This is a genomic window from Nostoc sp. (assembly GCF_036917515.1).
GTDB lineage: Bacteria > Cyanobacteriota > Cyanobacteriia > Cyanobacteriales > Nostocaceae > Nostoc.
This window is the reverse complement of sequence record NZ_JBALDE010000103.1, coordinates 1-115,343: the sequence shown is the minus strand read 5'-3', so window position 1 is coordinate 115,343 and position 115,343 is coordinate 1. Positions and strand designations below refer to the sequence as shown.

The following is a 115,343-nucleotide window of genomic DNA, read 5'->3' as shown; positions in this document are numbered from 1 at the left end:
AGCATTAATCTCTCCTCTTCTAGGTGCTTCTCTGGCGGAGTTAAGCACTTGGGTGCAGCAACAAGGACAACCTGCTTACAGAGGAAAGCAACTGCATGAATGGATCTATAACAAAGGGGTGCGATCGCTAGTTGATATTTCTGTCTTTTCCAAGCAATGGCGCAAAGAAGTAGCAGAAGTTCCGATTGGGCGCTCAATTTTACATTACCGCTCTGTAGCACCCGATGGTACTGTCAAATATCTTTTACAATTAGCAGACGGGCAAATTATTGAAACTGTTGGCATCCCCACCTTTGCAGAAAGGGGAGAAGGACCAAAAGCCCGTCTGACAGTTTGTGTTTCTACTCAAGTGGGTTGCCCAATGGCGTGTGATTTCTGCGCTACTGGTAAGGGAGGCTACAAGCGTAACCTAGCGCGGCACGAAATTATCGATCAGGTGTTGACTGTACAAGAAGATTTTCAGCAACGGGTTAGCAATGTGGTGTTTATGGGATTGGGTGAACCGTTGTTGAATACTGAGAATGTCCTAGCAGCCCTAAAATCACTGAATCAAGATATCGGTATAGGACAGCGATCGCTTACAGTTTCTACAGTGGGGATTCGCGATCGCATCCGTCAGTTCGCGCAAAACAATTTGCAAATCACTCTGGCTGTAAGTCTGCACGCACCCAACCAAGCACTACGAGAAAAACTCGTCCCCAGCGCCCGCGCCTATCCTCTGGAAGATTTACTGGCTGAGTGTCGAGAATATGTAGAAATCACTGGGCGCCGGGTTACTTTTGAATATATTCTCCTCGCTGGTGTAAATGATTTACCAGAACATGCATTGGAACTTTCAAAATGCTTGCGAGGATTCCAAAGTCATGTGAATTTGATTCCCTACAACCCCATCCAAGAAGTAGACTACAAACGCCCCAACCGCGATCGCATTCAAGCATTTGTGAACGTTCTCAAGCAGCAAAATACTGCTGTTAGTGTCCGTTATTCCCGTGGTTTAGAAGCTGATGCTGCTTGTGGGCAACTAAGAGCAAGTAAGAATTAAATCTGTTGCAGTCAGTAAATTTAATTACTTTAATCTCATAGATATCTTGACGTTAGTCCCAATTGGTGCGATAGGGTAGCGGTAGAAATTGTTATATTAAGGTTAAGCGATCGCTCAACTCAACCGATAACAATTAACTGTATGTCGAATCGATCATTGACGCTTAAACTGTGGCTACTAGCGATTGTTTTTGTAAAAGCTTTGCCAATAAATTCTCCTGCTTATGGACAAATAATTCAACCGATTCCTCGGCAACCTGAGTCTTTTCAAGAAAGGATGAGACAACAACAAGAGGAGCAAACTCAGCAAACACAAGAGCAATTGAAGGATACATGGCTACGCCTAAACTTTCAACAACCACAACAACTACAACAACAACAGAATATACAACAGCAAGAATTTACACGACAACGGGAAGAACTGATACGCCAGCAACAATTTAGATTACAACAGCAAGAAACAAGACTACAACAGCAAGAATTTACACGACAGCAACAATTGAGAATACAAGATCAACAACTTAGACAAGATCAACAAATTAGACAGCAGCAACAATTTAGATTACAAGAACAGAGGCGACAGCAAGAACTTAGACAACAGAAAGAAAACCTGTAAAGTGTTCAAAATTCGGCATTGCATAATAGAGGGATGAATTAAGGTTATCTACTGTGCAATGTCCATACTGTGGGTCTACGGAGATTCAGAAGAACGGAAAGCGAAGAGGTAAACAAAATCACATTTGTAATGAATGCGAAGTGCGTTCCGCCCCGCTCCGCTAACGCCAATTTATCGACGTGTACAATCCGCCAAAAGGATATTCAGAGGATCTGAAACAAGAATGTTTAAAAATATACTTGAACGGTATGGGTTTTCGCGGAATTGAACGGGTTAAAGGAGTGCATCATACTACTATCATTTATTGGGTCAAACAATTAGGAGAAAAACTTCCAGATGTACCAAAAGAAGATATCATTCCAGAAGTCGGAGAACTGGATGAATTAGAGACATTCATCGGTTCAAAAAAAACAAAATTTGGCTCTGGACAGCAGTAAATCACTTTGAGCAGGGTATTTTAGCCTGGGTTTTAGGAGATCATAGTGCCGAAACGTTTGAGCCATTGTGGGAAATTGTAAAACAGTGGAAGAGCTATTTCTATGTGACAGATGGCTGGAAAGTCTACCCAAGTTTTATTTCTGATGGAGACTAAATTGTGAGTAAAACATATATGACCAGAGTAGAAGGCGAAAATACCCGCTTGCGTCACTACTTAGCACGACTGCATCGCAGAACATTGTGCTATTCAAAGTCAGTAGATATGCTGAAATATTCAATTCGATTATTACTTCATTACCTGAAGTATCAGGAAATACCCATACTAAATTAAATCATCCCGCATTTATGCAACGCCTAATTTCTGTTGGTCCGTAGGCGTTGAAGAAATTTCTGCCAGCAGACCATTTTGTTATCAGTTCAGGAGAACAAGCTTCTCCTGCCACAATTATTGTTTGCAGTGTGGGGAGTTCCTCAACAGGCAGAACGGAGAGCGCCGATGGTGGTAGCGTAACATGCGTAATGCAATAATCGCGTAATAGCTGAATTAACGGCATACCAAGCAGTAGAGAGTCTTTTGTTCCCAGGTAAAGTGTTGCTCCTGACCCAACAGCCATCACGACTTCCGAGATAGAAGCATCAAAACTGAGGGAGGCAAACTGGAGAACGCGACTATCAGAATGCAAGCCAAAAGTTTGAATCTGAGCTTGAGCTAAGTTAACTAGTCCTTTATGCTCAACCATCACACCCTTGGGTTTGCCTGTGGAGCCAGAAGTGTAAATCACATTAGCCAGATGAAAAGCCCTCACCCCACTGATGGGGTTATCCTGGTACTTTTGGGCAATTTGTTTCCATAGCTCATCCAAACAAACAAGCTGCGCTTGATGCTGTGGTAGTCTCTCAACTAAGTGCTGTTGCGTCAGCAGCACTCCTACTTGAGCATCTTCTAACATAAAGCTCAAGCGGTCTTGGGGATACTCTGGGTCAAGCGGCACATAAGCCCCACCCGCCTTGAGAATTGCCAACAGTCCCACCACCATATCCAGTGAGCGTTCCACACAAATCCCGACCAGCACCTCAGGAGTGACACCCAATGAGCGCAAGTAGTGTGCCAATTGGTTAGCGCGACAGTTCAACTCGTGGTAAGTAAGTTGCTCATCTACTCTGCGAGAAGCCTCGCTGCGCTCGTCTACAAACACCACCACTAAAGCATCCGGCGTCCGCTCCACCTGTGCTTCAAACAACTGGTGGATACACTTGTCTTTGGGGTAATCTGTCTGAGTGTTGTTCCACTCAACCAACAACTTATGTTGTTCTGCTGCTGTTAAAATAGGTAATTGGGCAATTGGCTGCTCAAGATTAGCTACAATACCCTCAAGCAGAGTCTGGAAATGTCCTGCCATCCGGTCAATTGTTGCCGCATAAAATAAATCGGTGTTGTATTCAAACTGACAAGCCAATCCAGCAGGTGTATCAACAATATCCAAAGTTAAATCAAACGCGGCGATTCCCCTGTTAAACTGGAAGTCCTCGAATCTTAGACCTTGTACCTCCGCAGTTTCATTAGGCACGTTTCGCAATTGGAATAATACCTGAAACAGAGGAGTATGGCTCAAATCTCGGTTTTGTTGTAGTTCCTCCACCAGCTTCTCGAAGGGAATACAAGAGTGTGCAAAGGCATCTATTGCTATCTTACGGACTTGAGCTAATAGTTCTCGAAAACCCAGCTTACCATCAATGTAAGTTCGTAAAACTAGGGTGTTAATGAAAACCCCAATTAGTTTTTCTGTTTCTGTGCGATTGCGTCCTGCAATCGGTGAGCCAACAACGATATCATCAGAACCTGTATAACGATAAAGCAATATTTGAAATGCTGCCAACAAGGTCATAAACAGCGTTGCCCCTTCCCGTTGACTAAGAACCATTAGCGATTGGGTTAACGACTTGGGTAATAACAAGTGTTGCCTAGCACCTCGAAACGTTTGCACAGGCGATCGCCGTTTATCAGTGGGTAACTCTAACACAGATAAGTTACCGCCCAGTTGTGTTTTCCAGTAGGCAAGCTGTGACTCTAACACCTCTCCCTGTAAATGCTGTCGCTGCCAGTAGGCAAAATCTGCGTATTGGATGGGTAACTCAGATAGAGTCGATGGCTTTCCCGTACAAAAGGCTTGATAAACAACGGCGAGTTCTTTAAGGAGAACTCCCATAGACCAGCCATCAAATATAATATGATGTAGGGTCAGCAGCAGGATATGCTCTGACTCACCAAATCGCATAATTATGGCTCTGACCAAAGGACCAGTAGCTAAATTAAAGGGACGTTAATCCCGATTGGCGAAACTCCTAAAATTTCAGTCCAGATATTCACTAACTGTTCTTCACCAGCAGTACGCGATAGGGCAAATTCAGGTCTCTTGGCAGTAGGATCTGAAGCTCTCAGTCCTAGTTTTTGGGCTAACCCAATTCGCTGTAGCTTACCTGTGGGACCCTTGGGAATTTCATCAACAAATAGCACCACACGGGGGACTTTAAAATCAGCCAGTTTCTGGGCGACAAATTCTTTAATTTCTTGCTCTGTAGCTGAAACATTTTCTTTAAGAACTATGGCGGCGGCTACCTCTTCACCTAAAAGCGTATGCGGTGCAGCAAAGGTAACTACCTGTTCGACTGCTGGATGATTTTGTAGCACTTCATCCACTTCACGGGGAAAAATTTTCTCACCACCCCGGTTGATTGTCTCTTTTATCCTGCCTTTGAGGAAAAGATAGCCGTCAGAATCTAAATAACCCAAGTCGTCAGTTCTAAACCAGCCTTTCGTAAAAGCACTCTCATTCGCTTCGGGATTATTTTCGTAAGCCTTGGTCACATTCGCTCCTCGGATCACCACTTCCCCAATTTCCTCTGGTGATAGCAAGTTACCCGCCTGATCCATTATCGCCACTTCTGGACCTGCAGCTATGCCTACTGAACCTGGTTTACGCTGATGTGACAAAGGATTGCTAGTCATTTGATGAGCCGCTTCTGTCATGCTATAAGACTCAATGACTGGCGCATTAAACGCCTTTTCTAACTCCATCATGACTTGAGTAGGCATTGGAGCAGAGGAAGAGCGAATCAATCTCAGTGGACAATAGGCAATAATTTTGCTGTTTGCCTCAGTCCTAGCGAGAATCGCTTGGTGCATTGTGGGAACAGCACTATACCAAGTGGGACGAAAGGTTTTTAGCCAGTCAAAGAAATTGGGTGCATAAAAGCCGGGAGTACAAACTACGCTTGCCCCTGCACCCAGAGACGACAGCAAAACCCCCACCAGCCCATGAATGTGAAACAGCGCATATTCAAAGAGCGATCGCTACTCGGTCATAACGACCCACACCTAAACAATTGAGTTGGCTTATTACAGAGTCAATCTGCACAAGCATTCGGCGATAAGTAAGCGGTAAGCGGTAAGGGGCAGCAATAGCAATACTATCGGGAGTTTTCTGAGCTTGTGCCTGAAGCTTTTGATATATATCCCTATGAGAAGACACTAATGAGGAGTTTTGCCTACCACTACTACCACTACTTTTATAGCTCATTTTAATACTGATGCAGCTTGGGAAAATCAAATTCTTGGTGATTGGTAAAGAACTTAAACAGCCACCTAACAACAGAAAAAGATTTGCAAAGAGGTCACAACTTTCAAGGGAAAATTCTTGGCTTGTAACCAAACATTTTCTACTGGGTTTTGTTCGGTTGCATTAGGTGCAAATTGAATACAAGTAATAGAAACAATTGTTCATCTGAGAGGATTTTATCTATTTGAAAAATAAAATCATCCATCTCTCCTATTAACTGAATCAAAATACTAAATTATTTATCAAATTCAGATTTTTTACGTAACATCAGATATCGACTGAGCCTGCAAAGAAAGTACTACTCAAAAACATACTTAAGAACGATTAACTATTAAAATTTTCTCAAAAATAATTGACAAAAATTCATCTTTCCTTGAGATTTAGTCATCATTTTTATCCCAAAAGACTCAAAGAAGAGAAAATTGCGCTCGCTAATTTATTTTATAAGAGCGAACGCCGACAAGACCCCAGGGCGATCGCATCCTTGATTGCTCTGAGGAGATATTTAGTTCAAAAGTACTATAAATTAAGAGGTCAAGTTTTGGGTGGGTGCGCTTATATTTGATGTATAGCTGTCGCCATAAAGGTTTTGAGTTTCGCACCAGGAACTAGTCTAAGTCCAGGATTAAGGGGGGTCTATTAATATTTGTGTAAGAGGTCTAATGTAAACGGGTGCATCCCGGTTTTTATTTTTTGATGATAAAATAATTATCATTGCGTTCGCATAACGTCTCGTAGAGAGGAGGAACGACGTTCGCTTTATCGTGTCGCAGACAAGCTAATCGCATCGACTCACTCTGAGGAAAGAGGATTTTGCGGTTGCTTTGCTTCTCTTTGCTACGCAACGCTAACGTGAACGCAATGACATGCAAAACAAGTGGAATGCTCCCATGTAAACCGCTAAATCTTCTTTTTCAGAAACGTGAAAAGGACGACTTAGCATATTTATTAAACATATTTCTTCAGAAGTTCTTTACAAGACGATACGCGTAACTTGCTTCGCTATAAAGGTACGCGGACTTATTACTGCTGCGCGCTAGTCAGACTCCAATTTTTGCTGAATTCTGTTTTGATAAATAACTTTATTATTAAAAATTAGAGAAAATTTTCTCCAATTTTTAATTTTTTATTATTAGCTATCGGTGTGCAAGAATGCCAGGAGCATACGCTTCAATTACTTTGCCAGTGCGAGTGCAACTAATCATCAAATAGTCACAACTTGGGCATTGTGTCCGAGTTAATTGACTATCAAAAATATAATAACGCTCTGCATGGCTACCACAATTTGGGCAGTAAATCTTTTGTACTGTCTGCATTTTAAAACCCCATTTGTAATTATTTTTTATTTGGTAAAGCTACAAAGTTAACCAGGAAAAATTTTGGTTCGACCCAACTTAACAAACTCTGTAATATTGGCTAATTATTTTAAACAAAATTTCAGGTTTGAAGACTTTTTGATATCTTTAATGTATTATCCTAAAATTTAAGTGATTTTACCCTCCTACTTTAGATACATAAATCGTTTTTTAATTAAATACTGATTAGAGATTTACTGATCCCTATAGCTAATGCCTTGAAAAAGCCTTGTTTATAGCCATTTCAGACGAAGACAAAAAAGCCGTTCTTGTATTCAAAAATTAAACTATAAAAAATACTGTATATTTTGTAACAAAATATTTATCTTAAGATTTAGTTAATATTTGTTGACAAAATTTATGAGATCAAATTCTAATAAAATAATTTACTTATGGAAATATATCCGTTTAGTACGCACTAAAGTAATTCTCGTTTACGGGTAGTACTTCACGTAAACGAGAACCGTTATAAAGGCTCACTACCTTCCCATTACTTAGTCCCTAGTACAACACAGCGTAAATAAACCATCCATTCTAAATCAATGAAACGCTCACGCTGTATTCATAGAAAGCGACGGGAAACTCCATCCCGCAAGTGGAGAGGAATAGTCGCCCCGTTGCTTGGGGCATTGGGGAGGCAGGTGCTAACAGCGGGTTTCCCGACTTGTTCGCTCTTAGCGTTCCCGTTCGCGCAGCGTCTCCGTCAGGAGAAAGGTAGCAACTGCCGTCATTGGGCATTGGTAACTTCTTCCCGATGCCCAAAAACTCCATCCCGCAAGTGGCGTGGAGTTTTCCATTTTTAATTCCACCTTGCACTACTAGTCCCCAATCCCTAGTTCAAGGTGAGAATGGGAGTTGTCACTTCAAGCAGGATGAAAATAATCGTAAATTTCTTGAGCCAAACGCGGCCCAATTCCTGCTACTTCCGCAAGTTGTGTGGTTGTTGCTTGCCGAATATAGTCAACTGAGCGAAAATGCCCTAGTAGCTGCTTTTGGCGATGATGTCCTAAACCAGGAATTTCATCTAAACGCGATCGCTTCAATTTATCACTGCGCTGCTGACGATGGAAACTCACTGCAAACCGATGCGCTTCATCCCGCAGCCGCCGCAATAGCTGTACCCCCGGTTGTTCTGCATCAGTTGTCAAGGGTTTAGATTCTCCTGGTAAAAAAATCTCTTCTCGCTGCTTTGCTAAACTTACAACTCGCAAGTCTTCTAATAAATTCATCTCTTGCAAAACGGCGACAACCGATGATAATTGACCTTTACCTCCATCAATCATGATTAAATCAGGCCAGTCAGGATTACCCAAACGTGTTAATTGCTGATTTTCCGCATACTTGCGAAACCGCCGTTGGATGACTTCAGCAAGACTAGCAAAATCATCTGAATGTCCTGCTGTCACCGTGGGATTTTTAATTTTGTAGTGGCGATAATGCTGTTTTGCGGGTAATCCGTCGATAAACACAACTTGCGAAGCTACAGCATTTGACCCTTGAATATGGGAAATGTCATAACCTTCGATGCGGTGGGGTACATCTGGTAAATCAAGGATGGCGGCTAAATCTTGCATTGCTTGGTGATTGCGATCGCCAAATTTCTGCATTCTTTGCAATTCATACTGAGCATTTCGCTCTACCATCTCAATTAATTCTGCCTTAGTTTGGCGCAAAGGAGTCAAAATTGTGACTTTTTTGCCTTTACGTTGAGTTAAAACATCAGCTAATATCTCCGCATCTGGTAAATCATGCTGTACTAAAATCTCTGTGGGTATTTCCACGGAATCAGCAGTTTGATAATGTTCTTCTAAAGCTCGTTGTAAAATAGCTCCTGGTTCTGCATGAGCATCAGCCACAAAGGCTAAACGTCCTACCAATTGCCCAGCGCGAATCTGGAATAGTTGAATGCAGGCGTGCTGTTCATTGGCTGCCAGTGCGATCGCATCCCGTGAAACAGTATCATCTGGTAAGGAAACTTTTTGGTCAGCTGTCAGCGACTTTAACCCAGAAATTTGATCTCGAATCCGCGCCGCTGACTCAAAATTCAAGTTCTCAGCGGCTGCATTCATTTGTTGGGTCAAAATATCAATCAGTTCTTGGGTTCGACCTTGAAAAACCATCGCTATTTTTTGGACAATTTTGCGATATTCTTCTGGTGGAATCATCTGTTGACACACACCAGGACAACGCCCTAAATCAAAATTCAAGCAAGGACGGTCTTTAAAAAGTGGTTGAGGTCGTTGTCGTTGTGGAAAAATGCGCTTGCAGATGCGGACAATTTCTCGCAATAAACCAGCATCAGTATAAGGCCCGTAAAACTTATCCTTTTCTTTGCCAAATTGGCGCTTACGAGTTATAAAAATTCGCGGATAATCTTCTGACCAAGTAATGCAGAGATAGGGATATTTTTTATCATCTTTGAGCAGCACGTTAAAGTATGGCTGGTGCTGCTTGATCAAATTGGCTTCTAGCGCTAAAGCTTCGGCTTCAGTATCAGTGACGATGAATTCAATTTCTGTCACCAACTTGACCATCGTGGCGATACGTTCACTTTTGTTGTAGCCATCCCGAAAATAGGAACGGACACGCGATCGCAATTTACGCGATTTACCTATATATATAATGCGATCGCTCCCGTCCCGCATGAAATAAACCCCCGGTTCCGGTGGAATTTCGGCTAGACGGTTTTCTAGTCGTTCTGGCTCTTTAACCAGTGGTAATATTTGAGTTGATATTGTCACAACCAAAATTAGGTAATCTTTCTCTATTTTAAGAACAATTGTTTTTTCGTGCCGATTTAACAAATTATTTATCAAGTAAATATAAAGTAACCGTTATGAGTGGTACACACCACAACAGATGAAAGAGGAACGGGGGAGTATAATTACTTCTTACTCAGCACTGGCTCAACGCCCCGCTACCGCTGACAGTACTCTCAAATTATCAGGCTTTTAGTTTGCACAAAAACAAGTCTGCTGGAGACACTTCTTTGGCGGTGGGTCAGCTTCCAGCCTAGAGGCTTGCCAAAAAACTTACTGCAACTATCACAACTTTCAAGCACAGAAGAGTTTGTCTAGCTGCGACCTTAGTGATTGGCTACCACTGTCAGAATAAAAACTTGGCTTTTTGAATCTATAATTAACATTTTAAAATTGATAATGCTTTATTATCTGGTACTTTTTTTTAAATTAGGTAATTATATTTTTGTATTTACTTTTATTATTTATCAACATTTTTTTATAAATATATTGCTTGTATAAATACTAGATAAAATCTTAATTTTTTGGCAATATTTATATTTATTTATTGAATTTATAATATTAAGCGAATCAACGGATTGAGTCAGTTAAGTTTACGATTATGATTGAGAATATAGTTATTATGATAATTTAAGACCAGAGCTAAACTATGAATTTACAAGATTTTGAAGTCCAGTATCGCGAGGCTATGGCTGAGACTCTTAATGAACTGCAAACAGCAGTTTTATTATTAGCACAAGTACAACATAAAATTTCAACAATTGGTAGTTCTGTACAAACTCTTAGTGAACGCGTTGAAGAATTTATTACTGACCAAAAAGCAAAATAAATACACGCTTAGTAAATAAAATTTATCTGTGGCGACAAACTATTCTTCAATTGCAAGGATGAGATCCTTGAGTTTTAAAGGTTTGACAAAGTATCTACGTGCGCCTAAACTCAGAGCTAGTTCTTGATCTGCTTTAAAAGCAAAAGCTGAAACCACAATAATTGGTATTTTTGACAAATCAGGTTTTTGCTGGACTTGTTTTAAGAGTGAATAACCGTCAATATCGGGCAATTTCAAGTCCAATAACATTAAATCTGGCTTGAATTTATCTATGGTTGAGAAAAAAGCAGAGCCTTCTGATAAACTTTGGACTTCGTACCCACAGTAACTCAGATAGTCACTAAGTAACATCCGATTGAGGTAATGGTCTTCAACTAGTAAAATTCGTCTAACTTTGTGTGACTGCAATGGCTGATCTATATTGAGTAATTGTACTATTATTGATACCTATTATCTAATTATCTTGATTAAAAATCAATAATTATTACCATAAATTAAAATAATAATGCCTTTAAACAGTGAATTAAATAAAAATTGTACTTATGTAATCTAATTTAGTATCTGAATCAATTAAATTTAGCTACATTACAATACTTAAATAATACTGTTATTAAATATAAATACATCAAAATTTAAGCTTTTTTTTACGATTATTTTATAATTTTGAGTATTAATTTGATATATTTTTTACAAATTTAATTCTCTAACTTTTATGAGTAAAACTACTTAAGTAATACTGAAACTAAGATTATGGTAATTACCCTTTTTAAAGATATAAGGGTAAGTAATACCATTATACGAAATCCATATTACAAATAAATCAAGTTACTAAAAGCATACAGATGTAAGTAAAATATTGCAACCGATTTATTTATTGCAAGTATTTTTAGAAACAGTATAACCTAGAAGATTAAATTATTTTATAGCTGCAAGAAAATATTCATCAAAAAAGGGAGCTGTTAGCTCCCTTACTTATTTTTTGGAATAGAAACCGGAGTTTCAACCAGAGACTTTTTTTAACTTGCGTTGTGTAGCAAAAATACCAGCAACACCTAAAACACCAAATACTACTGAGGGTTCTGGTACTGAGGATGGAGAGACATACTTAGGTGTTGACCAAGTATAAATTGCACTGTAAGATATACCATCATCAGAAGCAGTAATACCAGATGCAGTGGGGTTAAAGCTATAAGCGTAGTAAGTTTGACCACCAGTAACTACCTTAGCAATTTCACTAGCCGCAATTTCACCTTGATATGCATTTAATGCAGCTTGTAGAGTCAGTACATCTTTAAATGATGTGAGTTGAGAGATTTGACCTGGTAGCTGATTTTTGAGAGTATTCAGTTGAGAGATTTGACCTGGTAGTGTCTGATTTTTGAGAGTATTCAGTTGAGAAATTTGACCTGGTAGTGTCTGATTTTTGAGAGTATTCAGTTGAGAGATTTGACTTGTCAGTTGTTGCCTTTTTGCTTGATTGGCTGGAATATTAGGAATTGCGTTGAGTTGTGTTTGCAGTGTTGTAATCTGTCCTGGAATTGCGTTGAGTTGTGTTTGTAGTGTGGTAATCTGTCCTGGAATTGCGTTGAGTTGTGTTTGCAGTGTTGTAATCTGTCCTGGAATTGTGTTGAATTGTGTTTGTAGTTGTGGAATTGAACTTTCAAGTTGCGAAAGAGTTGGTTGAGTTGTTTGTTGAGGAAACTGTGATTTAATTGCATTCCACTTTTCATCAACCTTAGTAGAAATAGTTGTTGCAAGTTTAGTCTTTACATCCAAGTGACCAACTAACTTCAGTTCCACACCACCATTTTGACCGAATTGGAAACCACCAATGTTCGGATCTCCCATTCCCAAGGAAGGAAAATAACTAGTTACTAGTGATTTGCTCTCAGCTGAAAACCCGTTCCAAACTGATTGAAATGGTGTGTAGCTACTCAATAAATTGCCTAGCCATTGCGAACCAAAACTATTCCAGTCATCAGCAGTGATACTGCTAACGGTGGCTTTATAAGTTCCTTTTGTGGCGGTGAAGCCAACGTTAGAATCTGGGGTTTCGCTACTATACCAAAGCTCGACGTTAGAGCTGGGGTCATTATCTGTCAAAGCTTTGATGGCAGCTTTAGTACCACCTTGTGCATTCCCTTTAATGAAAGTACCATTTGAGCCACCAGTATAAGTGTTAATTTCTCCTGTGTTATTGAAGTCAAAGGACGTAGCGTGTGCTGGGGCAGTGGCAAGAGCGCTCACACCAATAGCCATTGAGGCACCAATTACAAGTTTCTGAAAAGTCGTTTTCATTGTTTTCAAGTCTCTGTCAGTTTGCAAATTAAGTTTTAAATTACTGCCGTTTTTAGGCTTGGGCTGTCTTGACTACAGGCTTTTTGGCAATACAGCTGCTTAAAAGCACGACCTGCATTGTTAGCCGTGTTTGGTATCTGAGCGTACAAACCCAGTTTAAGAAACAGGGAGACCTGATTGGGTAAAGTTACTGCTGATTATCAATAAAAAGATGAAGAATGTTTTGATAGTTTTATACGTTTAATTACACATTTTACGCAAAATGTGTAGTTACAAAAGTGACATTATAATAAGTTTAATTTCTGTACAATGCGGTGATTGGTAGGGATGCACAAATCTGCGCCCCTACCGCGCGTTCTATTACTAAACTTTGCCGCCAAAAATCCTTGGCGTTCAGCTTGAGAAAAAATTTAATGAAGAAACTCAGCCATTCTTTCTACAGCAATTTCTAACAAGGGTGGCTCATGCACCAAGGCAAAACGGACATACCCTTCTCCTGATTTGCCAAAGCCAGCACCAGGAGAAACTGCTACACCAGTTTGTTTGACTAGCTGGGTACAAAATTCTATAGAGTTTTCACTCCAAGGTGAGGGTAATTTTGCCCAGATGTACATTGTGGCTTGGGGAGTAGGAACATTCCAGCCAATGCGATGTAAAGCACTAATGAAAGCATCACGCCGCGCCTGGAAGGTGGTGACAGCAGATTTTACGCCAGCTTGAGGGCCAGTTAAGGCAGCGATCGCACCATTCAAAATCCCCTGATACTGATTAAAATCAACCGCAGCTTTTACCTGGCGTAAGGCGTTAATTAACTGGGCATTACCGATAGCATAGCCAATACGGAAGCCGCCCATATTGTAAGACTTAGAAAGGGTAAAAAATTCAATCGAGACGCTTTTCTCTGGGTCGGCTTGTAAAATTGAGGGGACTAGGGATGGGGCATTGAGCATTAGTGATTCTTCCCTGCTTTTGTGCTCCTCTGCTCCTCTGCTCCCTTTTTTCCAGTCCTCAGTTTCCCCAAATACCAAATCTACGTAAGGGAAATCGTGAACCAGTACGAGATTGTGTTGTTGACAGAAGGTGACAGCTTCTTTAAAGAAAGATAAAGGTGCGATCGCAGCGGTGGGATTATGAGGATAACTTAAGACCATCATCCGCGACTGAGCCAAGACTGGGGCAGGAATATCAGCAAACACTGGTAAAAAACCATTTTCTGCCAGTAGTGGCATCGGGTAGATTTGACCACTGGCTAGGTAGACTCCTCCAGCATGGGAAGGATAACCTGGATCGAGCAACAGGGCAAAATCTCCTGGATTGAGTATTGCTAGGGGTAAATGGGCTGTGCCTTCCTGAGAACCAATCAGAGGTAGTACCTCAGTTTGAGGATCGACTCTGATGCCAAATTTTTGTTCATACCAGTTGGCTGCGGCTTCGCGAAATCCTTTGGTACCGTTAAACAACAAATAGCCGTGGGTATTGCGATCGCTAAGAGACTGAGCGATCGCCTCAATGACGTGTACCTCAGCTGGTAAATCAGAAGACCCCAACGATAAATCAATTACCTCTCGGCCAGCGGCCAAAGCAACTGCCTTGGCTCTGTCCATATCAGCAAATACATTCGATTTTAGGGGTTGTAAACGTTTTGCAAACTGTATGTTAGTCATTAGTCATTAGTCATTGGTCATTGGTCATTGGTCATTTGCTATGAACTATGAACTATTGACTAATTACTATTTAAGTGGGTATCTAGGAGAGCAAATAATTTCTCTTTGCCGATGACTCCCTCGGTGGATATCAAAACCTCCTGGTCTTGAAATAGTCTGAGGGCAGGTACACCTTCCACTTGATACTGCTTAACAGTGAGTGGGTTGGGGTCAATTTCCATTTTAACGACTTTGAGGCGATCGCTATATTCGCTGGCAGCTAAGTTAATCGCGGGCGACATCAATTGACAAGGCCCACACCAGGAAGCCCAAAAATAAACTAATACAGGCTGCTCGGCTTTTAACACTTCGGTTTCAAACTCAGCATCGGTTATGGTGATTACAGCCTTACTCATTGCAGTCTCCATCAGGTGGCGATCAAAGTTGGCACACACAATACTTTATCCCAAAGTCGTCAATAGTCGATAATCAATAATTCATAGTTATTAAGATTGTTGACTATTGACTAATGATGTAAAATCCCACAGCCAACAGGTGTGGGACTAGCTTAAATAAATTTTCTGTCAATTTTACAGTTGATCCAATTGCTTGCGTAGGGAATCTAATTCGGCATCAACCACCTCATTAGATTTAGGAGTAGTGGTTTGTTGTTGCGGTGGCAGTTGGGGTTGATTTTGGGGAGTGGCAGATGGTAGCATTTGCGCTTTCAAGGCTGCTAATTCATCATCAACATCGCTACTACCTTCCAACTGGGCAAATTGGCTTTCTAAATCTGCACCTGCTAACTCTCCTTGTGCTTGGGCCCTAGCTTCTTGCATCAAGACCTTTTCTTCCATCCGCTCGAAGGCAGACATTGCACTGCTAGTATTCATTCCCCGCACCATACCTTGGAGTTGCTCTTGGGCTTTGGCAGTGGTAATTCTAGCTCTGAGCATTTCTTTCTTGGTCTTAGCCTCAGAAATTTTGCTTTCCAGCTGGATTAAGTTACGCTTAAGAGTTTCAACTTGGGTACTTTGTGTATCTAAACTAGCTTTCAGGGCTGTACTGGTATCCGTATAAGTTTTCTTGCGCTCTAGAGCTTGTCGTGCTAAGTTTTCATCACCTTTTTGTAACGCTAGTTGAGCATTGCGTTGCCACTTATTAATTTCATTTTGGGCATCATTATACTGTTTCTCACTGCGTTTTTGGGCGGCGATCGCTTGGGCTACTCCTTGACGCAGCTGCACCAAGTCTTCCTGCATTTCCAGGATGGCTTGCTCTAGCATTTTTTCGGGGTCTTCGGCTTTATTAACTAGGTCGTTAAGATTAGAACTAACTACTCGCTTAATGCGATCAAATAATCCCATAACTTTGTTTTTCCTTGTGTGATTTACGCTTTTTCTTGGACAGTTAGCTTTTTTACTTTTTTATAGCTACCTATTTCAATGTAATCTTTCCAGTTTGAATCAGTACCTCCTAACAACTCTTAATTGTTAAGATATCGCCAAACTGGGTTAATTAGTTGAACTTCAAGAATCCTGAGTTTTGGGTAACTGCTGTTGGGGAGGCTGCTCTGTGTTTTGGCTCTCCTCAGTTAAGAGACTTTTGTGCTGTATGTTTTCTGACTGCTTGAAAACCTGCACCTTCATCGCGGCCAATTCAGTATCTACATCATTAGATTCCAAAGAAGTAAATTGTGTTTCCAAGTCGTCGCTACTAAGTTGAGCTATGGCTTCTGATTGAGCTTCTATCTGTGAAACTTTTTCTTCCATGCGCTCAAAGGCACTCAGACTGCTAGTAGCAGAAACTCCACCGAGCATTTCTTGGAGACGATAAGACGCTTCAGCAGAACGGGCACGGGCAATATACATATCTTTTTTAGTTTTCGCCTCGGAAATTTTTAACTCTAGCGATCGCATATCCTTTTTTAGCCTAGCGACTATCTCGTTTTGCTGCTCTATCTGCGAAAAAAGGGCTGTAGTGGTTTCTTTATAAGCTTGGCGCTTAGTCAAAGCTTCGCGTGCTAGAGGTTCGTTGCCTTGTTGCAGGGCTAATTGAGCGCGACGATACCATTCTTCTGTTTGAGACTGGGCAGCCGCTGCCTGTCTTTCAGTGCGTTTTTGAGTAGCGATCGCTTGTGCTACACCCTGCCGCAACTGCACCAGATTTTCCTGCATTTCCAGGACAGTTTGCTCCAAAATCTTTTCTGGATCTTCTGCACCACCGACCAAACTATTGAGATTAGCGCGAATCACCCGCAGGATACGCTTGATTAATTCCATGTCGGCTCTCCATTCACGAAATCCAGTTCTGAGTGCTGAGTGCTGAGTGCTGAGTGCTGAGTGCTAACAGCACTCATTGACTCACGACTGTTATCTCATGGTATCGTAGATTTTTGCAATTTATGGCTGCTGAACTCGTGCCTTGATTCCCTTCGCTTGTAATAGTTTCATCTGTTGTTTTACTTGCTCTTTAGTTTTAAAAGCACCCAGATATATTAATTCTTTGTTGGGCGATAAATAAGCATCAGGAATTACTTGCCGTGCTGAAGCAAAAGCCGCCCCTTTATTATCTATCACCACATGATAAAACCCATCTGTTCCTAGTTTGATTTCTGCATCTGGCTTTGGTGAGGTTGCAATTGCCTTGGGCGAGGTTTTTGTCGGTGAAGTGAGAGGTGAATTTAAGGGAGGCAAGGATTGTAGCGTCGGAACTGGTGCTAAGGCGATCGGATTGGTCGGTTTTAGGGCTGTATTGGGGTTAGGCAATGGCGCTTGAGGATTTGCGGGCTTTTGAGGAACAACTGGATTAGGCACTACTGCAGGGGTTGGTTGGACTTTGGGTTTTAAGCCAACTACATCATTGGGATCTCTTACTTCAGGAAACTCTTCAGTAGCCAGATTGGGATACTTGGGTATAGATGTGCTTGGTGGCTGGTTTTGAGGTTGGACATTACTCCCAACTTCCTCAGTATTTTCTGGTGTGGGAGACGAGTTGCCGTTAAACAACTTGCCTAAATTCCACTGGGGCAAGCTTTTAGGATTGAAGACTACATAACCCAAGGTAAGACTCGCCACTAATAGCAGTAACATGGAGCCAATACCCAAAGGTGATAGCAGACTGTCGCTATAATTGCTTGGTTTTTTGGTTTCTGGTTGTTCTTCTGTCAGACTTCGTAGCAGTGCTTCACTAGATTCTAAATAGTCATCTGGGTGCTTAGGGCTAGCATCTGGCTGCAAGTGATTTTCGCTTTTAGTATTTTTAACGATTGCTGGCACGATGCTTTTACTAAAGTTAGGTGGAGGTGGTGGAAGTTGAGTTTGTGTTTTAGCTGCATTGGATGTGGAGGACACATTAAGATTATTCAGTTCCTCAATTTTTGCCGTAACTGGTGCTGGGTTCATCTCAGGATTCACAGCTACAGATGCGGGTGGTACATCAATTTTTGCCGTAGCTGGCGCTGAGTTGATCTCAGGATTCACAGGTACAGATGCAGGCGGTACGTTGGTTTTAATTTCCGTTGCTGATGACTGAGTTGCGCCCAATGTTGTCGCAATAGCAGTTAACGGTTGGGGTTGTCCGCTCATGTAACTTGCAACACGAGATTGCTTCGATGATACCAAACCAGTTCGTGTGCGTCGGTATCTAGCTAACTCTTGATCTAGCGGCACCTCTAAACTTGCTAGTGCTGCTGCTAGTACTGGTTTCAACCCAGGTGTTTTAGACGATTGATGAGTACTAGAGTCGTTCAGGGGTTTTTGAGTCATTGCTTTTGTGCCTCAAACGTAGATTACTGGAATCAATTTTTAGATATATTTTGTGACAATAGTAACGGAAATTATTTAAATAGATAGAGTGGGCATTGGGCATGGAGAAGAGACAAGGTAGACAAGGAAAAGAGGGGAGACAAGGAGAGAAGTCACCAGCGCTGGCTTCCGGCGTTGGCGTAGCCCGCCGTAGGCATCAGAACTTCGGAGAGAGACTTATTCAATAATTCCCCTTTGTCCCTGTTGTCCCCTTGTCTCTCTTGCTCCCCTGCTTTCCACTTCCCCACTTCCCAATCCCTACTCTCCCCACTTTGAACGATGTCGTTGAAATCAATTAATGATGTTTTAAGGATTCTGGAAAAACAGGCTAAATGGCAGGAGCAACCATTTCAATACCTGCTCAAGTGTTGGGAAGAAGTTGTTGGCCCAGTGGTTGCCGCAAATACTCGACCATTATTGATTCAGCGTGATGTTTTGTCGGTAGCAACTTCTAGTGCTGCTTGGGCGCAAAACCTGACTTTTGGTCGCACATCTCTACTTTTAAAGTTAAATAAAAAACTGCCAACGCCTTTGATTGATATTCGCTTCTCTACTGCTGGCTGGCAGAATCCGTCAGTGGAGAGAAAACAGCAACAATCGGTTTCGCCTCATGAGCATCCTAGTTACCTTGGTGATAAGATTAACCGCCCTGATGCTACACCCACTAAAGATGTAAATGCCGCTTTTGGATATTGGACGAAGATTGTGCGATCGCGATCGCATGGCTTACCCCTTTGTCCCCAGTGTCAATCTCCCACCCCACACGGTGAACTCCAGCGCTGGCAAGTATGTTCTATCTGTGCTGCTAAACAGTTTTCAAAGCAAAATAGTTGAGCGATTATTCGTTGAGTAGAATTTATCCTGACAAATTTGCTGCTATCACATAAAATAGTTTTGATTCTTGAGAAAAAACATATTTTACTGCTAAAAATGCCTAATTTGGTATACAAAGCAGACTATTTATCTAGAATTTTATGCCTTAAGCGATACTTAAGGAGGAAATTAAAAGGCTGGATAAATCAAAATCTTTGCTTTTAGTCTTGATCCCTAATAATTTATAGACGATATCTATATGTAACCGCTTTAATGATTATTTAAATATATAACAAGATTATAAAAATATCCTGAAGTTTATTTTTTCCTTGGGATCGCTGAAACCTATAGAAAATAATGACTTTTTGGCTTTTCTCTATCTTTATATATAGAAGCAAAATATAAAGATGAACTTCAGCCAGAAACGGCACTAAAGATGAATCCAAATGAAACCTATTAAATTTTTAGCATCTGCCTGTAAATATTGCCGTCATTACCAGCCAGAAGGTCGCCGTGGTGGAACGTGCCAACAGTTGGGCGCACCAGTTCAAGCGACTTGGAAGGCTTGCTCTTTAGCGCTCCCACCTTTTGCACCTTCTTGGGAAACTTTAGAAGATGCTTGGGGTTTGCCAGATGCCGCTCCAGTTTTAACATCTTGTCAATCTCTAACCTCAGATTTAGACAATGCTGCTCTTGCCCCTATAGAGGAAATAACTGCTTCTATATCTGAACAGGTAAAGACTAAAGCAGTGATTATTTAGTCATCCGTTATTACTGGACTGAGTTTTTAGTCTACTTAAAATAAGATTTGTTTTTAAGATTTTTAATGCTGTAAAAGTTGATATATACAAAAATCGCACCTCACTAAAGGGTGCGATTTTTGCAATTCTAAGGCAACCAAGGAAAAGAGCGAAAATCTGGTGGACGCTTTTCAAGAAAAGCTTGTTTGCCCTCAGATCCTTCTTCTGTCATGTAATAAAGTAGGGTGGCATTGCCAGCGAGTTCTTGTAAACCAGCTTGTCCGTCACAATCAGCGTTGAAGGCGGCTTTAAGACATCGAATTGCGATCGGACTTTTTTCTAAAATCTCTTGTGCCCATTGAATACCTTCGGCTTCTAGTTGTTCCACTGGGACGATGCAATTAATTAAGCCCATTTCTAAAGCTTGTTGTGCATCATATTGGCGGCAGAGAAACCAAATTTCTCTAGCTTTTTTTTGCCCCACAATGCGGGCAAGATAGCTAGCTCCAAAACCACCGTCGAAACTGCCGACTTTCGGGCCAGTTTGTCCGAAAATGGCGTTATCAGCAGCGATGGTAAGGTCACAAATCAAGTGTAAGACGTGTCCACCACCGATCGCATATCCAGCTACTAAAGCAATCACAACTTTCGGCATGGAACGAATCAGCCGTTGTAAGTCCAAGACATTCAAGCGGGGAATGCCAGTATCATCCACATAACCTGCATGTCCCCGTACACTTTGATCGCCACCAGAACAGAAGGCATATTTGCCATCAGTGTGTGGGCCATAACCAGTAAACAGGACAACACCAATAGTGGTATCTTCACGAGCATTACAGAAAGCGTCGTACAGTTCAAAGACGGTTTCAGGACGGAAAGCATTACGTTTATGAGGACGGTTGATGGTGATTTTTGCAATGCCATCAGTTTTTTGATACAGGATGTCTTCGTAGGTTTTGGCAGTTTGCCAGTTAATTTGCATTGGTATGGAGTGCGCTGTTGCTTCGAGAATTTTATCGCGGACGCAGGGACAAGTGATACCTGCGGTGGGCTACGCCTACGCTAAAATTGGTATCTCAAGCCTTTACAATCTGGTAATTGTCCGGGTGTTGAGGAATAAAAATGCGACGTGACACCATCTTCTACAAACTATTTAAACAATTTCCCGGTTTGCTGTTTGAATTAGTAGATGAACCACCCCCAGAAGCAGAAAACTACCAGTTTGAATCAGTTGAAGTGAAAGAAACGGCGTTTCGGATTGATGGAGTATTTTTACCTCCGGCTAATGCAGTTTCCAAAACCGTCTTTTTTGCAGAAGTCCAGTTTCAGAAGGACGAAGACCTCTATCACCGCTTCTTTAGTGAGTTGTTTTTGTTTCTCTACCGCCACTCTATCCGTTACGATGAGTGGTTTGGAGTCATAATTTTTGGTTCTCGCAGTCTTGAACCTTCTAACTCAACGATTCACCGCGCTTTGTTGGAAAGTGGTCAAATCAGGCGGGTTTATCTGGATGAGTTGGGGGATTTGCGAGAACAACCTTTGGGATTGGGCTTGATGTTGCTGACAAATGTTACTTCTGAAACGGAAGCAGTAGAAGGGGCGCGGTTTTTGCTGGAACAAGCACAGCAACAATCGGAGCAAGCGATAATTGATTTAGTTACGACGATTATCATCTACAAGTTTTCTAAGCTTAGTCGAGAGGAGATTCAAGCAATGTTGGGACTGAATTTGGAAGAACCACGGGCTATTCTGGAAGCGAAGCAAGAAGGACGAGAGGAAGGAAAGGTTGAAGGAAAGGTTGAAGGAAAAGTTGAAGGAAAGATTGAAGGAGAAAGAACGATCGTTTTACGACTATTAAATCGGCGCGTAGGTAATATTCCTGATGGGCTTCAGTCCCAGATTCAAGGGTTATCGGTAGAACAGTTAGAAGCTTTAGGTGATGCTTTGTTGGATTTCTCTACTCTTGCTGATTTGTCAGGGTGGTTACAAGGTGAAGTAAACGGGTAAGTTTCACGCACAGCAGAAGGGCGATCGCACTCCGTAAAATAATTATGGCTACAAATAAAGTTTCCCCAAGAGAAGAAGCATTTGCAGATACGCGGGTATGTCAGAAGTGATGGAAGAAAGAGTGCGATCGCTCGTCTTCCGACTGTTAAAACGACTATTTGGCGAAATTGCTGAGGAGCTTTTAGCCAAAATTCAGTCGTTATCGCTGGAACAGTTGGAAGCGTTTTAAGGGCTAATGTTACTCAAATATATCTAGATGTCCCGCCCACTGCCTTAACTTGAAACCACTGTATATTTTCACATAAATTACAAGAGATAGCCTCACAGTTCATATATAAGTCTTGTGGGTAACTTTTAGATTGACTTTCTTGTATCATCCTAAAAGCTTTCAAGCCTGCATACGGCATTAATTCATAAAACCCTTCGCCACAGAAACGACAGCGTGAACCAACTTTACCAGGGTAGAAATGTTCATAGATTAAGCGCCTAACTATTTCTGATTGTTCTTTTAGCTCTGCAACACTTAGACGCTGATTAGGTTGTTCAACAACTGATTTATCTAAAATTCTTTGTGTTATGTAGTCAAGTTGAGGATTTTGATATACATAGGACAGACTATTAGAATCCTTGTAATTTTCCCTAGAAAATATTTTTCCGGTAAGCAAGAAATATAATATTTTTCAATTTTTTAAGAACACAGTTATCAGTAAATTCACCACTTAAATCTTTGACAAGAAACACATGAGATTGACCACCTTCACCAACTGAGTTAATATTTTCCCATCTATTACCGAACTTTTTTGGTGGCATTTCAAAAACCTCAAAAGACACAATACTATCAATTGATGATATTGTAGATAAAAAAATTACAAAATTACAATGTGGTCAAAACTAAAAATACTAATTGATTTAACCGTAAATATACTATAGTAGTTTTGTATAAAAATACTTCATTTTGTACTTTAAGCCTAAGTATCCTAATACCCTTGAACAACACTAGCACGAAAAATTCTTGTGGAAAAGCACTTGTAACTTTTTTAATACCACAAGTGTTTCATCTAATAGCTCTATTTCAGCCTGCTATTGAGCAACACATAATGAAATAGTTAAATTACAACATCTGCGGCAAACTCCCGTAAATTATCCTGTCGCCACTTGGCATCAGCTTTGCGATTTGTCTGCAACTCCAAAACCCGAATTCCCTTACTTGGGAGTGGATTTAATCTTTGCTGCAACTGTTGCCAAGAAGTAATCAATTCATGCTGCACATTATAAGTAGCGCACAACTGAGCAAAATCAATATCCTGGGGAGTGCCAAAAAACTCTTCAAATGGTGGGTCAAATTTGGCAATGGGTAACATTTCAAAAATTCCACCGCCATTGTTGTTAATTAACACAATTGTCAGATGTCCGACAAATTTATTACGGATTAAAAAACCATTGGTGTCATGCAACAGAGCTAAATCTCCCATTAACATCACACTACTTTGCTGGCGATGGGCAATTCCTAAAGCTGTGGATAATGTGCCATCGATGCCATTTGCACCCCGGTTAAAATACGATCGCACTCCTAAATTATTTGGTTTCCAGAAATATTCCACATCCCGCACAGGCATACTATTGGCAATAAACAGAGGCGTTCTTGGCGGTAAAATCTGAGAAATTAACCAAGCTGCTTTACTCTCAATTATTTCATCTATTTTCCCCATCGTCTGGTCAACAACTAACCTGACTTTAGCTTCTGCATCACACCATTGCTGCAAATAGTCTGAGGAGAAAGATAAATTTATCTCCTCTGCTTTTATGTCTTCTACAGATATCCGTAAATGCGTCGTTCTCCCGTGCAAAGGGTCGAGGTTTTGGTCACTCTTGTCAATTACCCAGCGTTGCGGCTGGGTTGCATCTATCCAGGTACGTAGTTCTTTACTTGTAGGCATTTCACCCACCTGAATCACCATTTCAGGCGTTAACTGCTTTGCTAATTGCTGATTTCGCAAGATCAGGTCATAAGTAGAAATCAAATAAGGGTTGAGTTCGGCATAATTTCTCACTGGGGAGAGTCCCTCAGCTAGCACGGGCCATTTGAGAGTTTGGGAAAGGTGCGCGATCGCTCTACAATATTCCCGTGGTTGCTGTGGTTGGGCAACACCTGCGATAATAATGCCGCGATCGCATTCTTTCCATTCTTTGGGCATGGGGCATGGGGGATGGGGGATGGGGCATGGGTTTGTTATTGCTGCGAAAAAGTCTTCTGGGTGAAACTGTGATTGCAAATAGCTCAAATCAGTTCCATCAGGAACAGGCGCTAAGGGATCGCGAAAGGGAATATTCAAGTGTACTGGCCCCTTTGTAGGAGTTTGCGCTCTTTCCCAGCTATGAATTACCGTTTGTCGCAGATAAGCTAGCATTCCCAGGTCAGCGGAGGGTAAGGCTAACTCTGTTTGCCAATTTGGGTAGTTTCCATATAATCTCAATTGATCTACAGTTTGCCCAGAGTGACAATCTCGCAATTCTGGAGGTCTATCGGTGGTTAATATCAACAGTGGTACGTGACTATATGAGGCTTCAATGACTGCTGAATAAAAATTTGCTCCTGCTGTACCAGAGGTGCAAACTAGTACCACCGGACGTCCGGTTGCTTTAGCTTGTCCCAAAGCAAAAAAGGCAGCTGAACGTTCATCGAGAATGGAAATTGCTTCAATCTCAGGTGCTTGTTGAGCAAAAGCGATCGCTAGGGGTGTTGAACGCGATCCAGGACAAATGATCGCACAAGTCAATCCCAACCGCTTTAGAGTCTCTGTTAAAATATAAGCCCAAAGTTGATTAACATTTCTATAAGCGATCGGTATTAAATCAAACATAGCTATAAAACAATCTTAAATTTTAGATTTTGTCTAAGGAAATTCAATTTAAAATCCATCAATGCGGTAATAGAATCCAACACCGCCACGCGAGTTTCTGAGAAAGAAAATCTCCAAGCAAACTTGCTCCACTTTCTACAAAATGCACAATTTGCTCTCAAACTTTTATGGACTGCATTCATTTAACGGGAATTCGCGGCTATGGCTACACTGGGTATCTACCAGAAGAACAGGTGCTAGGACAATGGTTTGAGGTGGATGTGAGGTTATGGTTGGATATCTCCACAGCGGCCAAGACTGACGCGATCGAAGACACTTTAGATTATCGCAGCGTCATTAGCTTGATACAACATTTGATCAAAACGTCTAAGTTTGCTTTAGTGGAGAAATTGGTAGCGACGATCGCAGATTCTATCCTCCAAGAGTGCGATCGTGTAACAAAAGTCCAAGTCACTCTCAGCAAACCTGCGGCACCTATTCCAGACTTTGGTGGCAAAATTAGCATTGAACTGACTAAAATCAAGTCCAATATTTAATTCACAAAATGCACAAAATGTGTTTTTTTTCAATATCTATCAGCTAGCAAAGAACAGGGGGTTTACATGGAACTTGGGAGTGTCTCACAATGATGATATTTCCTGCCATTGCCCCTAGCAGCTGGTGATTATCATAAAGCTAAAAATACTGCGATCTGCTAATGAGCATTTAACTTGCATATTTTCAGAGAACAGAAATTGTGATTAAGTATTAACCACAAGCTATAGGACTAGTATTGGATTTTTAAAATACGTGTAGTGTCATGGCAAAGTTAAAATAGTGCATTAAAAATGTATCAATATAATTTGAATTAGATGTTAGTAGCATCATATTAGCTACATAAATTAATCAAAATTAGCTTTGATAAGCATATAAATTGCCGGAGATTAGTAACATGATGCTATTTACTCATTAGTCAGTATTAATATCAAGCAAGAACACAGGGTAGTTAGAGATTGTTTATGATCAGATAAGCACTTTTAACTTGAGTTGACACTGACAACAAAAATCTGAACCTTAGCAAACAGGTTATTGTAACATGTTCGCCCGCAAAATCTTAGTTGTTGAGGATGAAAAAAATATAGCCTCAAATATCAGAAAAAGTTTACAAAAATTAGGCTACTTAGTATTAGAAACAACTAAATCTGGTGAGGAGGCAATAAAAAAGGTAGTAGAAACTCATCCACATTTAGTATTAATTGATATCTGTCTATCTGGAGAAATAGACGGTCTCCACGTAGCGGATATTATCCAGAATCACTTCCATGTACCTGTAGTATATCTAACTGAGTGTTCAGAATATAAAACATTACATAAAAATCAGCTAAGTGAGCCTTTTAATTACATAGTCAAACCATTTATTGAAAGTAATTTACATTTTGTGATTGAAATGACCCTGTACAAACATGAGAGCAAAAAAATATTATACGAAGAAAAAGAGAGGTTGATAGCAATTATTAATAGTATGGGTTGTGCAGTGATTGTAATGTATGCAAATGGTTGTATTGAAATGATGAATCCCATAGCAGAACTAATCACTGGTTGGAAACAAAGTGAAGCATTTGGGAAAGATTTAATAGAAGTCGTTAACTTAGTTAATAAAGATGTCGGAGAAAAAATTGAAAATTTGGCTACTTATGTAATCGAAGCAGGTGAAGTTTTCAGTTTACCAGAAAACTGTACATTGATTACCAAAGATGGCAAAGAAATAGCGATTGGAGATAATGTTGCACCTATCCGCGATCAAGATGGCAATATTACTGGCGCGGTTTTAGTTTTTCAAGACATCACTAAACGTAAGCAGACAGAGGAGCAACTGATCCGCAATGCATTTTATGATGGGCTAACAGAATTACCGAATCGTATTTTATTTTTAGATCGGCTCAGACAAACCATTGAACGTAGCAAACGCAGAAGCAATTATTATTTTGCAGTTTTATTTTTGGATTTAGATGGCTTCAAAGAGATTAACGATCGCTTTGGGCATGGAATAGGGGATGATTTTTTAGTAGCGATCGCTAGACGTTTAGAGTCGTGCTTACGTGGTGGCGACACTGTAGCACGATTTGGTGGTGATGAGTTTACTGTTCTTTTAGAGGATATTAAAGGCATTACCGACGCTACCAATGTTGCCAAACGTATTCAAGATTCCTTAAGATTGCCAGTTAACTTGAATGGATATCAATTATCTACTACAGCTAGCATTGGTATTACTTGGAATTTTAGTAATTATGAGGAGCCTGCAACTCTGCTGCGGGATGCTGATATTGCGATGTACCAAGCTAAACGGCAGGGAAAAGCTACTTATACCATATTTAGTTAAGGATGGAAATGATACTCTAGGCACTACTAAGGTTATGGTATACAACCGAGAAGCCCCATAATTCTGTCATGGAAAAAACCGAAAAATAGAAAATGCTCGCAGGCGAATTATATTTGGCCGAAGATCTAGAATTGGCTGCCGAAAATAAGCGAGCCAGTCGTCTGTTGCGAAAGTACAATTCTACAACCGAAGAACAGCAAGAGCAACGGCAGCAAATTTTGCAAGCAAGAATTATTTGGAAAAATCGGTCAAAAAGTAGCAATTGTGCCACCCTTTCACTGTGACTATGGTAGTAATATTTTCACTGGCGACAAATTGTATATGAACTATGGCTGTGTAATTTTAGACTGTAATACAGTTCATATTGGTGAAAATGTTTTATGCGCTCCTTGTGTACAAATTTATACTGCTTATCACCCAACAAGCCAGAAATTGCGTCTTTCTGGTAGAGAATTAGCTACCCCAATTAACATTGGTAATAATGTCTGGATTGGTGGCAATGCAATTATTTGTCCAGGTGTAACCATTGGTGATAACACAACCATTGATGCTGGTAGTGTCGTTGTCAAAGATATACCTGAGAATGTTGTTGCTGGCAATCCTTGCCGCGTCATTCGGTATTTATCCTAGAGTTTAAAATTTATAACCTCTAGCAATCCAATAGAGCCAGTCTGCGATCGCTTCTTGAGTTTCACTGTCAGCATCAATGGCTGCTATTTCAGATAATTTTGCAGAATATACATCATCATCCTTACCATTAATATAAGCTACTTCGACAAACATATCTTTTAAGCACTCATCATCTGGGGCCATTCCTAGTACTTCCACTTGTTTCTCCTCGACAGCACCTGATTTGCGTCCCTTCTTAGTCCATGTAGCCAAAAAGGGAAAATTTACAGCCTCTTCAAGGTAGTAGTACCAACCCATAGCCCGGTCTTCTTTATCTTCAGCATCTACAAGGATCTCTGTTTTAATGCGATGCTCTCGGTTTTTGTCAGCTTCAACACTAGGCATAAGATAACACTTTGCGTATAATGCATTTTGATAATACTACCAAAATGTTTCTCAAATCATAGTTAAATATATCTATTATGTCCACTTAATTACTTATTCACCTCCGAGAACCCCACCTCTTAATCTTCTCTTTGGAAACTCTTAGGGCAGGGTGGGGTGAAATGACTGTGGCAATCATAACTGATTATCTGGAAATGATATAAACTCTACAAAAAACCGCTTGTCAATGACAAACGGTTTTTTAGTTATTGTTCTTAAGGGGAACTTATTCGTTGCACTAAGATGCAAAGTTTTTCTTAGCGCTCAAGCGCAAAATTTTCACAGATTAAACAAGTCTCAAATCAGGATAATTTGCCAACACATCATCAGATGTGAGGGTATCATTTTCAGCTTGAGGAGTCCAAAGAACTTCAATTGCTAGAAGCTTGTCGCTAGGGATACTACCAATTTGCCGCAAAGCTTGACGCAAATCATCAGCACTATTAATCGCTGTGGGAATGTCAAACTTACCTAGTGTCGCCGCCAGCAAGGTGACGATAATGTATTCACCAGCGCCTTCGGTAAATAGGCGGGTGGGGTTGTCGAGTTCACTAGTCGGAGGTAAAGTATCTTTGGCAAGGGCTGTTCTTAGCTGGTTGTTGACATTAGAAAGAGTTTCTTCGCTAAACTTGCTGCGTTCTGCCAATGACAGCCGATTAAACTGACCTTCAGCTGAATTTAAACTAGCTTGTTGAGTGCCACCACCTGCATATACAAAGTATTCAGGATGGCGGAGTAAAGCGAGGCTGGCTTCTTGTAGAATTTCTGCTCTGCCTTCTGGGGTGTTAGTATCAGCAGTTTCAGCAATCTGGTTGAGTTCATTTTGCAATTCACGGGCTTGAGCTAACAAACCTACTTGCAAACGAGTTACAGAAACAGGAGAGTTACTGCTGTAATCTACTTCTCCAGTTTCACCGCTAGAGACGCGGCGGAAAGTTTGCAATAAGAAATTAGCGATCGCCAAGAAAATTAAGATGGTAAATATACCACCAAATCCTCCTCCAATACCCCAGAAGGGAAGTAGGAAGGGAAAGCCAAAGCCACCACCAAAACCACCACCAGGATAGTATCCGCCCCCGCCAGGAGGTGCATAAGTGCGTGGTGTATAGGTGCGGCTGGAAGGTGCTCTAAAGGAGCCACCACCGATACGACCCCCACTGCGGGCTGCTAATGCGCCGTCAGCGTGACCAAGAGCCAAAGCTAACACTAAGCTTAGGGCTAAGAAGGTTTTTAACAGCGGTTTGATGGTTTGTTGTAGTTTTTTACGCATAAGACTATCGCTTGAAAAACAGAATTATTATTTATGATTTCTCCCAATCTTGGGAGCAGTGTTGCAGGATGTTGCTAACGCTAGCCCGTAACAAGCAAGTTTGTAGCATTCACGTAGCATTCCCTTTTAGAAGCTACATATTTAATTTACCGCGTCTTATCTTGGGTAAGTAGCGATCACAGGGAGGATTTCTCGACAGGGGAACCGTACCTGAAGACATGTTTGTGATCGCAGAAATTTGCTACGTCTACGGGCAATTATTTGCTATGCCTTGGACTAGCAGTTTCACTGTCAAAAGAAAAGGGGATAATTATCCCCTTCTCTGTGTATGAAATTTTTTATCGAAAAATTGACCTCCTTCCCAGTCTTTAGCTAGGAACAAGGTTTTGACTTACAGCTATTTTCAGGTAAATAGATCACGCTATAGGGGCGCAAGACCTTGTGCCCATACAACAGATGTGGTTCAAATACATAAAAACTGCTGTAAATTGATGTTAATGTAGCGCGAGTCCCTACATCTACCCCAACTGATTTGAAATCGAACTGACATCAACAGCTAACTTTTTACCCAACTTGAGCAACTGAAGACACTGATTATCTGCTTCATTACCAAGGCCAGTGATACACATCGATGCTATCTGACTGTGCAGACAACTAAAATATAGTTCCTGCGATCGCTGTAGGGAAATATCAATATTCAGTTGATCCCCAACATCAATCAATCGTTCCAATAGTTGGATATCTGCATTAAAGCTACCATTGGGATCGTGCAACAATTGCCAGAGCGATCGCGCAATTAACTGTTCTAACATCTGCTTACCGTCAGGAATATTCAGCCGACAACGCAGATGTTTTGCTTCAGTAGCGATCGCCTCCAATTCTAATATGTGACTCCAACTCTTTTGGGGATCGGCAATTTCTTGCTCGAGCGATCGTAATGTGATCAGACAGCGATGCCCTAAAGCAATATCGGCTGCTACCTGCAATTCTTGCGGTACTGCAATTTCATCACGATGAAACGCCATCAGTACTCCATAATTATCACGGTAGGCTTGAGTATACAACTGTCCTAAACGTGTCAGTGTTTCCTGACTCAGCAGCCGCATAATCCGGTGGCGTTCTTCAGCAAATAGATTTTGCAAGCTAAAAGCTTCTTTCTCAAATAGCTGGGTCATCGCCAAAATAGTATGAGCTGCACTAGCTTGTTTGAGTGCCCCAAACAACTTTTCTTTGATTTGGCTGTAGTCACGCCGCCCAGTAAATTGCTGAATACAGCAGTGGAAATCCCAGCCTCCCAAATGCAAAACTGCAAATACCAAATGCTCACTTTCCCAAGTAATCTCTGATACCAGCTTTAAATTTCCTACAGCCAGAGTTAGCGATCCCATCCGTTGCAGTTGGTAATCTAGCTCATTAGCAGTGTAGCAATAAACCTGCTTATGGTAACGCTGAGACTTTTTCTCGGCAGCATCTTTTCTAGATAGGGAATTGTGCGTTTCTGCTGGTTTCTGATTGGTAAACAGGGAAGTAATGGCGTAATGGGCTGCAACTTGCTTAAAGCCCAGTTGGGCAGTTAACACGAGTTGGCGATAAATTTCCCCACCGTGTTTGAACTCATCCACATTACTAGGGGCTAAACCAAGACGTTTGACGAAGCCTTTTTCCAACTGCACACCTGCTACTTCCCCCGCCAATTCCAAAGCACGGGCGGCGTAGCGCAGAATTTGTGTCCCCTCTGGACGAGAAATTTCTTCAAAAAACCAGCCGCAACTAGTGAACATTAATAAAGCGTGACGCTGCATTTCTAACAGGCGCAGGGCATCTACTTGTTCGGCTGCGGTTAGTTTGTGAGTTTGATGACGTGAGAGGAAACGGTTGACATTGCTAGCAGAGCGATCGCGTATTACTTGGATATATTCATCTCGTGCTAGCCAGGGATCACGAAATAACTGTCTGCCATGTTCTGCATACACTTCAATTAGTTGATCCCGCAGCCAATTTAGGGCATCTCGCAAGGGACGACGCCATTTCTGATGCCAAACACCGCCTTCTCCACCACAACCACAGTCATCCTGCCATCTGCCGACACCGTGGGCGCAACTCCAGGCTGTGACTGACTTTAATTCCACTTCCCAACTGGGAGAATTTAAGCTCAGGTAGTGGGCGAAGTTAGTTACTGTCCAATCCTGTTGAGGAAACTCTTTGGTAAAGGCGTAGGCTAAAGTTTTCTCTGTTCCCTTTTTGTGATGTCCGAAAGTTTCCCCATCTGTCGCCACAGAGATTAACTGTGCTGGACGATGATCCCCACGCACTGCCGAACCAATACGTCCGACAAAGTGACTGGAATTATAAACGACATCACTAAAACCCATGTCCCGCGATATCGGGCCATCGTAGAAGAAGATATCAATGTATGGTAATTCTTCTCTACTGGTATTTTTGGGGCCAGTGGCGATCGCACTCACAGGTGAAGATGAAGTCTCTAGTGTGGGCTGTAAATAACAACGGTAGGGACGGGTGGAATCAATCTGACTACCACCGACTTCGATCCATTCGGGATGGGGATGATCTCGAGTCGGGAGAGGACGGCAACGCAGTGCTTGAGATGGTGCAAGGATAATGAAGCGAATACCCTCAGCAACAAGAGCTTCTAGGGTGGCATAATCCACACCGGTTTCTGCTAACCACATCCCTTCGGGATCACGTCCAAAACGAGAGCGGAAGTCTTCTTTACCCCAGCGAATTTGGGTATATTTGTCGCGTTCGTTCGCCAGAGGCATGATGATGTGATTGTATACTTGCGCGATCGCATTGCCGTGACCATGCAAACGTTGGCTACTCTTGGCATCCGCCTCTAAAATCCGCTGATAAACCTCCACATCGTAGCGTTCTAACCACGACATCAGCGTTGGGCCAATATTAAAACTGAAATACTCATAATTGTTGACGATCCCCGCTACTTCACCTCGGTCATTTAAGACTCTGGCAAAGGCATTCGGGCGATAGCATTCCCAATGAATCCGCTCATTCCAATCATGGAAAGGTGCAGCGCTCGGTTGGCGTTCAATTGCGTCCAGATAAGGGTTTTCCCTTGGTGGCTGGTAAAAATGACCATGCACCGTCACATAAACACCATTAGCCTTTCTCAGGGGATCAGTTTGTTTGGTGTTATTGGGATCTGAATGTAATGTTAACGTTGAGCCACTAGCTGGCATTTGGTCAGCAGAAGTCATGTATATTTATCCAAAAAAAACTTGTAGTTGCAGCAAAACTATTGTGCGTCAACCTTTATACAATAGTTTTCACACAAAATCCGGTATAAACAACTATGGAATCCAACTAAATTTTGACAAGGCGATTTTATTGTAGTGGGAAATCTGCGTTATCGCACAGCGCAAAGTCCGTTGGGTGGTGCCGACTTAAAGGAACTTTGCAAGACAGCCCTTTCCCTAAAAGCTTAAAGTAATTAGCCATTGAACAAGGCCTCAGATTAGGGGTTTTCTCTTCTTGGGCGCCAATCAAAATTTAATTGTCTTTTAATATATTAAACCCCATTTTCGGTGTAATATTTTGGCTCATATTTATAGTTTTGCAACAAAAGATTACAATAACTCATTATATCGCAATCTAATTTCACATACACAGTAGTGAATTGAAAACAGTAAAATTTCTGAATTGCTGTACAAGCGGTTGAGAGTATTATGTCGGAGTGCTGAGTGAAAGTGATTGTTGATTCAACACTCCAAATTTAAAATTTAGGATTGCTCGCTGTGAATGATACCTTCAACCCAAAACAACAAATGTCAACCAAAAACATTATTCTTTTCGCTTTACTACTGTTTATCCCGGTTTCTGTAGCAGCTCACTTTCTGGAATGGGGAGATTTGATAGTTTTCATCACAGCTGGATTAGCGATTCTGCCCTTAGCAGCTTGGATGGGTACAGCCACAGAAGAAATTACTGTTGTAGTCGGGCCATCATTGGGGGGCTTGTTAAACGCCACCTTTGGCAATGCTACAGAATTAATCATCGCCTTAGTAGCGCTGAACGCTGGGTTTATAGATATAGTCAAAGCTAGTATCACGGGATCGATTATTAGCAACTTACTACTGGTAATGGGTTTTTCCATGCTTTTGGGAGGACTGCGCTACAAAGAACAGACATTTCAGCCAATTGTGGCGCGGGTGAATGCTGCTTCGATGAATTTGGCAGTGATTGCCATTTTGATGCCAACGGCAATGAACTATACCTCTCAAGGAATTAACCAACAAACACTGCAAAATCTTTCTATTGCCGTTGCTGTAGTATTAATCTTGGTTTATGCCCTAACGCTGCTATTTTCGATGAAAACTCACTCCTATCTTTATGATGTGGGTGTAGCGGAGGCAGAAGCAGAAGTTGAGGAAATATCTCATGGTAAACCAAATATAGCTTTATGGGTTGGCGTGCTGCTAGTATGTACCTTGCTAGTGGCAATTGAATCAGAAATGTTGGTCGATTCTCTGGAAGTAGCCACATCTAAGCTAGGTTTGACGGCGCTGTTTACAGGGGTAATTTTGGTTCCTATCGTCGGTAACGCGGCTGAACACGCCACAGCAGTCACCGTGGCGATGAAAGATAAGATGGATCTTTCCCTGTCTGTAGCTGTGGGATCAAGTATGCAGATTGCGCTCTTTGTTGCGCCTGTGTTAGTTGTAGCAGGGCGAGTATTAGGTCAACCAATGGATTTAGATTTCAAACCCTTTGAATTAGTCGCTGTGGTTGTGTCAGTGTTGATTGCCAACACTATTAGTTCCGATGGTAGGTCTAATTGGCTGGAAGGCACTTTATTATTAGCTGCTTATACAGTGTTGGGATTCGCCTTCTACTTTCATCCAGTTATGGAAGGTATGGGGTAATTAGCAGTGTTATGGGTGATGACTTGTCTAATATAGCTTTCACTAGCTTAATACTGGATAATTGGCAAATCTAAACCCGCTTTTGCCTGGGACAGGAGAAAATAAAGACATATAAGAGCGATCGCCTGTATGAGCTACTGCCTTAATCCCCATTGTCCCAAGCCTGAAAATCCTGATCATGTCAAGTTTTGCGTGACTTGCGGTTCCAAGTTACTCCTCAAAGAACGTTACCGTGCTATCAAACCAATCGGACAAGGTGGTTTTGGCAAAACCTTCTTAGCTGTGGATGAGGATAAACCCTCAAAACCACGCTGCGTAATTAAGCAATTTTATCCCCAATCCCAAGGCACTAACACCCTTGCCAAAGCCGTAGAGTTATTTAACCAAGAAGCGGTGCAGTTAGATGAATTAGGCAAACATCCCCAAATTCCCGAACTACTGGCATATTTTACCCAAGAAGCTCGGCAGTATCTTGTACAAGAATTTATCGACGGGCAAAACTTAGCCCAGGAGTTAGCACATAGAGGTGCTTTTAGTGAAACGCAAATCTGGCAACTATTAAATGATTTATTGTCAGTTTTGCAATTTTGTCACGCCAAACACGTAATTCACCGCGATATTAAGCCAGAAAATATTATTCGCCAGAGCAATGCTCAAGGCAAACTAGTATTAGTAGATTTTGGTGCTGCTAAATCTGCTACTGGCGCTGATTTAAATAAAACTGGTACTAGCATTGGCAGTCCAGAATATGTTGCGCCTGAACAAATGAGAGGTAGGGCTGTTTTTGCCAGCGATATTTATAGTTTGGGTGCTACTTGTATTAATTTATTAACTGGGCGATCGCCCTTCGATTCTTATGATACCAACAATGATACTTGGGTCTGGCAGCAATACTTGCAAACTCCCATCAGTAATCAGCTGAGTCGCATTCTCAACAAGATGTTAGAAAGTATTCCAATTCGGCGTTATCAAACAGTAGACGAAGTTCTCAAAGACTTAAATCAACGGTCGCAAGTAGCAACACCAGCAAACGCGCCAAAACCTATCCTTCAATCACCACCAAATTCTCCACCCACTTTTGTATCGAAATCTCCTAGTCAAATTGATCGAGAATTAGAGGAAATGAAAACCCAATTTTTGGGTGGCAACAAACCTCAAACAAATAAAATACAACCACCAAATCCTACATCTCAGCCTACTAGTAAAAGCAAAATAGATGAAGAATTAGAAGAATTAAAAGCCAAATATCTTGGTAATAACAATCCTTAATACTAAGGTCTTGGGAATGATATAAGCTTTTACACTTCTAAGAAAGCACATTTAGACAGCAGAAAAGCAGAGTAACAGTAGATAAAAATTGATGTCTTTTTCTAAAATGAAAAATACGCAAGTTAAAAGTGCATTAGCTTAACAAAAAATAATTAACAATTAACAGTGATAATTGATAAAAAAAGTGACTCTCAAAGAGCCACTTTCAAATTTACAATTTAAGACTCTCTAATTTGTAGGTGTAGTTGGTTCTGAAGTTTGCAGCTCTCTTGGTGTGGAAGTTTGCACTGATGCTTCAGAAATTGGCGTCCATTCGGTGTGGAAGACTCCGGGCTTATCAAGTCGCTCGTAGGTGTGCGCTCCGAAGTAGTCGCGTTGGGCTTGAGTGAGGTTTTGGGGCAAGCGATCGCGTCGATAGCTGTCAAAATAATCTAATGACGCACTGAATGCTGGTACTGGAATTCCCAGTTTTGCTGATGTTATCAACACTTCGCGCCAAGCTGATTGTCTGTCGAGAATCGTCTGCTTAAATTCGGGGGCTAATAGCAGGTTAGGTGGCGCTGGATTTACGTTAAATGCGTTCTTAATCTTATTCAAAAATCCAGCACGGATAATACAGCCACCCTTCCAAATCCGCGCCAATTCACCTAAATGCAAGTTATAGTTGTAGGTTTTTGAAGCTGTAGCTAACAGTGCCATACCCTGAGCGTAAGAACAGATTTTCGAGCAATACAGGGCATCTCGCACCATGTTGATAAAAGCTTTGGTATCTCCCTCATACTTGCCAGAAGGGCCTGTAAGTATCTTGGATGCTTCTACCCGCTCTTTTTTGAAAGAAGACATGATCCGCGCGTTCACCGCAGCAATCATTGTTGGTACAGCAACTCCCAAATCCATTGCAGTTTGAACTGTCCAGCGTCCGGTTCCCTTTTGCCCTGCGGCATCAACAATCAAATCAACTAAGGGTAGATTTGTTTCTGGGTCAATGTATGGGAAAATCTTTGACGTAATTTCAATCAAAAACGAATTGAGTTCGTCGGTGGTATTCCATTCGGTAAAAACTTCGTGTAGCTGATTATGGTCTAGTCCGGCAGCATTTTTCAGCAAGTCGTATGCTTCTGCAATCAACTGCATATCGCCGTATTCAATGCCGTTGTGTACCATTTTGACGTAGTGACCAGCACCACCAGGACCGCAATAGGTTACGCAAGGGCCATCATCAACTTGGGCAGCAATTTTATTAAAAATTGGTGACAGATATTCGTAGGAGCTTTCTGTACCTCCAGGCATAAGTGAGGGACCATTTAGCGCCCCTTCTTCACCACCACTAACACCCATCCCGATAAACCGAAGTCCAGCAGGTTCTAGTTCCTGAGTGCGTCGCTCTGTATCTTCAAACCAAGAGTTGCCACCGTCGATAATGATATCACCTTCATCTAGCAAAGGTCTCAGTTGAGAAATCACCGCATCTACTGGCTTACCAGCTTGCACCATCACTAAGATTTTGCGAGGACGTTCCAATGCAGCAACAAATTCTTCCAGGGTAAATGCGGCTTTGACGTTCCGTCCTGGCGCACGCTCTGCCATGAATTTGTCGGTTTTATCGCGTGAGCGGTTGTATACTGCGATTGGAAAGCCATTACGTTCGACGTTTAGAGCGATGTTCTCACCCATAACGGCTAATCCAATCACACCAAAGCTTTGTAGTGTCATAAAAAATTTCTGGCTAACTCTTGCAGATCCTTTTACTTTAAGGGTAGTCCGATATTTTCCCTTCTCCCCTAAAGAAGACCTTAAGACTTAATCTAAACAACAAAAATCCACAATTAACATGGATAATTAATTTTAAATTGTATCTAAATCAACAATTGACTGGCAAAATTTGCAAAATTGAAATAGTCAAAGGACGCAGTAAGGAGTAACCAAATAATGCTGGCATTTGTCCTAGCTTTGGTAGTGGGTCTTGGTAGTTTAGCCATTTACATAGCGGCTTTCTTTTTTCCAGAAATCCATCGTAAGAATGACTTTATTTGGAGTGGCGTAGGATTGTTCTATGCTTTAGTCTTATGGGTATTTGCACCACGCATTACTGGAGGTTTGTTGCTGGGTCATGTGGCTAGTGTGGCTCTTTTGGTTTGGTTTGGCTGGCAAACTCTATCATTACGTCGGCAATTGACCCCGCAGGCACAACAAACCCAAGTACCCAGTACTGAGACAGTAAAAACTGGCATTCAAGAACAGGTGAATAAGTTGTCCCTTCAGGAACGGCTGGGCCAGTTGCAAAAAGGTCTGGGTAGTACCTTCAGTGGCGCAAAAGACAAGGTGCAGCAAACTGTAAGCAAAAAGACACACACAACCCCCAAACCTGAAGATATTACTTCTGTACTGTCAGAGAAACCTGCTATTGAGATTATTGACAAAACCATTGTCATACCAGAACAACCACCAGAAAAGACAGTTACTACCGACACCGAAGCAAAAACTGAGAGTATACCGGAAGCAATTCCACCACATCCCCCATCTCCGGAATTAGTGGAAGCAGCGCAACCAGATTTTGAACTTGAGGATAAGCAACCGATTAATGTAGAAGAAATTGTGCCGGATGCGGTACTCGCTCCCCCAGCGGAGACGCCACCTGAACAAATACCGCCGAATCAAGGTAGTTAAATGCAGTGAAACCCAACGTTAACCTAATACAATGTTGGGTTTCACCATTTCCATCAAGCTATTTTAGGACTAATTTCAAATACTAATTCAGAACGATAGAAGCACACATCAAACGCTACAAAGAAATTCATGTGTCCTAAAATCAATGGGGCGTTTCTATCTCTTGTCCAAGCAAAAGCTAGCTCTACTGTCGGAAATTGTTCAACATTCGCCATCAACACCAATGCCCTCGCCTCAAACCTAGCTAAATTACCACCCAATGGAACAGAGAGTCTTTGACGTTCCCAAACTGCCCCCAGCCTTAACCCTATTTCGTAGGGCAATACGTTAATAGTAGAACCAGTATCTAGTAAGCCTGATACACTTACAGAACGATTCTGATAAGTGAGAATTAGCGGTAGATAAGGCAGCGTACTTAATGCACCAAGTTCTGGATTTACCTCAGTAAATGCAAATCTAACTTTATCAACCATGTGTTGCTGCTTTTTCATCTGCTAATGCCTTTGCTAAAACAGCAGCAGCTTCAAAAGAATCATATAAGCCAAGACTAGCTACTTTGTCCTGAGCATCCAATGGAACTAAACTTGATTCCTTTAACAATTCGGCTGCCAGGAAATGCATTAGTAAAAGTTTATCAGTGTGGGATAATTCTTTAAGTAGCGGTATGAGTTCGGTAAGAAGCATAAGTTAAGGCATTAATTAATTTAGATAAATTCTAAAGCATAGTTTTAAAAGAGAATTGAAGCACTAGAGTTGCAAGATTGGAGTCAAGCTTGACGTGTTTTGATTGGAATAAAAGTTACCCTGTCGATTTTATACAGCGATCGCAGTAGCATCAAAATGGAATAGCGATCGCAATTTCGTATCTTTAGGTTAAGACGATGAAGAGTTGCACTGGCGATCGGAGTTAGTTTATCAAGGAAATCACGCAAAAATACTATAATTTGTAAGAAGCGTAATTTATACTACTCCTAAAGATGCAAAATGGCAGATGTTTCGTTAGAACCACTCAAGGTGGTTTGTTCCTACTCTCACAACGACGAACCCCTAAAAGATGAACTGACTAAACACCTGACCATGTTGGAACGGCAAGGTATTATTTCAACTTGGCACGATCGCAAGATACCACCGGGAAGAGAATGGGATGGGGAGATTAATGAAAATTTAAATACAGCCGATATCATTTTATTACTAGTCAGTTCAGACTTTATATATTCTAAATACTGCTGGGATGTTGAAGTTACCAAAGCGATAGAACGCCACGAAGCTGAAGAGGCTTGTGTTATTCCAATTATTCTGCGAAACGTTTTTTGGCAAGATGCACCATTTGCTAAACTACAAGCTCTGCCCAAAAATGCCCTACCTATTATGTCTTGGAGTAATCAAGATGATACATTCACAAATGTAGCTCAGGGAATTAAGTTTGCGGCTGAACAACTAATTAAGGAGCGTCAACAACAACGGTTCATCAGGGAAGCTGCAATAGTTGAGTATCGCCAAAAGGCTGAAGAATTTGCGTCTGATGGCGAGATTTCTCTTGTGGAATCTGATATATTAAAAGACTTACAAGAAAAATTAAAATTAACAGATCGAGAAGCTAGGGCAGTTCGAGAAAAAGTATTAGAACCTTACGGTATATATAAGAAAAATCTAGACAAATACAAGCAATACTTGACGAGTTTTGTAGATGAACAAGGATATCCATTGGCTGAAAAAGCTGAAGCTGAATTAAAGAAATTCCAAAAATATTATCAGCTTAAAGATGAAGATATAGTTCGTCTCAAAAAAGAACAAGAAATAGAGTATCAAAAACAACAAGCAGAAAAATTACGCCTAGAACAAGAAAGAGCCGAATATCAAAGACAGGAAGCAGAATTACAAAAACAACGAGAAAATAAATCATCTTCTCCAGGTATTCAAACTCAGCCGTTTGAGTTTGACACTGCCATCCTAACGCCCAAATCAGCGGGATTTTTGGGTATGGGGAAAAAAACTTATGAAATTAACCGTAGTCGTGGACGCACCGAGTTTTTTACAGAAAACTTGGGTAATGGTGTAGTTCTGGAAAGAAATGGTTGCAATTCCTGGTGGTAAATTTCTCATGGGTTCGCCAGACGATGAGCTAGAAAGACTTTCTTGGGAAAGTCCACAGCATTCTGTTATCATTCAACCCTTTTTCATGGGAAAATTTCTGGTAACTCAGAGTCAATGGGCAGCTGTTGCCGCCTTACCCCAGGTTAATATTGATTTAAATTCCGACCCATCCTATTTTAAAGGTGCTAATCGACCTGTTGAACAAGTTTCTTGGGATGATGTAATTGAGTTTTGCGCTCGACTATCTCAAAAAACTCAGAAAACCTATCGCTTACCCAGTGAAGCAGAATGGGAATATGCTTGTCGAGCGGGAACGACTACGCCGTTTTATTTTGGCGAAACGATTACAACTGATTTAGCGAATTATCGAGGTACTGACTGGGATTATAACGGAACAGTATACCCAGGTAATTATGCTCAGGGACCAAAGGGTGAATATCGCCAGCAAACAACAGATGTAGGAAAATTCCCTGCCAACCCCTTCGGTTTATTTGATATGCATGGTACTATATGGGAATGGTGTCTGGATGAATGGCACGAAAATTATAACAAAGCGCCAAAAGATGGAAGCGCTTTGTTAGGTGATAATGATAATCAAAATCGGCTGCTGCGTGGTGGTTCGTGGTACAACATTCCCAGGGGTTGCCGCTCGGCAAGTCGCCTCTATGGCGCGCGTGGCTTCGGGAACTACTTCGTGGGTTTTCGGGTTGTGGTGATTGGGGGCAGGACTTAGTAGCCCTTTATACTTTTACCCTTTAACACTCTACTCTTTATTTTTTACGCTTCTTAATGTCTCGCGCAAAGCGCGATCATTTTTTTGGAAAATTTTGTCTGGATGAATGATTTACCTATAATACAAAAAACATACGATTTAATCAAGTGGTATGTGCCAATTTTAAACTGCCTTCCCAGAGATCATAAATTGTCCACCTCATCCAATTTCACGAAGAAACAGCTTTTAAATGTGAGCCGTGATGAGATAAGTAGTTGGAGTTAATCACCCGATTCCGCCCAGAAGTTTTAGCCTGTAACAGACATTGATCGGCACGATGTAGCAGACTCTCTCCTTTCTCATCATCCTCAGCTTGCAGAGAGGCTGTACCCAGGCTAATAGTGACATTAATTGTTAGTTTATTGTTGAGCGCAAATGGTTCGTCGCTGACTACGCGATTGAGACGACGGGCTACTAATAGTGCTTCTTCATCGGTAGTGTTAGCCAGAAGAATCACAAATTCTTCACCACCATAGCGAAATGCTGTATCTTGACAGCGGAGATTATGGCGCAAACGCTGACATAATATTTGCAAAATGCGATCGCCTACTAAATGCCCATAAGTATCGTTAACTTTCTTGAAATGATCTACATCTAGAATAATCAAACTCAGGGAAGTTTTTTGAGTCCTGGCTCTTTGAATTTGCCTGGGTAAATCCCATTCTAAAGCACGACGATTATTTAATTCTGTCAACGAATCGGCTAAGGCGATCGCAGATAACATATCATTTGTCCGAATCAAATCTCGGTATTTTTGTGCTTTCCGCAAACCAACTGTCAATTGAGCAAGTATTAGTCCATGATTGGCAGTCAACTCTGCCAAGCTATATTCTGTTTTTTCTTCAATAAGATGCCAAATATATGCATCCGCTCCTTGCTTTAGGGCCGCAGCACTCATCTCTAATTCCCTGTGCCAACCCTTATTTCTTTCAGTCAGCTGCTGGGAACGATCCTCGAAGAGAATACAGTGTATCCACGATAGTTTTGTCTGATCTTTCAACCAACCGCAGAGTTCCATACTGCCATTTAGGCTAGCTTGCACCAGGATTATATCAGGAGGTGTTGTTTTAATCCGCGACACTGCTCGATCCAAATTGTCTATAACTTCTACACTAAAAGCAGTCGCATAACGGATCTGATCTGGAAGTGTGGCGATAAAATTACTTTTTCCAAAGATCAGAATAGAAATATTCATTGCTTTATTTTTATCCTATTTATATTTTGAATAAATTCACTTGGGTAACTACTGCTCTTGTCCTCTAATACTAAATATGATGTTTTCGGCTAAATTATATTTTTTGACATCTTGTTTTTGCAATATCAATTAGATAGTAAAATTTTAAATTTAATCTCATTTTAAGATTTTATATTTACTACTATAGTTTGGAAAATGTTCATTTCTAATAATGTCTTCTTTACAGTTTACTTTTAAAACAGTACAAATACTGAATATTATCTCAATATCTAAAAATTATTACTGTGGTTTCTTAAGTACTATTTACCTGAGGAAATTACCGAAATATATAGTTTTTAATAAGCATTGCATTATTCAGACAAATTTATCCCCAATTAGAAAAAAAGAAAATATAAAAATTTTTATTGAATCATCAAATCCAAAACTTTCTTATGTAATGAAAAATATCATTTCCCATAAAAATATTTAGCTTTTTATTTATAAGCTAGGCTTAGAGCAAATATTAAGAAAGGATTTAAATTATATTAGAACTTACGCAAAAACTTTCTCTAACTCTCATTTCCACCGAAGTTCAGATGCCTGTGGCGGGCTGCGCTAACGGCAAAAGCCGCCGCTTTGCTACCTCCTGCAATATACAGTAGCTCTTTGGGGTTTACCTACTCTCTAAATAAACACATAAATTATCAGGTAGAAATTTATAATTTCAGTTAAATTTCACCAAAAAAACAATGCATTAGCAGGAGAAATAAAATATTTCTACCTATACTTTATCTAGATTTGTTTATTTACTTAATTTACGTCTTTTTTATTTGCTGTAATAGCATAAATTTGGAAAACAAAGCTAACTAAATAAAAAAATTATGTTAAAACCTGCCCCTAATTTTGGGAAATTATTTCTATTCCGCCCTTATATAAGCAGAAAATATAAAAAATTTTCTTAGCGTCGCCTGAGATATTAAAGTGTGAATAGCTGGAATCCGCTCGATAACCTTCTACAGCGTAACCAGCAGCAACAATTACCTGTTTGATTGACTCCTCAGAAGTTTCGGACTCCACCGTGACAGTTTTAGCGTTAATATCAACATCCACTTTGACTCAGGTTCCATAACGTGGATAGACTCAGTAATTATTTTTGCACATCATTCCTCACAAGCAATATTTGATACTTTCAGTTGTAGTACCATTTGTTACCTCAATATGGGAATTTTAAAGTATTTCTTAATGATTAATTTTAAGCATCGAAATGCGATGTCTACGACGGTCACTGAGCTTTGTCGCTGGCGCAGCCTCTCATAAAGAAGTGCTGGCTACGCCTACACGTATCTTGCCAGAATCTGATTATGTTGTAAAAACGTCTTAATTAATGCATTTTGCTCACCCACTGGCAGAATTCGCTGGCAGTAATATGAAACAAAATGCAAGAATATATAAAGCTATTTATGAAAATACACCTATCTAGTGCCGCTACGCCCAAGTCGAAAGTCTAAAGTCCAAAGTTAAAAACACCTATGTCTTCAAATCCCCAGTACCTAAGCGGTAACGAAATTCGCAACATATTTCTCGACTTCTTTGCTCAACGGGAACACCAAATTCTCCCTAGTGCCTCCCTCGTGCCAGAAGACCCAACCGTGCTGCTGACGATCGCGGGGATGCTACCATTTAAGCCAGTATTCTTGGGGCAGCGCACACCAGAATTTAAACGGGCTACGACTTCGCAAAAGTGTATCCGCACCAACGACATCGAAAATGTCGGACGCACCAAACGGCATCACACGTTTTTTGAGATGCTGGGTAATTTTAGCTTTGGTGATTATTTTAAAGAACAAGCGATCGCTTGGGGTTGGGAAATATCTACACAAGTCTTTGGCTTTTCCCCCCAAAATCTTGTCGTTAGCGTTTTTGAAGATGATGATGAAGCTTTTGCAATTTGGCGCGATCAAATTGGTGTGCCGATAGCGAGAATTAAACGCTTGGGCGAAGATGATAACTTTTGGGTATCTGGGCCGACTGGCCCTTGTGGCCCTTGTTCGGAAATTTATTACGACTTCCACCCTGAACGCGGTGACGAAAATATAGATTTAGAAGACGATTCCCGATTCATTGAGTTTTACAACCTCGTCTTTATGCAATATAACCGGGATGCTGACGGGAATTTAACGCCACTGCAAAACAAGAACATCGATACCGGTATGGGTTTGGAGAGAATGGCGCAAATTCTCCAAAAAGTGCCGAATAACTACGAAACTGACCTGATTTTCCCAATTATTCAAACAGCTGCCGAAATTGCTGGCATTGAGTACCACAAAAGTGATGAAAAAACCAAAGTCTCCTTAAAAGTCATTGGCGATCACGTTCGTTCTGTTGTCCACATGATTGCTGATGAAATTCGCGCTTCCAATGTGGGAAGAGGTTATGTACTGCGGCGGTTAATTCGCCGGGTGGTGCGTCATGGGCGATTAATTGGGATTTCTGGTGAATTTACTAGCCAAGTTGCCGAAACTGCGATCGCTCTTTCCGAATCAGCTTACCCCAATGTGCGCCAACAGGAAGCAGCAATTAAAGCTGAGTTACAACGGGAAGAATCTAATTTCCTCAGAACTCTGGATAGAGGCGAAAAACTCTTAGAAGAAATCATTCAAGAGTTTAAACAGCAAGGTAACACTCAAATTAGCGGTGAAAGCGCATTTACCCTCTATGACACCTACGGATTTCCCCTGGAACTTACTCAAGAAGTTGCTGAAGAAAATAATCTGACAGTCGATGAAGCGGGATTTGATGCCGAAATGCAAAAGCAGGTAGAACGTGCTAAAGCAGCACATGAAACCATCGATTTAACTGTGCAAGGTTCTCTCGACAAATTAGCACAACACATCCAAGTCACCGAATTTTTAGGCTATACCCAACCTGCAACGACGGCCAAAGTCGAAGCAATATTGGTAAATGGTGTTTCTCAAGAGGAAGCAGAAGCGGGGACAGAAGTGCAAATTATCCTTGACAAAACGCCATTTTATGCTGAATCCGGCGGACAAATCGGCGATCGCGGTTATATCTCTGGTGATGGCATTGTCATTCGCGTTGAAGACGTGAAGAAAGAATCTGATTTCTTTGTTCACTTCGGACGCATCGAACGCGGTACACTGCGCGTAGGCGATCGCGTCACCGCCCAAATCGATCCAGCTTGTCGCCGTCGCGCCCAAGCTAACCATACCGCAACGCATCTATTGCAAGCGGCATTGAAAAAAATTGTTGATGAGGGTATATCTCAAGCAGGTTCTCTGGTTTCCTTTGATAGGTTGCGCTTTGACTTTAACTGTCCCCGCGCTTTGACAGCAGAAGAAGTTCAACAAGTTGAGGAACAGGTGAACACTTGGATTGCCCAAGCCCATGCTGCAAAAGTGGAAGTATTACCTTTAGCAGAAGCAAAAGCTAGGGGTGCTGTCGCCATGTTCGGGGAAAAATACGGTGAGGAAGTGCGCGTGATTGACTTTCCCAGCGTATCAATGGAACTATGCGGTGGAACTCATGTGAGTAACACTGCTGAAATTGGTGTGTTCAAGATTATCTCGGAAGCTGGTGTAGCTTCTGGGGTGCGGCGGATTGAAGCTGTTTCGGGGCCAGCAATTTTAGATTATCTCAATCTGCGGGATAAAGTAGTTAAAGATTTGAGCGATCGCTTTAAAGTTAAACCCGAAGAATTACCAGACAGAATCACAAGTCTGCAAAGCGAACTAAGAAATAGCCAGAAAGAATTAGAAACCTTAAAGGTACAGCTAGCGATCGCTAAATCAGACAGCTTGCTACAAACAGCCCAAACCGTAGGCGATCATCAAATTATTGTTGCCCAATTAGAAGGTGTCGATCCAGAATCATTGAAAACCGCAGCCGAACGCTTATTACAAAAAATCGGTAACGGTGCAGTGGTACTGGGTTCTGTTCCCGAAGAGGGAAAAGTGAGTATAGTTGCAGCTTTTAGTCCAGAAGTGAACAAAAAAGGTTTGCAAGCTGGTAAATTTGTGGGTGCGATCGCTAAAATTTGCGGTGGTGGCGGCGGTGGAAGACCGAACTTAGCCCAAGCTGGCGGACGCGATGCAAGTAAATTACCAGATGCGTTGGCACAAGCGGAAAGTGAGTTAAAGTCCGCGTTAGGTTAACAAGCTGCTAACGCAAAACCTAATCTCCAAGCCCGATTTTCTATAGAACTTACGTACACGCGCTCAGGGGCAATTCATGAATTGTCCCTACCTAAAAATCAAGATTTCAACTATAGGACTCCGATTTGATTTCTGAAAACATACTGAGACTGAAAAGCCTGTTTTTTCAGGGTTTTATCTGAAATCTTGTTTAAAATCAGATATGAGTTTTATATTAGTTTGCGTAAGTCTTGTTTTATTTTCAAGGCAGATAATATTGTTATTTATTATTCTCCTGTGCCCCCTGCCCCCTTGCCCCCTGCTTCCTCCCCATTCTCCAGATATGCCTCAGACTTTTCTATAATAATTAAGTGATTCCCGTCATAAAAAATAGCCTGTGACTACCACTCCTCTATCTCCAATTTCAACTGCTCAGGTTCCAGATACGCTAGGCCGCTTTGGACGCTTTGGCGGTAAGTATGTACCTGAAACGCTCATGCCTGCCTTGGCTGAATTAGAAACAGCTTATCAACAATACCGTAATGACCCTGGTTTTCAAGCAGAACTACAGCAGTTGTTACGGGACTATGTAGGACGTGCGACACCATTGTATTTTGCTGAACGCCTGACTGCTCATTATGCCCGACCCGATCGCACCGGGCCACAAATTTATTTAAAGCGTGAAGATTTAAATCATACTGGCGCTCACAAAATCAATAATGCCCTTGGTCAGGTATTGTTGGCAAAACGCATGGGTAAACAGCGGATTATTGCCGAAACGGGTGCTGGACAACATGGAGTTGCTACAGCCACAGTTTGCGCTCGTTTTGGGCTGGAATGCGTAATTTACATGGGCGTTCATGATATGGAACGCCAAGCTCTGAATGTATTCAGAATGCAACTGATGGGGGCAGAAGTACGTCCAGTGGAGGCGGGAACCGGAACTTTGAAGGATGCTACTTCTGAAGCAATCCGGGATTGGGTGACGAATGTGGAAACGACTCACTACATCCTAGGTTCAGTAGCAGGGCCCCATCCTTACCCAATGATGGTACGTGATTTCCATGCAGTAATCGGCCAAGAAACTCGCGCCCAAGCAATGGAAAAGTGGGGCGTATTGCCTGATATTCTCTTGGCTTGTGTTGGTGGTGGTTCCAATGCAATGGGACTATTTTATGAGTTTATCAATGAGTCTTCTATACGCTTCATTGGAATTGAAGCAGCCGGAGAAGGTGTCAATACTGAAAAACACGCTGCAACCTTGACAAAAGGACGAGTTGGTGTATTGCACGGAGCCATGAGTTACCTGCTGCAAGATGAAGATGGGCAAATCATTGAAGCACACTCAATTAGTGCGGGCTTAGATTATCCCGGTGTGGGCCCAGAACATAGCTATTTAAAAGATACTGGCCGCGCCGAATACTATAGTGTGACGGATGCAGAGGCTTTGGCGGCATTTCAGCGATTGTCGAAATTAGAGGGGATTATCCCGGCATTGGAAACAGCCCATGCGATCGCCTATCTCGAAACCCTCTGTCCTCAACTAACCGACAGTCCTCGGATTGTAATTAACTGTTCTGGACGCGGCGATAAGGATGTACAAACAGTAGCCAAGTTATTAAATCCTGCGTAAATATACCTCAAATTCTTCGGAGGAAATTATGGATCAACAATTCCAACACGCTATGCTACCGCAACCCACTCATGACGAGTTGGCACGCCAAAACTTTGTGCAAACAATGAAAATGCACATTTTCAAGAATATCCTTCCTGGTAATAAGGAAGTTTATGAAAAACTAGGCAAGCCGAAGTTTGAACAAGCACATCAACGTCCTCCCCAGAATCGTTATGAAATTCGGGAAGTAATGCAGCACGAACCCTATTACCACTGGACTAGTGCCCTCAAGCGCATCAACCAGGAAATGTTATGGGATTCTGTAAATGCCAATATTGACAGACAACTGCCAGAGTTGATTGAGCGCGCCAAAGACAAGGGTGGTGAACTGGGTACTTTAACCCTCGAACCAAATTTTCAAATACCTACTCATCAAAAGGCTGTAGACATTCACTGTATGCCTGGAGGATATCATAGTGAATTCACTGCTGATGATGTCGCAGCAGGCGCAACCTACGATCGCGGCGCTTACGTTTATGGAATGGGTTGGTTGGGACCGCTTAATGATGATATGGGGCTATCTATAGTCCAAAACTACCTTTTAGCAGAGTTTCCCGACTTTCGACCCAGAAAAATTCTTGATATGGGATGTTCTATTGGAAATAGTACATTACCTTATGTCGATGGTTTCCCAAATGCAGAAGTCCATGCCATAGATGTAGGTGCACCCATGCTGCGTTATGCTCATGCAAGAGCCGAAGCCTTGGGAAAACGGGTACACTTCTCTCAGCAAAATGCTGAACATACTAATTTCCCGGATGGATCATTTGACTTAGTAGTTTCTCACATTTTGCTGCATGAAATTCCCCCGCCATCTGTGCGTAAAGTTATGCAAGAGTCTTATCGTCTACTGGCTCCTGGCGGCATGATGATCCATCTAGAAGCACCTCTATATCGGCACATGGATGTTTATAGACAGTTTATTTCTGATTGGGAAACCGCTAACAACAACGAACCCTTTTGGAGTGCTGTACGCGATTTAGATTTGGTGCCGCTAGTTACTGAGGCTGGTTTTGCAGCAGATAAGACATTTGAGAAATTTGTCCCCAATGGGGCATGGAAAGCAAAAGAAACTAATGCTATGTTTCAAAATCGGAACTCAACCACCCAAGGCACTTGGTTTCTGGTTGTTGCAACTAAGTAAGCTAAGGAAGTTATAGCAATTTGTAATTGAGAAAGTCAGATTTTATCTGGCTTTCCTCGTTTTTTATGTCTAGTCTTATTTTTGGAGAATTGATATTAGGATGACAAAAATAGCCAAAGGTAAACGACCTGTTTACTTAGAAAATCCGCAAACTGATAAATTATTAGCGATCGTTATGGCTTTGACTGGTGAGGTGTCCGTGCTGCATGAGCGGCTAGACACGATTGAACGGTTGCTAGAGGTGAAAGGTATTTTATCGGCTAGTGAGATTGAAGCTTACGAGCCGGATGCCAAAGTAACTAAGGAACGGGAACAGTGGCGTGCAGAATATATTGCACGGGTGTTGCGCGTGGTACAGGAAGAGTTAGAAACTCTCAACAAAAGCTAGTTGAAATCACGCAGATATTTTCCTGAATAAATCTAGCCTATTTATATTCTACATTCCGTATCTTCAACTGCGACAATCGGTTTTTACTGTTTTTTTGTATATTATTAAAGCTATTAAATATACTTAAAAGCAGTAAAATAACTGAATATCTCAAGTAAAAAAGCATCATATAAAACTAAAAAATATAAAAATTTTAGTAATTACACTACTATAGGACAGCTAAGTACAGAATGTAGATATAAATAATTATACTAATGGTAGAAGATGATTATTGATGAAATAGCACTATTTTTCTGTAAAATCATGAATTTAAACGTTTGCTGGTAGTTTTTTAACAAAAAAGCCTACAAATAAAGCTATATAGACCTATAAGCAATTTGTCACATTGATATTAGTTGGTTACATTGTCTAAAAGTTTACTTCTAGCAAATGATTAAGCCAATAATTTACAGCGTCGCTTTAGGCACTATCATTCTCAGTAGTGGAGCGATCGCTACTCCTGTAACAAATCCAGCTTTCACGCCGATGAATTCAGATGTATCAAATAGTACTTTAAAAATTGCAGCATCTAGCATCGACACTGCTGCTCTAGAACAGTCGATTTTTAACCAAATTAATAACTACAGAATTTCCCAAGGGCTACCAGCACTGACTCGTAATGCTGCTATCGACAATCAAGTGAGGATTCATAGTCAGAATATGGCTAATGGTACTGTTCCCTTTGGACATAATGGATTTACAGAACGTGTTAAGGCAACCCGTATTTCTTACAGAGCAGCTGGTGAAAATGTCGCTTACAACCAGGGATATAGCGATCCTGCCACAAAAGCTGTTCAAGGCTGGCTTAAAAGTCCAGGGCATCTTGCCAATATTAGAGGTAATTATAATCTGACAGGGATTGGTGTCGCTAAGAATAGTAAAGGCGCAATCTACTTCACACAAATATTCATTCGCTCATAAGTTTGACGCAATGTGCAATTTAATATTCTGACTTTATTTCCATTCCTCTCTCCGGTAAAGAGAAAAGCTTTGAAAGCAAGGGGTTGAGAAATGAAGTTTGAGTAAAAATTGCACACAGCGTTAAATTTGAGACAATTCAGGTTTTTTCTCAAATTCTCCAAACTTTAACCTGTCAGCAAAGCTTTTGCGAGATTCCTGAAAATCTTAAGTTATCAGCAAAACTAACCGTGATTTTCATGAAACTGACCTATTGAAATACTGACAAATGAAAATGATTGTTTGTGTTACTTGTAAAGGATGTAGCCAAATTGCCGAAATTCATCATTACTTAACAGTATTGTGGTATATATTCTTGGAACAATAGGGTAGAGTAGAAGTCTTATATCTCTACACATTACGCAATTCTCCATGTTCCGACAAACTGCTTTTGGCATCGCTTTAAGTGCGCTTGTCCTTGCTAGTGGATTAACGACTGCTCCGATACCAAATCATACTTCTACGAATACATCCACCCGTAATAAGCTGTTGTCGCTTTTTTCTAGTCAGGTTGCAATATCGACTCCTACTTTTAAAACTACTGAGCTAGAAAAATCAGTATTTGACCAAATTAATCGATATCGGGCTTCTAAAGGGCTGCCAAAGTTGACCTTAAATGCAAATTTAACTCAACAGGCAAGAATTCATAGTCAAAATATGGCTAAAGGCAAAACTCCATTTAGCCATCAGGGATTTGAAGGGCGAGTCAAAGCTATTCCGATTCGCTATAACAGTGCAGCAGAAAATGTTGCTTTCAATCGGGGATATAGCAACCCCGTAGAGGAAGCTGTTACTGGTTGGATTAACAGTCCCGGACATCTAAAGAATCTTAAAGGAAAATACAACCTGACTGGAATTGGTGTTGCTACTAATAAACAAGGCGAAGTCTACCTGACACAAATGTTTTTTCGCACTAGGTAGATTTAATTTTTGATTTTTTTGCACAATAATAATGTAGTGTCTAACAAGATTTTTTTCTGCTGGACACTGCTATTATTTTTGAAAGATTGATGACATTACCAGATTTTCAGGTGAGCGATCGCGACCTCAGTGACGCAGCCCTTAGCCAGTATTTAGAATCTACAGCGATCGCAGTTGATACAGAAACGATGGGATTATTGCCGTTGCGCGATCGCTTGTGTCTTGTCCAGCTTTGCAATCTTGAAGGGAAAGTGACTGTAATCCGTATAGCAAAAGGACAAGTTGATGCTCCCAACTTAAAAAAACTTTTGGAAGCAGTCAATGTTGTGAAAGTGTTTCACTTTGCTCGATTTGACCTTGCCACTTTGCGAGCCAATCTGGGTATTCAGGTAAAGCCAATTTTTTGCACCAAAATTGCCAGTAAATTAGCTCGTACTTACACAAATCGCCACGGACTCAAAGATGTGGTACAAGAGTTAGAACAAGTGGAACTAGATAAAAGCTCTCAAAGTTCTGATTGGGGCAACACCGTTAGTTTATCTGAAGCTCAACTAAGTTATGCTGCCAATGATGTGCGCTACTTACTTAGTGTGCAGCAGAAGCTAATACAAATGCTTAAACGAGAAGAACGCTGGAAAATTGCTCAAGAATGTTTTGAATTTCTACCAACAATAGTTTCTTTAGATTTATTGCAATTTAAGGATTTGTTTGAACACTGATCAAACCGTAAACTTATTGCAAAAGTTATTGAGCTAGAAGACAAATATCATTATACAGAATATTCTGTATAATGATCGGAGCTTCGCAGTCTCTGGCTCCATTAGTGAATTGTGACTTTTCTATTCATGAAAAATTGAGATTAGACCTCTTGGAAAATTTTTTAACACCCCACCCTAACCTCTCTTCGATATCAAAGAGGAGAAACTTTGACGTTAGTCAATGGCAGAGTGGGGTTCTTATGCTTGATTTATACAAGAGGTCTATTCGCTAACTTTCTAAGTTATTTTTTGCCTAAGATCCAATCTTGGAATTATTCAGTGTCTCTAGGAGTTTTAGATTCATTAATGCCTTCTTTGACATTACTGGCTCCCTCTTGTACGTTTTCTTTGAGGTTACTAGCTCCCTCTTGAACATTTTCTTTGAGGTTACTAGCTCCCTCTTGAACATTTTCTTTCAGGTTACTAGATCCTTCTTGAACGTTTTCTTTGAGATTACTGGCTCCCTGTTGAATGTTTTCTTTAAGATTACTAGCTCCCTCTTTTATGCCTTCCTTAAGGTTAGCGGCTCCCTGTTTAATAGATTCCGTCGCGCTAGTGCCTCCCTTTTGCAGATTTTCTTGGTGATTTTTTAGCCGATCTACCACATTGTAGTCGTCTGCACCTGCGGGAGTTTTTGATTCAACAATGCCTTCTGTTGGACCACCAATGTCCTTCCATGCCTCAAGACCACCTTTGAGTTGGGAGACGTGTTCAAATCCATTGGAACGCAGTTGTTGTGCAGCTTGAGCACTTTCTTCCTCGTTGGCACCGTAAATATAAATATCACGGCTCTTATCCAAAGAAGATAGTGCACGCTCTACCAATTCATCTGCTGGCATTGGCATTGCTCCCATAATGTGACCTTGGTTGTAGGTCGGGCGATCACGTACATCTAGGATTGTAAAAGCTGGTTCGCCCCATTCCAAACGAGTCTTTAGGACATGAGCCTCTGTTTGTGCTTCTATTGGTGGCTGTGGGGGAATGACGCCGCCTACTAAATTATTAACCATAATTTTTCCTTACTGACGATATTAATAGCAATTTAGCGAACTGAAGATATCTAATCGATCTTTCTCTGGTATGAATATCCTTAAACTCTCTCCTCAGATAGACTGAGTTCTTTCTAGAAAATATACCAATTAATCAATTGCAAATAATGCCATTTAAAAGTATGTATAAAAATTTTCCTAATAAATATAATTAAATATATTTAAGGTTTATGTTTTTGTGATTTCAGTCATTGAGACATTTTTTATTTTACTAAATTCCTCATAAATTGAGAGAAACATTAGTTTAAAATGAAAAATATTTAGCGATAAATATAATAATCGTATACCTTTTTATTGTTAGCGATCGCTAATAATAATGTTTCTTCAATCTTTTGCTGCACTTCTAGAGTTATATACAGCAGATTGAAAATAAAGTGAGTTACACAACGATTCGTTTGTTACCTAGATATAAAGGGTGTTTTACTCCCGAATTCTGTATTTTTAATTCTGCTGTAAACAGCACTATTAAGGCAATCTCCCAGCAATTCTTTGACATTGTAATATTGCTAGAGCTATTATTTTTGCTGTTGCTTTTGTCTGTTAAAGCTGTTTTTGCTGCCCTTATACCTTCTAGCAATGCTTTCAGTCTTTAGCTTGTCATGAAACTTGTAGTATAGTATATGCTTAAGAGGGCAGCTATATGTAAATGCACCAGGGTAGATTTTCGTAGACCTTCTTTAAAAGAACATACCTATTGGCTAAAGTACAGTGGAGTAAGTAGAAGTTGAGAATCTAGATTGCCTCATAAGTTAATTTATGAGCCTTTGTAGAGACCTAATTAATCAGGGAGTGTGTTGCTCTTTTAAAGTTTTAGCAATTGCTGTCGCTTCTGGATGTGTCTTTTGATTATTTGCAATTACGGAGATGGTTTGTAATTATACTTATAGATATGTATAATTACTATATTATACAACATAAATTCAAAGTTATGCAATCATGCGATAATCATAGAATTTTATCAGCATGACGATGGCTGAGGTTGTCATAAACTTCATGAAAAATTAAATGTATACAAGTACTACAGGAGCGATGATACTCAGCAGAGACGCGCGTGAATACACTCTCAACAGAAACACGTAAAGTAAAACTGACGCAACAGCAAATCGCCCAATCTACAATAGGCAGCATTTATGGTTATGGTTACTGCTACTACTCCCAAAATTCTGATCGTTGATGACGACTTCGGCGTCCGAAATCTCGTATATCGTTTTTTAAGTCGAAAATATCAAATAGAGTCGGCAGCAGATGGTAGGACTGCCTTATCGTTGTTTGAGCAATTCAACCCAGCTTTAGTAATTCTGGATTGGAATTTGCCGGATGTTACGGGTTATAGCCTTTGCCAAGAAATGCAGAGTCGTACTAATGTTTTAGTACTGATACTAACTAGTAGAACTGACGAGGCTGATAAAATTAAAATCTTAAGCGCAGGTGCTGATGATTTCATGACTAAACCATTTAGTCTTGCAGAAGTTGAAGTTAGAGTAGAAGCTCTTTTGAGGCGGATACGCTACATCAATCCTTCCCCAACACAACGTATCGTTTTCAAGCAGCTAGTAATTAATCCAGAGGGCCGGGAGGTAACACTTAACGATAAAACTCTTGCCTTAACAGCGCTGGAATTTAATATCTTACATTTTTTGGCAAGTCATCCTAATCAGGCTTGGAGTCGTCCACAACTAATCCAACAAATCTGGGGTTGCGACTACGTAGGAGATGGCCGAGTGGTTGATGTGCATATTGGTCAGCTTCGCAAAAAGATGGAAGTCGATCCCAGCATACCGGAGTTTATTAAAACTGTGCGAGGCTATGGTTACAAGTTTGAAGCACCCAACGAAAATACTAATTCGTAATTCGTAATTCGTAATTAATGAGTACTTGTACCATTGTTTATTAATGGAGACAAAAGAGTGCCTTTATGCATGGGGTAATAATTATAAATTCTTATAGCATCTGACTTACTTAAATACTTTTACTGAGGCTTGATCATATAAGTTGCGTTAATTTGGGACGTTAATACAAACTGATTTGGTGATTTCGTGTCTGTCCAAGCCTCAGACAGTAACTTTATTGCTTTTAATATATCGTCTCAAGATAAGTTCCAACAAAATCAAAATATACAGAGCTTAACCGAAGTTTCATCTATAGGTAAAATTTGGGACAAGCACAGAGCTAATACTGATAAAGTCTTGGATTATTACGCCAAAGCAGAAGAACATTATTTTCAGCAGTATGCTTAGCGGATGAGAATCTGTTCCGAGTTGCTGAAATTTCAATTAGTACCAGATGAATCGGAAGCTATTCTCAAGTTAAAACTATCAGATACCCGATTCTGTAGGGTTCGTCATTGTCCAGTTTGTCAGTGGCGGCGATCGCTCATGTGGAAAGCAAGAGCTTACAAAATTCTCCCACAGGTTGTCACTGATTACCCCAAGCACCGTTGGCTGTTTATTACCTTGACTGTAAAGAATTGCCAGATTAAAGAACTCAAGGAAAACTTGGATTTGATGAATAAAGCTTTTAAGCGATTGACTGAATTGAAAGCATGGCCTGCGAAAGGTTGGGTGAAGTCCATAGAAGTCACTAAAGGTAGGGATGGAGTCTCAGCACACCCGCATTTACATATTTTGGCAATGGTGCCGCCTTCCTATTTCAGTCATGGCTATCTTTCTCATGCCAAATGGGTAGCATTATGGCAGCAGTGCTTACGGATTGATTACCAGCCTGTTGTTCATATTAGCGCGATCGCAAAGCATCATAACCCTTCACTACTTATCCCAGAAATTCTCAAGTATCAAGTGAAAGAGTCAGATTTAGTGGGTGATAAAGAATGGTTTTTAGAGTTAACCCGTCAACTGCATAAAACCAGAGCGATCGCTGTTGGGGGTATACTCAGGCAGTATATGCAGGAATTAGAGGAGAAAAACCAAGACCTCATTGATGAAAGTGAAGAGATAGATGAGGTGGATAGAGAAAGTTTGTATTTCCGATGGGAGCGCAAGTTTAAGGCGTTAGCCTATCCTTTCTGTAACTTAAAAAGTACAAAAAAATACCAGTTGCCTGAAAAACAGATAACTGGTATTTATAAATTGCCTTTACTTGAAGCTAGTAAATAGCTTCGATGATAAAGTTATAAAATTTCAGCACAATATGATTCAAGGCAGCTTTGGTGAGAAGTAGCAGCTATTTTTTGAAATAGATTTTAGAGTTATTGGAACAAATAATTAAATGTTAACTAGCTAGAGAAAAAGCTTCTGCAACCGCTTTTGGTAATTCAATCAATACGAAATAATTGCTAGGATATAAGTAGTCTTCACCTGATTCATCAATAACTCTAATCATTCGGTGCTTAACAGCATCAGAATCAGGAACAGTCTGGTAAATTTTCCGAATTTCTAAAGAAGCAGGATAATCTTTGTTGCTAATGCAAACAACATATTGAGTTTCTGTGTTCGCTGACTGCATAACGACTCCTATAGAAAGCGTTTTATTTTAATTTCTTTCTTACCAATTCCGTGAGCTTCATACCAGTCTAATTCAGTTTCATAAATGCTTCTGTCATCTAAGCTAATGGTTGCAAAGCCTTTAAGTTTCCGCCACCGTCCTGAACCATAAGTTTTACGCAAGCGTTCTAGTTCACGAATAGAGTTACCAACAGCAATTATTTCAATATTGGTGATGTCTCCAAGAATTTCAAAATTCAAGTCAGCATTATTCCTAGTAAATATTGCAACAAAAAACTTTTAACCACAACCCACCGCTAATCTTTGACTAACCAACTCAGCCGCTAAATGTATTGCTGCTTTCATACTCGTAGCATCAGCAATTCCCTTACCCGCAATATCAAATGCTGTTCCGTGATCAGGTGAAGTCCGAACGAAAGGAAGACCAATAGAAGTATTAACTGCCCGATCAAACGCCATCAGCTTCACTGGAATTAAGCCTTGGTCGTGATAAAGTGCCAAGTAGGCATCAGCTGGATTTTGTACTAAAGAATTTCCATACCAAGCTTGACCAGGTTTAACCCACATCGTATCTGGCGGTATCGGGCCATCTAGTTGCAATTGTGGACGATTTTGCCGCTCTTGCTCCAACCAGGGAATTAACCAATCCTGTTCTTCACGTCCAAGTTGTCCCTGTTCGCCACTGTGGGGATTTAACCCGGCGATCGCAATTCTTGCTCTATATATACCAAAATCTTTCTCTAAACACTCCACCAGCAAATCCAATTTCTGTGTCAACAACTGCGGTGTCAACACATCGGCTACTTGACGTAGGGGAATATGTGTGGTGCCAAGTAAAGCGCGGAGTGTCCAACCAGTATGGGGCGATCGCGCTACGAATAACATCCCAAAACGCTCAACACCTGATTTTTGTGCCAAAAGTTCCGTTTGCCCTGGATAATTATACCCTGCCGCTTTCCAAGCCGATTTAGCGATCGGCCCTGTGACAATACCATCAAATTTACCAGCCAGTGTTTGAGCGATCGCATATTCCATATACGCAAAACTAGCCGCACCACTGGCTGCATTACCTATTCCTGAAATAATTTGATCTTTAATTTTTCCATTCAACTGCACATCACTAACTGACAAACCATCTGGATTTGCCAAAGGTGCAAAATTCTCAGTTAAATTAAGTTTGCGATAAGTCTGTGCCAGCAAATCCCCATTACCCACCACTGTAACGTCATATTTTTGACTAATTTCTGGATCTGCTAAAGCTTTCAAAATCACCTCCAGCCCAATCCCTGCCGGATCTCCTAATGTCAATGCTAAACGCGGACGATTTTCTTTAACAAAATTTATTAAACTAACTTGATTATTTGGATACATAAAATCTCTTCATAATTATTATCATTAAAACTTACCAATTTCCCCATCTTCTTTCTGGAAAGAGTAGGGATTGCCCCCCGAACCAGTAGGGATTACCTGCTAAACTAGTTTAAAATTATTTACACAGGTCTAATCCTACAGCAACTATTGAAAAGCTTCTGGTAGACCTAGTTTACACACCACTTTGCATAAGGAGAATCACACCAATGGGCGGCGAAATTTTGAATGCAGCTCTATTATCTTTCGGTTTAATCTTCGTGGGCTGGGGTTTAGGCGCGTTGTTACTGAAAATTCAGGGCACAGAAGAATAATTAGTACTGAGTGCTTAGTTAAGAGTTAAGAGTTCTTATTCTCCCCACTCCCCATTCCCTACTCACTTTTTCATCGAAATGAGAAAAAAGCTTGTCCGTTAACCGGACAGCTATTTTCCCATAACTCTATTCAAATAAATTAATTTTCTGAGAAAAGATGTAAACTTTTGTTTGCATAGGTTATTCTGATAACATTATTTTCATAAAACATTAAAATTTATTACAACCCTCATGACATTATTAATCGTCGGTGCCACTGGCACCTTAGGAAGACAAGTGGCTCGTCGTGCGATCGATGAGGGATATAAAGTACGCTGTCTTGTCCGCAGCAGTAAAAAAGCAGCTTTTCTTAAAGAATGGGGTGCAGAACTCTTCCCTGGAAATTTGCGTTACCCCGATACCCTAGCGGAAGCATTAGAAGGTGTAACCCAAGTTATTGATGCCTCAACATCTCGCCCTACAGATTCACTAAGTATCAAACAAGTGGATTGGGAAGGCAAAGTAGCATTGATTCAAGCAGCAATTGCAGCGGGTGTAGAGCGTTTTATCTTCTTTTCTATTTTAGATGCTGATAAATATCCAGAAGTGCCGCTAATGGAAATTAAGCGATGTACAGAACTATTCTTGGCTGAGTCAGGCTTAAATTATACCATCTTGCAACTAGCTGGATTTATGCAAGGTTTAATCGGTCAGTATGGGATTCCCATTTTGGAAGGACAGCCAGTTTGGGTAACAGGTAATTCTTCTCCCATCGCCTATATGGACACTCAGGACATTGCTAAGTTTGCGATCCGAGCATTAAGTGTACCAGAAACGGAAAACCAAGCTTTTCCTGTAGTCGGTACTCGTGCGTGGAGTGCAGAAGAAATTATCAACCTCTGCGAACGCTTATCTGGAAAAGATGCCAGAGTAACGCGGATGCCAATAAACTTACTGCGTGCTGTTCGCGGCATAATGCGGTTCTTTCAGTGGGGATGGAACGTAGCAGACAGGCTGGCGTTTACAGAAGTATTGGCTAGTGGTAAACAGTTAAATGCTTCAATGGATGAAGTATATACAGTGTTTGGTTTAGATCAGCAACAAACTACAACCCTAGAAAGCTATCTACAAGAGTACTTCAGCCGAATAATGAAGAAGCTCAAAGAGGTAGACTACCAGAAAAATAAAAATAAAAAGCAGAAACCGAAAAAAACTCCTTTTAAAGAGTCTTCAAAAGCCAATAGTCAATAGTCATATAAAACAAACATTAGTCGTTAAACTTTAGACTCTGGATATTTGACTCTAGATTAATGACTACATGACCAAAAATGTGTAACGATTACATAATACAGAGCATCGCCTAAACTTGGATATTTGAGTGTGCCGAAAGCAGGCATTATCTATAATGACGTTAAACCGATAGCGGGCCGTGTCGCTATCGAGTTGAAAGACAAGCTAACCGCAGCCGGTTGGAATGTATGTATCACATCGAGTATTGGTGGGATACTGGGCTACTCTAACCCGGATAGTCCTGTATGCCACACCCCTATTGACGGTCTAACGCCCCCTGGTTTTGACTCAGATATGGAGTTTGCAGTGGTGTTAGGGGGAGACGGCACTGTTTTAGCAGCGTCTCGTCAGGTAGCTCCCTGTGGTATTCCACTGCTAACAGTGAATACCGGCCACATGGGATTTTTAACGGAAACTTTCCTGAACCGATTGCCCCAAGCACTAGAACAGGCAATGGCGGGTGAGTATGAAATTGAAGAACGAGCTATGCTCACCGTCAAAGTGTTTCGGGGTGATTCAGTACTGTGGGAAGCGCTCTGCTTGAATGAAATGGTACTGCACCGGGAACCTTTGACCTCTATGTGCCATTTTGAAATTGCCATAGGGCGTCATGCGCCAGTAGATATTGCCGCAGATGGTGTGATTGTTTCTACGCCTACTGGTTCTACAGCTTACTCATTGAGTGCTGGTGGGCCAGTGGTAACTCCTGGCGTACCTGCTTTACAGCTAGTACCCATTTGTCCCCATTCCCTAGCTTCTAGAGCATTAGTATTTCCAGATACTGAATCTGTCAACATTTACCCAGTCAACATTCCTCGGCTGGTAATGGTGGTGGATGGTAATGGTGGATGCTATGTACTACCAGAAGATAGAGTATATATGGAGCGATCGCAATATACTGTCCGATTTATTCGCCTGCAACCGCCTGAATTTTTCCGAATTTTGCGAGAAAAATTAGGTTGGGGTTTGCCACATATCGCTAAACCAACTTCGGTAGAATTGCCGTAAGAATTGGGGATTGGGGAAGGTGGGGTCCCCTCTGGGGATAAGGGGTAATGCGGATTGGGGATTGGTTATTAATTCTTTTCCCTTATCCCCCTCATCAACCTATTCCCTCTGCCCCATGCCCGATGCCCCCATTTGCTAATTTCCTTCCAGAATTACTGGTATAGAGATGGAATTTGGAGTTAGTTATTAAGATTGCATCTGAGAATTCGATAGCTGACACCTGAACGTGTTAAAACATTTTTAGCAGCGCGTCAAATCAGGATTGTTACATCACTCAAAACTGGTAATTGCACTTTAATAACTGATGTAAAGATTTTCTCTAAAATATCTTTACAATCCCAAATCCAATATCTCAAATTGTTATGACAGTTGCTCAAAGTCCCTGTGTTTTGGTGATTGAAACCGATGAGAGCCTTGCAAATCAGCTTTCTTGCGATTTGCAAGAAGCCGGTTATGAATCAATTTTGGCTCATGATGCGACGAGTGGTTTACAACACTGTCGCGATCGCCAGCCTGCTTTAATTGTCTTAGACCGGATGCTAGCAGGAGAATCAGGACTCTCATTGTGCAAAAATATGAGAAGCACTGGTATGCGATCGCCTGTATTGATTTTAATGGCAAGGGATACAGTTGACGATCGTGTAGCTTGTCTAGAAGCTGGAGCGGATGATTACATCCTCAAACCTTACCGCTCAGAAGATTTTTTGAAGTTGATTCGCCTCTACTTAAAACCCGATGTGGATACCACGGAGCAATTACGCTTTGGGGATTTAATTTTAGACATAGCAACTCGCCGTGCCATACACAACGGGCGACCAATTGACTTGACAATGAAGGAATTTGAACTATTAAAATTCTTAATGGAACATCCCCGTGAGGTGTTAACTCGCGAACAAATTCTAGAAAATGTTTGGGGTTACGACTTTCTCGGTGAGTCAAATGTAATTGAAGTGTACATCCGTTACTTGCGATTAAAAATTGAAGATGAAGGTCAAAAGCGCCTCATTCAAACAGTGCGAGGCGTAGGGTACGTTTTAAGAGAATCCTAGTATACTGTAGCGGGAGTTTGCCTATCTCCTTGCTTTGTTACCAGTTTCAGATTGGGAATGCTTTCTTTGGGTGCTGCTACCTCCCACCCAAAGGGTTTATTCTGCCTACAACACTGTAAAATTGAAGTCTAAATTACAAAATCGAAAAGCTATATGACTTGTCGGCTAAGTTTGCTCTCGATAATCCTGAGTATTTTTCTGATGGGTTGTTCTGTGCCAACAACAGCGAAATCTCCTAGCCTTACCTCTGATTCTAAAACTCCAGCACCAGAGAGTTTAGGTCAGAAACTACCAATTTCTGCTAAAGCCATTGTGCCTAATGGTACAACGATTCAATTAGAGGTAGCGCAGACGCCACAACAGCAAGCGATGGGGTTGATGTATCGACCAGCTTTGCCAAATGACCGAGGAATGCTGTTTGGGTTTCCTTCAGCACAACCAGTCAGTTTCTGGATGAAGAATGTACCTGTACCCCTGGACATGGTATTTCTACATAAAGGTGTAGTTAAATATATTCAGGTTGCTGCACCTCCTTGTGCAAGTGAGCCTTGTCCTACCTATGGTCCCAATACACCAATTGATAAGGTGATTGAACTTCGCTCTGGAAGAGCTACTGAATTGAAGTTGAAAGTGGGCGATACAATCAAAATTGAGCTTTGAAACTCCGGTGCTTTGCACGGATAAAAACTTAAGTAATTACTTGGTTGAAAGCCTATACGGTCGAATATATGTTTTTTTTGTAAAAAATGTCACTTTATGTGGTCAAACAGCACTTGTAACGCTACTATTTAAAAACTATGGTGATAATGTAAAATTCTACTGTCTCAAACCTAAAATCGCAGTCTTCAGGTTTGGTCTCAAAAATATTCCCTTGGGCGCAAGTGTAAATAGTCGCCAATAAGAGAGTATAGGCTATGGAATCTTTATTACTACCTGTGTAATTAAATAAAATACAAAGGTAAATAAAATGAAGCTAATTTAATTAGGTAAAAATACTGCTTAAGAATCTAGCAGATGATTTGTGTGAGAATTTTTATTTCTCAGAACATCTATAAGAAGCCTCTGTTGAAGGCAGATTAACAAAAACTGTGCTGGGGTGTATGGCCGAGAACGGCACAGTGACAAATGAAATACTGGCCACTGTCTACCGAGTAATGATGAACTGATATATGACAATACATTCTGCACAAGGAGGTGAGATACAAATGTCACCATCAAAATATTCTCGACTGATTAATTTTTTGCAAGAAGATTTGGCAATTTCCACAGCATCACTAGCGGTGGCGCTTCGGCATAGGGAGCAAGACCCAGGCCCTTTGGCAATGATTCTTTGGCAATATGGGTTAATTACTCTAGAGCAATTAGAACAAATTTATGATTGGCTGGAGACGGCGTAGGCTATAGCAATTTTGGATTCTAGATTTTAGACTTTGACTTAAAGGTTTCTACCAAATGCATATTAGCAGAATCTCAAACAATACTATTGATGCTAATTTTGTATGATACTAAGTTGCCAAAGTTAGTCTTGTTTGGTGTCAAAGATACAATTCGACTTTTTTCAAAGCAAATAATACTATCTAGGGCAACTTGGTGTCATTTAGGAGAATTGAGGTATGTCACATCAACTCTACCTTATGCAAAGGTTGATATATAGCTCCCTTGACCCTGACAGTTTCTACTCTATATACAAATTAAAAGAGCGAGTTAAATTATCAACTCGCTCTTTTAATTTAGTACTCAGGACTGACTAAACACTTTAACTGCTGCTGCTATACCAGAACCAGGGGTGAAGTCTTCGTAGCCAAGTTCTCTTAGGGTAACTTCTAAGGATGCTATACAACTAAGGATATCGCGATCGCTTACAAAACCCAAATGACCAATACGGAAAATTTTATTGCTCAAATGATCTTGACCACCAGCTAAAGCAATATCAAAGCGTTTTTTCATCAATGACCGAATCTTATCCGGTTCAATTCCCTGTGGTGCTACAGCCGTAATTGCTGGACTAGCGGAATTATCTGCTGCAAGCAAGGGTAAATTTAATCCTTTAATGGCGGCGCGGGTAGCATTTTTCAGCCGTTCATGTCGAGCAAATATTGATTCCAAGCCTTCCTCTTTCATGATTCGTAACGTAGTGTGTAACGCTACGATCAAGTTCACAGGCGGAGTAAATGGAGTTGTATTTTTGGCTGTAGCTTTGCGATATTTGCCTAAATCCAAATAATATTTCGGTAGCTTCGCAGTTTTGTAAGCTTCCCAAGCCTTGGGACTGACAGAGACAAAACCTAATCCCGGCGGAATCATATAAGCTTTTTGGGAACCGGAGGCGACGATATCCAAACCCCAAGCATCCACGGGTAGATTGAATGCACCCAAGCTCGTGACGGCATCAACGATAATTAAAGCTTCACCGTGTTCTTTAACGTGGCGGTTGATGGTTTCTAGGTCATTCAATACACCCGTCGAGGTTTCGCTGTGGGTAATGATTACGGCTTTGATTTGCTTTTGGCTATCTGCTTGGAGTTTTTCAGCAAATACTGCGGGATCTAAGGGTTTTCCCCATTCCACTTTAACTTCTTCTACATTCAAACCGTAGGCCTGACCAACTTCTACCCAGCGTTCGCCAAATTTACCATTAGAGCCAACTAAAATGCGATCGCCTGGAGAGAGAAAATTAATTATTCCCGCTTCTACAGCACCCGTACCACTGACATTCAGCATCAGCACATCACTTTGAGTTTGGTGCAGCCACTTGAGGTTTTCTGTCACTTCTGCCAATATGTTGCTAAATTCACTAGTACGGTGCCCAATCGGATGCTTGGCTAATGCCAGTAAGGCAGCTTCTGGCACCGGTGTAGGGCCTGGAATCATCAGCATCAGCTTATCGTTCATGTGTCTATCCTAAAAGTCAAATAAAAGTCAAAATTGTGGGAAATTGGTTAAGTCTGATAGCAAATCCTAGATATTCATCTACAAATTCTACTCAGATCGTCACCAGCATTGTTGTATATTTTCCAAATTCATAGGAAAAATATCGTGGGAGTTAATGATCGGTCAGCTTGACCTTTGCAATTTATACCAGACTCTAACTCAGATAAAACCTTTGTTGCAGGCAATCTTACCATACACTTAGACGCCAGGTTAAGGTGTCTGCTCCTAGGCGAACGGCTGGCTATTTTAGCCAAGGATGAAACATCTATCTAAATGAGGCATAGGTACAATAAATTCTTAAAATCCACCCATAATCCACCTCAGTTTTTTTATAGAAAAACGCGAAATCGTTTTGAACATTGCAGTAATTGTCGGAGAAAAAGTTGTGTTTTACTTCCACGAAAGAAGTAACCCCCTACACTATACGGAAGACTTGGATGTCACCGTTTGCTAAGAGATAGAAGATACCCAACCCAAACTTTTCAATCTATTTGGGTCAAAGATTTGTTCTTGGGTTGTCATTCTCTAAAAAATACCTTCATCTATGATTTATTTGAGTCAAAATCGCTTCGATACCAATATCCAAGCCTTTTCTAGCTTATTTGATAGCGACTAATTTGACGCAGAAGTTGAGATATCTATGCTATTAATTGCTGCACTTTTTGATACTGCATTTAGTGGTAAGCAATACCAACGGCGGGTACTAATAAACTATAATTTTTTATACTATACTTACAAAATTGCTACATTCGTGCTTAGTCTCCTTAGTTACTATTCACGGTGAATCGTTTTTAACTAGTGTTCAGTTCATAAACTGTCACTCACTAGATCCCCGGTATTCTTACAAAAGAGATATTCTTAGTTAGTGCAAGGAGTGATACCATTTCACCACATGTTTGTCACAAGTTATCCCCGTAATACTCCCTCCTCAGGGAGTGTTGCAGATTTCAAATGTTGCGTCAAACGAGTGAGTTGGTATAAGCTTTTACGGAAAAGCGCTTGAGTGAGCAAAACCTCAAGCGCTTTTTTGTGTATAAATAAAACAATCCACCTCTCTGGACGCTCGGATAGATGTTTTTAAATACACATACACTATAGAAGTCAACTACTGATAAAAGAGTTGTTGCAACATATACTTAACGACTTTAGCATTTGCGCGTTCCATCAAAACCTTTTTAAGTGACTGGACGTACCACACGAATTAGTTTTCCTTGCAACGATTCTTCTGGGACCACAGCCTCATCTATCCGTGCTGCAAATTGTTTCCAATTAGAATTGTTCGTGCAAACAGTAATACCGAAATGATTAGAACTACGACGATGCAAACGGATAAAATCAACTCTGTTGATAGTTAATATTGAGCGTTCTTGACTTATGGCAAATGCTAGCACTTCCTGATTAGGTATAGAAGTTGTTGTTCTAACTCTTTGAGTGTCACAGATGTAAATCCTCTGATGTTTTGTCACGCTACATTTACAATTTTATCGATTCTAAGTACAACATTTCATAATTCGTAGCGAATTATCTGCGCCCCTACCTTGCAAAAAGGCGAAGCGCGTCTACGTTTAAATTTAAACCCTCAATTCGCCACAATTCTATGCAAAGCTGTACTTAGCTAACTACAAAATTCACCAACTTTCCAGGCACTACAATTACCTTTTTAATCTCTTTACTTTCGATGTAACGCTGGGCAATTTCTGATTCACGGGCATATTTCTCCAACGCGGCTTTATCTGCTTGTGCTGGTACTTGAATCGAGCCGCGAGTTTTACCCATAACTTGAATCACTAAAGTGATTTCATCAGCTACCAAAGCAGCCGGGTCAAATGATGGCCAAGTTTGAGTATGAACTGAATCACTTTCATCTAATAAATGCCACAATTCATCAGCAATGTGTGGTGCAAAGGGTGCTAATAATACCACTAAAGTCCGAATACCTTCTGCGTAAATTGGTGAACTTTTGCCGTTGGCATCAGTTAAGGCATTACTCAACTTCATCAATTCGGAAATAGCTGTGTTGAATTGATATTCGTCTTCTACGTCTTCTGTCACCGCTTGAATAGCCGTGTGAATTGCCCGCCGCAACTCCTTGTCTGCTTTAGTTAAATCAGAGAGTTGAGCTTTTTTACAGCATACCCCAGCCGCAATATAATCTGTTACCAAACGCCAAACCCGATTTAAAAAGCGGAATTGTCCTTCCACATCGGCTTCGTCCCATTCCAAATCTTTTTCTGGCGGCGCTTTGAACAAGATGAACATCCGCGCTGTATCTACACCATATTTGGAAATTACATCTTCTGGCGCTACACCATTGCCCTTTGATTTAGACATGGTGGCATAGAGACGTTGTAACGGTTCACCTGTCTGGGGGTCGCGCGGGTCGGCTGAATTTACCAGATTAGAAGAAATCCATTTATCTTTACCACCCTTATTAGGATTTAGGTAGGTTAAACCCTGCACCATACCTTGAGTTAACAGGCGTTGGAAAGGTTCGTCAAAGTTTAACAAGCCTCTGTCCCGCAGAACCTTAGTAAAGAAGCGCGAATACAACAAATGTAAAATCGCGTGTTCAATCCCACCTACATACTGATCGACTGGCATCCAGTCATTGATTTTACTGGAATCGAAAACCTGTTGTTCATTCTTAGCGTCAGGGAAGCGCAAGAAATACCACGAGGAATCAATAAAAGTATCCATCGTGTCAGTTTCCCGCTTTGCTGGAGTGCCACAAGTCGGACAAGGCACATTTACCCAGCTTGACAACTGAGTCAAAGGTGAACCACCACGTCCAGTAAATTCCACTTCTTCCGGTAACTGTACGGGTAAATCTTTGGTAGGTACAGGAACTATCCCACAGTTGGGACAGTGAATTACAGGTATCGGTGCGCCCCAGTAACGCTGCCGCGAAATCAACCAATCCCGCAAGCGATATTGCACCCGTACTTTACCAAAACCTTGTTGTTCGGCGTATTCAATTATTGCTTGTTTAGCATCTGTGGAAGTCATACCAGTAAAAGCCCCAGAATTAATTAAAATTCCTGGTTCAGTGTATGCCTGGTTATATTCAATTTGGATGAGTTGTGTGACTTCATCTATCTCTAATGTTGGGGTTAAGTCAAAACCTGCAACATCATCCGGGGAAACGATGACAAAATCAACTGGCAAATCGTAATTTTTGGCAAACTTAAAATCCCGGACATCGTGTGCTGGTACACCCATAACTGCTCCAGTACCATACTCATACAGTACATAGTCAGCAATCCAAATCGGCACTTCTTCCCTTGTGAATGGGTTAATTGCCTTACCACCTGTGGGGATACCCCGCTTCGGTTTATCTTCAGAGGTACGTTCCAACTCACTTTGATGGGAGACTTCTTTAACAAAGGCTTCTACCGCTACTTGTTGTTCTTTTGTAGTGACGCGCTTTGTTAAGGGATGTTCTGGTGCTAACACTAGGTAGCTGACACCAAAAACTGTATCTGGGCGTGTGGTGTACACTCCGATTTTTTCATTTATCCCAATGATGGGAAATTCTAAGTAAGCGCCTGTAGATTTGCCAATCCAGTTTGCCTGCATCGATTTGACGCGTTCTGGCCAACCTGTCAATTGATGCAAGTCATTGAGTAATTCTTCTGCATAGTCGGTAATCTTGAAAAACCACTGGCGTAATAATTTGCGCTCAACTATTGCCCCACTCCGCCAAGAACGTCCTTCGTTATCAACTTGCTCATTTGCCAGTACAGTTTGATCGATCGGATCCCAGTTTACAGCCGCTTCTTTTTGATAAGCTAACCCAGCTTGCAAAAACTGCAAGAAAATCCATTGTGTCCACTTGTAATAATCTGGTGAACAGGTAGCAAGTTCGCATTCCCAATCAATAGATAAACCAAGACGCTGCAATTGTTGCCGCATCTGAGCCATATTCTGATAAGTCCACTTTGCTGGTGGTACACCACGGTCAATGGCAGCGTTTTCTGCTGGCAAGCCAAAGGCATCCCAACCCATTGGGTGTATTACCCGATACCCTTGCATTCGCTTGAGGCGGGCAATCACATCGGTAATCGTATAATTACGGACGTGACCCATGTGTAGGCTGCCCGATGGATAAGGGAACATGGAAAGAGCGTAAAATTTTGGCTTGTTGCTAACTGTCGGTGTCTTATCTAAGCCAAGTTCTACCCATGTTTTTTGCCATTTTTCCTCAATTGCTGCTGGGTTGTATCGGGAATCCACCAAAAATTCTCCTACTGGGTCTGTAATTCTATTCGCCTCCATACATATTGGGTTAACTCAATATGTCAACCTATATTGTAGGTCAACTACTCACAGATTTATATATAGTGCGATTGAGGAGCAGCCTGATTATGCCCAAACTGCGACTCTTTCAGATATAACGAGAGTCATTTGATGAAGGTTTAAATGGTTGAATCAAATATAAAATTTTCTGATTTAGTGCGGGTTTTTGTCTACGGCACGCTCAAACCAGGTGAAGCTAACTATAAAAGATACTGTAGTGGCAAAGTAGTTGATGTCAAAATAGCTCTTGTACAAGGTAAATTATTTGCTCTGCCAATGGGCTACCCAGCGATGACGCTAGGGGATAGCCAAGTTTACGGATATTTACTCTCTTTTTCCAACCCAAAGATTTTAAATGAGCTAGATGTACTGGAAGATTACCAGCCCAATAGACAAACCCCAGAAAACCTCTATAATCGACAAATTATCGAGGTTTATGAGCCACAGTCACTCTCTCTGGGTTGGGCTTGGGTTTATTTAATGACTTTAGAGAAAGTCGATCGATTAGGAGGCTTCCTCCAACCTGGGGGCTGGTGGAGCGGCTGTGTTTTAACCCCAAAGTACAGTTACAATCTTTAAACTGTTAACTTTGCGATTAGTTTATGTCCTGTTTGGGGTCGTGTCGTTGCGGCTGTACCTGATAAATTGAATTTTCTGGAGAGGCTACTGCTGCTTTCGGAATTTCAATTACCGGGTTATTTAGTCCCACCATCAGCGGCGATGGGGGAACTATAGACGCTGAGGACGTTTGTATAGGTTCTCTTTGTAGTCGTTGTGCCAGTTGCGGCACCATCGAACCACCACCTACTAAGCCTGATACTGCACCGATCGCACAAGCGGCAATGGCCGCAGCTCCCACCATCCAATTTAGAGGAGAGCGACGACGCAAACGTGTCAATACTTGCTGAACTGTTTCTTCTGGCGACTGTTGGACTGCTGGCACTGGGAGCGTCCGCAAGCCCTGGCGCAGCTTTAACAGTCGAGCATACAGACATTGAACTGAGGCATCATTTGCTAGCCATTCTTCTACTTGCCTGCGTTCGGTGGCTGTGACTTCACCATCCAGGTAAGCACTTAATAATTCGAAGCGATCGCGCTTCACCATATCCATAAGACCCGTTGATTCATTGGTATGCTTAGCCATTCCATCTGACAAATCTTGAGGAAGTTGCAAAGGAGAACGGTCGTAAAACTGAGAATCAGTAGTCATCTTAACATTATTACCAATTCATACACGGGTAAACTGGGCGGGAATTTCGGGAAAATTAGCCAATTTTCTACCTTTAGGCAGAAACTATCTATGTCTTTCTAGTAATTCTTAATCTATACTTAAAATCTACCCAATGGCAGAGGCAAGATGCTGTAAATTAGGAGTCTAGATAATTTTGCAAGTAGGCTTGCAACCTCGATCTAGCTCTGGCTATTCTTGACTTCACAGTTCCTAGAGAAACTCCAGTAATTTCGGCAATTTCTTCATAAGCCATGCCTTCGATTTCTCTAAGGACAATGGTAGTACGGAAGACTTCTGGTAAATCCGCGATCGCTTCCCGCAATTGCTCATAAAATTCTCTAGTTGTCAGTTCTTCCTCAGGACCTGGGGTATCACCGGCGATTTCCCAATCCATCTCACCGTCTTCTAAGGAACGGGGAGCATCCAGTGACAAAGGACTCATAATCCGCTTGCGTTTCCGTAACTCGTCGTAAAACAAGTTGGTGGCAATGCGGCTTAACCAGCCCCGAAATTTAGCAGGCTCTTGTAATCGGTTAATATTCCGATACACTCGAATCCAAACTTCTTGAGCCAAATCAGCTCTGTCAGCCCAATCTGGAGCCAGGTGGTATAGAACTCGATCAACTTGACTTTGATAGCGGCGTAATAGTTCCGCAAAAGCAGCACGATCTGGTCGCAGTCCGGCTTGACAGCGCAAAATTAAATCGTGGTTAGGGAGTTTGTCAACTTGCACTGATGCTTCTGGAAACTTTGCATCAACCGTTGACCAGGATACAGTAATCGATTGACTCATAGATCGTACTGGCTCTAAATCATCCCTATCTATTAGACCTGCTAATGGGACAGAAGTTCCATGCTCAGGTGACGGATTTATGACTGGAACACTGAAGCAGACAATTTTGGATACATTTATAGCAATAAGCAGAGCCACTTTTGCTTATACTGCTCCCATAGTTGCCTAAGACCCATCAACGAACAAGGGCACGACAAAAGGCATATTTTGGTACTTTTAGCAACTGGGTATATACGCTTGATCAAAATAATTAAATTTGGCTATAAAAATGAAGATAAAATTTTGTAATTTTAACTTCTTGATACCTTTAAGATTTGGGTAATAATTTCTGGAAGTTAGGTTGCTGTGGTTGCTAAGATGGTGATTTAATTTTTTGATTTTGTTACCAGAATAGTTGCTGATTGTTCTGCTTGTGGCCCGAAGGCAGTACTAGAGTTATGTTGCTCTGGTAGGCGAACTTGAAAAAAGAAATTTAGGGAAAACGTAATTGTTACCGCTAGCAATAGTTTTTCAAACATGACTTTTCATCCACCCACACCATTAATGATTGATTGCTACATTTCAAGAGTTCCACCAAAAAGTCTCAGGAGAGGCTTACGACCCTCAGAACTTTTGAGGAATGAGGTTGCTCACTTGTTGGAATTTTGCTGCTGGGACAATTTGCATAGTCTTAGTTTGCCCAGAGGTGTTGGCAGATTTACAAAGGAAATGATAAGTATTGATAAATTTTTGATAATTGAATGATGAACTCGTCCAATTACTCAGCTGGATATGTCAGGGATAAACAATAGGCGATGGCAATGGTAAGAAACGAATCTGTAGGGCGTATGGTAATGCTGCTTTGTTTTGGCACAGCATTTTTATCCTTAGCTGTCCATTGGCGCATTAGTACGGCGGAACGGCAGTATGAAAAGTCTGCATCTACTTTGATGCAGCGAGATCCTACCCGAGCCAATATTAAGGGAAGCCGGACAGAGGGAGTCTACAAAAATCTTTCCCAAGTGAGTTTGGGAGAAATTGCGTTGGGTGGATCTGTGCCACCTGATGAAGTGACCCAAGGCTCGACTGCCCAGAGGACGTTTACACTAAAGTCCTCTGTTATTAAACCTAAAACTAAATCAAAAATAATTAAGAAGAATTTAGTTAAAACAAATACTCGTAGAGTTTCTAAACTCAAGTATTCTGCTATTAAGTCGCAAATAATTAAGAAGAATCTAGCGAAAGCAACTACTCGTAAGCCTTCTACCATTAAGCCTCAAACTCAGCCCCAAACTATTAAGAATAATGTAGCTCAAGCAAGCAACCAACCAACTCAGACACGGCTGGTGGCGCAAGTAGAAAGACAAAATCCAGTTGCAGATAGTTGGGCAAAAGGTCTATGGTCTCAGGCTTCAGCCCAACAAATACCATCTAATAGGCTGGCAAATGTCAAGACGCAAGTGGTGGTTGATTTAAGCGATCGCCGCACTTATGTATATGCAGGAGACGAGGTGATCGCCAGCTATCCCATTGCTGTTGGTAAAAAAGGTTGGGAAACCCCCACAGGTTCTTTCCAGGTGATCCACATGCGACACTATCCAATCTGGCGTCACCCAATTACAGGCAAAGTATTTCAGGCTGGTACGGATAGTCCCTTGGGAGATAGATGGATTGGTTTTTGGTCAGATGGACGGAATGAAATTGGCTTTCATGGCACGCCGGATATTGATCTAGTAGGAACGGCTGTATCCCACGGCTGCTTAAGAATGCGTAATTCTGATGTCCGATTGTTATATGAGCAAGTGAGTTTAGGGACAAAAGTGTTAGTACGTGATTAATTAGCTAAGAGTTAAGAGTCATTAGTCCTTTGTCCTTTGTCTAAAATAAATGACAAAGGACAAAGGACAATGACTCTTAAAATTATAATTTTTGCTCAAAGTTAGGTGCGTATGTTTGGAGTAAAGCACTAACTTGGCGTACAACCTCATTGCCAGTATTTTTACCCAAGGCTTGCCGTTCTGGAAAGAAATTGGGTCGATCAAGGTAACGGTTAATTGCCTCACTTATTTGCTGAGAAATTAAGTCTTGCAGTTGTGCCTGAGCTGTTTGGCGCTGGAAGTTAGCACCTTCTTCTGTAGTAGCATACAAAGGTGGTAGGCGGTTGAGAGCGTAAGCAGCAATATCCCCGACATCTAGAGAACTTTCACTGGTGGCTTCAATTTCTGCAACTCGGGCGATCGCTTCTGTCAAGACCAATTCTTCCATAACGTTAATGAATTGTTTGCGAGGTACCGCCACTACCTCACCAGTCAATAGCGCACCCATCAGCCGATCCAACGCCATATACTCTTCAATTGAGAGTTCTGAGGCGTTATCACAGATTCTACCTACTTCTGCTTCCATTGCTGGTGTCAAATAACCATCTTGGAGAGCTTGTTCTACAATTTTTTCGATACTCATAACGCTTATCATCACTTATGTTGGGCAAGCAAGGTAGGGACGGTATCAATCCAATTTATTTTGCGTAATTCTCAGCAAAAAATACACAAATTATGCAAAGACAGGATCAATTCTGCCTCTACTAGTTAACGACCTTAGTTCGCCAAGGTGTTGGATCAACAGATTGTCCGTTGACATACAAACCCCAGTGTAAATGTGGTCCCGTGGCAGCACCTGTTGAACCTACTGCACCAATTAGTTGACCAGCTTTCACAAAATCACCTTCTTTAACGTTAATACGACTCAGGTGCATGAAAATACTGGTTACTCCTTGACCGTGATCGATGCCAACTACGTTACCGTGTATCCGAAACCCTTGGGATACCCTACCTACCAAAGCAACTCGCCCAGCGGCTGGGGCAATTACCGGTGAACCGGCAGCACCAGCGTAGTCAAGACCACGATGATAGTAGTCTTTTGCAAATGTACCATTATAGTAGCGACGTACACCATAGTTTGTACTCATCCGCCCTGCATTTGGCTTCAGGAATACTCCATTCCAATACTTTTTTGGTGTTTGTAGCGCCTTAAAAGCCGCCACACGCTTGAGTTCATACTCTGTGGCATCTACTCCGGCTTTGCCAGGTGGCAAAGTAATGCGTTGTACAGGGAATTTACGATTAAGTACATTCACTGCCAAGTTTCGCACTTGACCATCCCCTGCAACCCGAAGTGTTCTAGTTCCAGCTTTTTCTAGTGGAGTTGTGGGAACAAAAGCCCGATACTGATTGGGTGCAATTTCAAAAGCTGGGTATGTATTTTTACCACTGGCTACTCTTGGATTTGTACCATTCTCTGGATTATCTAGATTAATCACCACTGAGAGTGTATCCCCTAATTTAGGATTAGTTGGGATCACCTTTACTTGCAAAGCATCTACAGGCAATGCCAAGGCGATCGGGAGAACAGCAAATATTCCCTTTAACATATTTATTGCACGGCAATTGGCTGTCAATGTTTTGACATCAAAACCGAGCAACTTTTTGTTTGAACTACTAGCGCTATTCTCAATAATCATAGAACTACAAAAAACCCTTGCTTGTATTGGAAAATAGATTAGCTTATTATCGCTAGTGTTTCCTGCTTAAAGCCAATGTTACTGACAACCATAAATTTTCAGAAATTCTCCAGGTACTTATGGGTTACAAGGGCGAATCATTTTATCTGTAATTTTAAGAAATTGATCTTGACTCTAATAACCAAGGTGTATAGACATTGGCAATGAGCATAAAATTTAACTGTCATTACATAAACAATACTTGAAGGAAATTTTGGAATCAACTAGACACTTTTTCAACTGGACACTAATATCACATTGTTCAGTTGAAATCGGTATAGGGAAATTACTTAAACTAGGTAAGTAAGTCAGTGAGGGTAAATTAAATTATATATACTAGTAAATATTTGAAAAGCTCATAATAACGCTTAAATTAGCAAAAACAGATGATAGTAAGGTAAAAATAGGAGTCTGCCTCGCCCCACTTAAAATTTACTTTATAAATCAACACTGAATGAGAGAATACGCTAATTAACTTTAGGCTGATAGTATTACTTTTGACTTGAGTTTGCCATCTTCCATCTCAACGATACGATCCGCAATATCTAGGATACGGTTGTCATGAGTAACCATCAAGATGGTACAGCCTTGTTCTTTTGCCAGTTTTTGCATGAGATTGACTACATCTCGTCCTGATTGACTGTCAAGAGCGGCGGTGGGTTCATCCGCGAGGATTATTTGAGGATGACTGACTAAAGCACGAGCGATCGCTACTCGTTGTTTTTGTCCCCCAGACAGTTGATCGGGATAGTAATGCAAATGATTTCCCAATCCTACTTGCTCTAGCATTTGGGCTGATCTTGCTTGCATTTTTTTTAACCCAAGATGTTTGTGCAATTCTAAAGCCATTTTGACGTTTTGGAGTGCTGTTAAACTACCATGCAAGTTATGTCCTTGGAAAATATAACCGTTATGGCGTCGTGCTTGCACTAGTTCTTCAGCACTAGCACCACAAAGTTCTCGTTCCAATACTTGTAAACTACCAGATTGGGCAGAACGCAACCCACCCACTAAGGTCAACAAGGTAGTCTTTCCAGAAGCAGAGGGCCCAGTCATAATAATAATTTCACCAGCGTTAATCTCTAAGTTGATATTACATAAAACTTGCTTGCGGAGTGAGCCGTGACCAAAGTGGTGGTCGAGATTCTGGATAGAGATGATGGATTGACTAGTCATAAATAGATTGATTACTTGTGACCAATGACAAATGACAAATTTAAAACATATCAGCGGGATCGGTGGCTTGGAGTTTGCGGGTGGCGATCGCACCGGAAATGGTACACATAATGATTGTCAGTACTAACACCTGCAATGCCCGAATCGCAGTCATGCACATGGGCAAATTTGTCGCACTACGAGTCAGTTGATAAAGCGCTAAGGATACTCCCAATCCAGGGAAGAAGCCCAGTGCTGCTAAAATCAACGATTCTTCAAGCACCACACCTAACAAGTAGTAATTACGATATCCCATTGCTTTGAAGGTGGCGTATTCTCGAACGTGGGCATTAACATCGTTAGAAAGGACTTGATAGACGATGATCACGCCCACCACAAACCCCATCGATACACCTAGACTGAAAATAAATCCAATTGGGGAATTTGTTCTCCAAAAGTTATTTTCAAATTCAATAAATTCGGCGTGGGTTAATACTCTGACATCATCTCTAAGATAGGCTTTGAGCATTGCTGCTACTTTTTTCGGTTCATAACCTGGTTTCAGAAGAATTAAACCTAGACTGACACTGCTGGACTGTCGCCCAGAAAATAGCCGCAAAAAATTTTGATCGCTGGTAATCAGGTTGCCATCAAAGCCAAAGGAAGCACCTACTTGGAATAAGCCACTAATGGTAATTGTGCGCCGTTCTATTTCGGTAGTCAGGGTTTTACCTTGGTCAATTTGAGCGATCGCTTTTTGATAATCTCCTCTTGCACCACGATCAAACAACACAGTATCTGGCATTTTGATCGCTTGTAACTGCTGGTTAACATCTGGTAAGTCAAAAGCTGGCTTGTCTGGGTTAAAGCCGATAACTAACACCCCTGTCTCACGGTGTGTTTGGGGATTCTTCCAGATTGTGTTGTTAAAATACATTGGTTCCGCCGACTTTACCCCTGGTATATCCATTGCTTGGTAAAGTCGCCGCCGAGAAAATGTAGACAAGCTTGCTAAGTTACGGGCTTGGGGACTGGTTAAAACAATGTCTGCTTGCAAACTGCGATGTAGTCTGGTGTTACTGTCATACAGCGCAGTCTGAAAACCTAGCTGCATGAACATTAGAAGATCCGCAAAGGCAATGCCTGATAATGCCACTAGAAGACGGCTTTTTTCATGATTCAGTTGCAGCCATCCTAAAGGAGTTCGCCGTTGCAGTTGTTTGATCAATCCCATTATCAGAAGTGGGGGAGTAGGGGTATGAGGAGACAAGGGAGATGAGGGAGTAACGAAGAAGAATTAATAACCAATGACAAATTACTAATGACAAATGACAAATTTCACAATTCAATTACTGCCTTAACTTGCATATTGGTTAAGGTGGCGGCTTTTTGGCTGGAAGTTTCATCTAATCGGATGTGGACTTCTACTACTCTGTTGTCAATATTGCTGACGGGATCTGTGTTAATGAGATTCTGCCGTCGCACTTGCAAGCCTTTGCGATCTACAATTCCCTGCAATTCAATTGGGAGGGAATCACCAAGTACTTGTACTTGCTGCCCTGAATGCACTTTGCCGATATCGCTTTCGTAGACTTCGGCGATGACATACATCTGGCTGGTTTGTCCAATATCTGCAATGCCATCATTTGATACTAATTCCCCAGGATGGGTATGGATCTCAAATACCTGTCCATTTTGGGGCGATCGCACTACAGCCTGTTCGAGATTAACTTTTGCCAGATTCATCGCTGCTAGGGTACGATTAACTTCTGCTTTCGCAGCTTCTACATCCACTCCGCGCACTTCGGCGATTTCATCGAGTGTTGCTGTGGCTTGTTTAACTTGTTGCTGACTAGTTGATTGGGTACGATTTAACTGTGCTTGGGCTTCTTGCAAGCTTTTTTGGGCAGTTTCCAAGTTTAAACGCTTGCTATCCCGTTGAGAGGCGGAAATTGCACCTTGTTGATATAGTTGCTGATAGCGTTCGTCTTCTGCTTGGGCGTTATGCACTTCGGCTTGGAATCGCTCAATTGTCGCGGCTTGGGCATTAATATCACCTTGGCGTTCGGCTTCTAGACGAGCGATCGCAGCTTTTTGGGCGGCAATTTCACCCTGTTTAGCACCTGCTTGGATGCGGTTTAGGTTTGCCTGGGCTACTTTCACTTGTTCCTGTGCCTCTTTAAATGCTGCTTGTAAGCGATCGCAGCTGTTCAAAATTGCGATCGTCTGTCCTGCCTTTACCCTATCCCCCTCCTTTACCAACAACTTTTCTACCCGACTTCCTTCCGCAGACACCGCAGCAGAGAGTTTAATTACCTTTCCCTGTGGTTCGAGTCGCCCTAAAGCTGTTACTGTTTTTAACTGTGGCAATTGTGTTGCTGGTACTTGTGCTTCTTGATTGGCATAATTTTGCCCACGTTTTACTATATAAAAACTTATTCCGCCAACTAATAAAGATATAGTTATACCTATAGCAACGGATGGACGCAGAATAGACTTAGGGAACGTTCTGTACCCTAGCTTTGAGTTTCGCACCATAGATTTACCTCTTAACTAGTGGCGCAGAAAAAATAATCAGAACAGATTAGGTTTTTCTTTGTACTTATTTGCTAATTCCTAATTTTTTAATCAGTTCTTGTTGATTTATCACTTAAAACTCCATAACAAAATTGTAAATTTTTGAAATTTTACTTAGATAAGGTTATTTAGATGGATAAAACAATAACAAATCCTTTGATTGATTGAGAAGTTAATTTTCCGAGAAAACTACCTTTGGTTTCTGAAAGTACTTAGGTATAGTAAACCGTTTCAAAAATACGGGTTGTAACAGCGCCAACAATCATCATCAAATTAAGTAAATAAAATAAGTGTTTTTTGTCAAAGTTATGAACAATTTCAATCAATGTCAACTTTTGATGATTTACTTGATGAAAAATCAGAGCGTGTTGATAATAAGAAATCTAAATAATCTAATTAGATACTAATTATGTCTATCTAAAATTTAGAGTGATTTCTACACAGAGATTATGAAATTTTTATCCAATACTTTTAAAAGTTAAGGAATATTTAAAATTTATCGTTCGGATGCAATACGGAGTACTAAATTTCATCTAAAATGGGTAGTTATATCATGTCCGGTTAAAGACTTATTATTAAAATCGCAGTTATTAGCAGGGGGCAGAGGGAAAGAGGTTTTCCTGATTTTTGCACAAATGCACCGAATTATAACTAACTAGGCGGACATGATGTTAAAAACTTATTAGACATCTCCAAAAAATAATGTAGAGACGTGGCACTGCTACGTCTCTACAAGGCTTTGGATAACACATATTTAATTTCATTAGATATCTTTATATCATGTTCGCTTAATTAGTTATAATTCCTGTTTCTGTGCAAAAATCAGAAAATCCTCTTTCCCCCTGCTCCCTGCTCCCTGCACCCTGCGGTCTAAGAGGGTGTTTATAAATAAAAAATAAAAAGCACTGCATTCATTTCCCAAAACACGTATTTTAAAAGAGACAGTCGTCATATTTAAATCGGATGCCATGAGTCGAAAACCTTATCCCACAGACGTTTCCGATATCGAATGGGATTTAATAAAATCAATGATTCCAGCAGAACGTAAGCGAAAGCGTGGAAAAAAGCGTGAGGTAGATATACGCGAAGTAGTAAATGCGATTTTTATATATTGCGTGCAGGTTGCTCGTGGCGAATGATGCCTCACGATTTACCAGCATGGCAAACAGTATATTCATATTTTCGACGCTGGGAGCGAAAAGGGGTATGGCAAAAAATCCATACCGTATTGCGATCGCAACTGCGTAAATTTGAAGGACCAGACGTAGAACCATCTGCTGGAATTATAGACTCTCAAACGGTTAAAACAACTGAAAAAGGAGGGATTGATGGTTATGATGCTGGAAAAAAGATTAATGGTCGTAAACGCCATATTCTTGTTGATACAATGGGTTTACTTTTAATCGTTGTTGTACATACTGCCTCAATTCAAGACCGTGACGGAGCAAAGCTTGTACTAAATAAAATTCGATATTCTTTCCCCAAATTACATTTAATTTGGGCGGATGCTGGTAGGCCAGGAAAACTAGTCGATTGGGTTAGATATTTTATTGGTTGTGTAATCGAGATCGTCAAACGCTCTGATGACACTGAAGGTTTTAAAGTATTGCCTCGACGTTGGGTTGTAGAGCGTACACTTGCATGGTTTGGTCGCTATCGTCGTCTAAGCAAAGATTACGAATATCATCCTCAAACAAGTGAAACCATGATATACGCCGCTATGACGCATCTAATCTTACGTCGATTAGCCCACAATCATCGTTGCTCAACTGCTTAAGATTTATTTTATAAACACCCTCTTAATGATAAGTCTTTAACCGAACACGATATTAGAAGACCTAGCAGCCTAACTAGCTGCAACAACAGCACTATCATTTACTAACTTGCCATCTTCCATGTAGACGATGCGATCGGCAATATCTAAAATGCGGTTGTCATGAGTAACCAAGAGAATGGTACAATCCTGCTCTTTAGCTAGTGTTTGCATGAGATTGACCACATCTCGTCCTGATTTACTGTCAAGGGCGGCGGTGGGTTCATCCGCTAAGACAATTTTAGGACGACCGACCAACGCACGAGCGATCGCAACTCTTTGTTTTTGTCCTCCAGATAAATCATCAGGATAATAATTCAGGCGCTCTCCTAATCCTACCTCCTCTAACATTAGGGCTGACCAGGTTTTCATTTCTGCCGCCGAAATATTATTATGCACTTCCAAACCCATTCTGACGTTCTGGAGCGCTGTCAGGCTACCGTGCAAGTTGTGGGCTTGGAAAATATAACCGTTATTGCGTCGTACTTGGGTAAGTTGTGCTTTGCTAGCGCCACATAGTTCTTGTTCTAATATCTGCAAACTGCCAGATTGGGCAGAACGCAAGCCGCCGACTAAAGTGAGAAGTGTAGTTTTACCAGAACCAGAAGGCCCAGTCATAATAATAATTTCGCCGGCGTTAATATCCAGGTTGATATCAAAGAGAACTTGTTTGCGGAGTTGACCATGACCAAAGTAGTGGTCGAGATTTTTAACAGAGATGACAGGAGGCATACCAATTTTATATTTTAAATTTTAAATTTTATATTGGGAATTGGGTAAGTATCTTTATGTCCAATGCCCCATGCCCAATGCCCATTTTTTAAAACATATCTGCGGGATCGGCAGACTGTAATTTCCGAGTAGCGATCGCACCAGAAATTATGCACATAATCATTGTCAGTGTTAATACTGTCAAGGCCCGTGCTACGGTCATGTAAACTGGCAAATTGGTGGCATTACGAGTTAAATGATAAAGTCCTAAAGGTGCGATCGCTCCTGGGATAAAGCCCAAAATCGCCAAAATTATCGCCTCTTCAAACACCACACCTAATAAGTAGAGATTGTTATATCCCATTGCTTTAAAAGTGGCGTATTCTTTGATATGGGAATTTACGTCTGTAGAAAGAACTTGATAGACGATAATCACGCCCACCAGAAACCCCATTGCTACACCCAGGCTGAAGATAAACCCGATAGCCGTATTTGTTTTCCAGTAATTTATTTCAAATTCGAGAAATTCTGCTTTGGTTAAAACTTTAACATCATTATCTAAATGAGATTTTAAAGCTGCTTTCATCTGTTTTGGGTCATAGCCTGGTTGCAGCTGCACTAAACCTAGACTTACACTACTGGCTTCTTGTCTGGGAAATAGTCGTAGAAAGTTCTGGTCGCTAGTGATTAAAGTACCATCGGCTATGAAGGAAGCTCCGACTGAAAATAAGCCGCTAACAGTAATTGTCCGCCGTTCTATTTCGGTTGTGACAGGTTTACTTTGTTCAATTTTGGCGATCGCTTCGTTGTAATCTCCTCTAGAGGCGCGATCAAACAGAACGGTATCTGGTAGCTTAATAGCATCTATCTGGCGATTCACATCCGCTAAGTTCAACACTTGCCGATCGGGATTGAAACCCATAACTAATATTGTCGTTTTCTGATGTGTTTGGGGATTTTTCCAATCAACAATGTTGACATACATTCCTTCTGCCGACTTTACACCTGGTACATCCATTACTTGATACAACCGCCGCCGCGTAAAGCTAGACATATATGCTAAATTACGTGCTTGGGGGCTGATGACAAACATATCAGCCTGCATACTGCGATGCAGCATTGTGTTACTTTCAAACAGGGCATTCTGAAACCCTAGCTGCATGAACATTAGAACATCGGCAAAGGCAATACCTGACAATGCCACCAAAAGACGACCTTTTTCATGACTCAGTTGCAGCCATCCTAAAGGCGTTCGCCGCCGCAGTTGCTGGATAAATCCAATCACAGTTCAATCACCGCCTTGACTTGCAAATTAGTTAAGTTAGAAGCATTTTGGCTGGATAGTTTATTTAGTTGCACATGCACTTCCACTACTCTGGCATCAATATTGCTAGAGGGGTCAGCATTGATCAGATTTTGCCGCTTTACCTGCATACCAATCCAATCCACTCTTCCCCCTAATTCATGGCGGAGGGAATCACTGCTTACCAGCACAGGTTGTCCCGGACGCACTCTCTTGATATCACTTTGGTAGACTTCTACTACTGCATACATCTGGTCGGTTTGACCTAAAGCCACAATTCCTTCATTACCAACAGTTTCTCCGGCTCGTGTATTAATCTCCAAAATTCGACCAGCTTTAGGAGCCACAACGTATGCCTCTGCCAGTTCTGCTCTAATTTTCTCCACTGTGGCTTGAGCACTGTCTATCTCTGCTTGTGCATTTGCTATATCTGTGGGACGAACTTCAGTGGTTTGATTTAGGTTAGCTTTTGCTTCGTTAATCTGCTGTTGCAGGCTGGCGAGGGTTTGATTTTGGTTGGCTTTTGCTTCGTTAAGCTGCTGTTGTAGGGTCGCTACAGTTCTTGTCTGGGTGGCTTGGCTTTCAATTAAGGCTTGAGTAGAAGTTTCGGCGCTTAGGCGTCTTTTATCGACTTCTTGGCTAGAAATTGCTCCTGCTTTATATAAAGTCTCGTAGCGCTGTACGTCAGCTTGGGCATTACCTTTCTCGGCTGCTACGCGAGCTACTGTTGCTTGCAAGCTGCGTTGTTGCCCTTGTAGTTCTGCTTCTAAACGATTAATTGTAGCTTGCTGAGTTTTAATGTTTCCTTGTAATTCTACTTGTACACGATTCACCGTAGCTTGACGCGCTCCAATTTCTCCCTGTTTGGCTCCAGCTTTTACCTGGTTAAGGCGGGATTTGGCAACTTGAACTTGTTTTTGTGCTTCAGCCAAAGTAGCTTGTAGGCGAGCGCGGTTATCCATAATCGCAACTACCTGCCCAGCTTTGACGCGATCGCCTTCTTTCACCAATAGTTGCTCCACCCGATTTCCTTCACCCATTGAAGAAGGTGCTGACAGTTTTATTACCTCTCCCTTTGGTTCTAACCGCCCTAATGCTGTTACTGTTTTTACCACAGGCTGAACTGCTACTGGTGCTTTTTGCTTTTCATTACCTGTAGCCTGATGCCTCATTATTGTATAAACACTGAATCCACCTATGGCAAAAGATGCAATTATTGCAAGTAGAAGAGGCGATCGCAAAAGATTCTGAGAAGACCTCAAACCCTCTGAATTCCTGTATTGCTCCATACTATTTTCCCCTGACCACCAGTAGCAACTTGTACTAAACTGTACAGTTCAATTTATGCTAAACTAAACGGACTAGTTTAGTCAATATGATATAACTAAACTTGTCAATCAATTTGCTCGGCATTATGTAGCGGAATATTATTCCTTATTGGGATTATTTATCTATTACAAGAAGGTAGAAGCTTTTGGGCTTTATCGAAGGGTATATTTATTTTTGCCATATTGTAGCGGGCATTTTGCAGCATCTATTAATATTGTTTAAGTAAGTTGGCACAATAAAACCAAACTATGTAAAGAAATATAAAGTAGACTAAAACCCCTTTCCCTCCAACCTTTTGCCTTCTGTCTCCTACCTTATTTCAACAACAAATTTTTAGGCCGACCTACTTACAAGAAAGGATGATTAATAAATGATACGCATCAAAGCTGACGAAGTTGATCGAGAGAATTCCGTTGATAAAGTGGAGCAAATTCTGCAAGGGGCAATGCAAGAATTCCTTCAACATGGTTATGCTGGTACAAGCATGGATCGGGTAGCGGTAGCAGCAGGTGTTTCTAAAGCGACAGTCTACAGCCACTTTCAAGATAAAGAAGGACTTTTTAAAGTACTGTTAGAGCAACTGACAAGCAAAAAGAACAGCTCCATTTTTGGCACAGAACCGATTGAGGGAGAACCAGGCGTCATACTGCACCAGGTAGCAACCAAAGCATTAGATCAGATGCTTAACGACAAAGAACATAGTGCATTTATGCGAGTACTAATCGGGGAATCTGGTCGTTTTCCTGAGTTAGCTCAAATTTGTGTTCGGGCGATGATTAAGCCAGTAGCCCAAACTCTCACTCAATACTTGGCTGCTCCGGAATTAAACATACCTGACCCAGAGGCAACGGCAAGAATTCTCTTAGGAGCATTGGTGCATTTTCATATTACTCAAAATGTGATGCATGGACAGGACATTGTACCAATGGAAAGCGATCGCCTGATTGATGCCTTTACACACCTAATCACTAAATGCGCCGATTGATTGCTAAAAGCCTTGATTTCACGTTTGTTTATTCTTAGCATGGGCTAAACGCCCCGCTACCGCTAACAGCACTTTGCTATATATCCTAGCGCGTGGCGCTTGTTTGGTCGGAAAGTCAAATTCACCTTGAGTAATTGACTGTTTTTTCCATAGAAGCTACAGTACTATCTCCGGTTTGTTTCGTTCCTTACAAGCTGCCACCAATACATCCTCTAGCGATCGCCAGATAACTAGGCAGGAATAACTTGAATAACTAGGGCACGTTTATCCAGCGACTGGATTTTACCTACTTGACTGAGATCGTTTGCAATTCGGTCTAGCAGTTCTCCCGCTTTGTCACGATATTGATGTTCTCGGCCTCGTAAACGAATGGCAAACTTGACAGAATCGCCTTTACGCAACCACTGACCTGCTTGTTCGATGCGTAAATTGTAATCAGCCACACCCACGTTTAGACCGAATCGAACTTCCTTTACTGTGGGTCTAGCACTTTGGCTCTGACGTTTTTTCTTTTGATACTGAAGCTTGCCATAGTTGAGAATCTTCGCGATTGGAGCGTCTTTACCTTGAGAGACTACAACTAAGTCAAGCTCTAAGCTTTCGGCTAGCTGTAACGCCTCATTCGTGTCGATCAGACCACGATTGTTATTCTCATGGTCAATTAAGAAGACGCTAGGTGATTTTATTTGTGAATTAATCAGTTGCTTTTGGATTGCGATAATGAATTTCTCCCATTTGTTCAATACTTTGCTTTACAAGCAGGTAATGCCAATTTAACACAACACTGAATCAGAGCAACTTTAACAACGCAATATACGGCAATCTGTTAGAATGAGGGACTGCGGTACTCGCTCTTCAATCTTTGCGCCACTGCCCATCCAGCTTTTCAATAATTTTTATCCGTTCGCCTAAGACTGACGCCATCATTGGCAACAGGCCAATGTTATTTATGGAGTCTTATGTCTTTTTCCGATCTCGGCTTGTCCAATGAAATTATTCGTGCTGTTACCGAACGAGGCTACACCGAACCCACGCCAATTCAGATGCAGGCGATTCCTGCTGTCTTGTCGGGTAGCGATTTGTTAGCTGGGGCACAAATCGGCACTGGAAAGACCGCTAGTTTTACCTTGCCGCTCTTGCATCGGTTGTCATCTAACAAAAGCAAAGGTACGCCTAATGGATACCCACCAATCCGGGCGTTGATTCTCACTCCGACTCGCGAACTTGCTGCACAAGTGGAAGAAAGCGTGCGTGAGTACGGCAAGTACTTAAATCTCAACTCGATGGTGATGTTTGGCGAGTCGGTATTAGTCTGCAAAAACAGCGTTTGAGGGGTCGAGTGGATATTTTGGTCGCTACTCCAGGGTGACTGCTAGACCACGTACAGCAGGGTACGCTGATATTCGTTAGCTGTTCAATAGATTGATTTTTCACGGGTTCTGGAAAACCTCACTTTCATTCCTCTGGCTTACAAATTTTTGGTGTATACACAAGTCTTTATAGAGTTGTGCCAGAAACTTTTAATTTAATACGCTGTAATATTTGTCACATACAGTTGTCGGAATGCAGTTAGCAGTGTCATAAAGAAAAGATGAAGGTTAACCTGTAGGGTATAACTTACCTTAAAATTGCTTGACCTCTAGCTTCGATGGATCGGATCGCACTCATGACTGAACTCACGCTACGCCTACAAGAAGGAGATACCGAGACAACGATCGCAGTTGACCAAGATGTATTTACGATTGGTCGTTTGCCGGAATGTAACTTGTACTTACCTTTTGGTGGAGTATCCCGCAACCATGCTCGCCTGGTAAAAACGGCTGATGGTGTGTGGACTATTGAGGATCTGGGCAGCAAAAACGGGACGCAAGTCAATAAATATCTGGTTAATTATCCCCAAGAGTTACATCACGGCGATATCGTTTGGCTGGGCAATGTCAGCCTGGTAGTGCTGCTCACAACCCCTGTTTCTCAACTGACACCTGAGTATACCGGAATTTCGGACATCAATGAGCAAAGAACAATCCTTCACAATGTCGAACAATTACAACAGCAATGGATTACAGCTGATAGTAATGATGGCGATATCATCAATAATAAGGACAAAACTATTGCCCGTCTCAAAGACTTAGTGGACATAGCAAAAAATCTTTGTGCAGCCGCGTCGATAGAAGAGATTTTTTCTCAGGTGCAGCAAGTAGTTTTTCGTTACCTTGATAGTATTGATCGCTTGGCATTGTTAATTGATGTCAATGGTCGCGGCCAGTTGGAATTAATGAATGCGGCCACTAGAAATATTTCTCAACAGAAACATCTCCCTTCTGATGGTAGTTGGATTAGTCGTAGTATCTGTCAAAAGGTATTTGAGGAAAAAGTAGTCATTCAAACTGCTGATACTCATCAGGATGAACGGTTTGCTAGCGAACAGAGTATTTTAGTCAAAGGCATTCGTAGCGCGATGGCAGTGCCTTTATGGGATGAAAATAAAGTTGTGGGCGTACTGTATGCCGATGCCAATTTTTCTTCTTACCATTGGGCAAATGAAGGTGAAGAAGAATTGAGCTTTTTTTCAGCTTTAGCAAACCTTGTAGCTTCTAGCGTGCAACGTTGGCTATTAGTAGAAAAACTCAAAACTGAAGAGATGATTCGTCACCGACTAGAACGTTATCATTCTCCAGCTGTTGTACAGCAATTGATTTCTGTAGGTGGATTACCGGGTGGTCGTTTAGCGCCAGCAGAGAGCGAAATCAGTATTTTGTTTGCTGATTTAGTGGGCTTTACAGCAATTTCTGAACAATTAACACCAACTGCGATCGCCCAATTATTGAATAATTTATTTGAAGAGATGTTGCAAGAAGTGTTTGCCTGTGGTGGCACTTTAGATAAGTATATCGGCGATTGTATTATGGCATTTTTTGGTGCTCCGGAACTGCAACCAGATCATGCCGATCGCGCCACTACTGCTGCTAAAGGAATGCTCACTCGTCTCGAACATCTTAATGCCAATGGTTTTTGGCTAGAACCCCTACAATTACGCATTGCTATTAATAGCGGTAAAGCTGTGGTGGGAGATGTCGGTAGCTCACAAAGGGTAGACTATACTGCATTAGGCGCTACGATTAATCTTGCTGCTCGCATGGAAGCAGTTTGTCCTCCCGGTGAATGCGTGATTAGTGAAGCCACCCATACAATGCTTTCAATACCCTCTGATTTCCAAGAAATGGGGGATTATCGTTTCAAAGGTATTGATCGATTAGTTAAGGTTTATCAAACAAAATTGCATCAAGTATCAACGCTCATTATGCATTAGTGAGTCGCTTCGCTCAGAATTAAAAATTAAACCGCATCTGAATGGGAACCGCTATAAGTATAAACAACTAAATCCGTCATCAAATTGACTAATCTTTTTGGTGAAGATATTGTTATTAAAAATCAGTTTTAATAACTGTTGAATCAAATCTTACTATCTACCAAAGATCATGCCTACAAGACTTTCATTGCAGGAATACTACGAGTTATACCAAATTGTTGACCATCGCACAATGATTGATACTGAAAGTGGTTACTCGGAAGTGTTTTATGAGTTGCAACATCCAATGTGTGAGGGATACGTAATTTGTTATGAACTACAGGATGGGTTTGATCTCAAGATTGGTAATTATCAATTGCATGAGGCGATCGCTGTTGAGATTCCTGCTCATAACCATCCTCTAGAAGTCCATTTTCAAATTTCGAGTAACTGGCAGAATCAGCACCAAGGCAGCACCAAAGCAGGTAGAAACAACTTATGTGGATGTGGAACTTACCCTCAGCAGAGGGCGCGTTTTCTATGGCAATCCGTTCACAGTGCAAGGAACGATTTCATGGGAGTTTTGAGCTTTTATGCTTAATCTATTCGTGATTCTATCTACATTGATTAAGCTATTTGGACATTGAGATTTTGTTCTTTAATCAAAATTTTCAGCCAACCTTTCGGGTACTAGTATCAACGACGATCAGTTTATTAGCTTTTTGCATGAGCAATTTGCATTGTATCAAGTTCCACCACAGTCTATCTGCTTTGATGGTATATTTTCTTTTGCCCATCTCAAAACCCTGCCAGTAGACTACTTGAAGATTGACGGCAGATTTATTAAGAACATTGTTGAGAATTCTGTAGATGATGCAATAATGGAAGCCATTACCCGCATCGGGCATGTCATGGGGGTAAAAACGATCGCTGAGTTTGTCGAAAATAACGCTATTCTACAACGAATCAAAGCTTTGGGAGTCGATTACGCTCAAGGCTTTGAGGTGGCTAAACCACGTCCCTTGGTATCTACATAAACTTGGTATTTACATAAAAGGGAACAAAAAACGGGCAACAGGCAACAGAGACAGCGTATGATGGCATATCTGTGAAATCAATCCAAAATCTAAAATTAGCTGACCGTGCCAGCGCAAAAAATTTCCTCTGCGGTCAAATTCAACTCTGGAAAAGTTGCTGATTGGATACGGTCATCTCCTCGAAATTTACTAATGCGATACTCACCTTCTTCTAAAGAGTAAATCGAAATAGTAGGTTGTTTAGGCTTGCCAATAAATTCCCTACCACCCAATCCTACATAATCTACAATCCAGTATTCAGGAATTCCTATTTCTTCTCTTCGAGACGCTACGCGAACATAATCAATGTATTTTTTCAGATAATCATCACGTCAGTTTATATTCACTACTTCAACTATCAAAGGGATTGATGTTGCTTGAGTAATAGTGGATTCTTTTTTCTACAGAGGTTCGTTAACTAAATTAGGAAGATTAGCTAATTTTTAGCTGGAAGACTAAAATTTGGGTGGTGGCTTCTCTAATTTATATGTGTAACACTAGGAAGCCTACCGAAGCTATTTTTTAACGGGAGGTCAGGTAATGGCGATCGCCACCATTAATCCCGCCACTGGGGAGACGCTCAAAACCTTTGAGGCGCTCAATGATGCAGAAATCAACGCTAAACTCGATTTGGCTAATCAGGCTTTTGAACACTATCGCCAGACTAGTTTCTCTGAACGATCGCAGTGGCTAGAAAAAGCAGCTGATATTTTAGAGCAAGATAAAGCAGAATTGGCTAAGTTAATGACTCTGGAAATGGGTAAACCATTTAAAGCTGCGATCGCAGAAGTCGAAAAATGCGCCGTCGTCTGTCGCTACTATGCCGAACACGCCCCTGATTTTCTCGCTGATGTCAGTATAAAAACTGATGCCAGCCAGAGTTTTGTACGTTATCAACCAATGGGTGTGATTCTCGCGGTGATGCCGTGGAATTTTCCCTTTTGGCAAGTTTTTCGCTTTGCCGCACCAGCCCTGATGGCGGGGAATGTCGGCTTACTCAAACACGCTTCCAACGTGCCGCAGTGCGCCTTGGCAATTGAAGATATTATCCGACGGGCAGGTTTTCCTGAAGGTGCGTTTCAAACTCTATTAATAGGTGCTGCCAAAGTTGCCGATTTAATGGCTGATGACCGCGTAAAAGCTGCGACCTTGACAGGAAGCGAACCAGCCGGCGCATCCCTCGCCGTTGCTGCCGGCAAACAAATTAAAAAAACAGTTTTGGAATTAGGAGGAAGTGACCCGTTTATTGTGTTAGAAAGTGCTGACTTAGAGACAGCAGTTGTCACAGCTACTACAGCGCGGATGTTAAATAACGGGCAATCATGTATTGCAGCGAAACGTTTTATTCTCGCAGAAGCGATCGCAGATAAATTTGAAAAATTGCTTTTAGAAAAATTTGAGGCGCTGAAAGTAGGCGATCCTATGCAACCAGATACCGATTTAGGCCCACTGGCAACACCTGGGATTCTCCAGGATTTAGACCAACAAGTGCAAGGTGCTATTAGCAGCGGTGGTAAAGTCATCACCGGTGGACATCCTTTATCAGATCGTCCAGGAAACTTTTATCCACCAACGATTATCATAGATATCCCACCTAACACACCAATTGCCAAAGAAGAATTCTTTGGCCCGGTAGCCTTGTTATTCCGGGTTGCAGATATCGATGCTGCCATTAAACTCGCCAATGACTCACCCTTTGGTTTAGGTGCAAGTGCTTGGACAACCAACGACCAAGAAAGCGATCGCTTGGTTGAAGAAATCGAAGCAGGTGCCGTGTTTATCAACGGTATGGTCAAATCCGATCCTCGGTTGCCCTTTGGTGGCATCAAGCGTTCTGGATATGGCAGAGAATTGAGTATCCAAGGTATACATGAGTTTGTCAATGTGAAAACTGTTTGGGTTAAATGATTAGTCATTAGTCATTGGTCATTGGTCATTGGTCATTAGCCAAAAAAATGACAAATGACTAATGACAAAGGACAAAGCGCAAAGTCTGAGCCAAGGCTTCCTCGGATCAGAACTTTGTAAGAGAGAACAAAAGTCTTATTCGTTAATAAAGTTGTCGGAAAATAAAATGAATACAGCAGAGTTATTGGTGCAGTGCCTAGAAAATGAAGGAGTGCAATATATTTTTGGACTTCCTGGTGAAGAAAACCTTCACGTTTTGGAAGCGTTAAAAAATTCTTCGATTAAATTTATTACGACTCGTCATGAACAGGGTGCAGCATTCATGGCCGATGTCTATGGACGCTTAACAGGAAAAGCCGGAGTGTGTCTTTCTACTCTTGGGCCTGGGGCAACCAACTTGATGACTGGGGTAGCAGATGCTAACCTCGATGGTGCGCCTTTAGTAGCGATTACCGGTCAAGTGGGAACAGATAGAATGCATATTGAATCCCATCAATATTTAGATTTGGTGGCAATGTTTGCACCTGTTACCAAGTGGAATAAGCAGATTGTCCGACCGAGTATTACACCTGAAGTAGTACGGAAAGCATTCAAGCGATCACAATCTGAAAAACCCGGTGCAGTTCACATTGATTTACCAGAAAATATTGCTGCCATGCCCGTCGAAGGCAACCCTTTGCGTAAGGATAATAGCGAAAAAACTTATGCATCTTTTGCTAGCATTCGGGCAGCCGCCGCCGCGATTTGCCAAGCAGTTAACCCATTAATCTTAGTCGGAAATGGAGCAATTCGCGCTCATGCTAGTGATGCAGTCACGCAATTTGCTACCTTACTGAATATACCTGTTGCTAATACCTTCATGGGTAAAGGGGTGATTCCCTATACACATCAACTAGCTTTGTGGTCAGTGGGATTACAGCAAAGAGACTTTATTACCTGTGCTTTTGATAATACAGATTTAGTAATTGCGATCGGCTATGATTTGATTGAATTTTCCCCGAAGAAATGGAATCGCAATGGCGAAATTCCGATTGTGCATATTGGGGTAAATCCGGCGGAGATTGATAGTAGTTATATTCCCAACGCTGAAGTTGTGGGAGATATTTCCGATTCCCTCTATGAAATTTTAAAATTAGCAGATAGACAAGGTAAACCCGATCCCTTGGCTATTAGCTTAAGGTCAGAGATTCGCGCTGATTACGAACAGTATGCCCATGATGACGAATTTCCGATTAAGCCGCAAAAGTTAATTTATGACTTACGGCAAGTGATGGGCCCAGATGATATCGTCATTTCTGATGTTGGCGCACATAAAATGTGGATGGCTCGTCATTATCATTGCCATAGTCCCAATACTTGCATAATTTCCAACGGTTTCGCGGCTATGGGTATTGCCATTCCAGGCGCTTTAGCTGCAAAACTCGTTCATCCCAAGCGCAAAGTCGTTGCTGTCACAGGTGATGGCGGCTTTATGATGAATTCTCAAGAATTAGAAACAGCCTTGCGTGTCGGTACGCCCTTTGTCACCATAATTTTCAATGATGGTGGCTATGGGTTAATTGAGTGGAAGCAAGAAAATCAATTTGGCAAAGGAAACTCATCCTTTGTGCATTTTAGCAATCCTGATTTTGTCAAATTAGCCGAAAGTATGGGTTTAAAAGGCTACCGAGTTGAATCGGCTTTAGATTTGATTCCCACCCTGAAAGAAGCCCTCGCTCAAGATGTACCTGCCGTGATAGATTGTCCCGTAGATTATCGGGAAAACTGGCGCTTCAGTCAAAAAGCCGGCGAGTTGAGTTGTGCGCTGTAAAAATTAGAGGCGCGACGCCAGTCGCTACAACGGGGAGCCACTGCGTTGGACGGCTTTGCCGGCTTGAAGCAAGTGGCATGGGAACCCCCGCAACGCGCTGGCTCATTAATCGCGTCTGTACAAGAGTTAGGAGTTATTTATTCCTAACTCCTTATTAATTTCTACTCCTTTATTATTTTGGTAGGGTACGTTACGCCAAAGGCTAATGCACCGCTTTACTTCACTTCATTTATAGATATATTTCTCCTCTTTCTTTGCGTCCTCTGCGTCCTTTGCGGTTCGTAAAAAAAACTACGAGTATCAAAGACTCGTCAGCGAGTATTAAAGACTCGTCCACGAGTATCAAAGACTCGTCAGCGAGTATTAAAGACTCGTCCGCAAGTATTAAAGACTCGTCAGCGAGTATTAAAGACTCATCCGCGAGTATCAAAGACTCATTCACGAGTATCAAAGACTCGTTCGCGAGTATCAAAGACTCGTCGGCGAGTATCAAAGACTCGTCGGCGAGTATCAAAGACTCGTTCACAATGAATTAGAAGTTATTGATTCTAACTCATCACTAATTTTTACTCTTAATTAATCGTCTTTTGGTTGGAATTTGTGCTTTCCTGCTTTTGGGCAATGTCTTCTACTGCTTTGCATTGCCTTTTGTCAATATCTGACTTAATGATGAGTCCCTTAGTATTGAGCGCTATTTCCACCCGGTATTGACCATTCACCATATTAATCGCAGTGTAAGTGACTGTACTAAACATCATCACTCCGCAAAGTGATAAGGTAATTTGCAGAATTCCCAGTTCTCGTTTCATTTTCAAAGCCTTTAATCGCTTACATTCATCATTAAAATTTGGTGCTAGCTGAGAACGGAGTTGAGAAATAGTCACTTATTAGACAAGTTTTAGTTGACTGTTGGTTAAGTTCAGGATGACTATAATTTCTAGAGTGCAACAGGTTATCGCTCAACAGCAAGGCTATTTAGCTAGTATAAAAACCTGATATACTCACAGCAGATTCTCCATGAAGAATGATGGCGCGATCGCTCCGAGTAGCCCCAGAGTATATTGAAAAAGTTAAGTCAGCACTTAAGCGTAACGGCTATCCTAGCCAGCAGTCCTTGGCTACTGATATAGGAATTTCTCTCTCCACAGTCAAAAGCTTTCTCACTGGTAAACCTGTTGACTATCTAAATTTTGTAGAACTTAGCAAAAAACTGGGGTTAGAGTGGCAAGACATTGCATACAAAGAACCAGAAACTCAACTGCCTAAACCTCAGCCAATTAACGGGGAAGCATCACCCTTCATCACTGGCGCACCCATCACCCAGCCGCGTTATTTTTTTGGACGAGAGAAAGAATTAAAACGCCTCTTCAATCTACTCAAACGCCATCCCCTACAAAACGCTGCCATTATCGGCAAAAAACGCAGCGGTAAAACATCTCTGCTGCACTACTTAAAAAATATCACCACCACCCCAGCAGAACAGCTGCGTCCTGAGCAAAAATCTGACTGGCTAGCACATCCAGAAAATTACTGTTGGATTTTTGTAGACTTACAAGACGCACGAATGCAAAGTCGAGAAGGACTACTAAAGTACATCCTAGAATCACTGAAGATGCAAGTGCCGATACCTTGCGATTTAGATCGTTTCATGGAGATAGTCAGCGATAATTTGCATTTTCACACAGTCATCTTATTGGATGAGATTGGCGTTGGCTTGCAACGCTGTTCAGAATTAGATGATGGCTTTTGGGAATGTTTGCGGTCTTTGGCAACTAACCATACAGGGGGGAATCTAGCATTTGTCTTGGCTACCCCGGAATCACCGATTGACATGGCGCACAACACGGGACACAGTTCACCCTTTTTCAATATTTTCGGCTACACCGCACATCTGGAAGCATTAACTGAGACAGAAGCGCGAGAATTGATAGCAAGTTCGCCCATTCCCTTTACTGACAAAGATGTAGAGTGGATTTTGACAGAAAGTCGCTGCTGGCCATTGTTGTTGCAAATCCTGTGTAGAGAAAGATTATTTAACTTAGAAGAAGGGGAGAATGATGATAATTGGCGTGAGGAAGGTTTACGACAAATAAAACCATTTGCTGATTTATTAAATTCATAACTAGCAGAGTAACTATGAAAGCACACCGAATAGAAACAAAGTTAACTCAAAACAGAACCTTGATTCTTGAGGATTTACCGTTTCAAGCAGGCGAAGTAGTAGAAATCATTGTTTTAGAACGTTTTCCCCAACCTTCAGAATCTAATCTTTATCCTTTACAGGGAACGGTTATTCACTATGATGATCCTTTTGAGCCTGCTGTACCTATAGAGAATTGGGAAGTCTTGCAATGATAAATCTAAATTGTCATTGCGAATGGAGCGAAGCGGAATGAAGCAATCGCAATGCCTCGCAATGACCGTAAATATTTTTGTCCATCTACTTATAATTTTGCAGTGACAAATATCACAAAAATTTGTTATGACTGAGTTTCTATCACAAAGAAAGATTAGAAATGAGCGAGCAATATTATTTGTATATCATGACAAATAAATATAATACTGTCCTATATACAGGAGTAACAAACGATTTACAAAGGAGAGTTTATGAACACAAAGAGAAAATAATAGAAGGATTTACTAATAAATACAACATTAATAAATTAGTTTATTACGAGGTATTTGAAGATGCTTATACAGCAATTAGTCGAGAAAAACAAATTAAAGCAGGTTCCAGACAAAAGAAAATTGATTTAGTCAATAGCATCAATCAAGAATGGAAAGACTTATATGATGGATTGTAAATTTTACTGGTGTGATTGCGATCGCACCAAGGTAAAGCCTACTAATCCTAGCCTTTGCGATTGCTTCATTCCGCTAGCGCTGCATTCGCAATGACAAAGTATGTCCCAAGCAAGCATAACGAAGTCAAGCAAAGCGATCGCAATGACATAGAGTTTTAAATAGGAGTGCAAAAACGTTGACTTCACCACAACTACCCCCCAACGCCTACACCAATGCACCCCAGCAGCACCCCAACTTAATCCTCGGTAGCCTGCAACTACTTTTCTGGCTTGTTTTTCACCCCTCAGCGTGGCGTAATCACCTGAAGCGCATTGACCCCATTTTAGACACCGACTCCTCTTTGATTATCTTGTTCAGACAAGGGCGATGGCGAAACCTAGCTCTGTGGTGGCTGTTCATCCAGGGATACTTCATCTTACCTATCCTGCCTAACTTACTGTTGGGCTTGACGCTGTGGATGTTGGGTCAACCAATCCTAAATATAGCTTTTCGCGTAACGGAAGGTGTGGCGGTAGGCGTGGTGTTCAGTGTGGCGGGAGACCTGGCGGGAGGTGTGGCGGAAGGCGTGGCGGTAGGCATGGCGGGAGCGGTAGCGGGAACCGTGGCAGGAGCCGTGGCGGTAGGCGTGGTGGTAGCCGTGGCGGTAGGCGTGGCGGGAGCTGTGGCGGTAGGCGTGGCGGGAGGCGTGGCGGGAGCTGTGGCAGGAGCCGTGGCGGTAGGCGTGGCGGTGGGCGTGGCGGGAAGCGTGGCATTAAATGTGGGATCAGGCGTGGCATCAGGCGTAGTGTTCGGTGTAGCGTTTGGTGTAGCGTTTGGTGTGGCAGGAGGCGTGGCGGTAGGTGTGGCGGTAGGTGTGGCGGTAGGCGTGGCGGTAGGCGTGGCGGTAGGCGTGGCGGTAGGCGTGGCGGTAGGCGTGGCGGTAGGCGTGGCGGTAGGCTTGGTCGGAGCCGTGGCGGCAGGCGTGGGAGTAACTATTAACTCCTGGCGACTTTTTCTATCCTTTCCATTTCTCTTTGTCTGGAATTATCTCCTCTATAGATTAGACAAACGACGTAATGGTAAAAGCCCTTGCTTATTGCGCTTTCACTCCGCCATCTGGGATGAGTGGCAGCATTTACATTTGCGCGGCTTGGACGAGCATCTCCTCTTCGTCATTGAACATAATCCAGTTGAAGGCAAAGCTGCTTTAGAATATCTCAGTACCAGCCCCCAACGCTGGGCGGCGCAAGCTGCACAAATTGAACTGGATGCACTCAGTTTACAGGACTGTTCTGATGTGGAAGCTATTCGTAAAGCTCGTCGCAGTCTGGTAAGTAGCGAACTAAAGAGTGAATTTAGCCCTCTACTACAAATCTTTAGCCGCATCAGTGAGGATGTTGATGCTGCACTCAATCAAGCAAGAACTTATAATCAGCGCTTACTTCTCAGAGATGTTGCAGATAAATTAAATCTACAGTTGCAGAACTTCGTTCGTAGCAGCGACAAATACACAATCCGTTTCTACCCCATTATCAAAAGTTGGCGTGAGATAGTCACCAACTATATAGATGAACTGGCTAAAATTACTGAACTCCACCAAGAAATTGACTCGCCTTACATCATTGGTGTACCCCTCACGCGGGAGCAAGAAATTTTCACGGGGCGTGATGACATCGGCTTACGCATCGAGCAACTACTGCGCGATCGCCGTCGCCCACCTCTGCTACTATACGGTCAGCGACGTATGGGTAAAACTTCCCTGCTCAATAACATTGGAAAATTACTACCTAGTAACATCATCCCTATGTTTGTGGACTTGCAAGGCGCACCTTCATCAGCTAGTGACCATGCAGGTTTTCTTTACAACCTGGCTAGAGATATGGAGAAGTCAGCAAAAAAGCAAGCTGTAATTCTACCGTCCCTAGCCCGTGAAGTGCTAGAATCTGACCCCTTCACCTATTTCTATGAATGGCTAGATAAAGTAGAACAGGCTCTAGAACAAAATACCGCCTTACTAACGCTAGATGAATTTGAGGTGCTAGACAACGCCATAGCCAAAGGTCGCTTTGATGAACAGGATATTTTGGGAATGCTGCGTCACCTCATCCAACACCGTCCCCGCTTCAAGGTATTACTGGCTGGCTCTCATACTATCGAAGAATATCAGCGCTGGTCTAGTTATCTAATTAATGTCCAAGTAGTGCATATCTCTTACCTCAAAGAAGCGGAAGCACGACAATTAATTGAACGTCCCGTCAAAGATTTTACCCTCCGCTATGAACCCAACGCTGTTGAGCGAGTGCTACAACTCACCCGTTGTCACCCGTTCTTAGTACAACTACTCTGCGCGGAAGTTATTGTCCTTAAGAACGAACAAGACCCCTCTATGCGGCGATTGGCAACTTTCGCGGATGTGGAAGCAGCGATACCAGAAGCTTTGCAAAGTGGTGGTTTTTTCTTTGCTGATATTCAAAACAATCAAGTAGACGCTACTGGACAAGCTATTCTACGTTTTATCGCCGCTCAAGGGGAAGGGGCTATAGTTAGCCGCCAAACTCTACTGCAACAGTTCCCTGATGCTGATATTACTTTCAAATTGCTGTTGCAACGGGAGTTAATTGAGGAAGTTGACGACGGCTATCGCTTCCAAGTGGAGTTGATTCGCCACTGGTTTATTTGAATCATATCTGATAAGTTAACTGATGACAAATGCTATTTGTGCTGACGTAATTGCTCTACTATATATTCTTCCAGTTCTTGTTTTTCTCTGTTACTAGCATTTCGTTGATAAGTTCTTCCAGTTTCTTGAATAAACCTACGTTTCTCACTGGGAGAAGATTTGAGTTTACCTCCAGTTCCTTGCAGCTTTTGCTGTAATTCTTCCCAAGTTTTTTCACCCACACTTTCACCTAATTTGACCAGTGCCTTTGGGAGTAACATTTTTGCCTCTCGTTGAAAATCTTCTTCTGTCTCAAGGGAAGCTAAATCTATATTGCTGAAGTCGATATCGATTTGAAATTTACTCATAAAATTGTATTTATTCTGTTCAAAATTATTACCCCAATCGGAGGAAGATAGGTTTTCAATTTTCAACTACAATTTCAATATAGTATTATTGTACTGTTTGAAGTTGATAATTGATTTGAAAATATTAAATCCGAAAGTTGATTGAATACTTCCGGTAGTATAGCCCTACTTAACCATTCACAACAAGATTCCCGACTTTTTAAAAGGAAGTAGAGAATCTCAGCCTTTTGATTTTCACTTATACAATAAGATTGCTATATCTTCAGAAAGAAGACATATCACTAATCTCCGTACAACCAAGTTAGCAATATTAGAAATGCTATCTTAAAAGCAAGGTCATTTGCTCAATGTTTGAGGATAATACTATGACTACAACGCTAAAAGAGGCTAATTCTATTGAGTCATTGCTAGGTAAAGAGGCAGAAGACCTACTTACCCACAAAGCAAAAGTTTCTCGTGATTTAATACATTTGCCGGGCCCAGACTTTGTAGATCGAATCTGGCTTAACAGCGATCGCAATCCTCAAGTATTGCGTAATCTCCAGTTACTTTATTCTACTGGTCGTCTGGCAAACACAGGTTATCTCTCGATTCTACCGGTAGACCAAGGGATTGAACACTCAGCAGGTGCGTCTTTTGCGCCCAATCCGATTTACTTCGATCCAGAAAATATTGTCAAATTAGCGATCGCCGCAAATTGCAATGCTGTTGCTACCACTTTGGGAACATTAGGCATCGTATCGCGCAAATATGCTCACAAAATTCCCTTTATTGCCAAAATCAATCACAACGAATTGCTGACTTTCCCCAACCAATTTGACCAGGTATTGTTTGCTGATGTGGAACAAGCTTGGAATTTAGGGGCCGCTGCCGTAGGTGCGACAATTTATTTTGGCTCAGAGCATTCTACCAGGCAAATCCAAGAAATCAGCCGAGCTTTTAAACGCGCCCATGAACTCGGTTTAGTGACTATTCTCTGGTGTTATCTGCGGAATAACGCCTTTAAACAAGACAAAGATTACCACCTTGCAGCTGACCTCACCGGACAAGCGAATCATTTGGGTGTGACGATTGAAGCCGATATTATCAAACAAAAGTTACCCGAAAATAACAATGGCTACGGTGCAGTTGCCAAAGCCAGTGGTAAAAGTTATGGCAAAACCGATGAGCGCGTTTACACAGAGTTGACAACCGATCACCCAATTGATTTAACTCGTTACCAAGTACTGAATTGCTACTCTGGACGTGTCGGGTTGATTAATTCTGGTGGCGCGACTGGTAAAAATGATTTCGCCGAAGCAATACGCACCGCCGTGGTCAACAAACGCGCTGGTGGTTCGGGATTAATTTCTGGGCGAAAGACCTTCCAACGTCCTTTTGAGGAAGGTGTAAAACTGTTTCATACCATTCAGGATGTTTACTTGTCGCCAGATGTGACGATAGCTTAGGGAGTGGGGACAAGGGGACAAGGGGGAATTATTGAATAAATTTCTTCCTAGTCTTCCCCTTCTTCCTTGTCTACCTATCTTTTTTCAATGCCCAATGCCCCATGCTCCATGCCCCATTGTTATCTAACGTTTCTTAGTAGAAAATCTGGCTGACCACAACTTTTTTGCGATCGCTTCAAAATCTCAGCACTACAAATACCAGGTTCACCATTTTTGGAATAACAAAAGAAGACTTCTTGCAAAAATCTTCCTGAACCTGAACAAAAAGGTGCTACACCATCAGCAGTAATTTGATTATTCGCACTTACAAATGAATTTTTAAAATTTGTAATTGTGGTACGCACGGGTTTATTAGGACGATTATAAGCTGCGGGAATAGCGATCGTATCTTTTAATTGTTTACTCAATCCCAAGTATTCCGCCGGAGTTTTCCCCGAACAAGTACCATGTTTTTGCCATTCATGATCATAAAGTTTATTACTAGGATACAAATTTGGAAACCGTCGCTTTATCTCCGATGGTAATTTTTGTGTGGAACAATTAGCAGGATAACCAGTTTGATATTGCGGCCACAAACCATGTAGTACAAAACCAAGTTTCCTTCCAGAACCACACTGCTGCTGGTCACGATTACCATTTGTCGCACAATAATCCGGCGACCAAGAGAGTGTCAGGACATAAAAATCAAATTTACCCGGAGTACCGCGATTTTGAGCAATGGCAGCATTAGGTATAAAAAGACTAGTAATTAGCAGAGAAGATGCAATCAAAAGTTTCTTAATCTGCATAAAAACAGTTAGTTTCCACTAAAAATAAAGTTATATACGATACATTATCAAGAGTCAAGAATCAAACTGCTTTGCGGAGTCATTAGTCATTTGTTATTTGCTCCCCAATCCCCGATTATCAATGAATTCAGAAAAAGCAAATCTTGGTAGGGATTCTGGGATATCCTTAAAGAAGTGAAAGATTTGCCAAAAATAGTAAGAATGAAGCTGGCAGCAAGAGTAAGTCAGGTAACACCTTCATTAACCTTAGCGATCGCAGCCAAGGCTAAGGCACTGAAGGCAGATGGAATAGATGTTTGTAGTTTTAGCGCTGGAGAACCAGATTTTGATACTCCGGCGCATATTAAAGCCGCAGCAGTCAAAGCTTTGGATGAAGGCAAAACCAAGTATGGTGCAGCCGCCGGAGAACCAAAGTTAAGGGAAGCGATCGCCCACAAGCTTAAAACCGACAACGGTCTTGATTACAAGTCAGAGAATGTGATTGTCACCAATGGCGGTAAGCATTCTCTATACAACTTAATCGTGGCATTGATCGATGCAGGTGATGAGGTAATTATCCCTGCTCCCTACTGGCTAAGTTATCCTGAAATGGTGACTTTGGTCGGTGGTATTTCAGTAATTGTCCCTACAGATGCAACAACGGGTTATAAAATTACTCCCGAACAACTCCGTAAAGCAATCACGCCGAAGACAAAGTTATTTATCCTCAACTCCCCATCTAATCCCACAGGGATGGTTTACACGCCAGATGAAATCAAAGCACTGGCACAGGTAGTAGTTGATGCAGATATCTTTGTTGTCTCTGATGAGATTTACGAAAAAATTCTCTACGACGGTGCAGAACATATCAGCATCGGTTCTCTAGGGAAAGAAATTTTTGACCGCACTTTGATTAGTAATGGGTTTGCAAAGGCTTATTCCATGACTGGGTGGCGTCTCGGCTATTTAGCGGGGCCTGTAAAAATCATTAAAGCAGCGAGTACCATCCAAGGGCATAGTACATCTAACGTGTGTACCTTTGCCCAATATGGTGCGATCGCAGCCCTACAAAGTTCTCAAGATTGTGTCGAAGAAATGCGCCAAGCCTTCGCCAAACGCCGACAGGTAATGCTAGAAAGACTCAACGCCATTCCCGGATTGAGTACTGCAAAACCAGATGGCGCTTTTTATCTGTTCCCTGATATCAGCAAAACCGGTCTAAAATCTCTAAAATTTTGTGACGCTTTGTTGGAAGAACATCAAGTTGCAGTCATTCCCGGAATTGCTTTTGGCGCTGATGACAACATTCGCCTTTCCTACGCCACAGATATGGCGACGATTGAAAAGGGAATGGATAGATTAGAGAAATTTGTCAAGTCGCGTATTTAGTTAGTTGTCAGTTGTCATTTGTCATTTGTCATTTGTGAGGAGAATTTACCAACTCTCCAACTTTTAACTCTACCTTTTCGACTCAGAAAAGGTGGAGTTCATTTTCAAGCTTGAAGTTTCATGTTCCGAGCTAGTAATTTCGAGTTCAGAGCTTGAAGTTCCCAGTTTCAACTAAAATATTAATTAATTCCAGCATCATCAAGCTGAACTTTACATCAAGAGTTATTTTTTAGGCTTAACCGAACTAGTATTGCTCCTATTTTTACCTGCTTTTATTGGTTTTATCATGACTGAACGTCACCGTCCCTCAATACTTAAACCAAATGAATTCTACACATTTCGCAGTTATTTTCTAATGAAATTTGCTCCCGCCGATATTTTGCGGGAATTAGGAGTAACTTTAACTAAAACAACAATCAATTTACCTGTGGCTGCTTCAGAATTACTAACTCGCTTACCAGACTTACACCAACGCTTAGAAGAAGCGATCGCTCGTGTTAGTCTAACTAGTGAAGCGGCTAGACGAGAGGTACTAATCGCACCCATCTTATTAGAAGTAGCCCACATTACAAAAGCAATAGTTAATATTGAGTACCCGATTGAGGTTAACCAGTACCTTAGAGGTGACTTAGATTACTATCTTCAGTCAAAACACAATGTCTTAGTGGTAGAAGCAAAACAGGCAGATTTAACACGGGGATTTACTCAGTTAGCGACGGAGTTGATTGCCTTGGATACGTGGGTAGAATCAGATGAGTCAATCTTGTATGGTGCTGTGACTACTGGGGATATTTGGCAGTTTGGTAGTTTTGATCGCCAAGACAGGAAAGTGAGTCAAGATTTAATGTTGTATAGGGTACCAACTGATTTGGAAATCTTGATGCAGATTTTAGTAGGAATTTTGATACAAGGTTAAACAGATGCAACGCCTCAAGCATCTACTTCTGAAGTTGGTTGATGGTGTCCAGTGCTTTTTGGGACTCCTCTATTTTTCCTTGTTGTTTAAAGATATCTGCGGCTTGCTGGAAGTCAGTAATTGCCCTCTTTTTATCTCCCAAACCAGCCCGGAAAATGCCCCGATTGTAGTAGGCTAGGGCATCGTTAGGATTAATCTGCAAAGCTTGGTTATAATCTTCCATTGCCCCCTTGTTATCTCCCAATTCATCGCGGGTATTTCCTCGGTTGATGTAAGTTTTGGCATCGTTGGGATTAATCCGCAAAACTTGGTTGTAATCTTCGATTGCCCCCTTTTTATCTCCCAATTGAGCGCGGACAACACCCCGATTACCGTAAGCTTCGGCATAATTGGGATTAATCCGCAAAGCTTGGTTATAATCTTCCATTGCCCCCTTGTTATCTCCCAAATCAGCGCGGGCAATACCCCGGTTGCTGTAGGCTTCGGCATAATTGGGATTAATCCGCAAAGCTTGGTTGAAATCTTCCATTGCCCCCTTGTTATCTCCCAAATCAGTGCGTACAACACCCCGGTTGTAGTAGGCTTCGGCATAGTTGGGATTAATCCGCAAAACTTGGTTGAAATCTTCCATTGCTCCCTTTTTATCTCCCAAATCAGTGCGTACAACACCCCGATTACCGTAAGTTTCGGCATAGTTGGGATTAATCCGCAAAGCTTGGTTGAAATCTTCGATTGCCCTCTTGTTATCTCCCAATTGGGCGCGGATAAGACCCCGGTTGCTGTAGGCTTCGGCATAGTTGGGATTAATCCGCAAAGCTTGGTTGAAATCTTCCATTGCTCCGTTTTTATCTCCCAAATCAGCGCGGACAACACCCCGGTTGTAGTAAGTTTGGGCAAAGTTGGGATTAATCCGCAAAGCTTGGTTGTAATTTTCTATTGCCCCTTTTTTATCTCCCAATTGGGCGCGGGCAACACTTTGATTGATGTAAGCTAGGGCAAAGTTAGGATTGAGGCGAATTGCTTCAGTATAAGCTGCGATCGCTCCTTGCAAATCTCCTTTCTTTTGCTTATCCAAACCCTGATTAAAGAAGTCTTCAGCCGTGAGGGTTGCAACTTTGAAAGCATCAGTTAAACGAATTTCCAAAAAATTTATGTCGCTAGCATAACTGGGCTGATTGATGATTACAGTAGTGGTAAATGTAGTCAAGGTTGCTATGGCAAAGGCTTTTGCAACCTCTATCGACAATTGAGGAAACAATAATTGTCTTATAAATAACATAAAGAATAAATGTTATTGTCGAGTGGTTATACAAAATAATACAGGCTTACTAAGGAACTTTACCGCGATTTGTCTCTAAGCACCACAATATGTAAGATCCTGCATTACGCTACTGGACATTTTTTTAATTGCAAGTCTTTTAACCTGATGTTCAGGGTTCTCAGCCTTATGTTTTCTGTTGCGAGCGAGTAGTTCCGAGTTTTAAGCTTGAAGTTCCGAGTTCTGAGACTAAAATTTCAGCTTGCGAAGCTGAAGTTTCATGTTCCGAACTGGAACTTTCGAGAACCAAGCTTGAAGTTCCACGTATTTACACAAACAACCGCGCCACGGTGCAAATAAAATTTGTTAACAGAGGTGAAGAGAGGTCATCTGTTGCGAATAATGTTGCTACTAATTTCAGGACTGCTTTTTCTCGGCGATACACTTCAACCTGTTGTAATTGCCAGTTCAAAATCCAATATTCTTGAACTCCTCTAGAAGCATATAATTTTAGCTTTATTTCGCGTAGGCGTAGCCCGCTGTAGGCATCGCGTCGCTCGTTTTGGACTCCAGGAGAAAGTACTTCTACAACCAGTTCTGGCGCTCCCGTTAAATGTCCTTCCATTATCAAGTAAAATGGCGAGGCGTTCTTTACTTACCCAAACCACATCGGGAATAACGTTATCTGCATCACTAAAAATAATTCCTGGATTAGGAACAGCTTCACCAAGACCTGTTGAGAGTGACCAAGTTCTTAATTCTCCACAAATATTCGCTATGGCTTTTTGATGTCCCCAATGCGGTGCCCTAGTCACAAATAATTCCCCATCAATAATTTCGTAGCGATTACCGTTATCTGGCAATAACTCTAAGTCTGCACTTGTCCAGCGTATCCGTTCATCAATGGTTTGGCTCATCGAAACCTCTGAAATATTGATAATAATATCTTAATGTCATTTGTCATTTGCCATTTGTCATTTGCCAATGCCCCATGCCCCCTCACCTCTACATCAATTTCATCTCCTGCAACCCCTGGCGTAGCCTCTTCGCCTCTTCGGGATTATACCTTTCGTGAAGGGCGATCGCTTTTTTAAAAGCTGTTAAACTATCTTGATGATTGCCAATTTTCAGCAACACTACCCCTAAATTTTGATATGCTTCGGCATAGTTAGGATTTAAGGTGATTGCATGTTGATAATATACGATCGCATCTGCAAATAAACCCAAAGCTTTAAATGTCATCGCCAAATTATAATGTCCAAAAACAAAAGTGGGATCGATTTTTAAAGCTGTGGTATAAGCAGTTTTCGCACCGTTGAAATCTCCTGCTGCTTTGAGTAAGTTACCCAAGTTGTTGTATGCTCCTAGTTTGAGCATGGGATAAATTGGCAATTTGATGGCAGCTTGATAGTGAGAAATCGCCTGTGGGGATTTTTGTAACCGATTGTAGGCAATGCCTAAATGATAGTGGAGTTCATATAAAATATCGTAGTTGTCTTCAGCAACGGTGATTCCTTGTCTTAGCAAATCCATACCTTGAGAAATTTTCCCAGTTTGCACATACAACGCTCCTAATTTACTGCAAACATAGGGATCGTTGGGATGAGTTGCCAGAAACCCTTCCATCGCCGTAGCGGCTTTAGCATATTTGTTATTTTGAGCGATCGCACTTTTTTGATATCCTGTGTGTACAAGGGCAACGCCAGGTAAATAACCTATTTGCCAATGGGGTTCTCTGGTTAAAATTTCTGAGACACTATCATCTACCAAGGCATGGTAAGGACGGTCAAAATGAATATCTGGATGATTGCGGAATAGCCTGGAAACCAAAGAATAGGGAGATTGTTCTGCACCAACTTCCTGGCGGACGAGGTTGATGAGCAGATATTCATCTGTTGCGATCGCCTCTCGTAACTGCGGTACAATTGTTGGAGTCAGAGTTTCATCAGCATCTAATACCAAAATCCAATCACTAGTGACATATTTGAGAGCTGCATTGCGGGCAGCACTGAAGTCATTACACCATTTAAAATGATGGACTTTTGCACCGAGTTGTTGGGCAATATTAGGAGTGTGATCGATTGAGCCTGTATCCAAGACTATCATTTCATTCACTACTTTTCTCACACTGCTCAGGCATTTCGGCAGTGTTGCTGCTTCGTTTTTGACAATCATGCATAGACTCAAACTCATAATTTAAAAATTGCGAGTGGGGATCAGGGAAATGAGGGGATAAAGGGAGATGAGAAAGCAATATCTCTACTTCCTATTTTCTTTGAGAGTGATAGACTCTGCATAGTGGAAGATTTGCCTCGATTGTGAAATGTTGCAATCAAGGCTTTTGTGTGAGCATAAACACTGATAACTGGTGTAAATGATGACAGTGTAATCGATAAACTGCCAATCTAATATAACCAGTGTCAATTTATGCTAATCCATCTGATTTTACAGGTAATATGAAATTGGTAGACGTAGCCCGTCGTAAACATCACATTAGGGAGTATTACCTGAATCTTGATTGGACTAACTATTTAGCTGTTCTTACCCATTTTTTTTTGATTATATAACTATAATACACATTATCTAAATAGTCATATATGTAATGAAAAACTCACTTAGCAGAACAGCAAAATTACTCCGCAAAAATTTCCAAAAATATTTGCGATCGCTTAACCGTTGGTTGTCAGATACACCAGAAAGGGCACTTTCAGAAGCTTACCAAGCAGCTCAAAGAATTAAAAACATTGAACTCGAACATTTTGATAACAAAAAAATATCTTCACACTCAGTCAATTATACTGAAAACGTAATGTCTTATTGGCAAGTATATTTGAACAAGAACTTAACTATTATTAAATTTAGGCTTGCAGAATTTCAACTGAGTCGTGGAATTATTAATATCTCTAATCCTGTCTTGTTAGAAAAATTGAAGGTGATTGATGAAGTAGTAGAAAAGTACGCCATCAAATATGAAACAATTAATGAGCTTCCATTGTCTTCAACTTATCAGCCTTTAAACATCAAGGAAAAAGAAATTAAAAAAAAGTTAAAAATACCTAATATAGATGAAATTAAAGTTAAACCTCCAACTCAACAAACTGGAGAGACTCCAAGCTCTATTGGCAGAAAGATTAATAAAATTCAAACCGATTTAGCACCGCAGACAGAAGAAGAGTTTATCACAAATTATCGTATTTCCAAAAGTAGAACAATAATTGCTTTGAAGTTTTTGATAGTTCTAATTATTGTACCACTTTTAACTCAAACTTTATCTAAAGAATTTATAGTATTTCCAATATTAGAAAGGGTTAGAGGAGATAACGTAACTAAAATTTTTCTGAATTCTGATATGGAGAAAGAAGCACTCCATGAATTACATAAGTTTCAAGAAGGACTAAGATTTGAATATTTGCTTAATCAAGTGCCATCCCTTTCTTCAGAGATAGTACAAGAGAAAATAAAAAGTAAAGCAGTTGAAATATCTGAAGAATTTCAGATAAAAAGTAATAGTAATATTAGTAATGTTTTTGCTGATTTAATATCACTATTTTCTTTTGGTATAGTTATCGCTATAAGCAAAAGAGAAATATTGATTCTTAAGTCTTTTATAGATACTATTGTCTATGGTCTCAGCGATAGTGCTAAGGCTTTTTTGATTATTCTATTTACAGATATATTTGTCGGATTTCACTCGCCAGATGGCTGGGAAGTCCTTCTTTCAGTATTCGCAGAACATTTAGGTCTACCAGCCAGTCGAAATGTAATCTTTTTGTTTATTGCCACATTTCCTGTAATTTTAAACACTATCTTTAAATACTGGATTTTCCGCTATCTCAGTCGTTTATCTCCATCAGCATTAGCTACATTAAAAGAGATGGACGAATAATTTGTAATTATCCAACGCCTAAGTTGACTTTCTTTGAAGAAAGAATATATTTTTTCCTATAAATCAATTAATTACAAATTACGAATTATTTTCACGCATTTGTCTTTTGATTCGCTAGGCTATGTATATCCTGGTTTTTCCGAAGCGTACTATGGATTTTGAAAGCCAAGTTAATGCCTCAACTCCTACAGACAACACAAAGTTTGCTCAACCAACTACTACCCGGAAGCCGCTGGAACTGCTGCGAGATACTGAAGCTTTGCTTCGTCACCCAACTGTAGCGAAACTATCGCCGATTTTGCCACCAAAACTGAGCAATAGATTCCAAGCAATCTCATCTTTGGCAGATGACTCTTTTAAGGAACTGGCAGAAATTGACCTAAATACTATTAGTGATTTTGAACTGCGTCCGGCACGAATTCTTGTTGGTTTAAGCCTTGTTGGTTTTGGGGCACTCATGATATTGATGCTGCTGCTATACTTAAACACATTGCATCCAAAAACCAGTACAGTTGAGCAGATTCGGCAATATTGGTATCAATATATTTGGTTTGTCAGTTTAGGTGTCACCGGGATGTTTATCTTGGGACGTGAAGCTATGCGTCCTATGCCAAAGCGACGGAAGTAATTCGTAATTAAGTTTTGTTATAGAGATATGAGTAAAAAAGAATGTAGTGAGGTAACAATGCTATATCTCTACAAAGGTTCTGAATAACGCATATTTAATTTTACTCCTACCTCTAATAGGAATTTACAAAAAGTTACAAAACTAGTCGATGACCAATTCTAGGGAGTTAAATTGCCAGAATCAGTTAAAAGTTATGAATTTTGATTCCAAATTTTAATAAATTATAACTTTCAGAAATTAATACTTCAAAATGTGCTTGTGTATTAAGTAGCTGTAAGGAGATTTTATACATGAATCATGATGCTTTCATTGTTCCGCCAGGTTCAAAGATTTCTCTGAAAAAAAACTATGATCCAGCCTATAAGAGTGATTTTCATCAAAAAAGTGATGCTGCAACCAAATTACAGGTAGATATTGCAAGACTAGCTAATTACCAAAATATTCTCTATGCTCAAAACACCTATGCTTTGTTAATTATTTTTCAGGCATTGGATGCTGCTGGCAAAGATAGCACTATTAAACACGTGACCTCTGGTGTGAATCCCCAAGGATTTCAAGTATTTAGTTTTAAGGGACCCAGTGCGGAAGAATTAGACCATGACTACTTGTGGCGCTCAATGAAAGCTCTGCCAGAAAGAGGAAGAATTGGCATATTCAACCGTTCATACTATGAAGAAACATTAGTGGTTCGCGTCCATCCAGAAATGCTGCAAAAACAACAACTTCCTCACTTCCCTAATGGAAAAAAGATATGGAAACAGCGTTTTGAAGAAATTAATAACTTTGAAAAATATTTGGTTGATAATGGTGTAATTATTCTAAAGTTTTTTCTAAATGTCTCCAAGTCAGAGCAGAAAAAGCGCTTTTTAGAACGGATTAACCTTCCTGAAAAAAATTGGAAGTTTTCAGATAATGATGTCCGAGAACGAGCTTTTTGGGATGATTATATGAATGCTTATGAAGATGTTTTTAATAATACTAGTACTAAATGGGCGCCGTGGTATATTATTCCTGCCGATCGCAAATGGTTTACCCGCCTGACTGTTGCCAATATCATCTGTACAAAATTAGAAGAACTAAATCTGCAATACCCAACAGTTAGTGAGGAACATAAGCAGCAACTTTTGGAGGCAAAACGTATTCTAGAGCAGGAAGATTAACCTGTGAATTTGATAAGTAAAGGCAAAAAAATGCGGAAGTAGTTCAGATATCTTGTAGAAGATAAATTAAGAATAAAGAATTTTAACTTTATTAATCATATTTGTAACTAAAGAAGTTACGCAGATAGTCATAGGCGCAAAATTCTGATTGAGATAGCAGAAAATGCCAAAAATCATCCACCTCACTTTACTAATGTTGCCTTTGATATAGTGGCGATCGCCCTTGTGCTAACTAGAACGGGTAGTGATGGTGCAACGGGAATAGAAGCGATAAAAAAATGGGCGGTACTGTTATTGTCCAAAACGTAAAAACCGCCGAATTTTCCGGGATGCCCTCTGCCGCAATTCAAACTGGCAATGTAGATTTTATTCTTCCCCTTGACGAAATTTCTAGTACCCTGGTGACTTTGATCATGGGAGAATCTGACTAAGGATAGAGACAGGGGGGGAGGGGAGCAGAGCAAATATGTTTTAGAATGCAACTTAGTGTCACCATAGTTTACAGCTATTTTCAGGTAAATAGACCACGCAGTAGGGGTGCAAGGTCTTGCGCCCCTACAATAGATGTGGTTCAAATATATAAAAACTGCTGTAATGAGTCTTTGATACTCATTAATGAAGCTCAGAACTTTGTTAATGAGTCTTTGATACTCGCCAACGAGTCTTTGATACTTGCGGACGTAGATCGGTCTACCCCTCTACTCCTCTGCTCCTTTGCCCCTAACCTATGACTTCTGCAGAAAAAGATCCCAATTTTGAAAATCTACTAATTTATCTCAGACAAAGCCGAGGATTTGATTTTACAGGCTATAAGCGCTCGAGTTTAATACGTCGGGTACTCAAGCGGATGCAGTTATTAACTATAAAAAGTTTTAAAGAATATCAAGATTATCTGGAAGTTTATCCAGAAGAATTCAATTATATTTTCAATACCATTTTAATTAACATCACTACTTTTTTTCGAGATCCATCAGCTTGGGAATATATAGCAGAGCAAATACTGCCTAATCTGATTAAGAAGAAAAAAGCTTCCGATAAAATCCGCATTTGGAGCGCTGGCTGTGCTTCTGGGGAAGAAGCTTATACCTTGGCAATGTTGATCGCCCAAATTTTGGGAGCAGAGGAATTTTGCCAACGAGTGAAAATCTACGCTACAGATGTAGATGAAGAGGCTCTCAACCAAGCTAGACAAGCTGTGTATTCAGCAGAAGATATCCAAACGATACCAGATGAACTGCGGCAGAAATACTTTGATGTTGTTGGAAACCGCTATGTCTTCCGTCAAGACTTGCGCCGCTTAGTGATTTTTGGTCGCCACAATTTACTTCAGGATGCGCCTATTTCGCACTTAGATTTATTAGTCAGCCGCAATACATTAATGTATTTTAATTCTGAAACTCAAGGGCGAATTTTAGCCCGGTTTCATTTTGCACTAAATGATAATGGCTATCTGTTTTTGGGAAAAGCAGAGATGCTATTGATGCATTCTAGTCTGTTTACGCCGCTAGACTTGAAAAATCGGATATTTACTAAGGCATCGATGGTGAATTTACGCAATCGCCTCTTAGTTATGACAAATTCCCTAGATGACAAATCTAGTAACCGTTTGTCTCAAAACCTCCCATTGCAAAATATGGGTTTTGACACAGCTCCAATCGCCCAAATAGTCATTGATATCAATGGCACTCTAGTAACGGTGAACGAGCAAGCGCGGATTTTGTTCGGCCTTTTCCCCAAAGATTTAGCTCGTCCTTTCCAGGATCTAGAACTTTCCTATCGCCCAGTTGAATTGTGCTCGCTAATTGAACGGGCTTATACTGAACGCCGCCCTGTGAGCCTAACAAATGTAGAGCGTTATGTGTCTAAGACAGAAATCCAATATCTAGATGTACAAATTACGCCTTTACAAGAAACAGACAGCAGCTTTTTAGGAGTCAGTATCTCCTTTCATAATGTCACCCGTTATATTAAACTCCAAGATGCCCTGCAACGTTCCCAACAAGAATTAGAAACTACCAACGAAGAACTCCAATCTACCAATGAAGAATTAGAAACTACTAACGAAGAATTACAATCTACCAATGAAGAGTTAGAAACTACCAACGAAGAACTCCAATTTACCAATGAAGAATTGGAGACGATGAATGAAGAACTCCAATTTACTAATGAAAAATTACAGACAATTAATAACGAATTGAGCGAACGCACCACAGAACTCAATTGCACAAATATTTTTCTCATCTCTATTCTCAAAAGTCTCCAAACGGGAATAGTGGTAATTGACAGTAGCTTTAATATCTCTATTTGGAATTACATGGTAGAAGATTTATGGGGCTTACGAACTGATGAAGTGATCGGAAAGTCTATCTTCAGCCTAGACATTGGGCTACCCGTCGAGCAGTTGCGATCGCCTATTCGTAAATCCCTATCCGGGAAAAAGCAGTTTGAAGAAATGATCCTCGATGCTACTAATCGTCGGGGTAGGCAAATAAAATGTTACCTGGCAATTACTCCGCTGCTTGGGATTGAAATGCAAGGAGCAGTTTTGATGATGGTAGATGTAGACAAGGCCAGCAGTATGATTTCTATTCAAGATATAGAGAAACGACGGCAGCAAGAATGAAGGAGGCAGGGGAGCAGGGAGAGATAATGAAGGAAGTATCGATTTTCCGGCAGAACTAATTGCGATCGCTGTGGAAGATAGTCAGGGTAAAACCAATACGGTTCAGTTACAGCTATTTTCAGGTAAATAGACCACGCGGTAGGGGCGCAAGGCCTTGTGCCCCTACAACAGATGTGGTTCAAATACATTAAAACTGCTGTAAGCATTTCTTTTTTCTCTCTGCGTCCTCTGCGCCTTGGCAGTTCGTTAAAAAATTGACTTGGAAAACAGAGTTTTAGCCTTAACTGAACCGTATTAAGGGTAAAACTGGAAATTTTAGCGAAACCCTTCACTACCGAGCAGTTATTGAACTTTGTCCCAAAAATATTCCGTTAAAATCAATTTGCTGGACTATTTAGCAAAATTAAAATTTTGGAGTTTTCTGATGTGTTTACTCAGTTATCAACTATCAACGCCCTGAAACAGCCCACTAGCTCTGCTTGGGTTGAACAAGCGCTCGCTAATTTAGATATTATCTTACTCGACCACTCCCACTGCGAACGCAAAGCAGCAGGCGTGGCTTTGAATATGATGTTTCGCTACCCTTCCAATACTAAAATGGTTCGGGAGTTAACAGCGATCGCCCGCGAAGAACTAGAACACTTTGAGTTAGTTAACCAATGGTTAGAACGCCGGAATATTCCCTTGGCTCCTTTACCACCGCCTCCCTACGGCGCTCTTTTAAAAGCTGCTGTCCGCCCCAAAGAACCTGAGCGATTTCTCGATTCTTTACTAATCACTGGTTTAATTGAAGCTCGCTCTCACGAACGCCTGGGACTATTAGCTGCTCACTGTCCAGAGCCAGAGTTAGCAAAATTTTATCGTGGGCTAATGGCATCCGAAGCGCGTCACTACGGTATATATTGGGTTTTAGCTACTACTTATTTCGACAAAGAAATTGTCATGCAACGGCTTGATGAATTAGCAATTGTCGAAAGCGAGTTGCTAGCGAATTTGCACCCAGAACCTAGAATTCACAGTTAGTAGACTAACCCAACAGATATGAAGCTTCAGCTAACACACCTGAGACTACTTGTCTCCAACTACAAAGATTCTTTTCTGTTCTACCGGGATCTGCTGAAATTTGATGTCGATTGGGGCGATGAAGATAGCGGATATGCTGAGTTTAATAGCGGATATCTCAAGCTGGGTTTGTTCAAAAAAGAATTAATGGCTGAAGTAGTCCCAAGAATTGAACAGCCTTCATACGTTGTCAATCGAGATAAAATTGTGTTGATTTTCGCAGTTGATAACGTCGATGAAGTCTACGAGCAAGTAAAGGCTCAGAATGCGCTGGTTGTGACTCAACCACAAGATCGCCCAAGCTGGGGAATCCGCACAGCTCATTTGCGCGATCCTGATGGCAATCTGATCGAAATCTACAACAATCTCGGAATTATCAGTTAAAAGTTCCTGCCAACAACGTTATGAAGTAATTAATCATGAAATGGCTTTCTATTGTTGGCATTGGGGAAGATGGATTACAGGGGTTAAGCGCGATCGCTCTTTCTTTACTCGATCGAGCCAAAGTTATTGTCGGAGGCGATCGCCATTTAGCAATGCTTCCTACAGATGACCAACGTGAGAAACTAGTCTGGACATCTCCCATTAATGCTTCAGTAGAGGAAATCATCCAGCGTCGCGGCCAGTCAATCTGCGTACTCGCAAGCGGCGATCCGATGTGTTACGGCATAGGTGTCACCTTGAGCCGGCGAATTCCCATCTCTGAAATGACGATTATCCCCGCACCTTCAGCCTTCAGCCTCGCCTGTGCCAGGGTGGGATGGTCTTTAACTGAGGTGGAAACTTTGAGTTTGAATGGTCGTCCATCTTCTCTACTCCAGTCTTATATTTATCCAAAAGCGCGGCTGTTGATTTTGAGTGAGGGTAAAGACACACCAGCGCTCGTTGCTCAAATTTTGACAAATCGCGGCTATGGTGGCAGTAAAATCACCGTATTGGAGCGTATGGGCGGCGCTGATGAAAGAATTGTGGAAGGTACGGCTGCATCCTGGGGTGAAACCGAAGTTGCGGCTTTGAATGCGATCGCAGTTGATTGTATTGCTGATGCTGGGGTTATGCCATTACCAAGATTACCAGGATTACCAGATAAAGCCTACCACCACGATGGTCAGTTAACGAAGCGTGAAGTTAGGGCAATCACCCTTGCAGCTTTGGCTCCCACACCGGGAGAATTATTGTGGGATGTGGGCGCGGGTTGCGGCTCAATTTCAATTGAATGGATGCAAAGTAATGCTCGATGTCGAGCGATCGCGATCGAACAAAACTCCTCTAGACTACTGTATATTGCTGACAACGCCGCCACTCTTGGTACTCCAAATCTGCAAATCATTGAAGGTAAAGCGCCCCATGCCCTAAAAGATTTGCCAGCACCAGACGCCATTTTTATTGGTGGTGGGGTTACAACAATGGGACTTTTTGATATTTGCTGGGAAGCATTGCGGCCAGGTGGGCGTTTAGTAGCGAATGTTGTCACGGTAGAGGGTGAGCAAACTTTATTTCAATGGCATGAACGAGTCGGTGGCAATTTAACTCGTATTGCCATTCAGCGGGCGGAACCTATTGGTCAATTTTTAGGTTGGCGAGCAATGGCAGCTGTGACGCAATGGGTAGTAGTGAAGTCTTAAAAATTGGGCGTTGCATAAGTGCGGGATGAATCAGGTTAACACGGGTATTTTCCCGTACTTCAAGTAATGAAGTAATAATCGAATTGAATACTTCAGCA

At 41.3% G+C, this 115,343-nt stretch carries 104 protein-coding genes and 8 pseudogenes (1 of these 112 running past the window's edge); 59 read left to right on the top strand and 53 right to left on the bottom strand.

The window, feature by feature from the left end:
- From rlmN to V7K89_RS13060, 3 genes and pseudogenes are all read left to right on the top strand, one after another.
- Window positions 1-1,042 carry the 3' portion of a 23S rRNA (adenine(2503)-C(2))-methyltransferase RlmN gene (rlmN, locus tag V7K89_RS13070; RefSeq protein WP_335187667.1) on the top strand. 50 nt of this gene lie to the left of the window's left edge, so the window shows 1,042 of its 1,092 coding nt (coding positions 51-1,092); its start codon lies beyond the left edge, outside the window; the stop codon is at window positions 1,040-1,042.
- A gap of 141 nt (window positions 1,043-1,183) precedes the next feature.
- Window positions 1,184-1,657, top strand: a complete 474-nt coding sequence (locus tag V7K89_RS13065) for a hypothetical protein (RefSeq protein WP_335187665.1) — start codon at window positions 1,184-1,186, stop codon at window positions 1,655-1,657.
- Window positions 1,658-1,710: 53 nt separating this feature from the next.
- Window positions 1,711-2,426 (top strand): annotated as a pseudogene (locus tag V7K89_RS13060) (IS1 family transposase).
- Between the two features lies 1 nt (window position 2,427).
- Here V7K89_RS13060 and V7K89_RS13055 read toward each other — a convergent pair.
- The 5 genes from V7K89_RS13055 to uvrC all read right to left on the bottom strand — a co-directional run bounded on the left by V7K89_RS13055 (window position 2,428) and on the right by uvrC (window position 9,808).
- Entirely contained in the window at window positions 2,428-4,371 is a 1,944-nt protein-coding gene (locus V7K89_RS13055; protein ID WP_335187663.1) for a non-ribosomal peptide synthetase, read from the bottom strand.
- 29 nt (window positions 4,372-4,400) lie between these two features.
- The gene (locus V7K89_RS13050) at window positions 4,401-5,417 is read right to left on the bottom strand and encodes an AMP-binding protein (RefSeq protein ID WP_335187692.1); all 1,017 of its coding nucleotides are present in this window, start codon (window positions 5,415-5,417) and stop codon (window positions 4,401-4,403) included.
- Between the two features lie 16 nt (window positions 5,418-5,433).
- Window positions 5,434-5,673, bottom strand: a complete 240-nt coding sequence (locus tag V7K89_RS13045; RefSeq protein ID WP_335187661.1) for a hypothetical protein — start codon at window positions 5,671-5,673, stop codon at window positions 5,434-5,436.
- 1,175 nt (window positions 5,674-6,848) lie between these two features.
- Window positions 6,849-7,028 carry a replication restart DNA helicase PriA gene (locus V7K89_RS13040; protein WP_335187659.1) on the bottom strand — a complete coding sequence of 60 codons (180 nt, stop codon included), beginning with the start codon at window positions 7,026-7,028 and terminating at the stop codon, window positions 6,849-6,851.
- 902 nt (window positions 7,029-7,930) lie between these two features.
- Window positions 7,931-9,808, bottom strand: coding sequence for an excinuclease ABC subunit UvrC (gene uvrC, locus V7K89_RS13035; RefSeq protein WP_335187657.1), 1,878 nt, complete (start codon window positions 9,806-9,808; stop codon window positions 7,931-7,933).
- 667 nt (window positions 9,809-10,475) lie between these two features.
- Between uvrC and V7K89_RS13030 the strand changes: the two genes are divergently transcribed.
- The gene (locus tag V7K89_RS13030; protein ID WP_335187655.1) at window positions 10,476-10,655 is read left to right on the top strand and encodes a hypothetical protein; all 180 of its coding nucleotides are present in this window, start codon (window positions 10,476-10,478) and stop codon (window positions 10,653-10,655) included.
- A gap of 39 nt (window positions 10,656-10,694) precedes the next feature.
- Here the strand turns inward: V7K89_RS13030 and V7K89_RS13025 are convergent, their stop codons facing one another.
- From V7K89_RS13025 to V7K89_RS12995, 7 genes are all read right to left on the bottom strand, one after another.
- Window positions 10,695-11,096 carry a response regulator gene (locus V7K89_RS13025; protein WP_335187690.1) on the bottom strand — a complete coding sequence of 134 codons (402 nt, stop codon included), beginning with the start codon at window positions 11,094-11,096 and terminating at the stop codon, window positions 10,695-10,697.
- A gap of 558 nt (window positions 11,097-11,654) precedes the next feature.
- Window positions 11,655-12,953 carry an NF038130 family PEP-CTERM protein gene (locus V7K89_RS13020; RefSeq protein ID WP_335187653.1) on the bottom strand — a complete coding sequence of 433 codons (1,299 nt, stop codon included), beginning with the start codon at window positions 12,951-12,953 and terminating at the stop codon, window positions 11,655-11,657.
- Window positions 12,954-13,363: 410 nt separating this feature from the next.
- Window positions 13,364-14,617: an LL-diaminopimelate aminotransferase gene (locus V7K89_RS13015; RefSeq protein WP_335187651.1), complete on the bottom strand. Its 1,254-nt coding sequence runs from the start codon at window positions 14,615-14,617 to the stop codon at window positions 13,364-13,366.
- Between the two features lie 59 nt (window positions 14,618-14,676).
- A complete protein-coding gene (locus V7K89_RS13010) occupies window positions 14,677-15,012 on the bottom strand; it encodes a thioredoxin family protein (protein WP_335187688.1) in 336 nt (111 codons plus the stop codon).
- Between the two features lie 174 nt (window positions 15,013-15,186).
- Window positions 15,187-15,963, bottom strand: coding sequence for a PspA/IM30 family protein (locus V7K89_RS13005; protein ID WP_335187649.1), 777 nt, complete (start codon window positions 15,961-15,963; stop codon window positions 15,187-15,189).
- A gap of 162 nt (window positions 15,964-16,125) precedes the next feature.
- Window positions 16,126-16,878 carry a PspA/IM30 family protein gene (locus V7K89_RS13000; protein ID WP_335187647.1) on the bottom strand — a complete coding sequence of 251 codons (753 nt, stop codon included), beginning with the start codon at window positions 16,876-16,878 and terminating at the stop codon, window positions 16,126-16,128.
- Between the two features lie 120 nt (window positions 16,879-16,998).
- Window positions 16,999-18,363 (bottom strand): hypothetical protein, encoded by a 1,365-nt coding sequence (locus V7K89_RS12995; protein ID WP_335187645.1) that lies wholly within the window; start codon window positions 18,361-18,363, stop codon window positions 16,999-17,001.
- 318 nt (window positions 18,364-18,681) lie between these two features.
- On the opposite strand from V7K89_RS12995, the gene V7K89_RS12990 reads away from it, so the two are divergent.
- Window positions 18,682-19,236 carry a DUF721 domain-containing protein gene (locus V7K89_RS12990; RefSeq protein WP_335187643.1) on the top strand — a complete coding sequence of 185 codons (555 nt, stop codon included), beginning with the start codon at window positions 18,682-18,684 and terminating at the stop codon, window positions 19,234-19,236.
- Window positions 19,237-19,661: 425 nt separating this feature from the next.
- Window positions 19,662-19,976 carry a hypothetical protein gene (locus tag V7K89_RS12985; protein WP_335187641.1) on the top strand — a complete coding sequence of 105 codons (315 nt, stop codon included), beginning with the start codon at window positions 19,662-19,664 and terminating at the stop codon, window positions 19,974-19,976.
- Between the two features lie 127 nt (window positions 19,977-20,103).
- Here V7K89_RS12985 and menB read toward each other — a convergent pair whose 3' ends face one another.
- Window positions 20,104-20,937, bottom strand: a complete 834-nt coding sequence (gene menB, locus V7K89_RS12980) for a 1,4-dihydroxy-2-naphthoyl-CoA synthase (protein ID WP_335187639.1) — start codon at window positions 20,935-20,937, stop codon at window positions 20,104-20,106.
- A 4-nt stretch (window positions 20,938-20,941) separates the two neighbouring features.
- On the opposite strand from menB, the gene V7K89_RS12975 reads away from it, so the two are divergent.
- The 3 genes from V7K89_RS12975 to V7K89_RS12965 all read left to right on the top strand — a co-directional run bounded on the left by V7K89_RS12975 (window position 20,942) and on the right by V7K89_RS12965 (window position 22,191).
- Window positions 20,942-21,088 carry a hypothetical protein gene (locus V7K89_RS12975; RefSeq protein ID WP_335187637.1) on the top strand — a complete coding sequence of 49 codons (147 nt, stop codon included), beginning with the start codon at window positions 20,942-20,944 and terminating at the stop codon, window positions 21,086-21,088.
- Window positions 21,078-21,962: an Rpn family recombination-promoting nuclease/putative transposase gene (locus tag V7K89_RS12970; RefSeq protein WP_335187635.1), complete on the top strand. Its 885-nt coding sequence runs from the start codon at window positions 21,078-21,080 to the stop codon at window positions 21,960-21,962. The genes V7K89_RS12975 and V7K89_RS12970 overlap by 11 nt, the downstream gene beginning before the upstream one ends.
- A 97-nt stretch (window positions 21,963-22,059) precedes the next feature.
- Window positions 22,060-22,191, top strand: coding sequence for a DUF4351 domain-containing protein (locus V7K89_RS12965; RefSeq protein ID WP_335187633.1), 132 nt, complete (start codon window positions 22,060-22,062; stop codon window positions 22,189-22,191).
- Between the two features lie 13 nt (window positions 22,192-22,204).
- Here V7K89_RS12965 and V7K89_RS12960 read toward each other — a convergent pair whose 3' ends face one another.
- The 3 genes from V7K89_RS12960 to menD all read right to left on the bottom strand — a co-directional run bounded on the left by V7K89_RS12960 (window position 22,205) and on the right by menD (window position 24,823).
- Window positions 22,205-22,627, bottom strand: a complete 423-nt coding sequence (locus V7K89_RS12960) for a hypothetical protein (protein ID WP_335187631.1) — start codon at window positions 22,625-22,627, stop codon at window positions 22,205-22,207.
- Entirely contained in the window at window positions 22,602-22,793 is a 192-nt protein-coding gene (locus V7K89_RS12955) for a hypothetical protein (RefSeq protein ID WP_335187629.1), read from the bottom strand. The genes V7K89_RS12960 and V7K89_RS12955 overlap by 26 nt, the downstream gene beginning before the upstream one ends.
- A gap of 275 nt (window positions 22,794-23,068) precedes the next feature.
- On the bottom strand, window positions 23,069-24,823 hold the full coding sequence (gene menD / locus V7K89_RS12950) for a 2-succinyl-5-enolpyruvyl-6-hydroxy-3-cyclohexene-1-carboxylic-acid synthase (protein WP_335187627.1): 1,755 nt from the start codon (window positions 24,821-24,823) through the stop codon (window positions 23,069-23,071).
- 167 nt (window positions 24,824-24,990) lie between these two features.
- Here menD and folB point away from each other — a divergent pair, with 167 nt between their 5' ends.
- From folB to V7K89_RS12935, 3 genes and pseudogenes are all read left to right on the top strand, one after another.
- Window positions 24,991-25,359, top strand: a complete 369-nt coding sequence (folB, locus tag V7K89_RS12945; protein ID WP_292863749.1) for a dihydroneopterin aldolase — start codon at window positions 24,991-24,993, stop codon at window positions 25,357-25,359.
- 539 nt (window positions 25,360-25,898) lie between these two features.
- Window positions 25,899-27,182, top strand: a complete 1,284-nt coding sequence (locus tag V7K89_RS12940; protein WP_335187625.1) for a GGDEF domain-containing response regulator — start codon at window positions 25,899-25,901, stop codon at window positions 27,180-27,182.
- 92 nt (window positions 27,183-27,274) lie between these two features.
- Window positions 27,275-27,812 (top strand): annotated as a pseudogene (locus tag V7K89_RS12935) (sugar O-acetyltransferase).
- Window positions 27,813-27,815: 3 nt separating this feature from the next.
- Here V7K89_RS12935 and V7K89_RS12930 read toward each other — a convergent pair.
- From V7K89_RS12930 to V7K89_RS12920, 3 genes are all read right to left on the bottom strand, one after another.
- The gene (locus V7K89_RS12930; RefSeq protein WP_335187623.1) at window positions 27,816-28,196 is read right to left on the bottom strand and encodes a calcium-binding protein; all 381 of its coding nucleotides are present in this window, start codon (window positions 28,194-28,196) and stop codon (window positions 27,816-27,818) included.
- Window positions 28,197-28,521: 325 nt separating this feature from the next.
- Entirely contained in the window at window positions 28,522-29,505 is a 984-nt protein-coding gene (locus tag V7K89_RS12925; RefSeq protein ID WP_335187621.1) for a DUF1517 domain-containing protein, read from the bottom strand.
- Window positions 29,506-30,023: 518 nt separating this feature from the next.
- Window positions 30,024-32,738: a DUF3536 domain-containing protein gene (locus tag V7K89_RS12920; RefSeq protein WP_335187619.1), complete on the bottom strand. Its 2,715-nt coding sequence runs from the start codon at window positions 32,736-32,738 to the stop codon at window positions 30,024-30,026.
- Window positions 32,739-33,305: 567 nt separating this feature from the next.
- Here V7K89_RS12920 and cax point away from each other — a divergent pair.
- A complete protein-coding gene (gene cax, locus V7K89_RS12915; protein WP_335187617.1) occupies window positions 33,306-34,403 on the top strand; it encodes a calcium/proton exchanger in 1,098 nt (365 codons plus the stop codon).
- A gap of 129 nt (window positions 34,404-34,532) precedes the next feature.
- A complete protein-coding gene (locus V7K89_RS12910) occupies window positions 34,533-35,672 on the top strand; it encodes a serine/threonine-protein kinase (protein ID WP_335187615.1) in 1,140 nt (379 codons plus the stop codon).
- Window positions 35,673-35,900: 228 nt separating this feature from the next.
- Here the strand turns inward: V7K89_RS12910 and gndA are convergent, their stop codons facing one another.
- Window positions 35,901-37,385, bottom strand: a complete 1,485-nt coding sequence (gene gndA, locus V7K89_RS12905; RefSeq protein ID WP_335187613.1) for an NADP-dependent phosphogluconate dehydrogenase — start codon at window positions 37,383-37,385, stop codon at window positions 35,901-35,903.
- 216 nt (window positions 37,386-37,601) lie between these two features.
- Here gndA and V7K89_RS12900 point away from each other — a divergent pair, with 216 nt between their 5' ends.
- The gene (locus V7K89_RS12900; protein WP_335187611.1) at window positions 37,602-38,339 is read left to right on the top strand and encodes a Ycf66 family protein; all 738 of its coding nucleotides are present in this window, start codon (window positions 37,602-37,604) and stop codon (window positions 38,337-38,339) included.
- Between the two features lie 53 nt (window positions 38,340-38,392).
- Here V7K89_RS12900 and V7K89_RS12895 read toward each other — a convergent pair whose 3' ends face one another.
- The 3 genes from V7K89_RS12895 to V7K89_RS12885 all read right to left on the bottom strand — a co-directional run bounded on the left by V7K89_RS12895 (window position 38,393) and on the right by V7K89_RS12885 (window position 39,271).
- A complete protein-coding gene (locus V7K89_RS12895; protein WP_335187686.1) occupies window positions 38,393-38,812 on the bottom strand; it encodes a hypothetical protein in 420 nt (139 codons plus the stop codon).
- Window positions 38,805-39,023 carry a hypothetical protein gene (locus V7K89_RS12890; protein WP_335187609.1) on the bottom strand — a complete coding sequence of 73 codons (219 nt, stop codon included), beginning with the start codon at window positions 39,021-39,023 and terminating at the stop codon, window positions 38,805-38,807. The genes V7K89_RS12895 and V7K89_RS12890 overlap by 8 nt, the downstream gene beginning before the upstream one ends.
- 83 nt (window positions 39,024-39,106) lie before the next feature.
- A complete protein-coding gene (locus tag V7K89_RS12885) occupies window positions 39,107-39,271 on the bottom strand; it encodes a hypothetical protein (RefSeq protein ID WP_335187607.1) in 165 nt (54 codons plus the stop codon).
- 52 nt (window positions 39,272-39,323) lie between these two features.
- On the opposite strand from V7K89_RS12885, the gene V7K89_RS12880 reads away from it, so the two are divergent.
- The 3 genes and pseudogenes from V7K89_RS12880 to V7K89_RS12870 all read left to right on the top strand — a co-directional run.
- Entirely contained in the window at window positions 39,324-40,433 is a 1,110-nt protein-coding gene (locus V7K89_RS12880) for a TIR domain-containing protein (protein WP_335187605.1), read from the top strand.
- A complete protein-coding gene (locus tag V7K89_RS12875) occupies window positions 40,411-41,166 on the top strand; it encodes a formylglycine-generating enzyme family protein (RefSeq protein ID WP_335187603.1) in 756 nt (251 codons plus the stop codon). The genes V7K89_RS12880 and V7K89_RS12875 overlap by 23 nt, the downstream gene beginning before the upstream one ends.
- Before the next feature lie 102 nt (window positions 41,167-41,268).
- Window positions 41,269-41,361: pseudogene (locus V7K89_RS12870) on the top strand (diversity-generating retroelement protein Avd); the annotation flags it as partial.
- 13 nt (window positions 41,362-41,374) lie between these two features.
- On the opposite strand, the gene V7K89_RS12865 reads toward V7K89_RS12870, so the two are convergent.
- Together V7K89_RS12865 and V7K89_RS12860 are read right to left on the bottom strand one after the other, a co-directional pair.
- Window positions 41,375-42,400: a GGDEF domain-containing protein gene (locus V7K89_RS12865; RefSeq protein WP_335187601.1), complete on the bottom strand. Its 1,026-nt coding sequence runs from the start codon at window positions 42,398-42,400 to the stop codon at window positions 41,375-41,377.
- A 981-nt stretch (window positions 42,401-43,381) separates the two neighbouring features.
- Window positions 43,382-43,584, bottom strand: a pseudogene (locus V7K89_RS12860) (heavy-metal-associated domain-containing protein); the annotation flags it as partial.
- A gap of 324 nt (window positions 43,585-43,908) precedes the next feature.
- Between V7K89_RS12860 and alaS the strand changes: the two are divergent.
- From alaS to V7K89_RS12825, 7 genes are all read left to right on the top strand, one after another.
- Complete coding sequence (gene alaS / locus V7K89_RS12855) at window positions 43,909-46,551, top strand: alanine--tRNA ligase (protein ID WP_335187599.1); 2,643 nt, start codon at window positions 43,909-43,911, stop codon at window positions 46,549-46,551.
- Between the two features lie 376 nt (window positions 46,552-46,927).
- Window positions 46,928-48,163 carry a tryptophan synthase subunit beta gene (gene trpB / locus V7K89_RS12850; RefSeq protein ID WP_335187596.1) on the top strand — a complete coding sequence of 412 codons (1,236 nt, stop codon included), beginning with the start codon at window positions 46,928-46,930 and terminating at the stop codon, window positions 48,161-48,163.
- Window positions 48,164-48,191: 28 nt separating this feature from the next.
- Entirely contained in the window at window positions 48,192-49,349 is a 1,158-nt protein-coding gene (locus V7K89_RS12845; RefSeq protein ID WP_335187594.1) for a class I SAM-dependent methyltransferase, read from the top strand.
- A 100-nt stretch (window positions 49,350-49,449) separates the two neighbouring features.
- On the top strand, window positions 49,450-49,737 hold the full coding sequence (locus tag V7K89_RS12840; protein ID WP_335187592.1) for a hypothetical protein: 288 nt from the start codon (window positions 49,450-49,452) through the stop codon (window positions 49,735-49,737).
- Window positions 49,738-50,166: 429 nt separating this feature from the next.
- Window positions 50,167-50,697 carry a CAP domain-containing protein gene (locus V7K89_RS12835; protein ID WP_335187590.1) on the top strand — a complete coding sequence of 177 codons (531 nt, stop codon included), beginning with the start codon at window positions 50,167-50,169 and terminating at the stop codon, window positions 50,695-50,697.
- Between the two features lie 408 nt (window positions 50,698-51,105).
- Complete coding sequence (locus tag V7K89_RS12830; protein ID WP_335187588.1) at window positions 51,106-51,654, top strand: CAP domain-containing protein; 549 nt, start codon at window positions 51,106-51,108, stop codon at window positions 51,652-51,654.
- An 89-nt stretch (window positions 51,655-51,743) separates the two neighbouring features.
- On the top strand, window positions 51,744-52,373 hold the full coding sequence (locus V7K89_RS12825) for a ribonuclease H-like domain-containing protein (protein ID WP_335187586.1): 630 nt from the start codon (window positions 51,744-51,746) through the stop codon (window positions 52,371-52,373).
- A gap of 602 nt (window positions 52,374-52,975) precedes the next feature.
- Here the strand turns inward: V7K89_RS12825 and V7K89_RS12820 are convergent.
- A pseudogene (locus V7K89_RS12820) lies at window positions 52,976-53,422 on the bottom strand (rhodanese-like domain-containing protein); the annotation flags it as partial.
- 1,169 nt (window positions 53,423-54,591) lie between these two features.
- On the opposite strand from V7K89_RS12820, the gene V7K89_RS12815 reads away from it, so the two are divergent.
- From V7K89_RS12815 to V7K89_RS12805, 3 genes are all read left to right on the top strand, one after another.
- Window positions 54,592-55,311 carry a response regulator transcription factor gene (locus V7K89_RS12815; RefSeq protein ID WP_335187584.1) on the top strand — a complete coding sequence of 240 codons (720 nt, stop codon included), beginning with the start codon at window positions 54,592-54,594 and terminating at the stop codon, window positions 55,309-55,311.
- A 186-nt stretch (window positions 55,312-55,497) separates the two neighbouring features.
- A complete protein-coding gene (locus tag V7K89_RS12810; RefSeq protein ID WP_335187582.1) occupies window positions 55,498-55,698 on the top strand; it encodes a hypothetical protein in 201 nt (66 codons plus the stop codon).
- Window positions 55,699-55,701: 3 nt separating this feature from the next.
- A complete protein-coding gene (locus V7K89_RS12805; protein WP_335187580.1) occupies window positions 55,702-56,574 on the top strand; it encodes a protein rep in 873 nt (290 codons plus the stop codon).
- A gap of 115 nt (window positions 56,575-56,689) precedes the next feature.
- Here the strand turns inward: V7K89_RS12805 and V7K89_RS12800 are convergent, their stop codons facing one another.
- The 3 genes from V7K89_RS12800 to pdxA are packed head-to-tail and all read right to left on the bottom strand — an operon-like array spanning window position 56,690 to window position 58,293.
- On the bottom strand, window positions 56,690-56,923 hold the full coding sequence (locus V7K89_RS12800) for a hypothetical protein (protein WP_334972120.1): 234 nt from the start codon (window positions 56,921-56,923) through the stop codon (window positions 56,690-56,692).
- 8 nt (window positions 56,924-56,931) lie between these two features.
- Window positions 56,932-57,162, bottom strand: a complete 231-nt coding sequence (locus tag V7K89_RS12795) for a hypothetical protein (protein ID WP_335187578.1) — start codon at window positions 57,160-57,162, stop codon at window positions 56,932-56,934.
- A gap of 39 nt (window positions 57,163-57,201) precedes the next feature.
- Window positions 57,202-58,293: a 4-hydroxythreonine-4-phosphate dehydrogenase PdxA gene (gene pdxA, locus V7K89_RS12790; protein WP_335187576.1), complete on the bottom strand. Its 1,092-nt coding sequence runs from the start codon at window positions 58,291-58,293 to the stop codon at window positions 57,202-57,204.
- A 206-nt stretch (window positions 58,294-58,499) separates the two neighbouring features.
- On the opposite strand from pdxA, the gene petM reads away from it, so the two are divergent.
- From petM to V7K89_RS12760, 6 genes are all read left to right on the top strand, one after another.
- Window positions 58,500-58,604, top strand: coding sequence for a cytochrome b6-f complex subunit PetM (gene petM, locus V7K89_RS12785; protein WP_094344256.1), 105 nt, complete (start codon window positions 58,500-58,502; stop codon window positions 58,602-58,604).
- Window positions 58,605-58,835: 231 nt separating this feature from the next.
- The gene (locus V7K89_RS12780; protein ID WP_335187574.1) at window positions 58,836-59,834 is read left to right on the top strand and encodes an SDR family oxidoreductase; all 999 of its coding nucleotides are present in this window, start codon (window positions 58,836-58,838) and stop codon (window positions 59,832-59,834) included.
- Between the two features lie 129 nt (window positions 59,835-59,963).
- Complete coding sequence (locus V7K89_RS12775; RefSeq protein WP_335187572.1) at window positions 59,964-60,881, top strand: NAD(+) kinase; 918 nt, start codon at window positions 59,964-59,966, stop codon at window positions 60,879-60,881.
- 362 nt (window positions 60,882-61,243) lie between these two features.
- On the top strand, window positions 61,244-61,930 hold the full coding sequence (gene nblR / locus V7K89_RS12770; RefSeq protein WP_099103317.1) for a response regulator transcription factor NblR: 687 nt from the start codon (window positions 61,244-61,246) through the stop codon (window positions 61,928-61,930).
- Between the two features lie 153 nt (window positions 61,931-62,083).
- Window positions 62,084-62,590 (top strand): DUF192 domain-containing protein, encoded by a 507-nt coding sequence (locus V7K89_RS12765; RefSeq protein ID WP_335187570.1) that lies wholly within the window; start codon window positions 62,084-62,086, stop codon window positions 62,588-62,590.
- 509 nt (window positions 62,591-63,099) lie between these two features.
- A complete protein-coding gene (locus tag V7K89_RS12760) occupies window positions 63,100-63,327 on the top strand; it encodes a DUF2949 domain-containing protein (RefSeq protein ID WP_292719964.1) in 228 nt (75 codons plus the stop codon).
- 340 nt (window positions 63,328-63,667) lie between these two features.
- Here the strand turns inward: V7K89_RS12760 and V7K89_RS12755 are convergent, their stop codons facing one another.
- The 3 genes from V7K89_RS12755 to leuS form a co-directional block, all read right to left on the bottom strand.
- A complete protein-coding gene (locus V7K89_RS12755; protein WP_335187568.1) occupies window positions 63,668-64,822 on the bottom strand; it encodes a pyridoxal-phosphate-dependent aminotransferase family protein in 1,155 nt (384 codons plus the stop codon).
- Between the two features lie 1,214 nt (window positions 64,823-66,036).
- Window positions 66,037-66,327, bottom strand: a complete 291-nt coding sequence (locus V7K89_RS12750) for a DUF5615 family PIN-like protein (protein ID WP_335187566.1) — start codon at window positions 66,325-66,327, stop codon at window positions 66,037-66,039.
- Window positions 66,328-66,472: 145 nt separating this feature from the next.
- Complete coding sequence (leuS, locus tag V7K89_RS12745) at window positions 66,473-69,094, bottom strand: leucine--tRNA ligase (RefSeq protein ID WP_335187684.1); 2,622 nt, start codon at window positions 69,092-69,094, stop codon at window positions 66,473-66,475.
- A gap of 186 nt (window positions 69,095-69,280) precedes the next feature.
- Between leuS and V7K89_RS12740 the strand changes: the two genes are divergently transcribed.
- Window positions 69,281-69,736, top strand: a complete 456-nt coding sequence (locus V7K89_RS12740) for a gamma-glutamylcyclotransferase family protein (protein ID WP_335187564.1) — start codon at window positions 69,281-69,283, stop codon at window positions 69,734-69,736.
- Window positions 69,737-69,752: 16 nt separating this feature from the next.
- Here the strand turns inward: V7K89_RS12740 and V7K89_RS12735 are convergent, their stop codons facing one another.
- From V7K89_RS12735 to V7K89_RS12725, 3 genes are all read right to left on the bottom strand, one after another.
- On the bottom strand, window positions 69,753-70,367 hold the full coding sequence (locus tag V7K89_RS12735; protein WP_335187562.1) for an anti-sigma factor family protein: 615 nt from the start codon (window positions 70,365-70,367) through the stop codon (window positions 69,753-69,755).
- A 157-nt stretch (window positions 70,368-70,524) separates the two neighbouring features.
- Window positions 70,525-71,181, bottom strand: coding sequence for a sigma-70 family RNA polymerase sigma factor (locus V7K89_RS12730; RefSeq protein ID WP_335187560.1), 657 nt, complete (start codon window positions 71,179-71,181; stop codon window positions 70,525-70,527).
- Window positions 71,182-71,546: 365 nt separating this feature from the next.
- Window positions 71,547-71,699: a hypothetical protein gene (locus V7K89_RS12725; protein WP_335187558.1), complete on the bottom strand. Its 153-nt coding sequence runs from the start codon at window positions 71,697-71,699 to the stop codon at window positions 71,547-71,549.
- 681 nt (window positions 71,700-72,380) lie between these two features.
- On the opposite strand from V7K89_RS12725, the gene V7K89_RS12720 reads away from it, so the two are divergent.
- Entirely contained in the window at window positions 72,381-72,998 is a 618-nt protein-coding gene (locus tag V7K89_RS12720) for a L,D-transpeptidase (protein WP_335187682.1), read from the top strand.
- An 82-nt stretch (window positions 72,999-73,080) separates the two neighbouring features.
- On the opposite strand, the gene V7K89_RS12715 is transcribed toward V7K89_RS12720, so the two are convergent.
- The 5 genes from V7K89_RS12715 to V7K89_RS12695 all read right to left on the bottom strand — a co-directional run bounded on the left by V7K89_RS12715 (window position 73,081) and on the right by V7K89_RS12695 (window position 78,406).
- Window positions 73,081-73,620, bottom strand: a complete 540-nt coding sequence (locus tag V7K89_RS12715; protein WP_190909652.1) for a late competence development ComFB family protein — start codon at window positions 73,618-73,620, stop codon at window positions 73,081-73,083.
- Between the two features lie 121 nt (window positions 73,621-73,741).
- Window positions 73,742-74,677 (bottom strand): M23 family metallopeptidase, encoded by a 936-nt coding sequence (locus V7K89_RS12710; RefSeq protein WP_335187556.1) that lies wholly within the window; start codon window positions 74,675-74,677, stop codon window positions 73,742-73,744.
- Between the two features lie 516 nt (window positions 74,678-75,193).
- Window positions 75,194-75,892: a DevA family ABC transporter ATP-binding protein gene (locus V7K89_RS12705; protein ID WP_335187554.1), complete on the bottom strand. Its 699-nt coding sequence runs from the start codon at window positions 75,890-75,892 to the stop codon at window positions 75,194-75,196.
- A 40-nt stretch (window positions 75,893-75,932) separates the two neighbouring features.
- Window positions 75,933-77,105 carry an ABC transporter permease DevC gene (devC, locus tag V7K89_RS12700; RefSeq protein ID WP_335187552.1) on the bottom strand — a complete coding sequence of 391 codons (1,173 nt, stop codon included), beginning with the start codon at window positions 77,103-77,105 and terminating at the stop codon, window positions 75,933-75,935.
- Window positions 77,106-77,209: 104 nt separating this feature from the next.
- On the bottom strand, window positions 77,210-78,406 hold the full coding sequence (locus V7K89_RS12695; protein ID WP_442941652.1) for an ABC exporter membrane fusion protein: 1,197 nt from the start codon (window positions 78,404-78,406) through the stop codon (window positions 77,210-77,212).
- 1,010 nt (window positions 78,407-79,416) lie between these two features.
- Here V7K89_RS12695 and V7K89_RS12690 point away from each other — a divergent pair.
- Window positions 79,417-80,225 (top strand): IS5 family transposase gene (locus tag V7K89_RS12690; protein ID WP_442941651.1). Its coding sequence is split into 2 segments (ribosomal slippage): window positions 79,417-79,552 and window positions 79,552-80,225, totalling 810 coding nucleotides; the frame shifts between segments, so codons are not numbered across the junction.
- Window positions 80,226-80,294: 69 nt separating this feature from the next.
- Here the strand turns inward: V7K89_RS12690 and V7K89_RS12685 are convergent.
- The 3 genes from V7K89_RS12685 to V7K89_RS12675 all read right to left on the bottom strand — a co-directional run bounded on the left by V7K89_RS12685 (window position 80,295) and on the right by V7K89_RS12675 (window position 83,564).
- Window positions 80,295-80,993 carry a DevA family ABC transporter ATP-binding protein gene (locus V7K89_RS12685; protein WP_335187546.1) on the bottom strand — a complete coding sequence of 233 codons (699 nt, stop codon included), beginning with the start codon at window positions 80,991-80,993 and terminating at the stop codon, window positions 80,295-80,297.
- 88 nt (window positions 80,994-81,081) lie between these two features.
- Window positions 81,082-82,257, bottom strand: a complete 1,176-nt coding sequence (devC, locus tag V7K89_RS12680; RefSeq protein WP_335187544.1) for an ABC transporter permease DevC — start codon at window positions 82,255-82,257, stop codon at window positions 81,082-81,084.
- Window positions 82,254-83,564 (bottom strand): HlyD family efflux transporter periplasmic adaptor subunit, encoded by a 1,311-nt coding sequence (locus tag V7K89_RS12675; RefSeq protein ID WP_335187542.1) that lies wholly within the window; start codon window positions 83,562-83,564, stop codon window positions 82,254-82,256. The genes devC (V7K89_RS12680) and V7K89_RS12675 overlap by 4 nt, the downstream gene beginning before the upstream one ends.
- A 410-nt stretch (window positions 83,565-83,974) precedes the next feature.
- On the opposite strand from V7K89_RS12675, the gene V7K89_RS12670 reads away from it, so the two are divergent.
- A complete protein-coding gene (locus V7K89_RS12670; protein WP_335187540.1) occupies window positions 83,975-84,589 on the top strand; it encodes a TetR/AcrR family transcriptional regulator in 615 nt (204 codons plus the stop codon).
- Window positions 84,590-84,819: 230 nt separating this feature from the next.
- On the opposite strand, the gene infC is transcribed toward V7K89_RS12670, so the two are convergent.
- Window positions 84,820-85,332: a translation initiation factor IF-3 gene (infC, locus tag V7K89_RS12665; RefSeq protein WP_335187538.1), complete on the bottom strand. Its 513-nt coding sequence runs from the start codon at window positions 85,330-85,332 to the stop codon at window positions 84,820-84,822.
- 216 nt (window positions 85,333-85,548) lie between these two features.
- Here infC and V7K89_RS12660 point away from each other — a divergent pair.
- From V7K89_RS12660 to V7K89_RS12645, 4 genes and pseudogenes are all read left to right on the top strand, one after another.
- Window positions 85,549-85,955 (top strand): annotated as a pseudogene (locus tag V7K89_RS12660) (DEAD/DEAH box helicase); the annotation flags it as partial.
- A gap of 300 nt (window positions 85,956-86,255) precedes the next feature.
- Window positions 86,256-87,899: an adenylate/guanylate cyclase domain-containing protein gene (locus tag V7K89_RS12655; RefSeq protein WP_335187536.1), complete on the top strand. Its 1,644-nt coding sequence runs from the start codon at window positions 86,256-86,258 to the stop codon at window positions 87,897-87,899.
- A gap of 169 nt (window positions 87,900-88,068) precedes the next feature.
- Window positions 88,069-88,479: a hypothetical protein gene (locus V7K89_RS12650; protein ID WP_335187534.1), complete on the top strand. Its 411-nt coding sequence runs from the start codon at window positions 88,069-88,071 to the stop codon at window positions 88,477-88,479.
- Between the two features lie 139 nt (window positions 88,480-88,618).
- A complete protein-coding gene (locus tag V7K89_RS12645; protein ID WP_335187532.1) occupies window positions 88,619-88,915 on the top strand; it encodes an EAL domain-containing protein in 297 nt (98 codons plus the stop codon).
- A gap of 95 nt (window positions 88,916-89,010) precedes the next feature.
- On the opposite strand, the pseudogene V7K89_RS12640 reads toward V7K89_RS12645, so the two are convergent.
- Window positions 89,011-89,394, bottom strand: a pseudogene (locus tag V7K89_RS12640) (Uma2 family endonuclease); the annotation flags it as partial.
- 100 nt (window positions 89,395-89,494) lie between these two features.
- Between V7K89_RS12640 and V7K89_RS12635 the strand changes: the two are divergent.
- Window positions 89,495-90,862 (top strand): NAD-dependent succinate-semialdehyde dehydrogenase, encoded by a 1,368-nt coding sequence (locus V7K89_RS12635; RefSeq protein WP_335187530.1) that lies wholly within the window; start codon window positions 89,495-89,497, stop codon window positions 90,860-90,862.
- A 166-nt stretch (window positions 90,863-91,028) separates the two neighbouring features.
- Window positions 91,029-92,672, top strand: a complete 1,644-nt coding sequence (locus V7K89_RS12630; protein WP_335187680.1) for an acetolactate synthase large subunit — start codon at window positions 91,029-91,031, stop codon at window positions 92,670-92,672.
- A gap of 229 nt (window positions 92,673-92,901) precedes the next feature.
- Here the strand turns inward: V7K89_RS12630 and V7K89_RS12625 are convergent, their stop codons facing one another.
- Together V7K89_RS12625 and V7K89_RS12620 are read right to left on the bottom strand one after the other, a co-directional pair.
- Window positions 92,902-93,198 carry a hypothetical protein gene (locus V7K89_RS12625; RefSeq protein ID WP_335187528.1) on the bottom strand — a complete coding sequence of 99 codons (297 nt, stop codon included), beginning with the start codon at window positions 93,196-93,198 and terminating at the stop codon, window positions 92,902-92,904.
- 46 nt (window positions 93,199-93,244) lie between these two features.
- Window positions 93,245-93,556: a hypothetical protein gene (locus V7K89_RS12620; protein WP_335187527.1), complete on the bottom strand. Its 312-nt coding sequence runs from the start codon at window positions 93,554-93,556 to the stop codon at window positions 93,245-93,247.
- 140 nt (window positions 93,557-93,696) lie between these two features.
- On the opposite strand from V7K89_RS12620, the gene V7K89_RS12615 reads away from it, so the two are divergent.
- From V7K89_RS12615 to V7K89_RS12605, 3 genes are all read left to right on the top strand, one after another.
- On the top strand, window positions 93,697-94,794 hold the full coding sequence (locus tag V7K89_RS12615; protein ID WP_335187525.1) for a helix-turn-helix domain-containing protein: 1,098 nt from the start codon (window positions 93,697-93,699) through the stop codon (window positions 94,792-94,794).
- 14 nt (window positions 94,795-94,808) lie between these two features.
- Window positions 94,809-95,027, top strand: coding sequence for a hypothetical protein (locus V7K89_RS12610; protein WP_335187523.1), 219 nt, complete (start codon window positions 94,809-94,811; stop codon window positions 95,025-95,027).
- Between the two features lie 161 nt (window positions 95,028-95,188).
- Entirely contained in the window at window positions 95,189-95,476 is a 288-nt protein-coding gene (locus V7K89_RS12605) for a GIY-YIG nuclease family protein (RefSeq protein WP_335187521.1), read from the top strand.
- 3 nt (window positions 95,477-95,479) lie between these two features.
- Here V7K89_RS12605 and V7K89_RS12600 read toward each other — a convergent pair whose 3' ends face one another.
- Complete coding sequence (locus V7K89_RS12600; protein ID WP_335187519.1) at window positions 95,480-95,662, bottom strand: hypothetical protein; 183 nt, start codon at window positions 95,660-95,662, stop codon at window positions 95,480-95,482.
- On the opposite strand from V7K89_RS12600, the gene V7K89_RS12595 reads away from it, so the two are divergent.
- Window positions 95,653-98,136 (top strand): nSTAND1 domain-containing NTPase, encoded by a 2,484-nt coding sequence (locus tag V7K89_RS12595; protein ID WP_335187517.1) that lies wholly within the window; start codon window positions 95,653-95,655, stop codon window positions 98,134-98,136. The genes V7K89_RS12600 and V7K89_RS12595 overlap by 10 nt on opposite strands.
- Before the next feature lie 32 nt (window positions 98,137-98,168).
- Here the strand turns inward: V7K89_RS12595 and V7K89_RS12590 are convergent, their stop codons facing one another.
- Entirely contained in the window at window positions 98,169-98,483 is a 315-nt protein-coding gene (locus V7K89_RS12590) for a hypothetical protein (RefSeq protein ID WP_104907687.1), read from the bottom strand.
- 365 nt (window positions 98,484-98,848) lie between these two features.
- On the opposite strand from V7K89_RS12590, the gene V7K89_RS12585 reads away from it, so the two are divergent.
- Window positions 98,849-99,931, top strand: a complete 1,083-nt coding sequence (locus tag V7K89_RS12585; RefSeq protein ID WP_335187515.1) for a class I fructose-bisphosphate aldolase — start codon at window positions 98,849-98,851, stop codon at window positions 99,929-99,931.
- Window positions 99,932-100,050: 119 nt separating this feature from the next.
- Here V7K89_RS12585 and V7K89_RS12580 read toward each other — a convergent pair whose 3' ends face one another.
- Window positions 100,051-100,719 (bottom strand): ribonuclease T2 family protein, encoded by a 669-nt coding sequence (locus V7K89_RS12580; RefSeq protein ID WP_335187513.1) that lies wholly within the window; start codon window positions 100,717-100,719, stop codon window positions 100,051-100,053.
- Window positions 100,720-100,920: 201 nt separating this feature from the next.
- Between V7K89_RS12580 and V7K89_RS12575 the strand changes: the two genes are divergently transcribed.
- Together V7K89_RS12575 and V7K89_RS12570 are read left to right on the top strand one after the other, a co-directional pair.
- Complete coding sequence (locus V7K89_RS12575) at window positions 100,921-102,087, top strand: pyridoxal phosphate-dependent aminotransferase (protein ID WP_335187511.1); 1,167 nt, start codon at window positions 100,921-100,923, stop codon at window positions 102,085-102,087.
- 286 nt (window positions 102,088-102,373) lie between these two features.
- The gene (locus V7K89_RS12570) at window positions 102,374-103,003 is read left to right on the top strand and encodes a hypothetical protein (RefSeq protein WP_335187509.1); all 630 of its coding nucleotides are present in this window, start codon (window positions 102,374-102,376) and stop codon (window positions 103,001-103,003) included.
- A 22-nt stretch (window positions 103,004-103,025) separates the two neighbouring features.
- On the opposite strand, the gene V7K89_RS12565 is transcribed toward V7K89_RS12570, so the two are convergent.
- From V7K89_RS12565 to V7K89_RS12555, 3 genes and pseudogenes are all read right to left on the bottom strand, one after another.
- Entirely contained in the window at window positions 103,026-104,282 is a 1,257-nt protein-coding gene (locus V7K89_RS12565; RefSeq protein ID WP_335187507.1) for a tetratricopeptide repeat protein, read from the bottom strand.
- Between the two features lie 307 nt (window positions 104,283-104,589).
- Window positions 104,590-105,178: pseudogene (locus V7K89_RS12560) on the bottom strand (Uma2 family endonuclease).
- Between the two features lie 88 nt (window positions 105,179-105,266).
- On the bottom strand, window positions 105,267-106,454 hold the full coding sequence (locus V7K89_RS12555; RefSeq protein ID WP_335187505.1) for a tetratricopeptide repeat protein: 1,188 nt from the start codon (window positions 106,452-106,454) through the stop codon (window positions 105,267-105,269).
- 409 nt (window positions 106,455-106,863) lie between these two features.
- Between V7K89_RS12555 and V7K89_RS12550 the strand changes: the two genes are divergently transcribed.
- The 8 genes from V7K89_RS12550 (at window position 106,864) to cbiE (ending at window position 115,245) form a co-directional block, all read left to right on the top strand.
- The gene (locus V7K89_RS12550; protein WP_335187503.1) at window positions 106,864-108,147 is read left to right on the top strand and encodes a proton extrusion protein PcxA; all 1,284 of its coding nucleotides are present in this window, start codon (window positions 106,864-106,866) and stop codon (window positions 108,145-108,147) included.
- Between the two features lie 151 nt (window positions 108,148-108,298).
- Window positions 108,299-108,775: a hypothetical protein gene (locus V7K89_RS12545; protein WP_335187502.1), complete on the top strand. Its 477-nt coding sequence runs from the start codon at window positions 108,299-108,301 to the stop codon at window positions 108,773-108,775.
- A 290-nt stretch (window positions 108,776-109,065) separates the two neighbouring features.
- Entirely contained in the window at window positions 109,066-109,935 is an 870-nt protein-coding gene (locus V7K89_RS12540) for a polyphosphate kinase 2 family protein (RefSeq protein WP_335187500.1), read from the top strand.
- A 278-nt stretch (window positions 109,936-110,213) separates the two neighbouring features.
- Entirely contained in the window at window positions 110,214-110,366 is a 153-nt protein-coding gene (locus V7K89_RS12535; protein WP_442941650.1) for a chemotaxis protein CheB, read from the top strand.
- A gap of 296 nt (window positions 110,367-110,662) precedes the next feature.
- Window positions 110,663-112,558, top strand: coding sequence for a CheR family methyltransferase (locus V7K89_RS12530; RefSeq protein WP_335187498.1), 1,896 nt, complete (start codon window positions 110,663-110,665; stop codon window positions 112,556-112,558).
- Window positions 112,559-112,984: 426 nt separating this feature from the next.
- Window positions 112,985-113,581, top strand: coding sequence for a tRNA-(ms[2]io[6]A)-hydroxylase (locus V7K89_RS12525; RefSeq protein WP_335187678.1), 597 nt, complete (start codon window positions 112,985-112,987; stop codon window positions 113,579-113,581).
- An 18-nt stretch (window positions 113,582-113,599) separates the two neighbouring features.
- Window positions 113,600-114,004 carry a VOC family protein gene (locus V7K89_RS12520; RefSeq protein ID WP_335187496.1) on the top strand — a complete coding sequence of 135 codons (405 nt, stop codon included), beginning with the start codon at window positions 113,600-113,602 and terminating at the stop codon, window positions 114,002-114,004.
- Window positions 114,005-114,039: 35 nt separating this feature from the next.
- A complete protein-coding gene (gene cbiE, locus V7K89_RS12515; protein ID WP_335187494.1) occupies window positions 114,040-115,245 on the top strand; it encodes a precorrin-6y C5,15-methyltransferase (decarboxylating) subunit CbiE in 1,206 nt (401 codons plus the stop codon).
- Window positions 115,246-115,343: the final 98 nt, after the last annotated feature.

Coding starts and splice junctions, on each gene's coding strand:
- V7K89_RS13065 (WP_335187665.1), top strand. CDS start 1,184: ATGTCGAATCGATCATTGACGCTTAAACTGTGGCTACTAGCGATTGTT.
- V7K89_RS13055 (WP_335187663.1), bottom strand. CDS start 4,371: ATGCGATTTGGTGAGTCAGAGCATATCCTGCTGCTGACCCTACATCAT.
- V7K89_RS13045 (WP_335187661.1), bottom strand. CDS start 5,673: ATGAGCTATAAAAGTAGTGGTAGTAGTGGTAGGCAAAACTCCTCATTA.
- V7K89_RS13040 (WP_335187659.1), bottom strand. CDS start 7,028: ATGCAGACAGTACAAAAGATTTACTGCCCAAATTGTGGTAGCCATGCA.
- V7K89_RS13030 (WP_335187655.1), top strand. CDS start 10,476: ATGAATTTACAAGATTTTGAAGTCCAGTATCGCGAGGCTATGGCTGAG.
- V7K89_RS13020 (WP_335187653.1), bottom strand. CDS start 12,953: ATGAAAACGACTTTTCAGAAACTTGTAATTGGTGCCTCAATGGCTATT.
- V7K89_RS13015 (WP_335187651.1), bottom strand. CDS start 14,617: ATGACTAACATACAGTTTGCAAAACGTTTACAACCCCTAAAATCGAAT.
- V7K89_RS13010 (WP_335187688.1), bottom strand. CDS start 15,012: ATGAGTAAGGCTGTAATCACCATAACCGATGCTGAGTTTGAAACCGAA.
- V7K89_RS13005 (WP_335187649.1), bottom strand. CDS start 15,963: ATGGGATTATTTGATCGCATTAAGCGAGTAGTTAGTTCTAATCTTAAC.
- V7K89_RS13000 (WP_335187647.1), bottom strand. CDS start 16,878: ATGGAATTAATCAAGCGTATCCTGCGGGTGATTCGCGCTAATCTCAAT.
- V7K89_RS12995 (WP_335187645.1), bottom strand. CDS start 18,363: ATGACTCAAAAACCCCTGAACGACTCTAGTACTCATCAATCGTCTAAA.
- V7K89_RS12990 (WP_335187643.1), top strand. CDS start 18,682: ATGTCGTTGAAATCAATTAATGATGTTTTAAGGATTCTGGAAAAACAG.
- V7K89_RS12985 (WP_335187641.1), top strand. CDS start 19,662: ATGAAACCTATTAAATTTTTAGCATCTGCCTGTAAATATTGCCGTCAT.
- menB (WP_335187639.1), bottom strand. CDS start 20,937: ATGCAAATTAACTGGCAAACTGCCAAAACCTACGAAGACATCCTGTAT.
- V7K89_RS12975 (WP_335187637.1), top strand. CDS start 20,942: ATGGAGTGCGCTGTTGCTTCGAGAATTTTATCGCGGACGCAGGGACAA.
- V7K89_RS12970 (WP_335187635.1), top strand. CDS start 21,078: ATGCGACGTGACACCATCTTCTACAAACTATTTAAACAATTTCCCGGT.
- V7K89_RS12965 (WP_335187633.1), top strand. CDS start 22,060: ATGTCAGAAGTGATGGAAGAAAGAGTGCGATCGCTCGTCTTCCGACTG.
- menD (WP_335187627.1), bottom strand. CDS start 24,823: ATGTTTGATTTAATACCGATCGCTTATAGAAATGTTAATCAACTTTGG.
- folB (WP_292863749.1), top strand. CDS start 24,991: ATGGACTGCATTCATTTAACGGGAATTCGCGGCTATGGCTACACTGGG.
- V7K89_RS12940 (WP_335187625.1), top strand. CDS start 25,899: ATGTTCGCCCGCAAAATCTTAGTTGTTGAGGATGAAAAAAATATAGCC.
- V7K89_RS12930 (WP_335187623.1), bottom strand. CDS start 28,196: ATGCCTAGTGTTGAAGCTGACAAAAACCGAGAGCATCGCATTAAAACA.
- V7K89_RS12925 (WP_335187621.1), bottom strand. CDS start 29,505: ATGCGTAAAAAACTACAACAAACCATCAAACCGCTGTTAAAAACCTTC.
- V7K89_RS12920 (WP_335187619.1), bottom strand. CDS start 32,738: ATGACTTCTGCTGACCAAATGCCAGCTAGTGGCTCAACGTTAACATTA.
- cax (WP_335187617.1), top strand. CDS start 33,306: ATGTCAACCAAAAACATTATTCTTTTCGCTTTACTACTGTTTATCCCG.
- V7K89_RS12910 (WP_335187615.1), top strand. CDS start 34,533: ATGAGCTACTGCCTTAATCCCCATTGTCCCAAGCCTGAAAATCCTGAT.
- gndA (WP_335187613.1), bottom strand. CDS start 37,385: ATGACACTACAAAGCTTTGGTGTGATTGGATTAGCCGTTATGGGTGAG.
- V7K89_RS12900 (WP_335187611.1), top strand. CDS start 37,602: ATGCTGGCATTTGTCCTAGCTTTGGTAGTGGGTCTTGGTAGTTTAGCC.
- V7K89_RS12895 (WP_335187686.1), bottom strand. CDS start 38,812: ATGGTTGATAAAGTTAGATTTGCATTTACTGAGGTAAATCCAGAACTT.
- V7K89_RS12890 (WP_335187609.1), bottom strand. CDS start 39,023: ATGCTTCTTACCGAACTCATACCGCTACTTAAAGAATTATCCCACACT.
- V7K89_RS12880 (WP_335187605.1), top strand. CDS start 39,324: ATGGCAGATGTTTCGTTAGAACCACTCAAGGTGGTTTGTTCCTACTCT.
- V7K89_RS12875 (WP_335187603.1), top strand. CDS start 40,411: ATGGTTGCAATTCCTGGTGGTAAATTTCTCATGGGTTCGCCAGACGAT.
- V7K89_RS12865 (WP_335187601.1), bottom strand. CDS start 42,400: ATGAATATTTCTATTCTGATCTTTGGAAAAAGTAATTTTATCGCCACA.
- alaS (WP_335187599.1), top strand. CDS start 43,909: ATGTCTTCAAATCCCCAGTACCTAAGCGGTAACGAAATTCGCAACATA.
- V7K89_RS12845 (WP_335187594.1), top strand. CDS start 48,192: ATGGATCAACAATTCCAACACGCTATGCTACCGCAACCCACTCATGAC.
- V7K89_RS12840 (WP_335187592.1), top strand. CDS start 49,450: ATGACAAAAATAGCCAAAGGTAAACGACCTGTTTACTTAGAAAATCCG.
- V7K89_RS12835 (WP_335187590.1), top strand. CDS start 50,167: ATGATTAAGCCAATAATTTACAGCGTCGCTTTAGGCACTATCATTCTC.
- V7K89_RS12830 (WP_335187588.1), top strand. CDS start 51,106: ATGTTCCGACAAACTGCTTTTGGCATCGCTTTAAGTGCGCTTGTCCTT.
- V7K89_RS12825 (WP_335187586.1), top strand. CDS start 51,744: ATGACATTACCAGATTTTCAGGTGAGCGATCGCGACCTCAGTGACGCA.
- V7K89_RS12815 (WP_335187584.1), top strand. CDS start 54,592: ATGGTTATGGTTACTGCTACTACTCCCAAAATTCTGATCGTTGATGAC.
- V7K89_RS12805 (WP_335187580.1), top strand. CDS start 55,702: ATGAGAATCTGTTCCGAGTTGCTGAAATTTCAATTAGTACCAGATGAA.
- V7K89_RS12800 (WP_334972120.1), bottom strand. CDS start 56,923: ATGCAGTCAGCGAACACAGAAACTCAATATGTTGTTTGCATTAGCAAC.
- pdxA (WP_335187576.1), bottom strand. CDS start 58,293: ATGTATCCAAATAATCAAGTTAGTTTAATAAATTTTGTTAAAGAAAAT.
- petM (WP_094344256.1), top strand. CDS start 58,500: ATGGGCGGCGAAATTTTGAATGCAGCTCTATTATCTTTCGGTTTAATC.
- V7K89_RS12780 (WP_335187574.1), top strand. CDS start 58,836: ATGACATTATTAATCGTCGGTGCCACTGGCACCTTAGGAAGACAAGTG.
- nblR (WP_099103317.1), top strand. CDS start 61,244: ATGACAGTTGCTCAAAGTCCCTGTGTTTTGGTGATTGAAACCGATGAG.
- V7K89_RS12765 (WP_335187570.1), top strand. CDS start 62,084: ATGACTTGTCGGCTAAGTTTGCTCTCGATAATCCTGAGTATTTTTCTG.
- V7K89_RS12760 (WP_292719964.1), top strand. CDS start 63,100: ATGACAATACATTCTGCACAAGGAGGTGAGATACAAATGTCACCATCA.
- V7K89_RS12755 (WP_335187568.1), bottom strand. CDS start 64,822: ATGAACGATAAGCTGATGCTGATGATTCCAGGCCCTACACCGGTGCCA.
- V7K89_RS12740 (WP_335187564.1), top strand. CDS start 69,281: ATGGTTGAATCAAATATAAAATTTTCTGATTTAGTGCGGGTTTTTGTC.
- V7K89_RS12735 (WP_335187562.1), bottom strand. CDS start 70,367: ATGACTACTGATTCTCAGTTTTACGACCGTTCTCCTTTGCAACTTCCT.
- V7K89_RS12730 (WP_335187560.1), bottom strand. CDS start 71,181: ATGAGTCAATCGATTACTGTATCCTGGTCAACGGTTGATGCAAAGTTT.
- V7K89_RS12725 (WP_335187558.1), bottom strand. CDS start 71,699: ATGTTTGAAAAACTATTGCTAGCGGTAACAATTACGTTTTCCCTAAAT.
- V7K89_RS12715 (WP_190909652.1), bottom strand. CDS start 73,620: ATGAGTATCGAAAAAATTGTAGAACAAGCTCTCCAAGATGGTTATTTG.
- V7K89_RS12710 (WP_335187556.1), bottom strand. CDS start 74,677: ATGATTATTGAGAATAGCGCTAGTAGTTCAAACAAAAAGTTGCTCGGT.
- V7K89_RS12705 (WP_335187554.1), bottom strand. CDS start 75,892: ATGACTAGTCAATCCATCATCTCTATCCAGAATCTCGACCACCACTTT.
- devC (WP_335187552.1), bottom strand. CDS start 77,105: ATGGGATTGATCAAACAACTGCAACGGCGAACTCCTTTAGGATGGCTG.
- V7K89_RS12685 (WP_335187546.1), bottom strand. CDS start 80,993: ATGCCTCCTGTCATCTCTGTTAAAAATCTCGACCACTACTTTGGTCAT.
- V7K89_RS12675 (WP_335187542.1), bottom strand. CDS start 83,564: ATGGAGCAATACAGGAATTCAGAGGGTTTGAGGTCTTCTCAGAATCTT.
- V7K89_RS12670 (WP_335187540.1), top strand. CDS start 83,975: ATGATACGCATCAAAGCTGACGAAGTTGATCGAGAGAATTCCGTTGAT.
- V7K89_RS12655 (WP_335187536.1), top strand. CDS start 86,256: ATGACTGAACTCACGCTACGCCTACAAGAAGGAGATACCGAGACAACG.
- V7K89_RS12650 (WP_335187534.1), top strand. CDS start 88,069: ATGCCTACAAGACTTTCATTGCAGGAATACTACGAGTTATACCAAATT.
- V7K89_RS12635 (WP_335187530.1), top strand. CDS start 89,495: ATGGCGATCGCCACCATTAATCCCGCCACTGGGGAGACGCTCAAAACC.
- V7K89_RS12630 (WP_335187680.1), top strand. CDS start 91,029: ATGAATACAGCAGAGTTATTGGTGCAGTGCCTAGAAAATGAAGGAGTG.
- V7K89_RS12615 (WP_335187525.1), top strand. CDS start 93,697: ATGATGGCGCGATCGCTCCGAGTAGCCCCAGAGTATATTGAAAAAGTT.
- V7K89_RS12610 (WP_335187523.1), top strand. CDS start 94,809: ATGAAAGCACACCGAATAGAAACAAAGTTAACTCAAAACAGAACCTTG.
- V7K89_RS12605 (WP_335187521.1), top strand. CDS start 95,189: ATGAGCGAGCAATATTATTTGTATATCATGACAAATAAATATAATACT.
- V7K89_RS12590 (WP_104907687.1), bottom strand. CDS start 98,483: ATGAGTAAATTTCAAATCGATATCGACTTCAGCAATATAGATTTAGCT.
- V7K89_RS12585 (WP_335187515.1), top strand. CDS start 98,849: ATGACTACAACGCTAAAAGAGGCTAATTCTATTGAGTCATTGCTAGGT.
- V7K89_RS12580 (WP_335187513.1), bottom strand. CDS start 100,719: ATGCAGATTAAGAAACTTTTGATTGCATCTTCTCTGCTAATTACTAGT.
- V7K89_RS12575 (WP_335187511.1), top strand. CDS start 100,921: ATGAAGCTGGCAGCAAGAGTAAGTCAGGTAACACCTTCATTAACCTTA.
- V7K89_RS12570 (WP_335187509.1), top strand. CDS start 102,374: ATGACTGAACGTCACCGTCCCTCAATACTTAAACCAAATGAATTCTAC.
- V7K89_RS12565 (WP_335187507.1), bottom strand. CDS start 104,282: ATGTTATTTATAAGACAATTATTGTTTCCTCAATTGTCGATAGAGGTT.
- V7K89_RS12555 (WP_335187505.1), bottom strand. CDS start 106,454: ATGAGTTTGAGTCTATGCATGATTGTCAAAAACGAAGCAGCAACACTG.
- V7K89_RS12550 (WP_335187503.1), top strand. CDS start 106,864: ATGAAAAACTCACTTAGCAGAACAGCAAAATTACTCCGCAAAAATTTC.
- V7K89_RS12545 (WP_335187502.1), top strand. CDS start 108,299: ATGGATTTTGAAAGCCAAGTTAATGCCTCAACTCCTACAGACAACACA.
- V7K89_RS12540 (WP_335187500.1), top strand. CDS start 109,066: ATGAATCATGATGCTTTCATTGTTCCGCCAGGTTCAAAGATTTCTCTG.
- V7K89_RS12535 (WP_442941650.1), top strand. CDS start 110,214: ATGGGCGGTACTGTTATTGTCCAAAACGTAAAAACCGCCGAATTTTCC.
- V7K89_RS12530 (WP_335187498.1), top strand. CDS start 110,663: ATGACTTCTGCAGAAAAAGATCCCAATTTTGAAAATCTACTAATTTAT.
- V7K89_RS12520 (WP_335187496.1), top strand. CDS start 113,600: ATGAAGCTTCAGCTAACACACCTGAGACTACTTGTCTCCAACTACAAA.
- cbiE (WP_335187494.1), top strand. CDS start 114,040: ATGAAATGGCTTTCTATTGTTGGCATTGGGGAAGATGGATTACAGGGG.